We start from the raw sequence: 103524 nt of genomic DNA, 5'->3' as shown, positions 1-103524 counted from the left end.
TTTTTCTGCATCGGTAAAATCTTTACCTGCTTTTTGAATCATATTTTTGCCCATATTTTACACTTTTTTGTGTAAACCTATTCTAGGACAAGACAAATGACCCGACCCTTGCGCAGCTTGGGGCACGCCCAAAATGTTTAAAGCTGTTTGTAATTGCGCTTAAATTTCTCGATTCTAATCCTCATCGGCACCTGGCAACCCGCCGTCTCCTCTGTAAGCGCCTTTTCTAATAATTGGCATATCCAAGTGTTTGTACAAATCATCCAAATGCAGCAAACTACCATTGGTTAAATTCCCTAAAAAAATCACGACGATATCTTTGCTAGTGTCTCTTATATAAATGTGCCTAAAGCCATGCCACCAACCAGTATGGTAGATGACCTGATCCATGTTTTTCCCCTCAAAAATTCTCCAGCCATACCCATAGTTAAAATGGCCGTTAACTGCTTTATTGCGGCCGACATATGCAGAATCTAGTGTGCTTGGCTTTAATAAACGCCCGTTCTTCAAGTATTTATCAAAAAGCAGCAAATCATGCACGGTACTGTAAATTCCTTTGTCCCCGACTGGGCCATCTAAAAAGTTTTGGGCAACTGAGTATTTAAATGTTCGATCGTGTCCAACCACATCTACTGGTATTTTTTCATATTCAGATTTACTGTAGACGTGCGTGTGTTTCAATCCGGCAGGTTTGAACACATGGTCCATCATATATTGTGAATACCGCTGCCCAGTAACTTTCTCTATAATGGCGCCAAGCACCATAAAGTTAGAATTGTTATAATGGAAGCGCACATTTGGTTTAATGTATGGATGGGGCTTTCTTTCTGCAATAATATCCATTACCTCTTTATTTGTAACGCCCTTTTTCATGTTGCGCTTTTCCTTCCTAAAAATATCGTCTATAAAATAAACGTAATTCATCATTCCGCTCCGATGGCTTAACAACAGTTTAACTGTAATGCCATCATAAGGAAAATTAGGATAGAACTTTTTTACATCATCATTTAAAGATATCTTTCCTTCTTCTACCAATTGTAAAATGGCAGTTCCGGTAAATGTTTTGGTAATGGATGCCAACTCAAATTCAGAGTTTATTTTTAAACTATCGCGGTGAAGATAATCTGCCCACCCAATGGCGGTTTGATAGAGGATTTTTCCCTTCTTCGCAACAAGTACATTGCCATTAAAACCATACTTTTTATGCAGGGTGCTTACAAAATCTGCTATCCACCTATCCGCTTTTGCAGGATTGTAGGAAATTAAAATACTATCCGCTTTATCATCTTCAACAGTCCTAATTTTGTTGTTTTCAGCAACTTTCGTTTCATCAGCTTTTTTGCCGGAACAAGAGGCGAATATAGTGGTTGAGAGGGCTAATACTGCAAATAAGTAACGAAAATTCATTTATGTGGGTAATGCTAAATTTAAAGCCCGAAAATTAAAGAATTTTGTTTCGTAAACTTTAAAGAGTTTTAAACATTTTGGCAATTTTGCTTATACCAACATTCGAATAAATGTCCTTTACGTCCGTAAACCGGATCATTATCTGGCTGCGGTACATTTTCGATTTCCTTTTTCGCTTCCGCAAATTCTTCATGTGTTCCACGGCGTAGATTATATTCGGCCCCCTTTGGGTAAGCGCCCACTACTTTAAAATCTGTACTAGCGCTTAGGCTTTTGTGTGCAACGCCTGCGGGGATAACCACCACATCTCCTTTATCTAATTCTATGCTCACACCATGTTCTCCACCAAACTGCACTTCTGCTTTGCCAGAAAAAACACCCAAAACCTCATGCGTATTGCTATGGTAATGATGGAAGTCAAAAATCCCATCTATCCACGCGTTGCTATACCCATTTTGTGCAAAAAGAGTTTTTATTGCCTTTTCAGTTTCATTTGGATGGATCAGCAATGCGCCTTTATACACCATTAATGGATATTTTGCGTTGTTGGGAAAGTTTCCGTTTTCCTCTAAAATATGCGAAACCAAATAGGCTTCCTGTATTAATTTTTCTTTGTCCATGGGATATACATTTTAGGCATAAACAATGAAACCGGCAAAGGGTTTATCCTTGCCCTAAAATGTTAATCGGGTAAGCTGATTTAAATTTTTAAAAATCGCTTTATCTGCAGCTCTTGACTGTATTAAAGTTTGAAGCGAGATCAATCCTCTAAACCTTTTTGATGGGATAGAGATCTAAGCCCAGAGATGCCAAGAGCAAATTTGACATAAAATCTGAAAGTGAAGCAGCAACCAGCACTTAACTATTCATTATGTCTTCAATTTCTTGAAGCTCTATGGGAATGTGTGCCATCAAGTCTATAGTTCCATCTGCAGTAATCAACAAATCGTTCTCTAACCTTATACCTAAATTTTCTTCAGGAATGTAAATTCCCGGCTCTACTGTAAGAATATTGCCTGCTGCAAATGGCGTATATTTTCCTGCAAAATCGTGGACGTCTATTCCTAGATGATGAGACGTACCGTGCATAAAATATTTTTTATAAGCAGGCATATGTGGGTCTTGCTTTTTTACTTGTTCTACGGTCAAAAGCTTCAAATGAATGAGCTGCTCGGTCATCAGTTCGCCAACTTCCTCGTGATAGGTGTTCCAATTTGCACCTGCCTTCAATAACTTGATAGATTCTTTCATCACATGGAGCACCGATAGATACACCGCAGCTTGTCGGGGAGAAAATTTTCCATTTACAGGAATAGATCGACTCATGTCTGCATTATAGTTGGCATACTCTGCTCCAAAATCAAATAAGATCACATCGCCGCCCTTACATACTCTGCTATTGTCATTATAATGAAGGATGGTAGCATTATAGCCCGAGGCGATAATTGGGGAATACGCATGTCCGGTAGCGCCCTGCCGGATAAATTCATGAATAATCTCTGCCTCGATTTCAAATTCTTGAACCCCTGGTTTAACAAATTTTAAAACCCGGATAAATGCATCTCTTGTAATGTCGCATGCCTTTTGAGTTAAACTCACTTCAACGTCCGATTTTATAACTCTCAACGCACGCATAATCGGAGCTGCCCGTTCAAAGCGGTGTAAAGGAAATCGGCTTTTCATCTCCCGAATAAATCTTATATCTCTGTACGGAACTTCGGAAACGGACCGATCATTTTCATTGGAATTAAGATAAATCTGATCTGCATAATACACAATGCTCTGCAAAACGGAATCGAAATCATCTAACCAAAAGATTGCTTTGATGCCCGAAGTTTCTGTCGCTTCTTCTTTTGTATATTTATAGCCTTCCCATACCTTAATGTGATCATTTGTCTGTCTTAAAAAAAGGACTTCTCTGTACAATGGATTAGGACAATCCGGAAATAATAATAGAATAGTTTGCTCTTGATCTATGCCCGAAAGGTAGAATAAATCGGCGTTTTGCTTAAAGATAAAAGCTTGATCACCACTTCGTGGAAACTCATCATTAGACTGGAAAACGGCCAAACTGTTGCTTTTAAGGGATTTAGCAAAGTTTTCTCGATTTAATATAAATAACTTGTTGCTGATGTTTTTCTGCTTCATGATGCTCTGGTGGGTGTTTTTGATGAAACTCAAATGTAATTAATACAACGCGAACTAAGAAATTTGGAACGGATTTTGTATAAATGTTTGAAAATTTAAAATTTTGTTTAATTTTGCATTTGACAAAAAGATTAACTAATTAGTATTTAACCCTTAAAAAAAAGATTATGAATTATTCTACTTTGAAGAAAGGACTAGTGCTTTCTTTAGTTGCAGCAACAGGAGTAGCTTCTCTTGCTTCAGCTCAAGATTCCACTGCAATGTCCTCTCCTATGGCGACTTCTATGTCGTCCTCAACCAAGGTATTTGGCGGAAGAGCCCAATACAGAACTTGGTCAATCGGTATTAACGGTGGCGTTTTAGCACCTGTTATTGCAATCGGTGGCGCAAACGATTTTAACAAATGGGACGTTAACTTGGGTTACGGATTAAATATTCGTAAGCAATTAGGAAACGCATTTGCGTTAGAATTGAATGGAGTTCGCGGAAAGCTTTCTGGTTCTAATGACAATTCAATTTACGGTGCTGGTTCTACTGCAAAATCATTTGAAACTCAACTTCAGTATGCTGCAGATTTACGTGGTGTTGTTAATGTTGGGTCTGTAGATTTCTTACGTCGTGAGAATTCTGTAGGTTTCTTCGTTACTGCTGGTGCTGGTTACATTGCTTACAACCCTGTTGTAACTATGGCAAACGGTTCTGTTGTTGATGGTAAAGGTAAACATGGTAGTGCTAACGGAAACAATTCTGTTGGTTCGACTGGTACTAAAGATTACATCCACTCTTTCTACATTCCTGTAGGTGTGGGAGTTAAATTTAAGGTTTCTGAGCGTGTTAACTTTAATTTAGGTTATACCATGAACTTCATGGATGAAGATAATTTGGATGGCGTTTATGCAAAAGGAACTTCTAAAGATAAATTCTCTTACGGTTATGCTGGTTTAGAATTCTCTTTAGGTTCGTCTTCGAAACCAAGTTTAGAATGGTCAAACCCATTGGCAACAATGTATGATGAATTGAAAGATCCATCTTTACGTCAAGAAGTTGAAGCATTGAAAAATCGTGTTTCTAACGTAGAAAAAGCTGTTGAAGATTTGAAAAAAGATTCTGACGGTGATGGTGTTTCTGATCAATTTGACAAGTGCCCAGGTACTCCTGCAGGTACAGCAGTTGACGGTTCTGGTTGTCCTCTTCCTGCAATGACTGCACCAGTTGCAGCCATGAGTAATGTAACTGGAATGGAATCTATTCAATTTGATTTTAACTCTTCAGTTTTGAAAACTGAATCTTACCCAACATTAGATAAATTGTCTTCTACATTACGTGAAAACGGTGGTAAAGTAACCTTGAATGGTTATGCTTCTAGCGAAGGTACTGCTGCATATAATATGAAGTTATCTAAAGACAGAGCTAATTCTGTTAAAACTTACTTAGTAAATTCTGGTGTTAATTCTAGTCAAGTGATGACTAAAGGTAATGGCGAAGCTAATCCAATTGCTTCAAACGATACTGAAGAAGGTCGTATCCAAAACCGTCGTGTTGAAACTGCTAGGAACTAATATTTGGTTTATAGTTTAAGAAAAGGTTCCGGAAATTCCGGAACCTTTTTTTTTATCTTCGATTTTTAGATGACATCTATTATTTTAAAAAATCAAAAGGTTTATTTAAATTTGACTATGTACTTCTTTAGGAAAAAAGACCCTAACCGGCCAACCAATATCAACCTGAAAATCATGCATTTTATAAATGCATTGGCAATTGCAGTTTTTGTCGCCGGGATTATTTTCAAATTAATTCAATGGCTAACTAAATCTTAATTTTCTAAATAATCTCAACTCGTGAAAAAAATAATACAAACATCAAACGCGCCCGCCCCTATCGGACCATATAGCCAGGCTGTCGCAGCAAACGGATTTCTTTTTGTGTCCGGTCAAATTGCTTTAAACCCAGAAAGTGGTGAACTAAATTTAACCACTATAGAAGAGGAAACTCATCAGGTAATGAGAAACATATCTGCGGTGCTCCTAGAAGCTAACTTAGGTTTTGAGAATGTAATTAAGACCACAATTTTTTTAAAAGATATGAATGATTTTTCTTCCGTTAACATTGTCTATGGAGAATATTTTTCAAGTCAGTTTCCAGCTAGGGAAACCGTACAAGTTGCTGCGCTTCCTAAGAATGTAAATGTCGAAATATCAGTAACTGCTATTCTATAATTACTCAATAAATGGCAAGTTAATTTCTCCATAGTTCTCGTCGCCATTCAAAAAGATTAATCTTTTCTTTAAAGATGTATTGACATGACTTAAAACGGTAGCAAATTTCTATTGCGAATTCGACAAAAATTTCTATTTCCTTTATTGAAATACATTGCGCTATGGACTTTTATTTGCTTTTAATAGAATCTATTTCTAATTTTAAACTTCTCTACGCCCTAAAGCTTAACATCTTCATTAAACCCTAGTAGTTTGCAAGATTCTATTTTAAGTATGCGGCTTGAGTTTTTAAAAGGGGTTGGTCCAACTAGGGCAGAGGCCTTGAAAAAGGAATTAAATTTAGCTACCGTAGAAGACTTATTAACTTATTATCCATTTAGATACATAGATCGCACAAAATTTTTAAAGATTAGTGCGCTCACTGCAGACACACCATATGTGCAGATTGTAGGCAGGATTTTAAGTAAAAACATTATTGGAGAGAAAAGAGCTAAACGTTTAGTTATTTCTTTTAGGGATGATACCGGTTTAATGGAACTTGTTTGGTTTCAGAATGTTAATTGGGTAAGCGATCAATTGGTAGTCGGGAGTGCCTACATCGCCTTCGGTAAACCAAACTTCTTTAATGGCTCGTTTAGCTTTTCACATCCGGAGATAGAGCCCTATCAACATGCCAAACAAATTCGAGGAAATGTCACCTTACAACCTGTTTACAGCTCTACAGAAAAACTCAAAAAGTTTAACCTAGATAGCAAGGGATTACAGAAATTAACGGTTTCTGTATTGGATAAGGCGCTTGCTCACATCGAGGAAAATCTTCCACAGCATGTGCTGAAGAAATATGGTCTTCCAGGTAGAAATTCGGCGCTCTTAAACATTCATTTTCCCAAGAATGAAGCAGACCTAAATGCCGCAACCAGAAGAATAAAATTTGAAGAGCTTTTTTTTATCCAACTTCAGCTCCTTAATGCCAAAAAACTTCGTCAACAAAAATTTAAGGGCGCAGTATTTGCTAAGGTCGGAGAGAAAGTTAATCAATTTTATAGCGAATATTTGCCGTTCAAATTGACCGATGCTCAAAAAAGGGTAATTAAGGAAATTCGTAGTGATACCCAGACCGGCGCTCAGATGAATAGGCTTATTCAAGGAGATGTGGGAAGTGGAAAAACGGTTGTGGCGTTAATGAGTATGCTATTGGCTATAGATAATGGCCATCAGGCTTGCATGATGGCGCCAACCGAAATTTTAGCCAGGCAACATTATATCTCTATTTGTGAACTTGTAGGTGATGATCTAATAAACGTCTCTATTTTAACAGGCAGCACTAAGAAAAGAGATAGAAGCTTACTGCACCAACAATTAGAAAAAGGAGAAATAGACATTTTAATTGGTACACATGCTTTAATAGAGCCCAAAGTGCAGTTTAAGAATCTGGGACTGGTGGTGATAGACGAACAACACCGTTTCGGGGTTGAACAGCGCGCAAAGCTTTGGCGAAAGAACTTTATTCCGCCGCACATTCTTGTCATGACCGCGACCCCCATTCCGCGTACACTCGCCATGACACTGTATGGCGATTTGGATGTGTCAATGATCGACGAGCTTCCTGCAGGTCGAAAGCCGATCGAGACCATGCATCTATACGAAAGCCAAAGGTTGAGAATGTTTGGGTTTATGAAGCAAGAGATTGAAAAAGGGAGACAAGTATATGTGGTCTATCCACTCATAAAGGAGAGCGAGACACTTGACTTAAAATATCTCGAAGCCGGTGTAGAACAATTGGGGTTTGAATTCAAAAGGCCCGATTATCAAATCAGCATTGTACATGGCCAGATGAAAAATGCCGATAAACAATTTGAAATGCAAGAATTTGTGGAGGGCAACCGTAACATTATGGTGGCCACAACTGTAATTGAAGTAGGCGTAAATGTTCCAAATGCATCCGTTATGGTTATAGAGAATGCAGAGCGCTTTGGGCTTTCGCAATTACACCAATTGCGAGGGAGAGTTGGAAGAGGGGCGGAACATTCTTTTTGTATTTTGATGAGCGGCAACAAGCTCAGTAACGAAGCCCGATTAAGGTTGGATACAATGGTTAAAACCAATAACGGCTTCGAAATTAGCGAAATCGACTTGCAACTACGAGGCCCCGGAGACATAACAGGAACACAACAAAGCGGCGTATTAAATCTAAAGTTGGCAAACTTAGCCATCGATCAGAATATTCTGATAGAGGCTCGTAAAACAGTTTTAGAACTATTTGAGGACGATCCGAGGTTAAATAAACCAGAGAACAGCTTGCTAAAAACATTTTTGCTGCAAAAATCTACAGGCATTTCTATGGATAAGATTAGCTGATTTAAACAAGACTTTTAGAAATAGGGTTAGTTGTGCCCAAGATCGAAAAAGGGAAATTTGGAGCATTTAAACGGAGTTTGAGTTAAATGTTTCAGGTGTCCTACATAAACGTTATGTCTTCTTTTTTATAATCTATTGACCTCATGCCTTATGCCAAATTTTACAATTATTTTAGTGGTTTACATTTCTTCTGTAAAGTCTAAATCGCTGTTGTAACAAAAGATTAAACATCCTTATTTTCTTTCGATTTCCCTTTTCAAAAGCTATTTTTGTGGCATTCAAAAAAAGCAGTTGGTAGACAAAGATTTTCCTGAAAACGAGAAACCCGATTCATTCGTATCCCTAAAAATTAAAGAATTTCGTTATTACTTGGGAATGCGGTTCTTCTTTACGTTCGCCTATCAGATGCAGGCAGTTATTATTGGATTCCATATATATAAAATTACCAATGACCCGCTTGCATTAGGATTGGTAGGTCTATGTGAGGCAATTCCTGCAATTGGCATTGCACTGTATGGTGGTTATGTAGCAGATAAAACAGAAAAAAGGGGATTACTTATTAAGGTTTTTTCGGGCGTATTTTTATGTTCATTGGTTATGCTTATAGCCACTTCCAATTATATGCATCAATATATATTAGGAAGCTACGTCGTGCCTATTATGTATACCATGGTTTTTGGAATCGGAATTGCGAGAGGATTTTTCTCTCCCGCCACTTTTTCTATTATGGCGCAGATTGTCCCGAGAGCACTTTATCCAAACGCAACTACTTGGAACAGCTCTAGTTGGCAATTTGCATCTATCATAGGACCGGCAGTAGGCGGCTTGATTTATGGCTTCTATGGCATCACCGTTACGTATTTTTTCATCATCTTTTTTATTGCAGCAGCATTGGTGTGCATTTTGTTTCTTAAGAAACACGAGCCAAAATTTATTCCAACAACAAACATCATGCAGAGCCTTTCTGAAGGTGTAAAATTTGTATTCAAGACCCGAATGATGGTTTGGGCAATGAGTTTAGACCTTTTTTCAGTTTTCTTTGGTGGTGCAGTGGCTCTTCTACCTGTTTTTGCCCACGACATTCTGAAAGTTGGCGCAGAAGGTTTGGGATATATGCGTGCGGCCTCTTCTGCTGGCGCCGTCGTGACTATGCTAGTCATGACACGTTACTCACCAATGAAAAAACCTTGGCGAAATTTGCTAATTGCGGTAACCGGTTTCGGAACAAGTATTATCTGCTACGGACTATCTAAAAATTATTATCTAACCTTGTGTCTTTTGTTTATGGAAGGATCATTTGATAGCATAAGCGTAATTATTCGTTCTACCATTATGCAATTACTTACGCCGGATGAAATGCGTGGACGAGTATCAGCCGTTAACAGTATGTTTATTGGATCAAGTAATGAGATTGGCGCGTTCGAATCTGGACTAACTGCAAAATTGATGAGAACTGTGCCGGCTGTGGTATTTGGGGGCAGCATGACGATTGCCATTGCAGAGCTAACTTGGTTTAAAACAAAAAACCTTACCAAGTTAAGTTTAGAAGACATTAACACGCAAAGTGCTTAGTAAGGCGCAATTACTGGGATAAGTAACGATGGGCAAGTTAAAATTGTAGTCGCTCTTACTTGAAACTTAATCGTATAAATGATAAAATGGGGCTACCACGTAAAAAATAGCCATTAGCGCTTTCTACATTAAAACTGGAATGTGGGGGGGGGTATAAAGAAGACTATAGTCAGTATCTTCTGTTGTTATTCTAATTTTATTGTTAACCGAACAGGGAGTGATGATTTAAGGCATGTCTATGGGGCATTGCATTGTAGGTGAAAAAAGGATCTCATCTAAAATTAATTACTACATCTCCATTAGCTCTTTGTTTGTTCGTCGCAAATGCCTCAAGTAACTTGTACGCCTTGGCGCAACCATCCTTTTAAAACCGAATAATTCAGTAAAAAACTATTTTAAGCCAATGCTTTAGGCTACAAAATAAATTGCTAGTACGTTAATTTATAGATCGCCGTGCTTTACCGATTTAATTTAGTAGGATTAAACGGTGATTATCCCTTAAGATTAGGAGAAATACAAAGGAGGTTATATCTTGTTTGGTATTATTTCCTACCTAATACCCAGTACATAATCGAGCCAATAAATGGCGCGAAAATAATTACGGCATACCATATTAGCTTTTGTGGGGCCGATTTTGCACTGACCGAATTATGATATATGGCACTTATAACTAGCGCTAAATAGACAATAATGCCAATTAAAATAAGCAAGGTAAATTGATTACTCTCCATATCAATTAAGGTAAATTAGATTAAAACTTTAATACTCAACAACGCGTTCGCCAATTTGTTGCCTCCACATGGCTTGGTAAAGTCCTTTTTGCTCAATCAACTCTTCATGCGTACCGTTTTCTATAATGTGTCCTTTTTCTAAAACGTAAATCGTATCTGCATGTTTAATGGTAGATAATCGATGGGCAATGATTATGGTCATGTGTTCAGTTGCCTTAGAAACATGTTTGATGGTGTTAGTAATCTCCTCTTCGGTAATGGAATCTAATGAAGAGGTTGCTTCATCAAAAACCAAAATGTCTGGCTGTCTTAGTAATGCTCGAGCAATAGAGAGCCTTTGCTTTTCGCCTCCCGAAACCTTTACACCGCCTTCACCAATGATAGAGTCAAGGCCATGATCTGCTCTAGACAGTAAAGTATAACAAGAGGCTTGTTTTAACACCCTATAACAATCTTCATCGGTAGCATCTGGTTTCACGAATAACAAATTTTCCCTAATGGTTCCGGAAAAGAGCTGGGTATCTTGGGTTACGAAACCGATTTTCTCTCGTAAAGTATCGAGATCTATTTTTTTGCTAGGTATTTTATTGTACAACACCTCGCCCGCCTGTGGATTATAAAGACCTACTAAAAGTTTTACCAGCGTAGATTTGCCAGAACCGGATGGTCCTACAAATGCAATTGTTTTTCCGCTACTTGTTTCAAAAGAAATATCATTTAATGCATTTACCTTCGCCGTTTGATGTTTAAAGCTCACATTGTCGAATGTTAGACTAGATAGCCGTTCAATGGTAACCGGGTTTTTGGGCTTTTCGTCTATCGGCTTACTTAAAATGCCTTTAAAATTTATCAGCGAAACATCTGCCTCTCTCCAAGTCAGCATAATATTTCCGAGTTCTTGTAGTGGCCCAAACAGGAAAAAAGAATAGAACAGAAAGGAAAAATACTGTCCGGCTGAGATGGTGTTTTCAAAAATTAGCAATAATAAAACCAATACCATTGTGCTACGCACCAGATTTACCGTCGTTCCTTGAACAAAACTCATGCTGCGTACATACTTCACTTTACGCAACTCTAAGCCTAAAATTTTATAAGTTGTTTTATTTAAGCGTGCAATCTCCTGATCTGCAAGTCCAAGACTTTTCACAAGCTCGATGTTTCTCAAAGACTCGGTTGTCGATCCAGCCAAAGCGGTTGTTTCGCCGAAAATAGACCGCTGAATGGCCTTAATTTTTCTGCTCAAAAACCAACTGACAAAGCTAATGATCGGGATTGCGGCAAAGTACACAAGTGTTACTTTATAGCTAATTGAGAAAGAGTAAACAATTACAAAAATCATCCCGATCAGGCTGATGAATAAAACGCTAATAAAAGAGGTAATAAATTTTTCGCAATCAATCCTAACCTTTTGCAAAATACCTAGCGTTTCCCCGCTACGCTGATCTTCGAACACCTGGTATGGAAGTTGCAATGAGTGTTTCAATCCATCTGCATACATCTCGGCACCAACTTTCTGAACAATTACATTGGTGTAATAGTCTTGGAAATTTTTAGCGATTCTAGAAATCATCGCCGCACCAACTGACAACCCCACTAAACCAAGAGCGCCCCATAAAAATTGACTATGAGTTAATACATCTTTCTTGTTGATGTATTTGTCTAAAATTCTGCCCGTAATGTATGGATCTAATAATGAAAACCCAATATTTACAGCAGCAAGAATTAATGCCAACACAACAATCCAAGTATGTTTTCTTAGATAATCTACAAGAACCTTCATTCAAATTTTTTTAAACGGCAAAAATAAACAAAGGGAATGAATTAAATCATTCCCTTTGTTTTTATGACGATTAACTTGCGTAGCGGTAAAACTTCGAAATTTATTGGCTGTTTAAAATATTCGCCGCATCTTTGAATAACTCCGCTTGCTTTTGTAGGTTTTTTTTCATCGATCCAGTTATGGCTGAAGCTTGTTTTGTTTTGCCCTCGGCTGCTGTTTGAAATGCCGTGCCAAGTTGCTTGGATAAATACTGTTGTAATTTTAACCGATCAATAACTTGTTCGATATCTTTCAACCCTTTTTCGGTTACAACTGGATTGGTATTGTTTTTTAAATATTGAAAATATTGTCCTATCGCCCCAAAAACCTCTCCTCTGCTTCCTGTTTCCATAATATTTTCGAAAAATTGTTGGTATTCATCACCACCGTTTGCTGCGTATAAACCTGCTATAGACCCAGAAATGTGCTTTTTTGTATCCTCATCCAAACCAGCTAAAGCACTTGTTCCTTCCTGTGGAGCTAGCGTGGCCAAACCTGTTATAGACGCGGCAATAACATTGTAAGATTTCTCCTTTATACCGTCCAACATCAAGTTTTTGTACTGCACATCGCTTGTGCTTGCTAGTTTTGCGATAGCTGATCCCCGAACACCAGTGTCTTTGTCGCTTTTTGCTAGCTGAACCAGGATAGGCAGCGCTTTGGCTTTAGCATCAGCATCTGTCAAATCTAATCCCCTTACACTTATCGAACGCAAACTAGCAGACTTATCTCTTAAACCCTGCAATAGCAACACTTGCGATAAGGCTGTTTTTGCTTTCGAGGCAAATGTTAAGGCCTCAATTCTATTTTTATAACTTGGCGCATGATCGTATTGATAAGCATATTCCTCGAAAACTTTATTGTCTTCGATTTCTCCGACTAAAATTTTATCAGCATCTAGGTCGACAAGGTCTGGTTTTCCCGAAACATCAAACGTAAAAGTTTGGTCACGATCTTTAATGAGTATGTCTTTTCTAATCTTCTTTCCGCTCACATAGATGTCTACTTTTAAAGGAAGTAAAAACGTTTGCACAGAACTATCTTGCACTTGTTTTATATTAATCGTCTCTTTCCCGCCCTTATAACTGTAGGTTACGTTTAATATTGGATGACCGCCGTTGTAATACCACTGATTAAAATAAGGACTCCAGTCTTTTCCTGTAACAGCTTCCATTGCCAGCCGCAACTGATGAGTTTCCCCATTTTTAAAAGCATTTTCAGTTAAGTATTTTTTTAGAGAGGCATAAAATGCCGCATCGCCCATCTGATTTTTAAGGGCATATAAAATTAGCGACCCTTTGGGATAACTTACATTGTCGAAAACATCCTCCTTATTGTCGTAATAAAAACGCGCTAAAATTGGACTTTCCCCATTTTTCGTGGTTCGTAAGTAAGATGCTAATTTATCATACCTCGTTTGTTCCTCCGCATCTTTTCCGGCATCGTGTCCACTCCAAATAATTTCGCCAAATGTTGCAAAAGACTCATTCATCGTAATATTACTCCAACTTTCGGCAGTTACATAATCTCCAAACCATTGATGAAAAAGTTCATGGGCGATGGTACTTTCCTGGTTGCCATCTAATAGTTCCCTATCTGTCTTTTGAACTTGTTCGCCATGCAACGTCGCCGTCGTGTTCTCCATCGCCCCAGAAACGTAATCACGTACCACGATTTGTGAATATTTGTTCCAGGGATAGTCTACGCCCAAAGTATTGCTGTAAAATTTAATCATTTCCGGTGTTTTTCCGAAAATCTGTTTGGCATAAGGAGCATATTTTGGCTCTAAATAATAGTTGACCTCCTTATCTTTATACTTATCTTTTGTAATTTTAAAATCGCCAACAGCCATCATAAACAAATAAGTAGAATGTGGCAAATCCATCCGCCAAGTGTCCGTTCTAGTGCCGTTATTGTTTACTTTCTGACTTACAAGTTTACCATTGCTTAAAGTGGTGTATTTGCTAAGGACAGTCATGCTAATTTCGTCAGTTGTCTTCTGATCAGGCTTATCAATGGTGGGGAACCATGCAGAGTTAGATTCCGTTTCGCCCTGTGTCCAAATCTGAGTCGGCTTGGTCTTATCCATACCATCCGGATTGATAAAATACAGCCCCTTTGCATCGGTAATGGCCGCGCTTCCTTTGACCTTTAGTTCATCTGGTTTGGCGATGTAAGCAATGTAGACGGTATATTTTTCGCCTTTTTGATAAGTCTTGTTTAATCTGATCGATAATTTCTCCCCATCGTAGTCATACTTTAATTTTGTCAATCCGTTTCCAACAATCAGCGAAACACTTTTAATATCCATCCCCTGCGCGTCTAAAGTCAAGGAATCAGTTGGATAAAAGTACGGTTTGGCCGTTAGCCACTCTTTACCATAAAGATACCGCTTCGCATAATCGAACGAAACGTCTAACTTGGTATGTACCAACTCATTTATTTTTGTCGCAGTGACACGATATTCGGCGCGGTTAAAATCGATGTTGTAAGGTTGTTTTTGTGCGTAGCTTGGCTGCACGAAAGTGAACGCCAAAGCCAAAATGGCTAAAAGAAAATGTCTACTTTTCATTGGTCTTTCTTGAAATTAAGTTAATTATAGCGGCTAATTATGTTATTATTTATTAGTCGCGAACAAATGTAAACTCTTTGATTACATTTTGAATTTATTTTATGTAAATTGATGGTTATGAAAGCAAACATCGCAAGCATTTTAAAAGAGTTAAATATAGATACGCATAACGCTGCTTTTTCTACAGGCAGTAATTGGGGCGCTTCCCATCAAGGCGAAAAATTAGAAAGTTTCTCTCCTGTAGATGGAACGGTCATTGCATCGGCAAACTTGGCAACAGCTGCTGATTTTGAAATAGTTGCTGCCAAAGCAGAAAAAGCATTTAAATACTGGCGCACGGTCCCTGCGCCAAAGCGTGGCGAAGTGGTGAGGCAGTTTGGGGATGCTTTACGTGCGCAAAAGAAAGATCTTGGCACTTTAGTAAGTTATGAAATGGGCAAAAGTCTGCAAGAAGGATTGGGCGAGGTTCAGGAAATGATAGACATTTGCGACTTTGCAGTAGGTTTATCGAGACAACTTTACGGGCTCACTATGCCTAGCGAACGCCCGCTGCACAGAATGTACGAGCAATGGCAACCGCTAGGCATTATCGGAATTATCTCGGCTTTTAATTTTCCAGTAGCAGTTTGGGCATGGAATACTGCCTTAGCCTTGGTTTGCGGAAATGTTTGTATTTGGAAACCATCAGAAAAAACGCCGCTGACCGCCATCGCTTGTCAGCATATTTTGGCGAAAATCTTAAAAGAAAATGAAGTTCCCGAAGGCGTAAGTAATTTGGTTGTTGGCAATCGGGTTATTGGCGAACAGATGGCAAGCGATAAGCGCATTGCGCTAATTTCTGCAACAGGCTCGACCCGAATGGGCAAAGAAGTAGCCAAAGCTGTTGCCGAACGTTTGGGAAAAAGTCTACTAGAATTGGGAGGAAATAACGCCATGATCATTTCGCAACATGCAGATCTAGACATGAGTTTAATTGCCGCCGTTTTTGGTGCAGTCGGAACGGCAGGTCAGCGCTGTACTTCCACCAGACGGTTGATTATTCAAGAAAGTATCTATGATGTTTTTAAAGAAAAACTGATAAAAGCATATACGCAACTGCGCATAGGAAATCCGTTGGATGAGCACAATCACGTAGGGCCGCTAATTGATAAAGCTGCGGTAGAAAGTTATAAAAAATCGATCGCAGATTGTAAAGCCGAAGGAGGTGTTTTTGTAGTTGATGGAGGTGTTTTAACTGGTGATGAGTATTCCAGTGGCTGTTATGTAAAGCCTTGCATTGCAGAAGTTAAAAACGATTTTTCCATTGTACAACACGAAACTTTTGCACCGATTTTGTATCTGATTAAATACAAGGCCTTAGATGAAGCAATTGATTTACAGAATGCTGTTCCTCAAGGACTTTCATCAACGATAATGACATTAAATCTTCGAGAAGCAGAACAATTCTTATCTGTTAAAGGATCTGATTGTGGCATTGCAAACGTTAATATCGGCACATCCGGTGCAGAAATTGGCGGTGCGTTCGGGGGTGAAAAAGAAACGGGCGGGGGCAGAGAAAGTGGATCTGATGCTTGGAAAGCCTACATGCGTCGGCAGACCAACACCATAAATTATGCCGACCACCTTCCATTGGCACAAGGAATTAAGTTTGACTTATAATTAACTCTTTTTTGCAAAAACTTAGCGCGCATCTTGGGTAAAACCTATGCGCGCTTTTATCTACATTTGCTTCATGGTAGAAATCGTTTTACAAAAAGGCAAAGAAAAAGCGCCACTTCAAAGACATCCTTGGGTATTTTCTGGTGCCCTTAATAAAATTAAAGGAACGCCTAGCGATGGAGAAGTGGTAAAAGTATTTGCAGCCGACGGCGAGTTTTTAGCTTATGGTCATTTTAATGGCAAATCTAGAGTAGCCATAAGGTTGCTAGATTGGGATGAAAATGCAATTATTGATGTTGAATGGTATGAAGCGAGGTTGAAACAATCCTTTGCTTTGCGTGCAACCGTTTTATCGGCCGAAACTGATACGTGTAGGTTGGTTTTTAGTGAAGCAGATTTTATCCCGGGACTGATTGTTGATAAGTATGCAGATTTTTTATCGGTACAAATTCTAAGTGCTGGCATCAATAATGTAAAAGCAGACGTTCTGAACCTGCTTCAAAAACATTTAAACCCCAAAGGTATTTTTGATAAAAGCGATGCGACAGCTAGGGCGCATGAAGGTCTAATGACCACCAATGAACTTTTGTTTGGAGAACAACCACCAGAATTTTTAGCGGTAAAAGAAAACGGGATTAATTATCACATCAATATTTCTGAAGGGCAAAAATCTGGGTTTTATTGTGATCAACGAGAAAACCGAGCGGTCTTAGCTCAATTTTCCGAAGGAAAGAAAATGCTAGATTGCTTTAGTTACAGCGGCGGCTTTAGCTTAAACGCAATTAGTAAGGGTGCTGCTTCAGTAACAAGTGTAGACAGTTCTGCGTTGGCGCTGAGTACATTAGGGCAAAACATCGATTTAAACAACTTCGACAGAACAAGGTTAGATGTCATCCAAGCAGACGTGAATAAACAACTCCGTGCGTTTAAGGAATCTGGTGAACTCTTCGATATTATAGTGCTAGATCCACCAAAATATGCACCGTCACGATCCGCTTTGGATAGAGCAGCGCGCGCCTATAAAGACTTAAATAGACTTGCCATGCACTTGTTGGAAAAAGGCGGTTTGCTTGCTACATTTTCCTGTTCTGGGGCAGTAGATTTAGAAACTTTTAAGCAAATAATTGCCTGGTCAGCGCTAGATGCCGGCAAAGAAGTGCAGATTATCAAACAGTTTTCGCAACCGCAAGACCACCCCATCAGAATTTCATTTCCAGAAGGAGAATATTTAAAAGGCCTTCTATTAAAGGTACTTTAGTAGGACTTTTTTATAAACAATAGATAAAAGGGTTTGGCTATGTTATAACGAACTGTACTTGGGCACTTTCGCATTCGCTTCTAAAAAATCAATCAGCGATGTGAATGCGATCTTTTGTTGCTCGCCAGTCTTCATATTCTTTAAAGTGAGCAAGTTGCTCTGCATCTCATCGCTTCCAATAAGTAACATAAAAGGAATATTTTTAGCATCCGCATAAGCCAACTGCTTTTTTAGCTTTGCTGCAGAAGGGTACAATTCTGACGCGATATTCTTTAATCGAAGATTTTGGAGAATGGGTAAAGCATACTTTTCTGCAGTTTCATCAAAATTGCTTATTAATATAGTTGTTCCTGCCGAGGTAGAAATAGGGAAAAGATTCAATTCTTCTAACACGTCATAAATTCGATCTGCACCAAAGGATACACCAACACCAGTTAAGTTTTGCAGTCCAAACATGCCGGTAAGGTCATCATATCTGCCGCCGCCGCCAATACTTCCCATGGCAACTTCGTTGGTTTTGACCTCAAAAATGCAGCCCGTATAATAGTTCAATCCTCGTGCTAAAGTAATGTCTAGCTTGATGGAATTGCCAAATTTTTCGAAATTATTTGTTGTGAGTAACTTCACATATTCCAATACATTTTCTAGCTCTAGAATTCCTTTCAAACCAATCTCTGATGCGGATAGTGACACTTTTAACTGCGATAATTTTTCAGCGTTGCTTCCCTCCAGTAAGATAATGGGATGAAGAATTTCTAAATCATTTTCTGTAAATCCTTTAACCAACAATTCTTTATTTACGCCGTCAATACCAATTTTATCCAACTTATCAATGGCTACTGTCATTGATATGATGAGTTCTGGTTTGCCGATAATTTCGGCAATGCCGGATAAAATTTTGCGGTTGTTGAGTTTTATGTCGAAATCTTTTAAACCTAACAGAGACAAAGCTTGGTGATATATAAGAATAAATTCAGCTTCGTTTAGTAAACTTTCCGATCCCACCACATCCACATCACACTGATAAAACTCTCTATATCTTCCGCGTTGAGGCCTATCGGCTCGCCAAACGGGTTGAATTTGAAAACGTTTAAAGGGGAGGGTCAGTTCACTTTGATGCATCACTACATATCTTGCGAAAGGAACAGTAAGGTCATAACGCAATGCTTTTTCTGAAATTAGGGGTGTTAATTCATTGCTGTTTTCATCGCTTGCAAAATCAAAAGATTTCTTCTTTGGATCACTCAAGAATTCTCCGCTATTCAAAATTTTAAAAATCAATTTGTCTCCTTCGTCGCCATATTTCCCAGTGAGGGTATTTAGATTTTCTATGCTCGGGGTCTGGATTTCTGCATAGCCATATTTTAAAAACACTTGTTTTAAGGTGTTGAAAATGTGGTTGCGTTTAAACATTTCTTGCGGAGAAAAATCTCTGGTGCCTTTAGCCAACGAAGGTTTTATTATTGCCATGGGCGCAAAAATACAAAAAATTGCCTCCGTTTTTTCCCGCCAACTTATTAAGAAATTCCTTCTTCGGCAATCAGTCCAATTTTTTTCGAGTGTTCCATTGCCTCCTCACTTTTGGTAAAAAGGCACGTTGAAATTCCTTGTTGCTGAATTTTTTTTAACAGGCTCAAAGTCATTTCTGTTTTGGATAATCGCACATTTCGAATATAAACGGCTATAATATTTTTTGGATACCGTGCTACTATGCTTTCATAAATCTTTGGATCTTGCTGTGAATTGTCACCAAAAAAAACAAATTTCTGTGCTGGAAAGGCATCTAAAATGCGCATGACTCGCAGTAGTTTAGACTGGTGACCTGTTTTTCCAGTTTTGAAGAAGTCTTTTAATTGTTTGATGGTATTCAACAAGAAGATTCCGTTTGGCAGTTGATTAAATTTGAATGCTTCGGTTAAATAATCGTACAAGTTCCATTCGCTGCTACTGACATAGAAAAATGGATTTGGCTGGTCTAGCGTGGTGTGCGATACTGCTAACTTTTGATAATATTCTGAAACTGTTGGAAATACGGTTCTACTTCGCGGATTTTTGGTCAAAAGCACCCTTATTCGTTGCCAAATTGTCGATGAATATGAATTTACTACCGTGTCGTCTATATCGGAGATAAAGGCATATTGCGTAACGTGCGGTACATATATTTTTCCCACCTCTTGCGCCATCACATCCCCATACTTATTTAAGGCTTCTATTTTCACTTCGTGCCAGCCTGCAGAAATGCTTTCGGTTGCTTGCCACTCGAACTTAAAGAAGCCGTCCGCTTCGGTTTTATTCAGGTAAGTTTCCCCAAAGAAGTGAAGTTTAACATTTGTAAAGGGAAGCGGTTTAACCATAAAAAGCTTAAATAGGTTGCGTATATTAATCCATACGTTATCACTAAAGCGCTGGTTAACTGTTGCCTTCTGTTTAAAAACATGGCCAAAAACAACTAAATTATCGGTGTGTCCATAGCCGTGATAAATTTTTACGCTAGTCGTCTCCTTCATAAATTTAAAACAGAGTTTGTGTGAAGTTGTTTGTAGAGTAATTTATCAAAACGGGCTAATAAAATGAAACTGTTGTTTGTTATAAATCCCGGATCGGGAGATCATAATCAGAATTTCAAAGAAATTATTTCTGAGCATTTCATCTCCCGGAATATTGAATTGGACTTCTACGAACTGCCAAAAGATTGTTCATTAGAGAAAATTAAAGAGAAAATTAATAATTCTAATCCAGATAGGGTGGTGGCAGTCGGTGGCGACGGAACCTTGAAATTAGTTGCAGAATGTATTCTTGATAGCCATATACCAGTTGGCGTTATTGCGGCTGGTTCCGCAAATGGGATGGCTAAGGAACTTGGAATCCCACTAGATATTCCAAGCGCATTGGATTTGGTGCAATTTGGCAAGCCAAAGGCGATTCATGTGGTACAGATAAACGATAAAATCTGTATCCATTTATCAGACCTAGGCTTTAATGCCTATGTAATTAAAATTTTTGATGGTTTACAACATCGAGGTATGTGGGGTTACGCAAAAGCAGCTTGGCATGCGTTGAATAATCAGAAGAAAATGCATGTTAGTTTGAGACTTGGTGAGGAAATAATACATACAAAAGCGGCCATGGTTGCCATAGCAAACGCAACGATGTATGGCTCTGGATTGAAAATTAATCCTTTAGGAAAGCTAGACGATGAACTTTTTGAGGTGGTTCTTGTGAAGGATTATTCTTATTTTGAAATTTTTAAAATGTGGTTTACGAGTTTGCCATTAAATCCAAAAAAAATTGAGGTACTACAGGCACGAGAAGTGACGATAACGCCGTCTAAGAAAACTGATTTTCAAGTGGATGGTGAATATCTTGGCAAAGTAGATAAAGTTTGCGCCAGGATTATGCCTGCAGCAATAAGTGTGATTTTGTAAGGGTTTTTTGGGTAAATTATTGGGGCAACAAGTTATTGGAGCTGATATTTTAACTTCTTGTATTTGATAATATTATTAAACAGCCTGTTAAATGGAATTTACAAGGTGCGGTTAAATCGATTATGTAAAATAACTTCTATTCATTTTTACGGTGTAATAAAGCCGAAAGAACTCTGCCACGATGCACATTCTAAATAGGAGGTTAAACCAACTTTCGGATAAATTTAACCATTCGGGCAAAAGGGTTATAAATCCAATAGAGAAGACCCAAACTAACAGGCGGACAGGAAATTGAACGTAGTAAGTTATTGGGCCAAATTTTCTGAATAAGGCCAAGCCAACGGCAGATGCAAATAATGAAAGGAATAGAGGAAAGGTTAACCAAACACGGACTTGAGATAAAAAATTATGAGGTATTTCGTTAAAATGCACTATTAAACTCCAAATAGGTTGGCACAGTAAGACAATGGAAATCACATCAAAAGCAGCAAAAATTTTGGCGAGAACGCGCATTTATTTACAGTATTTCTTCAAATAATCGTCTGCCAGACCACTTCCCATATTTTTTACGAAATTAAAATCTTCACAAGCACCTTGATTGTCTCCCTGTTTAACTTTCATTAAACCCATTTTAACCTGCTCATTTAGATAATCATCGTCTATTCCCAATTGCTTTTTTAAGGCTGTTATTTGCTGTTCTTGCCCAGGTTTAGCAAGGTCATAATTTTTATAAAAATTCTCGATGGTACTTATTTTGGCAAGTTCAACTTGATATTGATTAATCGCTTGATTGATATCTTTTTGGCTTTTTGTCTCGCAGCCATATCCTTCTAAAGTAAATTTCACTGGAACAATCACATAGGTGGTTGTATCATAATCGGCGGGAACTAGCCATTTTCCGCTACTCATGCGTACAAGCCGTAGCGCCTCCTCGTCTAAGTCGGTGCCAATGCGTTTAGAAATGGCAGAAAAATACACCTTGCCTTCCTCATCTAATTTGAATCGTATTTCTGTTGTACCTTGTATGCAGTTATTTTTAGAAAACGGAGGATAAATGGTATTCTTTTTTAAAAAATTAGCAAAGCCCTCATCACCAGTTTTAAAACGCAGTTGAGCAGTAGCAATAGAGCCATAAAAAATAAAACAGATAGCCAATAGTTTTTTCATTGTTCTAATTTAAGAATAAAATTCCGAGCTAATTGCGCCAAAATTGTACCGTAAAATAATTTCTGGATTTGGACAGTTTGCTAAATAACTCTCTCGCTCGCTGTATTTGCAAACACCAGGGTAGTCTCCATGGGAGCTGTTCAAATTTAATATAAGTTGGAGATGTAGGTGTGGGGGCCAAGATCCGTTTTCTTTTTCGTTACCAAATGTAGCAAACTGCGCCCCGGCAGAGATCATTTTTCCAACATAAAGCCCATTTAGTGAATCTGCATTCAGGTGCCCGTAGAGGGCATAAAAAGTTAATCCGTTTATACAATAGGTCAAAATTATAGTTGTGCCATAATCTCCAAATTGATCGTTATTGGCAAAGCTATGCACTGTCGCTTCGTAAAAATTATAAATGGGCGTACTGACCTTTGCCCAAATATCTACTCCGAGGTGTAACCTCCTAGGTTCATCGCTTGCCGAGAAATGGTCACTTCGCTTATAAATGTTTCTATGTTCGTGGTATCCTCCAATTCCATACCTCGCATTAGCACGTTCCAGTTTTTCTTCAACCCAGTTGGAAAAAAGCGCAGTATCAGCTAATATCTCGTCATTTAATTCTACGTTATTGCTCGTAAAATCTAAATGAACTAGAAAGTCTTTTTCTAAATTATAGTCTACTACTTTGCCAATTTTGGCGGCGTTTGCCTCTAAAACTGTTTCTAACCTTGTCAAGTATAATTCTAATTAGTCTTCTTTTGAATCTTCTTTTTTTTCCTTCGCAATTTGATCGAAAAGATAATCCATTCGTTCCACATATTCATTTGTATCGTCTACAAAGAAGTTTAGTTCCGGCACTACTCTTACTTGGTTTCGAATGCGCGTACCAAGTTTATATCTAATTTCGCTATTGTGAGAGTTAACAATATCTATTGATGCTTGGGTGTTGTTCGCATTAAAAAAGCTGAGATAAATTTTTGCGACACCTAAATCTGGCGAAACGCGCACGTTGGTGATGGTTACCAAGGTATTGGGCAGCAGAGATCCGCCCTCACGCTGAAAAATTTCTGCCAATTCTTCTTTTAATACTCCAGCAAACTTTCGCTGTCTTTTACTTTCCATAATTTTTTGATTTCATTTCTGCGCACAACGATGCAAATATCTTCGCTCGCTTAACTAATAAAGTAAATTCCTGCTATATGGATATCTAATGTTGTTGGCGGCATTTACCATCTCATATAAAACAATTTTAAACTCTTCTATATTTTCTTTCTCAGTTGCAGAAATGAACAAGGCAGGTACATCACCTCGGCTCATCCAACTGTTCTTAAAATCTTTTAAGGAGAGTTTTCCATCTTCTAGTGCCTGCAGATCGTCGACTTCTGGCGAAACATAGGCATCAATTTTATTAAACACCAACAACATTTCTTTATCTATTGCGCCAATGTCTTTAAGCGTTTCGTTTACTATAAATAATTGATCTTCAAAATTAGGATGAGAAACGTCTACCACATGGATCAAAATATCTGCTTCTCTAACTTCATCTAAAGTAGATTTGAAGCATTCTACTAAATGGTGAGGTAATTTTCTGATAAAACCTACCGTGTCACTAAGTAGAAACGGTAGATTATCTATAACCATTTTGCGCACAGTGGTATCTAAGGTCGCAAACAGTTTGTTTTCTGCAAAAACCTCAGATTTAGATAACATATTCATAATGGTAGACTTACCAACATTTGTATAGCCCACGAGCGCTACCCGAATCAGTTCTCCACGATTTTTTCTCTGCGTTTCGTTCTGTCTATCAATTTGTTTTAAACGTTCCTTCAACAACGAAATCTTATCTAAAATAATTCTTCTATCAGTCTCTATCTGAGTTTCACCCGGCCCGCGCATGCCTATTCCACCTTTTTGCCGCTCTAAGTGAGTCCACATTCTGGTAAGCCGCGGTAACATATATTGCAATTGTGCAAGTTCTACCTGTGTTTTTGCTTGTGCGGTTTGTGCCCTGTTTGCAAAAATGTCCAAGATTAAGATACTACGATCTAAAATTTTTACGCCAAATTCTTTTTCTATGTTACGCAGTTGAGACGGTGAAAGTTCATCATCGAACACCACCATATCAATTTCCTCGGCCTTTACATATGCACTAATCTCATCTAACTTTCCCGAGCCCACGAAGGTTGCGCGGTCCGGTTTCAGCATTTTTTGAGTAAATACTTTTTCTACCTTTCCACCGGCAGTTTCTACCAAAAAAGCCAATTCATCCAAATATTCTTTTGTTTGAGCTTCTTTTTCGCCCGGCGTAACAACACCCACCAACACAACTCTTTCTTGTGTAGCAGCGGTATCATACGTTTTTTGTTTGCCCATATATCAAGACAAATGTAAGCAATAAAGAAGCCAAATTGAGCCGCTTAAAGGGACGGAAATGTAAAAGTTTAGGATTGTAGTATATGGAAACGATCTTAGTACAGTTTTATAAAAAAACATATTAAAACGATATTAAAACTAAAAAAAGTTCTGTCACATCTTCTCTACAAATTCTTCCATCGCTTTTCCCGGATTTTCAGTCTTCATAAAGTTTTCACCGATTAAAAAACCTTGAAAGCCCACGCTTTTAAGGTTTTTTATAATTTTTGGATCACTAATGGCGCTTTCAGAAATTTTAAGAAAATCGCTCGGAATTAAATCAACCAGCTGATAAGAGGTTTGTAAATTAACAGTAAAGTCTTCTAAATTTCTGTTGTTTACGCCAATTGCATCTAAATCGGCACAGATGCTGCGCATGAGTTCTGCCTCACTGTGCACCTCTAACAATACGTTTAAGCCCAAGCTTTTTGCTGTTTTTGCAAATTTTTGAATGGCTGTCGGCGATAGTATTCCTGCTATCAATAATATAATATCTGCGCCCCAAGCTTTTGCTTCGATGATTTGATATTCGTCGATGATAAAATCTTTCCTTAAAATCGGGATGTTATTCGCGGCCCTAGCGGCCAAGATATCGTCTGTGGTTCCACCAAAAAAATCAACATCGGTTAACACGCTCAGCGCCGAAGCACCAGCTTTGCTATACGCATTTGTAACCTCTGAAACATCTGCCATGCCATTTATCAAACCTTTAGAAGGAGATCTTCGTTTAAATTCTGCAATAATGCCCGAACGACTTTCATCCAATAGAAAATCTCTAAAAATATAAGGAGTGCGAGAAAAATGAATCGATTGTTCTAAATCCATAATTTTAACTAGCTGCTTGGCAGAGGCAAGCTCTTCTTTTTTTCTAGCAACTATTTCGTCTAAAATATTTATCATTACTGCTAACCTATGGATTGAAAAAATGTTTAATAACTACTAATTTTTAATGCAGAACTGATTAAACAGTTAACCAATTTTCCATCATTTTTTTGCCGTATTCTGTCAGCACGCTCTCTGGATGGAACTGCACGCCCCTAACATCAAGACTTTCATGCCGAATCGCCATAATACCGTTACTGTGATCTCTAGCAGTAACTCTTAAGCATGAAGGGAGGTTTTCATTGCTTACCACCCAACTGTGGTATCGCCCAACACTTATGGTTTGTGGGCATTCCCAAAATAAACTTTCTTCGCCATCTGTTACGGTAATAGGTGTGGCAACGCCATGCATAGGTCGTCCTAAGTTTAAAAGTTTTCCACCAAAAGCCTCTGCAATGGCTTGTTGGCCCAAGCAAACCCCAAAAATACTTTTGGTGTCACTGTATTTTTTAATTACCTCCAATAATAGACCTGCTTCTGTAGGAATTCCTGGTCCTGGCGAGAGTAGAATTTTATCAAAAGCTTCTACTTCTTCGAGGTCGAATTTGTCATTTCTCCAAACTTCTGCCTCAAAACCAACCTCGTTAATCAGATGCACCAAATTATATGTAAAACTGTCGTAACTGTCTATTACCAAAACCTTTTTGCTCGTCGCTGTATCTCTATTTTCCATTGTTCTTAAATCTAAATACCTGTCGCCATTTCTATCGCTTTGCGCAATGCAGCAATTTTATTGTTTACTTCTTGAAGCTCACTTTCGGGTATAGAGTCTGCCACAATTCCGGCTCCAGCGCGGTAATGCAATTCGTTGTTTTTACTCATAAAAGTCCGAATCATAATGGCGTGGTTAAAATCTTCATTAAAGCCCATAAAACCAATTGCACCTGCATAAAAATTTCTACCTAACGTTTCGTTTTCATCAAGCAGTTGCATGGCTTTATATTTTGGTGCGCCGCTCAGCGTACCTGCCGGATAAGTATCTGCAACCACATCAAAAGCATTGACGTTTGTTTGTAAATGGCCACTTACCTTACTTACCAAATGGATTAAGTGCGAATAATACTGCACTTCTTTAAAAGACTTGACTTCCACCTTATTACAATGTCTACTTAAGTCGTTTCGGGCAAGATCTACCAACATTACATGTTCTGCACTTTCTTTAGGATCCTGCTCTAAAAGTTTAGCCTGTTCGGCATCTTCTGCATCATTGCCACTTCGTTTAAATGTTCCGGCAATGGGAAAAATATTTGCGTGATTGTCCTTTATTGTTATTTGCGCCTCTGGCGATGAACCGAACAATTTAAAGTTTCCATAATCGAAATAGAATAAGTATGGCGATGGATTTATAGACCTTAAACACCTGTAAACATTGAACTCATCACCAGTAAAAGATTGTTTAAAAGCTCTTGATGGGACAATCTGAAAAACATCACCTCTGAAAATATGCTTTTGTAGTTTTTTTACCAATGCTATAAAATCCTCATCGGTTAGGTTGGATGTTTCGTTGCCATTTATTTTAAATTTATACTCCGGATAGTTCTTATTCTGTATGAGGTACTGCATTTTCTCTAAACCTTCCTCTTCTTCGCCTTCGTAGCTATTTTTAAAAAGTGTAATTTCGTTTTTAAAATGATCTATGGCGATGAGGTAGCGATACAGGTGGTATTGAAGTTCGGGGATTTCCTCCTCGTGTGGCGTTTTCGCTCCAAATTTAATGTCTTCGAAATGCTGAACCGCATTCCAGTTAAAGTATCCAAATAAACCAGTGCTAATAAATTTGATCTCCGGAAGCTCAATTACCTTAAACTTTTGTTTAAAGGTTTCTATTTCTGCCACTAAGTTTTTGGTTTCCTTTATTTCTACACTGCCATCCGGAAAATAAGTTTCCAACTGGTTTCCTTTAAGGATGATGCCTGCTATCGGCTCTGCGCAAACAAAGCTCATAGAGTTCTCTCTACTATGATAATCAGAACTTTCTAACAAGATGCTATTGGGAAAAACATCGCGCAGTCGTAAATAAATGCTTACTGGTGTGGTGGTATCGGCAAGTAGTTTTTTGTATTGGGTATTGATTTTGTACATTTTTATTGATGTTGCTGTTGTAATGAAGCAAGAAATTTATTGGGAGAACTGAAATTAAAACAAAAAACCCAGCGTTATGTTGCGCTGGGTTTTTGTTGGTTTAGGTTGATAAAATATTTTCGCTATACGCACCAGGCACAATTAATTTTCAAATAGTTACGCCAAAGCCAAGTATAATTTTTGTTGTTCATCTGTAGCAAAAGTAAAAATAAATATGAGAAAGTGAAATTTTTATAGAAAATATAGCTTTGATGCAAAAATGATTGTTCTATAATTGAGTACGGCGCGCCGGCAAAAGGGTTAGTGAATGTTTAAATTCCCATTGTTTTCTCAACGCCAAAAACATCAAAATTAAGCCTAATAAAAATGACACCGACATATAGACGAGCGCAAAAAAGGCTCCCCCAATGTGCAACATTTTTAGTGTTGCAGCTAGAATAGTAAAGGCAAGCCAGGCAATACTTAAAACATTTGGATTGAAAACATTTCGGCGCATAGTTAATAGGGTTCATAATGGTGAGCTGTAATTACACCTGTTTTAAACACCAAATTAGCCTTAGTTAAACTAGCTTTGGCAAACTTATTAATGGTAAATATTTAATTCATCCCAAAAAAGCTTTTCCCAGGTACATCTTTAACCATTAGTAATATCGTTACCACAATTAATAAAAGTCCAAACCCAAAAAATATAGAGATCGTCTTGTGTTTAGCAACATCAGTAAGCATCTTCTTAGAACGCGAGTTCCCAATAGTTATTAAAATAATAGCCAAGATCATCATGCTGATGTGTTCCATTTTATAATAACGGATAGCGGCATCGCCCGCGGCATTCATCTTATACCAGCCACCCAAAAAATATAAAGCCAGCCCCAATAACAACTGGATATGTGCACTAATCAGCGTAAAAAGATTTAATTTTTTATCGCCATCGGTGTAAGTTTTGTTTCCCAGCCAGCCGGCAACGGCTCTAATAACAGCAAGTAGCAACAATATTAAAACAATATACCGCCAACCCGAGTGTGCACTTCTTAATATAGTATACATAGCATTTTTTTGATTCAAAATTAAAGAAATAATTGTAAAATATCGGCTATGCTTTCTAAAGTAGGATAATTTAGCTTAGTTTTAAATAAATTAAACTAACTACACTATGAATAGATTTTTACTATCTGTTCTGTTGCTGTTTTCCATTGGCTTGGCAAATGCGCAGCAGAACACGTTCCCTGTAAATGGCTCGTTCGACGTTCGTCCGGGCCTGTTTGCGTTTACAAATGCCACTATTGTAGTGAATGGCAGCCAAACCCTAAAAAATGCGACCATGTTGGTAAAGGGACAAAAGATAGAAGCAATTGGCTCTGGGCTGGCCGTGCCAAAAGGTTACGTGGTTACAGATTTGAAAGGCAAATTTATTTATCCGTCTTTAATAGATGCCTTTACAAGTTATGGCCTCTCGGCCGTTCCATCTGCAGGTCGAGGTAGGCAATCTATTTTTGTATCCACAAAAAAGGGCGCCTACAATTGGAACGAAGCTGTTCGGCCAGAGACGCAGGTAAACACCTTGTTCTCTATTGATGAGAAAAAAGCTGATGAATTGCGCAAAGCTGGTTTTGGTAGTGTAAATGTGGTTAACAGAGATGGAATTGTTCGCGGTGTCTCTGCTGCAGTTACGCTAAACGACGGAATGGATAACAACGTTTTCTTAAATGATAAAACTGCAGCAAATTATTCCTTTAATAAAGGGTCTTCCTCTAATGATTATCCAAGCTCTTTGATGGGAGCAATTGCGCTATTGCGTCAAACCTACTATGATTCTGAATGGTACGTTAAACAAAACGAAGAGTACAACATTTCTTTAGAGGCTTTTGGAAAAGAACAAGGTTTGCCACAATTATTTGAAGTAGATGGCTGGCAAAATGTTTTAAGGGCAAATAAAATAGCGAAGGAATTCGGCAAAACTTATATGATCAAATCTTCCGGTGATGAATATCAACGGATTGATGAGATTAAAGCTATTGGTGTTAGTTTAATTGTGCCTTTAGATTTTCCGAAAGCGTATGATGTGGAAGATCCTGCCGATGCCAGAAAAGTTTCGCTTAAGCAGATGAAAGAATGGGAGATGGCTCCGGCAAATCCAGCAGCTTTAGAAAAAGGAAAAATCAACTTTGCAATCACTTCCTTTGGACTCGACAACACGAGAGATTTTTGGGCAAATTTGAGAACGGCAATAGACAATGGCCTCAGCGAAAAACAAGCTTTTAAATCCATCACAGAAATTCCCGCAAAATTATTGGGTATATCTGATAAAGTAGGCACTTTAGAGAAAGGAAAAATAGCAAACTTCCTTATTTGTTCAGATAGCTTGTTTAAGAAAGACAATATTATTTTCGAGAACTGGGTGCAAGGGAAACGCTTTGTTGTAAACAGAATGGATTTGAGCGACGTGCGCGGTCTTTATAACCTAAATATCGATGGCGTAGGTGCATTATCGTTAAAAATAACTGGAGCTTCCGGCGGGTCTTCCGCAGCTGTCGAGCGCATTGGTGCCGATAGCGTTAAAACCAACGCAAGTTTTAATAGAAATGGCGATTGGGTAAGTATCAATTTTAATTTGAAAAAAAATCCTGCCAAAAACGTTCGGTTAAGCGGGTATATAATAGATAGCAGTCCAATTACCATAACCGGTGAATCGGTTATGGCAGATGGAAAAACGGGCAGATTTACTGCGTCTTATAAAGAAGCCATAAAAGAAGACGGTAAAAAGCAAGATTCAAAGCCTGAAATATCTACGGGAAAAGTAATCTATCCTTTTACTGCTTTTGGTGAAGAAGCTTTGCCGAAACAGGGAACAGTTTTATTAAAAAATGGTACGGTTTGGACCAACGAGCAAGAAGGGGTTTTACAAAATGCCGATGTGTTGATAGAAAATGGAAAAATAAAAGCAGTTGGAAAGAATTTATCAGCCAATGGTGCAACAGTAATAGATGCTACAGGCAAACACATAACCAGTGGCATTATAGATGAACATTCGCACATTGCAGGCAGCGGAGGCATAAATGAAGGCGCACAGTCCGTGTCTGCAGAAGTACGTATCGGAGACATTATAGACTCAGAAGACATAGACATTTATCGTCAATTGGCAGGCGGTGTAACTGTTTCTCAAATCCTTCACGGTTCTGCTAACCCAATTGGAGGACAAAGCCAGTTGATAAAATTACGTTGGGGAAAAGCGCCAGAAGATTTGAAATTTGTAGGCGCAGATGGCTTTATAAAGTTTGCCCTTGGAGAAAATGTAAAGCAAAGTAATTTTGGCTCTGGGATGCGTTTTCCAGTAACCCGGATGGGTGTTGAGCAGACTTTTGTTGATGAGTTTACCAGAGCAAAGGAATATGAAAAAGCTCGGGCGGTAAAAGGAAATAATGTGCGCCGAGATTTAGAGCTGGATGCGATTGTAGAGATTTTAAACAATAAGCGCTTCATCACCTGCCACTCTTACGTGCAAAGCGAAATAAATATGTTGATACATGTGGCAGATAGCATGGGTTTTAAAATAAATACCTTAACACATATTTTAGAAGGGTACAAACTTGCTGATAAAATGAAAGCCCACAACATTGCTGGTTCAACATTTTCTGATTGGTGGGCTTACAAGAATGAAGTTGCAGAAGCCATTCCTTACAACGGAAAAATTATGCACGATCAAGGTGTTGTTGTAGCCTTCAATTCTGATGATGCAGAACAAGCCCGTCATCTAAATCAAGAGGCAGGCAAGGCTATTTTATATGGAAATGTGCCGCAAGAGGCGGCATGGAAATTTGTAACGCTAAATCCCGCCAAAATGCTTCATGTAGATAAACAGGTTGGAAGTTTAAAGCCAGGAAAGGATGCCGACGTGGTTTTATGGTCAGCAAACCCGCTCTCCATTTATGCCAAGGCAGAAAAAACATTTGTAGACGGAGCCCTTTATTGGGACATTGAAAAAGATGCTGCTGAAATAGCGTCAGTCGATGCAGAAAAAGGGCGGCTGATTCAAAAGATGTTAGACAGTAAAAACCAGGGTGGTAAAACTCAAAAACCGGTTGCAGAAAAATCTATCCACGAGCACTGTGACACGATGGGCAATTATTCGGCTGACTTAAATTTTAAAGAGGCAAACCATTAAAAGTTATAAAAATGAAAAAGATACTATTTAGTCTGTTGTTTTTGGTAGGAAGTTTAAGTGGTTTTGCACAAGCAACAATTTCCCCTGCGCCAAAACAAAGCAAATCAATCGTTGTTACTGGAGCCACCATCCACGTAGGTGATGGTACGGTAATACAAAACGGAACCTTATTATTTGCCAATGGAAAAATTATTTCCGTTAAAGCAAACGGACAAGTGCCACAAGATGCCTTTCAAATTAAAGCCGATGGAAAAGACGTTTATCCAGGTTTTATTGCGCCGATTAACAATTTGGGATTGGCCGAAATTGAAGCAGTTAAAGCTACGTTAGATTACGAGGAAATTGGAGACTTCAACGCACATATAAGGTCTATTGTAGCATACAATACCGATTCTAAAGTGCCTGCAACGTTGCGCTCCAACGGTATTTTAATGTCGCAGATTACTCCGCAGGGTGGAGTTATTTCTGGAAGCTCCTCTGTGGTGCAGTTAGATGCTTGGAACTGGCAAGATGCCGCGATAAAAACGGATGATGCCATGCACATGACCTGGCCAACTACCCCAAGTATTAGGAGAGGATATGGTAGACCAGGCTTAGCAGAAGAGCTAGCCGAACGTACAAAAAATAGTTTAGCTGAACTTACCGCTTTTTTTAGCGAAGCAAAGTCTTATAATGAAGTTGGAAAACCAGAGGTAATAAACACTCGGTTTGCAGCCATGAGAAGAGTGTTTACCGGTGATGAAAAACTCTTTATTGAAGCAAATGACGAAAAAGACATTGTTGCTGCCGTAAATTTTGCTAAACAATTTGGGATAAAGCCTGTGCTAACAGGGGTTGAAGAAGGTTACATGGTAACCGATTTTTTAAAGAAAAATAGCATCATTGTAATTGTAAAGCAGCCGCATGCTTTGCCAAATAGCGATGACGATCCGGTTAACCTACCTTATAAAAACGCTTCAATGTTGGCAAACGCCGGAATAACAGTTGTGTTGAGTATCGATGGTTATTGGCAACAACACAGCCTTCCATTTATGGCCGGAACCGTTGCTGCTTGGGGTTTGGATAAAGAAAAAGCGTTAACAACCATTACGCTAAATCCTGCAAAAGCGATGGGCATTGATAAAACCACTGGTTCTTTGGAAGTAGGTAAAGACGCTACTTTTTTCATTTCCAATGGCGATGCCTTAGATATGATTACCAATAAAGTAGAACGCGCATTCATCCAAGGAAGAGACATTAATTTAGATAATTTGCATAAGCAATTGTATAAGAAGTTTAGCGATAAGTATGCCGCTGATGTGAAATAAGACCGGAATATTCTTTGAAAGAGGGAACAATTTTTAGTTGTTCCCTCTTTTATTTTAAATCAGTACTTCAAATGTTTGACAGAGGATAAGACATTTTATCTACTCCGTTAATTGCGCTAACGACAGAAACGGCATCTTTTTGGGATTTTTCTTCCCAAAAAATACAGTGGATGGCGTGTTAAAGCGCCCAAAAAATGAGCAGAACTATAGCTTCATAAAAAAAGCTGAGAAAGTAATTTTTAAAACTTAGTCTTTTTCAATGATCATCTTTTACTTATCGCTTACCGAGCATTATTTAAAATACTTTAATTTTGCACCCAACAAAGGAACATCCTTGTAGTTTTTCACAATCCGAAAGGGTATTTAATTGGTTTTCTGTCAATAGTTTAGAGATTTTGCACCCCAGGCTGTTAATAATTTTATTCCCGGCAATGAGCAAAATGCTGTAAAATTATAATAGATTTCCTTTTTAAAGGTAGGTTCTTTTAACAACACATAAATGGAAGAAGATTTCTTTTTTGAATCGAATGAAGACGCCCAACGTTCGGTAGAACGTTACGAAGAAATGCTCCGAAATAAAGATCAGTATTTTTTTGATTCACATGCTTTTGAATATATTGTAGATTTCTACATCGAAAAGAATGACCCCGTAAAGGCATTGCAAGTGGTAGATTTTGCGGTTAGCCAGCACCCTTATGCAACTGTCTTTTTAATTAAACAGGCGCAATTATGGATGTTGACAAATAATTACGATGCTGCTTTTCTGGCTTTGCAGCGCGCTGAGCTTTTAGAGCCCTCAGAAGCGGATATCTATTTGATGCGTGGCAACATTTATCAAAGCAAAGAACGTTTTGATGAGGCCATAGAAAACTACCAAAAAGCATTAGATCTCGCTGAGGTTACCGACGAGATTTTGCTTCAAATGGCGTATGTGTACCAGAGTATGTCTGATTTTGAAAGTGCAATAAAGTATATCAAGCTCAGTTTGGAGCAAAACATGGAAAACCAAGACGGCTTGTATGAGTTGGCTTTTTGTTATGATGTATTAGATAAGCAAGAAGAAAGCATCAAGTTTTACGAACAATATATAGATACAGATCCGTATTCTTATGCGGCTTGGTACAATCTGGGCAATAGTTTCCACAAACTAGATCTTTTTGAGAAAGCGATAGATGCCTACGATTACGCCATATTGATTAGGGAGGATTTTAGCTCGGCCTATTTTAATAAGGGAAATGCGTTGGTACAATTGGATAAGTTTGAAGAAGCAATAGCGGTTTATAAGCAAACGTTTGAATATGAACAGCCCAATGCAGATACTTATTGCGCGATGGGCGAATGTTTCGAAAAGCTTGAAAAAATGGATGAGGCGCGATCTTACTACAAGAAATCGGTAAAATTAGATGCAAAAATGGCAGATGCATGGTTTGGCATTGGTGTTACCCTTAATTTTGAGGAACGTTATTTCGAATCCTTGCACTTTTATAAAAAAGCTTTAGGTCTCGAAGCAGAAAATGCAGATTTTTGGTTTGCTATGGCCGATGCTTATTATAAGTTGAACCAAATTGAGGAATCTATTAAGGCGTATCAGAAAGTTTTAGAATACAACCCGGTCGATATTGAAGCTTGGCTTGATTACAGTACCGTTTTATACGAGCAGAAAAAAATCTCGGAAGCGGCAGAAATTATTTCTGAAGCCATAAAGCACAATCCTGATGCGGCAGAATTATATTATAGAATGGTTGCCTACTTATTTGCCATGGGGGAACAAAATGAAGCCTTAATCTATTTAGAAACTGCTTTAAACACAGATGCCGATAAGCATTATATTTTATTCGAATATCTGCCTCAACTGCAAGATGACCGAGCCATTGTAAATTTAATTAGCAGATATTTTAGATAAAAATAGCTGAAGAAAAATTTTATGCAAAAAGTGTAAAAATTTTCTTCACTTTGTAGCCCTATGAATTACCCATTAAAAGACACCCCCGAAAGAACATTAAAGCCTCGCCACAGTGGGTTTACTATGGTTATGGACAAGGGATTGAGTTTACGCCAGACCGAAGATTTTATAGAAGTTGCCGGCAGTTATGCAGATATTGTAAAATTAGGATGGGCAACCTCGCATGTTACCCCAAACCTTAAAGAAAAATTGGCCTTGTACAAAAGTGCAGGTATACCGGTTTATTTTGGAGGTACGCTCTTCGAAGCGTTTATCGTTCGCAATCAATTTGCAGATTATCAACGTATTTTAGACGAATATGGGATGGAGTTTGCCGAAGTTTCTGATGGCTCGATTGAAATTGAGCATGACGTAAAATGCAACTATATCATAGAATTGGCAAAACAGGTAACGGTTATCTCTGAGGTAGGAAGTAAGGATGCTGCTAAAATTTTTGCCCCTTACAAGTGGATAAAATTAATGAAAGCCGAAATGGAAGCCGGCGCTTGGAAAGTTATCGCCGAAGCTAGAGAAGGCGGAAATGTGGGTATTTACAGGGGTGATGGAGAAGTTAGACAAGGTTTGGTTGATGAGATATTAACTCAAATACCAGCAGAAAGTATTATATGGGAAGCGCCTCAAAAAGAGCAACAAGTTTGGTTTATCAAGCTTATAGGTGCCAACGTAAACTTAGGTAACATTGCTCCTTCAGAAGTTATTCCACTAGAAACTATACGTTTGGGGCTAAGAGGAGATACTTTTGATCATTTTCTAAAACCGAATCACTCCTAGATTTTTAAAAAGGAAACACTCCAAATCTTAAACTTTGGCATGCAAGTCGTATGCCTTGATAAACGAGGTTTTGGATATTGTTTTCGGTTAGGTTTTGGGAATGGGCAATTGTTCGTACTCTTGAGCAACAACGAAAAATTTGCACAGTCCTTTTAGTTAAAAAAAATCATTTTATGAAAACCTACGGTTTAATAGGCTTCCCTCTTTCCCATTCTTTTTCTAAAAAGTATTTTACTGAAAAATTCAAGGAAGAAGGGATTTTAGAGTGCGAGTATGAGCTTTTTCCGATAGAAAACATTAAGACTTTTCCAGCGTTTTTAACGGACCATCTCTCACTTTGCGGCTTAAACATCACAATACCTTATAAGTTGGATATTTTACCATTTTTAACTGAAATGGATGACGCTGCGGCGGAAATTGGTGCGGTAAATTGCATTGAGATAAAACATGAAGGAAAGCAGAAACTTTTAAAAGGCTACAATACAGATGCTTTTGGTTTTGAAGAATCGTTAAAACCATTGTTAAAATTTCATCATAAAAAAGCGTTAATTTTTGGCGACGGTGGCGCAGCTAAAGCAGTGAAATATGTGCTAAAGAAGTTAGGTATTGATTCTATAAGTGTTGTGCGAAGGAAGCAAGAAGGAGCAATTTTATATTCAGAAATTTCTGATGGTCTGATAAATACACATACCATTTTAATTAATACCACGCCAATGGGTATGATGCCAAATATAGAAAGCTGTCCTGATTTAAATTTCGCTGCAATTGGCGCTGCGCATCTGGCATACGATCTGGTTTACAACCCAATAGAAACAACGTTTTTGAGAAATGCTGCTGCACGAGGCGCAATTACAAAAAATGGCTTGGAAATGTTGCACAAGCAGGCGGAGCAGGCTTGGACCATTTGGAACAAATAAGGTATTTTGGATTTTATGAATTAAGCATAACAAAGAATGAAGTCGAATTTTGCTTGTTTAACCGTAATTTTAATATCCCTTTTTGCAGTCTCCTGTCAAAATGGGATAGATTATGCCCCAAAACCAAACGGATATTTTAGAATTAATTATCCTGCAAAAAAATATAAAACATTCGTTTCAGATGCGCCCTTTTCCTTTAAATATCCGCTTTATGCAAAAATGGAACTGGATAAAAAAAGTGGTGCAAAAAAAAACTGGTATAACCTTCATTTTAATCCTTTTAATGGTTTTTTACACCTCACCTATTATGATGTAATCGGGCTAAAAGAGTACAATGAAATGGTAGAGGATGCGCGCAAACTTGCTTTTAAACATACCATTAAAGCAACTGCCATAGACCAAAAAATCATAAGCTACCCAGATCGGAAAGTTTATGGGGTTTATTATGCGATAGATGGAAATACAGCGTCTTCTGTTCAATTCTTTTTAACAGATAGTGCCAAACATTATTTTAGAGGCGCACTTTATTTCAATGAAAGACCTCAATACGATTCTATCGCCCCGGTGGTAAAATTTATAAAAATAGATATAGATACCTTAATCTCTACCTTTAGGTGGAAAAATTGAACTTATGATTGCCATAAAGACTTTCACATTTAATGCCTACAGCGAAAACACCTACGTTTTATATGACGAGACTAAAGATTGTGTCATTATCGATCCGGGGATGTATGATGGCTCCGAACAAAATGAATTGGCTGCGTTTGTGAAGCAGCAACTTTTAAAACCGGTTTTGCTGCTTAATACGCATTGCCATTTAGACCATGTATTTGGCAATAGATTTATTTTTGATACCTACGGATTAAAGCCCCAGTTTAACAGAGGGGAGTTGGAGATTTTGCACGCAATACCGGGTTATGCCCCGCAAATAGGGTTCACCAATTACCAGCTTTCGCCAGAACCAGATGTTTTTTTATCAGAAACAGGAACCATTACTTTTGGAGCAAGCAGTTTAGCGCTTATTTTTGCGCCCGGCCATTCTCCCGCTCACCTATGCTTTTACAGTGAGGCGGATCAGTTTTTAATTGGTGGTGATGTATTGTTTAGAGGAACCATTGGACGTACAGATTTGCCTGGCGGAGATCATAACCAATTAATAAATAACATAAAAAGTAAGTTGTTTTTGCTGCCAGATGATTGCAAAGTATATCCGGGACATGGGCCCGTTACCACCATTGGATTTGAAAAAACAAACAATCCTTTTTTTTAGTCAAATAGCGGAGTTATAAAGGGTTAAATTAAGAATGGTTTGAATGCTTTGGATGTTAAGTGATTGACAACCGCGCAATTAACTGTTTGTGTGAGGTACGTTAAACGGGAATTTGTTTTAAATTAATGGAGATTGATTTAATTTAGAATTGTCATCCAAATCAATTCTGCCTTTAAACCCTCATGCTTTTATTTATCTTTGCCGTCGTGAACACACCATTCTACATCGCCAGAAGGTATCTTTTTGCAAAGAAATCTACCAATGCAATTAATCTTATATCGGGCATTTCTATGCTTGGGGTAATGGTTGGGAGTGCTGCATTAATTATTATTTTATCCGTTTTTAACGGATTCGAGCGTGTTATATTAACCATGTTCAATACAATAACACCTCAAATTGAAGTTAGGCCAGCACAGGGCAAAACCTTTAATCCAAATACAACTGCATTTCTTGACTTACAAAAGAACACCAATATCTATTCTTTTACCGAAGTTCTACAAGAAAACGCTTTGCTAAAATACAATGAAAGACAAGCGGTTGGTCTGGTTAAAGGCGTAGGTATTGCATATCTTAAAAATAAAAAGTTAGACAGTATTATGTTGGAGGGGCGGTTTCAACTTCAAAATAAATTTGGAGTGAGTGCTGTTATTGGGTCGGCGCTTCAGAGTTTTTTAGCAGTAAACACCGTAGATCCATTCACGCAACTAGAGATTTATTCGCCTAGAAAAACGCTTGCCACCAATTCTATAAATCCTGCAGATGACTTTAATGTAGAAAGCATACGCGTGAGTGGGGTGTTTGAAGTTCAGCAAGATTTTGACAACGGAATTATTGTTCCCCTTACCTTTGTACGGAAATTGCTAAATGAACCCCAAAATGTTTCGGCCATAGAAATCAATCTTAAACCAGGGGTAAACGTGTCAAATTTTAAATCTATAGTTACTGAGAGACTTGGGCCAACTTTTAGCGTGTTAAATCGTGCAGAACAAAACAGTGCACTATATCATATTTTAACGACAGAGCGGTGGGCAGTTTATATTATTTTGACTTTTATTTTAATCATTGCAATTTTTAATATCATTGGCTCATTAACAATGTTGGTGATTGACAAGGTGCAGGACATTGCTATTTTGAGCAGTTTGGGCGCTGGGAAGCGCTTAATTAAAAATATTTTTTTATTTGAGGGTTTGATGATAACGATGTCGGGATGTTTGCTTGGCCTGTTGTTAGGACTGTTGTTTTGCATTTTTCAGCAACGATTTGGATTCGTAAAAATGGGTGATGGTGCCTCTCAGTTACTAAATGCCTATCCTGTTGCGCTAAAATGGAAAGACTTTATACTGGTTTTCTTAACTGTGGGAGTTTTTTCTTTTTTGGCATCTGCTTTGTCATCTAATTTGAGTGTTAAAAATATAGATAAGATTAACCAAGAATTATAAAGATGAAAACGAATACCAGAATTTTTTTGGGGTTAGTTTTGGCGGTATTTTTAATAAGCTCCTGCCACCAAGAGCCTAAGGAAAAAGCTGCCACAATTAAAGCACACCTAGTAAAGGGCTTGTATAGTTTTGGGCCTGATATGAAATCATTTACCATGTGCGAGGACGGAAGAGAGTATTGGGTAATCGACAGTGTAAAAAGCTTAGAGTTATCTTATAGTAAACTAAATTTCGAAAAGCCTTACGAATCGGTTTATGTAGAATTAGAGGGGTTTTTTGAGAAATCTAAAGCGCCTTTAGTTTCCGTAGATTTCGACTCTACGCTTGTTGTTACGAAGGTTATAAAAATAAGTGAGAAAATACCAGACGGGCCTTGTAAACAATAAACCTCATTATTTAGGCAAAACTCTCGGTATTGCGGTCAATAATAATAATTTACTTAGTGGAAAATGGGAATTTATTCCTATATTTGCAATCGTAATCGGGAAATTGAAGGGGACATTGTCCCCTTTTTCTATGGAGGAAGATTAAAAATGCAGGTAGAGGAAAGAGTAAAAATGCTTGTGGAGGAAAAGATTGCTGATAGAATGGATTTATTTTTGGTTGATGTAAAAATGTTACCAAACAATAAGTTGATTATTGAGGTAGATGGAGATGAGGGCATAAGTATACAGCAATGTGTAGACATTAGTCGGCATGTCGGTTTTCATTTAGAAGAAGAAAACGCAATAGCGCAGGCCTACAATTTAGAGGTTTCATCGCCGGGTGTGGGAGAGCCTTTAAAACTTCAGCGCCAATATGTAAAAAACATAGGCAGAAATTTGGTTGTAAAATTTAAAGATGGCTTAAAAAAGGAGGGCAAGTTGTTAGAGGTCACTCCAACAGGGTTTGTAATAGAAGAAGTAATTAAGCAGAAGGGTAAAAAGGCTGCTTCTGTAAACACAGATATAAACGTTAACGATATTATAGAAACAACGGTTTTGGTAAGTTTTAAGTAACCGGAAAACTTTTAAAGCCTTTAGCATTATATAAAAAATGAGTTCAACAACAATTAACTTAATCGACTCTTTCCAAGAGTTTAAGGATTTTAAAAATATCGATCGGCCAACAGTTATTAGTGTGTTGGAAGAGGTTTTTCGTAGCATGTTACGAAAGAAATACGGCACCGACGAGAACTGTGACGTAATTGTAAACCCAGATAACGGAGATTTGGAGATTTGGAGAACCAGAACCGTTATGGAAGACGGTTTCTCTGAAGACGATGATTTAGAAATAGAATTGGCGGAGGTAAATCAAATAGACGATAGTTTAGAGGTTGGAGACGATTACATTGAACAAATTACATTAGAAAGTTTTGGTCGTAGAGCAATCTTAGCAGCGAGACAAACGCTTGTTTCAAAGATCCTAGAATTAGAAAAGGACGAGATTTTTAAGAAATATAAAGACCGCGTTGGCGAACTTGTTACGGGAGAGGTTTACCAGGTTTGGAAAAAAGAGACCCTTGTGTTGGATGATGAAGGAAACGAGCTGCTTTTACCAAAGACAGAGCAAATTCCTGCAGATTATTTTAAGAAAGGTGATACTGTTAGAGCGGTAATTTCTGAAGTTGAAATGATCAACGCAAATCCAAAAATTATCATTTCTAGAACCGCGCCAGAGTTTCTTCAGCGTTTGTTTGAAATAGAGGTTCCAGAAATTTTTGATGGGTTGATTACCGTTAAAAAAATTGTTAGAGAGCCAGGTGAGCGGGCAAAAGTTGCTGTAGAAAGTTACGACGACCGTATTGATCCAGTTGGTGCCTGCGTTGGAATGAAAGGCTCTAGGATACACGGTATTGTTAGAGAATTGAAAAATGAGAACATTGATGTCATCAATTTTACCAACAACACCTCACTATACATCAGTCGTGCATTAAGCCCTGCAAAAATAACTTCCATCAAATTAAATGATGAAACTAAACATGCATCGGTTTATTTAAAGCCGGATCAGGTTTCGTTGGCAATTGGCCGAGGTGGACACAACATTAAATTGGCCGGAAAGCTTACCGGTTACGAAATAGATGTTTATCGCGAAGCTGGTGAAGAAGATGAAGATGTAGATTTAGAGGAATTCTCTGATGAAATAGACAGCTGGATTATAGATGAGCTTAAGGCCATCGGATGTGATACAGCGAAGAGTGTTTTGGCGTTAACAATTGAGGATTTGGTGAAGCGTACAGATTTAGAAGAAGAAACCATAAAAGAAGTAGTTCAAATTCTACGTTCAGAGTTTGAGTAAGTGTGAATTTGGCAAAATAACATTACTTTTGCATTATTATAAGAAAAAATAAAGGGATATAAATGTCAGACGACAAACCAATCATTTTAATTAAAGCCATTAAGGAACTTAATATTGCCATGGGTACGGCTGTAGAGTTTTTAAACAAGAAAGGATTTTCTGCGCAGAAAAGTCCTATGTTTAAACTGTCTCCAGAAATGTATGGTGCGCTGTTAAAGGAGTATCAAGGAGACAAGTCTTTAAGAGAAGAGGCCAAACAAATCGTTATCGGAAAAATTCGGCGTGATGGAGTGGAGTCTGATAAGCCTTTTGAAAAAGCAATTTCTGATGCCGATTTTGAGAAAAACGAGGAGATTCTAATTAAGAATACCCAAACTTTTGCAGCACCGGTAGAAAAACCAAAAGTGGAGCCACCAGCTCCCGAGGTAATTCCTGCCGCAGTAGAGAAGGCAGAGGTTCAAGTGCCAGTAGAAGAGAAGAAGCCGGAAGAGATTCAAACTGGTGTGAAAGTGGTTGGCAGAATAGATTTAAACCAGTTTAATGGAAAGTCTAAACAAAATAAAACTGCGGAAGAAGTTATTCCACAGCCGAAAGCTCCAGAAGTGCCAGAATTGCCAAAGCCACCTGTAGTTTCAGCGCCTGTGGTAGAAAAAACTCCGGTTGAAAAAATTACGCCTGCAGAAACTACTCCAGCTGTACAGGAATTAAAATCTGTTGAACAGAAAAAGGTAGAAATTCCAAACATCGTTGGTCCAAAGGCAGTTGTTCCGATAGAAAATAAAGGTCCAGATATTCTAAAAACCCGTACGGTAAAATTAACGGGCCCAAATATTGTTGGTAAAATTACGTTGCCAACAACACCAGAACGAAGAGGCCCAATCGCTTCTTCTAATGACAACGATCCGGCTAAAAGAAAGCGTAAGCGTAAAAAAGCGCCTAATGGCCAAGCGCCTCCTGCTACTCCAGGTCAAGCGCCTCCTAGTCAGCCACGTCAGCCATATCAAGGAAATAGGCCGGTAAGTGGTACGCCATATCAAGGAAATAGAGGGAAACCGGCTTACGTAAACAGAAATACGCCTAGCGGCCCGAAGGCAGAACCTACTGAAAAGGAAATTCAAGATCAGATTAAGGCCACATTGGCGCGGTTAAGTGGTGCCGGTAAATCTGGTAAGTTTGCACAACGCGCTAAGTTACGTAGGCAAAAACGTGATGACGTAGCAAGTACTGCAGAAGAAGCCCAAAGCGAATTGGACTCGCAAGCAATGGTGTTAAAAGTTACAGAATTTGTAACCGCCAATGAACTTGCAAATATGATGGACGTACCGGTGACCAAGATCATTGGTACCTGTATGAGTTTAGGCATGTTCGTATCTATCAACCAACGTTTGGATGCGGAGACATTAACCATTGTTGCGGATGAATTTGGTTATGAAATCCAATTTGTTAAGCCAGATGAAGATGAAGAAAACATCATTGAGGTTGCAGATAACCCAGAAGATTTAGTAGAAAGAGCGCCAGTTGTTACCATTATGGGTCACGTAGATCACGGTAAAACATCGCTGTTAGATTATATTCGCGAGGCAAATGTAGTTGCCGGCGAGGCAGGTGGAATTACCCAGCACATTGGTGCATACATGGTGACTACACCAACTGGTAAAAAAGTTACCTTTTTGGATACACCTGGTCACGAAGCATTTACCGCAATGCGTGCCCGTGGCGCAAAAGCAGCAGATATTGCCATTATTGTTGTGGCTGCAGATGATGCGGTGATGCCTCAAACAAAGGAAGCGATAAATCATGCACAAGCGGCAGGCGTTCCATTGGTGTTTGCTTTTACTAAGATCGATAAACCTGGAGCAAATTCAGACAAAGTAAGAGAACAACTTTCTGTCATGAATATCTTGGTGGAAGATTGGGGTGGAAAATTCCAATCGCAAGAGATTTCTAGCAAAACAGGCTTGAATATAGATATATTGTTGGATAAGGTGTTGCTCGAAGCAGAATTGCTGGAGCTTACAGCCAATCCTAAAAAACGTGCGGTAGGTACAGTTATAGAGTCTGCATTAGACAAAGGAAGAGGTATTGTTACTACTGTTTTAGTGCAGGCAGGTGAGTTAAAAGTTGGAGATCCCATTTTGGCGGGTAGTTATAGCGGCCGTGTGAAAGCACTGTTTAACGAGCGTGGAGTGAAAGTGGATTCGGCAGGACCATCCCAACCTGTACAGGTATTAGGTATGCAAGGCGCACCAACAGCCGGTGACCGCTTTAACGCGGTAGAAAGCGAAAGTGAAGCAAGAGACATTGCAACCAAAAGAATGCAGTTACAACGTGAGCAAGGATTGCGTACTCAAAAGCACATTACATTAGATGAAATTGGTAGACGTTTAGCGATCGGCAACTTTAAAGAATTAAACATCATTGTCAAAGGTGATGTGGATGGGTCTATTGAAGCATTGTCTGATTCGTTGTTGAAACTTTCTACTGAGCAAATACAGATTAACGTAATTAGTAAAGGCGTTGGACAGATTTCAGAATCCGATGTGTTGCTCGCTACCGCATCTGATGCCATCATTATTGGTTTCCAAGTTCGTCCTTCTTCTGGGGCGAGAAAACTTGCAGAACAGGAGCAGATAGACATTAGATTGTATTCTATTATCTACGATGCCATTGACGAAATTAAGTCAGCAATGGAAGGTATGTTAGATCCAATATTCGAAGAGAAAATTGTGGCGAATGTAGAGATTAGGGAAACGTTTAAAATTACAAAGGTTGGTACCATTGCAGGTTGTATGGTATTAGATGGTAAGATTAACCGAAATAGCAAAATACGTATCGTAAGAGATGGCGTGGTGGTTTACACAGGTGAACTTGCTTCCCTAAAACGCTTTAAAGACGATGTAAAAGAAGTAAGTAAAGGTTACGAATGTGGTTTAAACATTCAAAACTTTAACAACATTGAGATCGGCGACATTGTAGAAGCTTACGAGCAAGTAGAGGTTAAGAATAAACTATAAAAATAAATCTTAAGAAATCGGTGAGGGCATCAATAGTATTGGTGCCCTTTTTTTTAACCAAAACTTTTGGTCATTTTTGAAGTATGTATGGATTGGATTAATTAAAAAACACAGACTGTTTATTAATTCCCCTCGTCTATCTACGCTTAATCTATTGTCTTAATGAAGTAGTTGATATCCGAATTATGAGCGCCTGTTTGATTATTTTGCGAAGGTGTTTGAATGTTAAAAATTGCCTTTCAAACAATTGATTTTTAAAGTATAATGAAATTACTCGCCTCTCCTTTTTTTCCAATAAAATGCTCAGCCATTTCTCCATTAGCATCCGGTTGAAAACAGTAGGAAAATAAACTTTACTGGACGCATTACCATTCTTTAACACTTCGAGTAATTTAAGAATTTCTTCAATGTTAGTTGATTCAGTTTTGAATTTTACCAAGTCGTGATGAACCTTAATTAGTAGTTCTCGTTCAGGAATATTTAAAACAGCATAAATATCTTTAATGATGTTAATTTCTGCCTCATCTAATTTTTTAGCCTGTATTTTAGAAATATTATTTGCGTGTTCCCTATAGTTTACAAAAACGTTGTTGAGGTTGGCTACCTTATATTTCAACGATATTCTAAACGATAGGTCGTAATCCTCTGCTGGAGATCTATCTCGATATCCACCGACTTCTACGATAGCGCTTTTTCTTATCATTAGGGTAGAATTTATAAAGATGTTATGTATAACTAGCTGATGCGATAAGTCATTTCCAACGACATAATCTGAAGCGCCAGTTTTAATATCATTATCATTTATGAAACAGGCCTGTCCACCGCACAAGGCTATATTTGGATTTGCTATCATAAAAGCAACCTGTATTTTTAGGCGATTGAAAGTGGCTACATCATCGCTGTCAAGAATGGCAACGTATTTTCCTTTTGCTTCCTTAACGCCATAGTTACGGGTAAAGAAGAGTCCTTCATTTTTTATGTTACTAATTAATCTAATTCTTGGGTCAACAAAGTTCTCAACAATTTCTACCGTTTTATCTTTCGAACCATCGTTAATTATCAAAAGCTCAAAATTTGTAAAGCTCTGGGTTAAAATACTATTAATTGCGTTTTCGATATATTTCTCGCCATTCAACACGGCCATTAAAACCGTAACAACCGGCTTATTTATAATTTTATCCATTTTTTTGGCATTATACAATTAGGCGAATCATCGTCGATCCATTTTTTTGGGCCAATAACTATTTTTTCTGGATTATTATTTAACCAAGCACCCCACCAGCTGAAGCTACTATTAGCAATAATATTATGTTTGCAATTACTCATCAATTGCATATCTATATAACTTTCGCTGTTATGATTTCCTTCTATAAATATTAATGTAGAATTAGCGATTAAATTTTTTTTACACCACGCAATGTCATCCGAAAAAATAAAGAATATTGGATGGTCTATTTTTGCATTCATTAATGCCATTCCTTTAAGATAATAGTCAACAGAACACATTCCACCGAGGAGTTCTTCATTGAGGTAGTCTCCTCTCCTAACATGAATTGAAACGCTATTGACCAGCTTAATATTCTCTAAAAAGGATTGATTTTTAGGGTTTAACGGCAATTTAAATTGTAAATCTTCTCTTATTTCGGCTTCAATTTCTGAAAAGTATCTTGGGTCTTGCCAATAACCCCAATAAAATGCATTTGATGGATCTTGTAAAATTGAGCTTTCTAAACAAAAAGGTGTTTTCTCTTCGACGTAAACGTTTTTTAAATTCAGGATTCTTCTCAACTTTCTAGCATACCAGTACCTAACAAATGGATTGTATAGGTCGATGATAAATTGCGAAGTTTCCTCTAAATTTATGCCAAATAGTCTGTTTAGTTCAAATCCATTATGGAGTTTATAACTTTTGTAACCCGAAATATCCGCTTTAACATCCTTAAATCTACTTTTTAACGATTTATAAAATGCATATTGGAACATTTGATTTCCTAAACCACCCAAAAATTTAACTATTTTCAATTTACTAATTTTTAAAATGCCTTTTCGTTAATAAGTTCGTAGAAGGTTAAACGGTATCATTTGCTTGATATTCGATGATTTAAACCTTTTTGCTTTTGAGTTCGTTGGTCAATTGGTATTTTCTAAATCATAAAGGTCGAATTAGTTTAGTCTCCCAAAATTACAAGTCTGTAGGCGACATCAAAATCACATGTTTTTGCAAGAAGAGCAGCGGTGTTGAATGCATTTTCACTAAATGTTTTCAATTTATGCCTATCAACACAAAACGTTTTAAGTTCATCAACAAATAAGAACGCTAGCTTCTCTGGGTCGTCGATGTTATCTAATATCGCTCCATTTTGGTTTTTGTTTGAAATGTAATTCGATAACTCTCCTACATTTGTTGACACCGGAACGACTCCAAAGCTCATTCCCTCAAAAATAACCAGTCCCCAGCTTTCTGTTTTGGAGGTAAGAAGTAGCAAATTTGATTTTTTGTAATACTCGTTCAAGAGGGATAAATCCTTTATCTCGCCAACCAATTCTACGTTAGGCGAGGTGGTGATTTGCAGCTCAGAGAAATCGCCAATTAGGCTGAACTTTAATGGAAGATGCTGTTCAAAACATAGCTGTGCAATCCTGATGACTACATTTACTCTTTTTTCTTCACTGTTCCTCGATGCAAAGACAACCTGTAAAATGTCTTCATAGTTTTTGGTCGGAAAAGTACTGTTAAAAGGGGTCTTATTATTGACGATTTTTAACCGCTCTAGGTATTTCGACGAAATGTTATTTTTTTTATAAAATGCTTTAAATTGCTGAGCAATTGTTTCACTTACCACTATCCTCGTTTCAATTCTATCGACATAAGGAAGACTGTACCATTCGGTACTTTGTTTATCATCCCTAAAATTGTGGATAAGGTCAACTATTTTTACCCGTGCTTCTAATAGTGGAATTAGCTCATACATAAAGTTGCTGTTACTGCCAAATACAATCGGATGAGTTGCGGCGTTTATCGCCTTCGCAATTTTTTTTAGCATATACGCTTTATAGACGTTTTTTTCTGCCCATCTATTCAAGTTAACAACGTTGGCCAAAGCTTTATAAGGTTTCTTAAACCCCATATTTGGAGATTTTGAGGTTATGAAGCAAGTTGGGTTTTTATTATAGAAAAGTTTTAAAACATCAAGCTGAACCCGCTCTGCGCCGCCAAGCGACCAGCGCTGAAAGAAGAAAAATAAATCAGTTTTACTTGAAATGCCAGCAGATATGTGGGGATATCTTAAAAGATCTAAAAAATTGTCATACGTCCTAATAATTTTGTTCGCCATAAATTGGGAGACTAGATGAAGATTAAAAGTTTGTCTTTCAAAATAACGATTATTATTTTAATGGAAAGTAAGGTTATTTGTCTTAGCAAAGGATTTGATCTCGGTTGAAATTGGATCTGATTTAATCCAAAAAGGCAGTAGGTGAAATAGTGTATCTTTAGCTTTTATTTTTCTTCTTCCCCCAAAAAATAGGTATCTAAAGCAAGAGCTGAAAAATAAGTATAGCCATATATCGGGTCTTTTTTTGGCTTTTATGTAAACCCGAATGGCAGGATAATATTTACCCAACGTTTGGCGCGAGTTATCGAAACCTCGTAAAAGCTTTTCTTCAAAAAATTTTTCAGTGAGTTTAAATTTTGGAATAAAATGTTGATAAATCATTTCGCTATCATACCATAAACGATAGCCTTTAATGGCTAGGCGCAAACAGTATTCTGTGTCCTCTGCAGATAGAATGTTAAACTTGGACGTTGGAATTATAGATGGAAAATTTTGATACATTTCTTTATACAGTGTTTTTCGCGTTGCCAATCCCGCTCCCCATAATACACTGCCCGGTTTCATAATACCATCAACCTTGCTTTGAGCGCCAACGGCATATGCATAATTTCTAAACCATTTTGGTAATTCAAGCGCATCTGTTACAGCTAAGCCCTGGCCGCCGAAAGCAGCAATGTTGGGCCTATTTTCGAAGTTATATAAAACCCTTATTAAATAGTCTTTTGCTAGCCAATTGTCATCGTCGCAAATAATTAGATACTCAAAACTGGCACTATAAATGGCCTTTTGTAAAGCATAGAGTTTACCTGGTTTTGTTTCGCTTATTGTGTTGAGCGCGATGTTGGAAACACCTAATCTTATCCATTCCTCTTTTGAAAAACCAGTTGAATCATCACTAGAATTATTATCTGCTAAAATAAGCTCTATTTTTATGTTTGATGGGACCGTTAATTGTGAAATATGGTAAAGGGTTTGACCTAGCCGTTCTACACCATTATAGGTACAAATGATAATTGTAATCCCTTTTTGTGTCATACTACTAATGTTTCAGAAATTCCTCAATTTGCGAAGTAATATAATCTGGCTTAAAAAACAGCGGGAAAAGATAGTGTAGAATCGTTTTTTGCTTCTCTTTATTTCTACCAGCTAAAAGCCTAATTGGTGTAATTACGGACAATCTAGCTTTTTGCAACACGCGTGGGTTTGAAAGTTTGCATAGTTTTATTGCCAAATAGTATTTCTCCAAAATTTTGTGCGCATTAGTAAAGTTTTGGTGTAAGCTATTTTTATAGGCTAACATTAATCGGTCGGCTGAAATATAATGCTTAAGCTTTAAATCACTGCTGTAAAAAAGCGTGTAGCCACTTAAGATCAACCTCAAACAGTATTCGGTATCTTCGGCAGATAATATTTGGAGGTTTTTTTTATTAATGAGTAAAGAGGGTACATACTGATACATTTTTTTGTATAAAGCGGTTCTGGAAGTTAAACCCGCACCCCATAAAAATCCGCGCCATGTAATGTCACCAGACTTTGAAGCTTGCTTTCCGACAGCGTAGGCTGCCTTGTGTTCCTCGAACCAAAATGGAAAATCCTCATCTGGGTTATTTATTGCGGTTGTTTCTCCACCGGTAGCGCCTATTTTCTCATCCTTTTCTAAAATAGAAAATGCAGTACTTAGATAATCATTGTCAAGCCAATTATCATCATCACATACTGTGAAGTATTCATAATTGGCGGCTGTAATTCCACGTTGAAACGCAAATAGCTTGCCTACCTTCTCTTCTGCAATTATTGTAAAATCTACCGCGCCTATTTGATGTTTTGACCACTCCTCTTTGGCTATGTCCAGCGTATTGTCAGTGGAATTGTTATCGACTAGAATAATTTCCCATTTAAAATCCAATGCAAATTCTTGTTGCGCTAAATGCCTAATCGTTTCTGCTAATTTAATTCCCCCATTGTGGGTACAAATAATAACAGTAATTCCCTTGTCCATAGGTATACTAAACAATTTACAGGTTTATATATTAAATGCCTGTAATTCGATCAACTTATTATAGAGTCCTTTATTTCCAATTAATTCTTTGTGCGTTCCAGATTCAATAACTTCCCCTTTATCGATAACCACAATTCTATCCGCGTGTTGGATAGTGCTTAAGCGGTGTGCAATGACAATAGAAGTTCTATTTTTCATTAGATTGGTGAGGGCATCTTGCACCAATTTCTCAGATTCAGTATCTAACGCTGAAGTGGCTTCATCTAGCAACATAATTGGTGGATTTGCCAATACGGCGCGTGCGATACAAACACGTTGTCTCTGCCCACCAGAAAGCTTGTTGCCACGATCTCCCACAAAAGTATTGTAACCTTGTTCTGTATTTAAAATAAACTCATGCGCATTTGCAATTTTTGCTGCCGCAATAACCTCCTGCTCGGTTGCATCTGGTTTTGCAAATGCAATGTTGTTAAAAATACTGTCGTTAAATAAAAAAGAGTCTTGATTTACAATGCCCATTTGGGCTCTGATGCTGTCTACCGCGAGCTCTTTATAATCCTTGCCATCTATTTTGATGCTTCCAGATTTTGGGTCATGAAAACGAGGAATCAAATCCATCAAGGTGCTTTTACCACCGCCAGATGGGCCGACGAGCGCAATAGTTTCGCCTTTTTTAATAGTAAGTGTGATGTTTTTTAGCACCTCTTTTTCTCCGTATTTAAAACTTACGTCAGAAAAGATTAAATCGTGATTAAATTTTTTAATTATCAAAGCATCCGGCCTATCTATCAACTCCGGTTTTGCGTCAATCAACTCCAGTACCCGTTCTCCAGCTGCAATTCCGCTATGAATACCGCTAAAAGAATCGGTCAACGCTTTCGCTGGGCGCATTATCTGCGAGAAGAGCGCAACATAAGCAATAAATCCGCCTACAGATAATGCGCCCTCAGTTTTATTGAGAATTAGTGTTCCTCCATAATAAACAATTGCCGTTATCATTAAAACGCCTAAAAATTCAGAAACTGGCGAACCAAGTTGTTGTCGTCTGACCATCTTTCTAGTGATGTTGGAATAAAAGACATTTTCGTCATCAAACTTTTTTATAATGGTATTGGTGGCGTTAAATGCTTTGATAATTTTTATTCCGCTTAACGCCTCATCTAAAAAACCAATCATTTTTGCGAAAGACTCATGTGATTCCTTGGCTTGTTGCTTTAATCGCTTAACGATTTTGCTTATTATGAAGGCAGATACGGGAATTACCAAGAGCGAAAAAAGGGTAAGTTTACCGGAAATATTAAAAAGTAATACCGCATACGCAATAAGAGTTACGGGCTCTTTAAAAATCACTTGCAATGTGTTGGTAACGGTAAATTGCACCACCTGCACATCCGATGCTACTTTGGAAATAATATCTCCTTTACGTTCGTTATTAAAAAAACCAACGTGCATATTCATTACATTATCAAACACGCTTTTTCTAAACTTTAGCAGTGTATGCACACGTAAATCTTCCATAAAGCGCTGTGAGAAATACCTGAAAAAATTAGAAAGTAGGACAGATACCACAATCGCCAAACAAACAAAAGCTAATGTTTTTTCTGCGCCATTTGTAGTAGACGAACGATGTACAAAAGCATTAAACTGGCCCATAATGTCAAAAGAACTTATTGCTTTACTCGTAGCCGTTTGACTTGGTTTTCCATCGCTCAGCAAAGTGTCAAATAGTGGGCCAAGTAGCGCAAGATTTAAAGTTCCGAAGATTATAGAAAGTAATGTGGTGATTACATATGGTATTGCAAATTTCTCAATGGGTTTGGCAAAAGAAAGAAGTCTAAAATATGTTTTCATTAAGATTCCGCGTTGATAAATATCATTTTATTAAGTATTGATTTAAACTTCTTTATAGCCGTTATCTCGGTAGATTAAATTTTTCGATAATGTTTCTTGATATATTCGATCATTTGCGCCTGTGTTTGCCCTACAGTTTATGGGATGATATATATGAAAAGCTAATGCTTTCATTTTTAACTTAACTCTTTTAACACCTGCGTGCAAAAGCCTAGCGCCAAATTCGTAATCTTCACCTCCCCATCCTTCAAAGCCATTGTAATATCCGTTAACATTGATGTAGTCCGTTTTCCAAAAAGCAAAGTTACAACCTTTTAAATGAAATGGATTAGATGTACCTAGCGTGAATAGTGGCGCAAGAGGTGGGAATCTAATGGCATTAAACCGATTGTTCAACCCATCAGACAACGCAGAGAGATCAGTTTGTCCACTCTTTAATATTTCTGTCGTTTTTTGCTCTTTCAGCATTGCCCTGCTTCCCTGCACAAAATGCCCGTTTTTTGCGGCGTTAGAATGATCTTCGATAAATTTAGGATGAACAATGATGTCCCCATCAATTTGAACAATATAATCAGAATTAATTTCTTTTATCGCCTTGTTTAAAATTAGGCTTTTTCTAAAACCATTATCCTCCTGCCAAACATGTTTGATCTTCAGTTTTTTGCTAAAACTTTCAATCAGAGTTAGGGTTTCCTGCCCCGATCCATCATCTGCAATAACAATTTCATCAGGTATTTTACTTTGACCTAAAACACTATTCAACACTAAACTGAGCGCTTCGGGCCAATTATAAGTAGAGATTAACAAAGCGACTGTTGGGCGGTGCATAGGCAAGTTGGGGTGCGAGGCGTAAATTTACGGCTAAATACTGTCAATTTACAATCTTGTAATTTTTGTATTCAAAAAGGCGGTATCCGGTAAGGCTTTCTATATGTTGAAGAAGTTGCCGCCTAAAAGACATTTTTTTGACTGCTTTTGTTAAGTCCTGATCAAATTTCCAATTAAGTATTTCAATGCGTTCCTTAATTGCTTTTGGATGAGTTTCAGTAAACCTAACCAACCGATCTGCATTTGTCATATCAAATACGTTTTGTACGGGATACTTCTCCTCCACCCATTCTTCTGATTGATAAAATTGGTTAAAATTTCTTACTTTATGTTGTAAGTCTTTAGGCGTTTTAACCCATCCGTAATGATAAACATAAGCATCAATTAACTTTACCTTTAACTTCCTGTCATCTATGCGAAAACCTTGGGCATCTCTATACGAATGAATATTTGGCAGATTCTTTAAAATCCTAACCTCTCTGCGGTACCATCTTCTAGATTCTGCAACATAATCATATGAGCCATAGAAATGCTTATACTTTAACAGGAGCGCCTCCACTTTATCGTCGTCTAAGTTCTCTTCCATTTCTTTTTTAATCATTGGCAGAAATTGTTCATGGATACACTCGTCACCCTGTATGTAAAACATCCAGTCGGTATCTGCAGAAACTGCTGCGATGGCTTTGTCTGTTTCTAGCGCAAAAGCTTTTCCACCTGCTCTCAGTCTTTCTTCCCAAACGGTATCGATGATCTTAATTTTTGGATTGTCTATTTTTTCTATCAGTTCACGGGTTTCGTCAGTCGAATTTCCAACTGCAACAATAAATTCATCGCAAATGGGTAGTATGGATTTAATGGCCTCTACAATTGGATAGTCGTTTATAACAGCATTTCTGATGAACGTAAAACCGGTAACTTTCATTGCTTAATTTTTTTTGGTAACAGTCTCGTCTTTTTAAAACGACAAGATGACTTGGAAAGTGTTAGGGGAGAAGAACAGGCTTGGTGAGCTGCATTTTTTTCCAGTGTTCTCCTTTTTTATAAAGCAGTTTGCTAAAAGCATACTTAAATTTCAAATAGCCTTTGTAATCGATGCCTATAAGTCGATATTTAGTATTAGGATGGGTTTTAAGCACTTGATTTATCGCCTCGGTATAAACCGTTGGACCAGTCATTTGGTGCACATCGTTTGGATATTTATTTGTTCTAATGTTGTCGCAAACCAGATCGAAGGTTTTTTTTAGGAATGGATGATCTTTATTAAATATCAACGCCCATTGAACAAATAAACCTGGGTTACGCTCTGCAGAGATAATTGCTTCATCAGTTGGCAAAATAAAACTGTCTAACGCAACATTTAGTCCGCTGTCTACATCCAAGTAGACGCCACCTTTTTTCAGGAGAAGAGCGTACCTAAAAAAGTCTGCTTTGGCAGCACCAATGTTAATCTGTTTATAAAGGCTTAAGGTGTCTTCATTATACTCCTCTGTTAAAAATTTTATGATCCGCTCATCGTCATAAAATTCATATTTATATTCGGGATTTTTTCTCTTGAATTTAGCAATGTGCCAACGCGTAATAAATGGCAAATTTGCCGTTTTAAACGTTTGATGGATTATTTTTGGAATCGCCATTTAATCTATGCTCTTTTTTTATTTAGCGCAATGAATTCATTTGTCTCGATGCCTGAATTTTTGCTTAAAAAACTGACATCTGATTTTCAACATCCGACTTCAAGTTTTTTCTTCCTAAGTTGTACAAATATAGTTTTATTGATGGAAGCGCCAGAAAATTTATTGAGCTTAACTATGAAAGGTGATTTTAGGGCTTTGCCAAAGCTGAAAACTCAGGTTAAAAATTTGCAATGACATCCTTTATCAAAATTGGTTGAGCATTTTATCGAATCCAGATCGGTGTATTTCTTAATTTTGGATTTCCCTTATTATAGCAGTGTTTTGTTCTTAAAAAAGCTGATCATTCCCAATAAGTTGATAAAAATCGAAAGCAATGCTATCAATCAGAGATTCCGTTATTGGCATTCCCTACCTTTGCATTTCATATAGTGTTTTCATGAACACGCTTTATTAAATTGAAGATGTAAACCCAATTGCAAACCCAGACTTTGACTCCAACCATTTGTGCTCAACCTACTAGGGCAATAAAGCCATTACGCAAAAGTAAATTGGACGCTTAGAATCAAATACCAAATGACGCTAACCAGAGAATTTCGATCGTATAGAAAACTTGTATAACATTGTCGGAATAGGAATGGCTAATCTTCATTAGCGCTCTTTGGGATAAAAACCGGCATACTTCATTCCAACATCATACCAGCTAATATGCGCCAATTAAAGGAGTGTCTAAAACGGACCTTCTACGGCTCTTGGACGGACGTTAGACGGACACCAGACACTTGTGTTCGACGAATATCCGACTTATATTCGTTTTATGTTTGTTAAATTTCTGATGTTTAGCTAACCTACTCACATTCAATTTATTAGATTTGATCTACTCAGGGTAATTTTAATCAATGGCGTCAATAGGAGGTTTCAACGGTAAAGTGGCCGCCATGTGTGTCTATAAACGTTTTAGCAAAGCATATATTAGAGGCGTACGAAAAACGAGTGCAAAGAACAAAACCAGGGCAAAAAAAAGTACGCGGTTAGAAGCAAATTCAACAAGGTCCAAGAGTTCCTGGCCCACATCCGTGATTATGTGCGCATATGATTTAAAATAGAAAGCAAATAACGGCGCACAACCTAGCCGATTCTTACTTGCTCAATACCAAGTCAGCCACATGGCTTAAAAAAGTTTTATCTTTATTCATAAAACGACAATAACTTCGGCTTTAGTTAGGCGTAAAGAATGGCGAGACTGCCGTTTTAAAAGTTTGATGGATTGTTTTGGAATCGCCATTTAATCTCTGTTCCTTCTTTTATTTAGCGCAATGAGTTCAGTTGTCTCCACTGCTGAATTCTTGCTTGGAAAAACTGACTTCTGAGTTCCCACTTCCGACTTCAATTTTTCTTTCTAACTTGTACCAATATAGTTTTATTGATGGAGGAGCCGGAAAATTTATTGAGCTTAACTAAAAAAGGTGATTTTAGGGCTTTGGCGCGATTTTTAACTTTAGTCGAAAACGACATTTCGCCAGCCGCTACGCTGTTAAAAACGCTTAAAAGCAACAACGCTGTTCCTGTAATCGGAATTACCGGGCCTCCGGGAGCTGGGAAGAGCACCTTGGTAAACGCCATTGCTACAGAGTTAAGTAAAGCAAATAAAAGGTTGGCTATATTGGCGATAGACCCAACATCTCCATTCAATTTCGGTTCTTTACTTGGCGATCGGATTAGAATGTCCCCACAGTTTACAAATCCAAATGTTTTCATACGTTCTTTAGCAACCAGAGGCTCGTTGGGTGGTATTTCGGCAAAGACAATAGAAATGGTCGACGTATTAAAGGCGGCTAATTTTGATATGATTATTGTTGAAACCGTTGGTGTCGGACAGTCTGAGGTAGAAATTGCTGGCTTAGCAGATAAAACGATTGTTTTGTTGGTGCCGGAATCTGGCGATGGTATTCAAAACATAAAATCAGGATTGATGGAAATTGCCGACTGCTTTGTGGTAAACAAGGCAGATAGAGCGGGTGCGGATGAATTTGCAAACAATCTCAAAAAAACCATCCACGGTGGAACAAAGGCGATCCCAATTTTAAAAACGGTTGCCGAAAAAGGTATTGGTGTACCAGAACTGTGCAAGTGGATGTTGAAATCTACATCCGCGAAACAAGACCTGAGGCATTTCCTCATGGCAGAAAAAGCTTGGAAACTTATCCAACAGCAAAGAATGACTGATGTTGATAAAGCGGAGTTGTTAGGTCGATTAGAGATTGAAATGGCGAGTGATGACTTTAACATCTATAGATTTGCGGATGAGTATGGAGAAAAGTAAAACGGCTCTAACGTTACGTATAGATTTCAGTGTCATATCTTCGAAAGGCTTAGGATGACAAATGAATTCAATTTTATGCTGATTGGCTTATAAAATAAAATAGATCTCCATTTCTGGAGATCTATGTATTTTTAATTAGAATTAACTCGTCTAAACTAATTGGAGATTAAGCCAATAACCTAACTGGTTCTTCTAGCAAAGCTTTTAAGGTTTGTAGAAATGAAGCGCCCGTAGCGCCATCTACCACCCTGTGGTCGCAACTTAGTGTAACCTTTAACACATTTCCTGGAACTACTGCTCCGTTTTTAACTACAGGAACTTGAGAAATTCCTCCAATAGCTAAAATGCAACTGTCTGGTGGGTTAATAATCGCTGTAAACTCATCTATACCGAACATTCCCAAATTAGAAATGGTAAAAGTAGAACCTTCCCAGTCTGCGGGTTGTAACTTTTTTGCTTTTGCTTTTTGGGCGAAATCTTTAACCTCAGCAGAGATGCGCCTAAGAGATTTTCCATCGGCAAAACGAACCACTGGTACCAATAAGCCATCTTCTACTGCCACAGCAACACCAATATTTACGTGTTCGTTGTATCTAATTTTATCGCCTAACCACGATGAATTTACATTTGGATGCTGTTTTAACGCAATTGCAGTAGCCTTTAAAATCAAATCATTAAATGAAACTTTGGATGGCGCATACTCATTAATTCTTGCCCTTGCTTCTATTGCTTTATCCATATCGATACTCATGGTTAAATAGAAATGTGGCGCAGTAAATAAACTTTCAGCAAGGCGTTTCGCAATTACTTTACGCATTTGCGTTACAGGTTTTTCGGTATATTTTTCTTCTCCAATAAATGCTGGAAGAGGAGAAGCTGCTGTTTCTTTTGCCGCTTCTGGCTTAGCAACTTCTGGTGTAGGAGCGGCAGCAGCTGGTTTAAAGTTTTCTATGTCTTTTTTAATAATGCGACCACCTTCAGCACTTCCAGAAACGCTAGCTAAATCTATTCCTTTATCCTGCGCTATTTTTTTAGCCAAAGGCGATGCTTTCACACGCCCATCTCCAGAAGCCGCTGCAACTGGAGCAGCATTTGCACTTTTCTCAGAGGAAGATTTCTCAACTTCTTTATCGTCAGCCTTAGGCCCGTCAGTTTCTTTGCTGTCTTTTTCTGCAGAAGCTTCAACAGCTCCTGCACTAACTACGCCGCTTACGTCGGTACCTTCGGGACCAACAATGGCAATAATTCCATTCACCTTTGCTGCTTCCCCTTTTTCTACACCAATGTATAATAACGTTCCTGTAGCATAACCCATCACTTCCATGGTGGCCTTATCTGTTTCTACATCAGCCAATACATCATCGTCTTTTACTTTGTCGCCAACTTTTTTATGCCATTCGGCAATTACGCCTTCAGTCATCGTATCGCTAAGCAAAGGCATGCGAATAATCGTCACACCCTTTTTCTCCAACTCTTCCTCAGTCATCCCTCCGGCCTCAGCTGGAATGGCTTGTTCTTTTGTCTCGGATTTATCGTCCGACTTTGAATCGTCGCTGTTATTTTCTTTAGGCTTATCGTCACTTTTGCTTTCAGCTACGGATTTTTGACTTCCGCCTGCTGCATCTATGGCAGCTTGAAAATCTTCGCCCTCTTTTCCGATCACTGCAATAATTGCATCAATTGGCACCGCTTTTCCTTCTTCTACGCCAATGTGTAATAAAACACCTTCTTCATAAGATTCTAGGTCCATAGTCGCCTTATCGGTTTCTACTTCTGCAAGCACATCCCCACTTTTTATTTTATCGCCAACCTTTGCATGCCATTTTGCCAATACCCCTTCGCTCATGGTATCGCTCATTTTGGGCATTCTTACTACTTCAGCCATTATATTTTGTTAAAAATTTTCAGAAAATTAATCTTTTACGAACGGATAATCTTTTTCTATGTACACATCTGTATAGAGTTCCGATGGATCAGGCCACGGAGACTCTTCTGCAAACTGAACAGCGTGGGCAACGGTTTCTTTGATGCGTGCTTCTACTTCCTCAAACCATTTATCATCGGCATACTTTTGCTTAACGATGGTTTCCCTTGCCAATTCAATAGGGTCTTTTGCTTTGTAATCTTCCAATTCTTCTTTGGTACGATATTTAGCTGGGTCACTCATGGAGTGTCCTCTGTATCGGTAAGTGCGCATTTCTAAAAATGTTGGTCCTTCGCCCGCTCTTGCGCGTTGTATTGCCTCATCCATGGCATTGTGTACCGCTACCGGATCCATTCCGTCTACAGGTGCACATGGCATATCGAAACCTAAACCGATCTTATAAAGATCGGTCATATTTGTAGTCCGTTGTACGGAGGTTCCCATGGCATAACCATTGTTTTCGCACACAAAAACAACAGGCAATTTCCAAAGCATTGCCATGTTAAACGTCTCATTTAACGCTCCTTGGCGCACTGCACCATCACCCATATAACAGATGTTTACAAAATCTGTTCCTTTATATTTTTCTGCGAATGCCACACCGGCACCTAAGGGAATTTGACCTCCTACAATGGCATGACCGCCGTAAAAATTATGTTCTTTGCTAAACATGTGCATAGAACCACCTTTGCCTTTGCTGCAGCCGGTAGATTTTCCATACATCTCAGCCATTACCGCGTCCGCAGATACCCCAAGCGCTAATGCATGTGCATGATCACGGTAAGTTGTAATCATAGAATCGCCTTTTTTCATTGCGGATATTGCTCCGGCAACAACAGCTTCCTGCCCGATGTATAAATGGCAAAAACCACGAATTTTCTGTTGGCCATACAGTTGACCCGTTTTCTCTTCGAACTTGCGCATAAGCAACATTGATTCGAACCACTTTAACCAAGTATCTTTATTAATCTCTACTGCACTCATTTGGTGTTTTTAGTTTTCTTACGTCAGCAAATCTAAATTTTTATTGTAATATAACGAAGTTTTTAACGTAAAATGAATGGTATATTTTGTTTAAATGTTAATAACTTTACGTTTGTCTGCACAAACATTTGGATAACATTTGTAGAAATGATACTTTTGGCAACCAACAATAAGCCGTTAAAGAGTGCGTTAAAGGGAGTGTACCCGCAACAACAAAGAGCATAACATGATTAAAAGAATTTTGTTTTCAACAATAATCGCCATTTGCACGTTCTCAGCTGCATTTGCACAGACCAAAACAAAAGAAGCCGCTAAAGATGTTAATGACCCAGACAACCTAGCTTCTCAATATTTTTCTCAAGTTATGGGGGTAGCAATAGACGCTACTGCAAACTTAAAATTGTACAAATTTGTCTACGAATGGATTGGAACACCATACAGTTTTGGTGGCAACACAAAAAATGGCATAGATTGTTCGGCTTTTACGAAAGCCATTTACGACAAAGTTTTCAACACCACCATTCGTCGAAATTCAAGAGACATCTTTAGCATGGTAGATCCACTTTCTAAAGATGAGTTGAAAGAAGGCGACCTTGTTTTCTTTAAGATTAAAAGTAGGAGCATTTCTCATATCGGAATTTATTTAGGTGACGATCGCTTTGCACATGCGTCTAGTTCTAGAGGAGTAGTGATTAGCAATTTAAACGAACCGTATTACAGCAGGTATTTTTACAAGGGCGGAAGAATTTTAGAATCGGTAAAAAAGGATTTTACCACTGAATAATTTTTACTGCGCTTAAAACTTTTTTAAAAAGGAAAGTTTTCCTATCCTCCAAAATCATTTCGGGGGATTTTTTTTGCAAAGCGATTTTAGATGAAGTTTGTCCCGCGCCAGTCTATTTTGTTGAGTCTTAGTTTAATTGTTTTTTTTGGTTGTGTAAGCCATGAAAATAAGCAAGATACAGACCACAGCAAGGCATTACCTACTGCTGAAGAAATAGGCAATTTGCCCCAAAATAAAGATACCCTAACTGTTGTTGCCGTTGGCGACATAATGCTTGGTTCTACTTACCCATCTATAAGCCATTTGCCACCCGATGATGCGAAAAACAGTTTTGAAGCAGTGGATGGTTTTCTAAAAGGGGATGTAGTGTTTGGCAATTTGGAAGGCGTGTTGTTAAATGATGGGAAAACGAAAAAAATCGACAGTTTAAAAGTTAAAACTAAGTATGCGTTTAGGATGCCACAACGGTACGGTGCTATTTTGAAAGCTGCGGGATTTAATTTGTTGAGTATTGCCAATAATCATATTGGCGACTTCGGTTCGAAAGGCCGAAGAACCACAACGAAGATTTTGGATTCTTTGCAAATTTATTATGCAGGCCAGGTAAGTAAACCATTTTCACTTTTTACCTTAAATAACGTTAAGTATGGGTTTTGTGCTTTTGCACCTAATGCATATACTGTTTCTATAAATAACGTTAAAGCCGCCAAAGCTCTGGTTTCCAAATTAAAAGATGCTGCAGATGTAGTTATTGTTTCCTTTCATGGTGGAGCAGAGGGAAATGGTTTTCAGCACATAACACGAAAAACCGAGCTGTTTTACAAGGAAAATAGAGGCAATGTTTATGAGTTTGCGCATGCGGTGATAGACGCTGGCGCAGACGTGGTGCTTGGGCACGGTCCGCATGTACCTCGGGCGGTAGAGGTTTATAAAAATAAGTTTATAGCCTACAGTTTGGGGAACTTTTGTACGCGAGGTACATTTAATCTATTAGGGGCAAATGGTTTTGCTCCATTGTTAAGGTTGAAAATAGATCGCAAAGGAAATTTCCTTTCAGCCGACGTAATTTCTGTCAAACAAGATAAAGTAAAGGGCCTAACACTCGACGATAGTCAACAGGCTTTTAAAAAAATAAAGGCGCTTACGGATACAGATTTTGTTGGCCATAATTTACATTTTGAAGGGAAAAGCATTACACTTGAAAAATAAAATTAATTGAATTTTAACATGAAAAAACGGCATATTTTGCATTTAGTTATTGGAATAAGCGCAGCTGTTTTGGCGTTAGTTGCCATCTATTACATCTATTTAAATCCTAAAAATTTAATTTCTGCAGGGATCGTGGCAACTGCAAGCGGTGTGGTAGCCATTAGTCAGTATTTAATTATTAAAGGGGGACGAAAAGTTTAGGTAGAATTATTGCTTTCTTTACTGAATAGTCATTTAATGGATTAGAGATTTGAAGTCTGGTTTTATTTTTATCGCATCCGCCAGCGCTAACGATTGAAATGGCATCCTTTGTTTGGTATTTTAGCCAAGCAAAGATATAATGGAAAGCGTGTAAAAGCGCCCAAATAATTATAAAAAAAGGCTACTTAAAAATTCGATAAAGCAACAGCGAGATTTCTTTTATTTTCCAAACGTTTAAACCAATCATCAAACATGGATATTCTTTTAATATTAGGCGGTATTTTAGTTGGCGGTTTAATCTCGTATTTTATATTTAACACGCTAAGTAAATCTACGAGCGTTGCTAGAACTCGTTTCGACGACCTCCATCTGCAATATCTACAGGCAGAAAATCGGCGACAGTCTTTTGAGCATTTATTTGAGGCAAAAAGCAATGATTTGACAACATTAACTTTAAAAAATGAGATTATTCAGAAACAAGCCGTTCAATTGAGCACTGAAAACGCAGTTTTAAAAGCGGAGCTGAATTCAGCGCGTGAAAAGTTGGGGCAGCAAAGGGCGAACTTGGCAACCCTGCACGAGCAAAATTTGTTACAGTTTAAGGAAATGGCCAATAAAGTTTTAGAAGAGAAATCTGAACGCTTTACGCATACAAATAAGGTTAATTTAGATGCGCTATTGAAGCCATTGGGTGAGAATATTGAGAAGTTTAGTAAGCAAGTACACGAGACATACGATAAGGAATCTAAAGAGCGATTTACTTTAGAGAAAACAGTAAAAGAGTTGATTGAACAGACTGATAAAGTGAGTTTGGAGGCTAATAATTTAGCTACTGCTTTAAAAGGAAATACGAAGAAGCAGGGAAATTGGGGCGAAATGATTTTGGAAAGTATTTTGCAAATGTCGGGCTTGGTGAGAGACCGAGAATATTTTTTAGAGCAAAACCAAAAGGGAGAGGATGGAATCAATTTGCGCCCAGATGTGCTGGTGAAATTTCCAGATAATAGAGTGGTGATTATAGACTCTAAAGTTTCTTTATTGGCCTACGATCGCTTTGTGTCAGCAGATACGCCAGAGCTACAAAACCAGCATTTGGCAGATCATATAAAGGCCATTAAAAATCATATAGATACGCTAAGCGGTAAAAAGTACGACGACCATAAACAAGCTCTGGATTACACGATGCTTTTTATGCCGATAGAGCCCGCTTATTTGCTGGCAATACAAACCAATCCGCAAATTTGGGATGAGGCGTTTAAAAAACGAATTATCTTAATCAGTCCTACGAATTTAATTGCTTGTCTTAAGCTGATTGCAAATCTATGGCAGCGTGACAATCAAAGTAAAAATGCGCAGGAAATTGCCAAAATGGGTAAAGATTTGTATGAGAAGATTGCTGGGTTTAGTAAAACATTTGCACAAATTGGCAAGCAATTGCAGGGGGCAGAACACAGTTATCAAGCTGCTTTGGCCCAGTTAAATACTGGAAAAGGAAATCTTATTTCTAAGGCGATAAAATTTAACGAACTAGGAATTAAATCTTCGGCGAAGATTCATGAAAACATATTGCCAGCGAATATTGATACCGATGAATATTTGGAGATTGAACTCGGTAATGAAGAAAAATAATTTGAATTTCAATTAAACAAAGTGGGTTAACGCTATTTTTACCACGTTGTTCATTACCTAGGTTTTTCTTTCGTATTACTTAAAAGATCTTAAAGTGCTATTTCAGAATTGCACTCACAAAGCCGCAATTTGGGTGTATGAGTGGTCCCGAAATCGCTCAAAAATCTAAAACATTGGAAATAAAGCTAAAAAACCCTAATTATATGTTAAATTCGTGCTTTCCGCTCCAACTGCGGCTGTTGACTTTATTGGCGACAGTAAATAAAACCTAAACGACAAACATTAAATACATGGTACAAATTAATTTATACTACCCACTTTGGAAAAAATACCTGCCAGTTTTTGCGATACAGTTCAAAAAGGCACTTACAAGCGAGCAGGAGATTAACTTTACAAAGTCTGATTTGCACAATCTGGGCAATAGAAACAAATCTGATTATGGCTTTAGTTTAGAAATTCAAAATGGTAAAGTGCTAAATAATATTTCAGGATCTGCAGTGGCTCGAGATCTGTACGATGTGCTTTTATCTGATGCTAGAATGAAGGAATTGTTGCAAAACAACTATTTCAAACTTAGTCTGGGTAAAGCATATATTTTGAAAATTTCTAGCCAAAAAGCATCATAGTCGGAGTTTTCTGTTTTTAATTAGACCTAAATTTTAACTGTGCTTAGCAATGACATCCAAATTATTGCTCAATTTAACACCCCTTACTTTGTTAACAATGTTTGGTGATATCTATCAGCCATTGTTAACAAATTTAGTCCTATACCTTTTTACTCGGTTTGTTTTTTACTTACGACCGAGCAAATTAGATAAGCCGCCACATGTCAGAATCCTTTTTGACTTTACTCCGCTGCTAAAAATCAATTTAGATTTTTTATCTAAGCCAAATCTCTAATGGCCACATATTTTACGCCTAAGTCGTTATTTTTTCGATTGTTATGAGCGTATTGCTTTCTAAGTTGGGCTGAAAAGCCGCTCTATATTCATTATTGTTATTTAGAATAATTAAAAATAATTTGGAATATCCAGTTCTTCGTACTTACTTTGCGCTTATTAATAATTAATCCAATTAAAAATAAATGACAAATATAAAGTCTGCTGCGATAACGATTATATTTTCTCTACTAACTGTAATTGCGTTTGCACAACAATTTTCTAGCGTTAAGGGCACAGTGACTACTTCGGACGGTAAGCCGGCAACCTACATCACCATAGGTTTAAAGGGAAAAGGGCTAAATGACATGACCAATGAGAAGGGCAAATTTGAAATCCAACGGGTAAAAGCTGGCAATTATGTGCTCAAAGCATCGGGAGTAGGATTGCAAAGTATTGAAAAAAATATTGTGGTAACAGCTGGTGAAGATGAAACCATTGATTTTGTAATCGATCAGAGTTCAAATCAACTGAATGAAGTAAACATCAATCAAGGGCGCGTAAATAAATACGCGACGAAAAAGAGCGCTTATGTATCTAAAATGCCGCTAACAAATTTAGAAAATCCTCAAGTGTACACCACCATTTCAAAGCAAACTTTAGTTGATCAGATGGTATTTTCGGTAGATGACGCCACTCGGAACGCTACGGGCATTCAGAAAATGTGGGACGCTACTTCTCGTGGAGGCGATGGCGGTGCGTATTATGCCTCTAGGGGTTTTATAGTTCAATCGAAATTGAGAAATGGAATTGCTGGAACGGTAACTAGCCGAAATGACGCCGCCAACTTAGAAAGTGTCGAGGTGATTAAAGGCCCGTCTGCAACGTTGTTTGGAAGTACGTTAACCTCCTACGGTGGTTTGATAAATCGCATCACCAAAAAACCATTTGAGGGAACTGGTGGCGAAGTAACCTACTCGGCCGGCAGTTATGATCTAAATAGAGTAAGTACCGATTTTAACTTTCCATTAGATAAAAATAATAAAATTTATGCGCGATTAAATGCTTCCTATAATTATAAGGGCTCTTTTCAAGATAACGTATTTGATCGAGGTATCTTCCTTGCCCCAAGCATTTCTTATAGGGTTAACGATAAGTTAGATTTTTCGGTTGATGCAGAAATAGCGAATGGCATTAACACTGTAAAACCGTTTGTTTTCTTTTATTTTCCTGTAGCTGATTTGGGCTTCGACAGGGCCGATGAAGCTGGCGTAGCTTATGATAAGTCTTTCATTGGAAATGGCATCAGACAAAAATACAAGAGCGAAAATTTCTTTACGCAAGCAAACTACAAATTCAACGAAAACTGGTCTTCTCATACCAGCATTTCCAGCGGTTATAGTTTCTCAAACGGTCGAGGTTCTTACTTGTTCTTAGTGCCAAACAGTGTTGTTACGCCTGGAGCTGCGCCAGGCGCAGATAATCTTTCAAGAGGAGACCAATCAACAGACCATAGCAAATCATACACTTATGACATTCAACAAAATTTTAACGGAACGTTTAATATAGGCTCGGTTAAAAATAGAATAGTTTTGGGCTTGGATTATTTGCGCCAAAATTCCGATCAACTATTTTATTCTATAAATACTTTTGATTTAACCAGCAAAAATGGGAAAGGCCCGAATTACAATAACTTTAATGAGACTAATCTAGCCGCTTTTTATGCTGCGAATGCAAAAGACCCAAATGTTGTTTTTAACTATCCAAGCAACTATAAATCAAACACATATAGCGCTTACGCATCTGACGTAATAAATGTAACAGACAGATTAATAGCTTTGGCAGCGTTAAGGGTTGATAGATACGATTACAAAGGTAATTCTGACCGTGCTGGTTCGCCAGCTAACGGCGCTTACAAACAAACTGCTTTCTCGCCAAAATTCGGGCTTGTTTATCAGCCAATTAAAGATCAGCTGTCTGTATTCGCCAATTATCAAAATGGTTTTAATAATGTGAATGGCATAGATTATCAAGGCAATAGTTTTAAACCAGAGCAGGCCAACCAAATGGAAGGTGGTGTTAAAATGAATGCGTTTGGCAATAAATTTAGTGGATCTGTATCTTACTATTACATTAAGGTTAAAGACATTGTTAGAGGTTATAACGGTGATCCTTCGAATCCAAATGCGCAAATTCAAGATGGAAATAAAATTAGCAAAGGTTTGGAAGCAGAAATTGTTGCCAATCCAATTAGCGGGCTAAACATTATTGCAGGCTTTGCTTATAACGATAACCATTTAGAAAATGCTTCTGCAGATGTTGAAGGGAGAAGAGATGCGTATTCTGCAGCGCCTTATTCTGCTAATTTATGGATCAGTTATAAATTTAACACAGGTTCGTTAAGAGGTTTTGGACTTGGTGCAGGTGGAAACTATGCAAGCGACAATAAAATTGTAAATAGCGTAAGTCAGGGCGTGTTTATTTTGCCAGCTTACGAAGTATTTAACGCTTCTGTTTTTTACGATCATCCTAGATTTAGAATTGGAGCCAAAGTAGATAATTTGACCGATCAAAAATATTGGACAGGTTACAGCACCATGAATCCACAAGATTTAAGAACTTTTACCGGGAGTGTTACCTATAAATTTTAAGAAAACAAAGTTGTTAAAATTTAGCCTATGGTGCGGTTAGCAAAATCTTTAAAAAGAAAACATAAAAAATCTAAGCTACGAAGAGTTAGCGATTGGCTGCACTTATGGTTGGGCATTGGCTCCGGCCTTATTGTTTTCTTTTTAGGGATAACTGGTTGTATTTTCTCTTTTCAAAAAGAGATTACCGAATATATTCATAAAGAGGAAATTTTTGTCCATCCGCCCTCAAATTTAACCACTTTACCGTTAAGCGTTTTAAACGCAAATGCGGAAAAAGCCCTTGGTGGACAAAAGAAAGTAACCTACATTACGTCTCATAAAACACCCGAAAGAGCTTGGGAATTTATGAGTTATCAAGTCGGGAATCCAAATGCATTTTGGTATTTCGATTCCATCGACCATTACGATCTGGTTTTTGTAAATCCGTACACCGGCAAAGTTACCCTAGTTTTAGATCTGAAATATGAGTTTTTTTCGGTTGTTAAAATGTTGCATTGGAGCTTTTTAATAAATCATCCTATTGGGCAACAGATTACAGGTTGGGCAACGGTAATTTTTGTGTTTTTATTGATTTCTGGCATGGTGATGTGGTGGCCTAAAAACCTAAAAAAATCCAATGTAGATAAAAGCTTTAAGATAAAGTGGAGCGCAAAATTTAAGCGCGTAAATTACGACCTGCACAATGTTTTGGGCTTTTATGTGATGATCATTTGCTTGATGCTCGGCCTGTCTGGAATGGTATTTGCATTTCAGTGGTTTCAAAAGACGGTTTATGTCGTAGCTTCCAGAAGCATTACCCCACCAGCAGAGGTAACAGCCAAATCGGATTCGAGCAAAGCCGGCACAACGAACCCATTCGACCTTGCTTTTGCGAGCGCACAGAAAGAATTTAAAGATGCCGACAGAATCGGGATGTCCCTGGCGGCTGGTACTGGCGACGGGGTAATTTATGCATCTGGGTATCGTGGCGATGAGACGTATTGGGATTTCGACGCTTTGCAATTCGATCAGTATTCGGGAAAACTTCTTAACCGTCGAAATCAGTCGGAGAAAAATGCCGGCGAGGTGGTGGTGAGCATGAATTATGACATTCATGTCGGTGCTATTTTGGGCTTAACAGGAAAGATTTTGGCTTTTTTCGCAAGTTTTATCGCCGCAAGTTTACCCATTACTGGTTTTATTATTTGGTGGAAGAAAAAGAAGCCAGTTCGTCCTGCTACAGAATTTCTACGTTAGTCGCATTTCTTGGAGCTCATTGAGCTAGTGCTTGCATTTTTCTAATTAGGAATCAAGCGCTTTAAATTGCGAAAAACTTCTATTCCCAGGCTCAGAAATTTGATTATATTTGCCGTAATTAATTGTCCTTTTAAACCGTCTTGAAAGCGATTTTATCATGCCAATTAAGTATAAAGCTTTAACTTAAAGTTGATAAGTTAAAATTAAAATTGGTCCCGTAGTTCAACGGATAGAATAGAAGTTTCCTAAACTTTAGATATGAGTTCGATTCTCGTCGGGACCACCATGAAAACAATAATAAGACTGATTTACAATTAGTTATATTATTGTTTTTTATCTTTCGGACACATTTCGGACACATTTTAACGAATTTTAAGAAAAGTAGTAAGAGCTGTAGTTACTGTTCAATTAAATTGGAGATAGTTTCAAATATCTATAACAGTTTAAGCTTGTACCACATTTGTAATTCAGACATATTTAAATCTTTTTTAAAGAGTTTTAATCTTCGCGTGGCAAATAAAAATTTTTCATCTGGAGTATTTGGATGACTGTAGATAATAGTGTCCTCATAAAAGCTTCTTTGGGGTTTTATGAATATAGAAGCTTCACTTCCGGCTTTATTTTTAAATAAATCCTAAATTCTTTTTCACTTGAAAATGAAGCGTGTTTTCTAAATCCAGCGTATTTAACTTCCATAATGTTTTCGTTATTGGAAAAGTCATAATATCTTACTTGGCCAAGGATTAGCTTTTCAAATGGATTAGGTCGGAAGAGAGGGATTGAAGGTTTTGTATAAAGTCTTTCAGATTAATTTTGATCATGAAGCCCTCCGTAGGTTCTTTCTCTTCAGAACCTTTGCCATAGGATCTCCACATTAGTTCGTCTTCAAGTTTGGTATTTGAGATATACCAACATGAAATGAAGTATTTTTTCTGATTTAACTTTAGCGTGTTTGCGATGTCTCTTAGTTTTTCTTGGAACTCGTTTTTTAATCCGTTCAGTTTTTCAATGGATAGATGTGGGTTATGCTCTGGATATAATTCCCTGTAATCATTTCCTTTTTGCGTATGCACTCCAAATTATCTGAAAACTTATCAGCCCTTGCCAAATGAATGCCTTCTTTTAGAAATGACTCTAACCGCGTCAACGAACTAAAATATCTGAACAAATAATACCCATCTAAATTTTTGATTTGAAAATTATAGTACTCAAGTTCTACCATCTTTGATATTTGTTGACATTATCTGACCATTTAAGCAACCCCCTGTTGATATAAGTGTCGCTGAAATTCTATAAACAGAGAGCTGATATTTGATGTGCTTCCCAGCACGCTTTTCGCATCTTCTAAAGAATGATATTTGTTTGTAAGCAATATGGGAAGTTTTTCCTGATCGAGTTCTTCTACACCTGTTTCGATATATTTCGTTAATACAAACTCTATAAATTCTTTTTGTTTGTTGTTTAATAGCGCAAATATTGTTGCTTGCGCTGCCGCTACACGCGCCTCTCGCGACATAGGTTTAACATCACTATTAAAAACATATTCTAAAACGTCAAATAGGTCACTTTTTTCTGCATCTATTAACTGTTGAAGCGTATATAATTCGTCTTTTCCAAAACCGGCTTCTTCTAACCTTGCCAACAAATCTTTCCGAGTTATTGGGTTGCTCCAGATTTCACGTAGTTCATCCTCGCTTTTAAAAAGGTTAGGTAATTCTCCAAATAAATTATTTAAAAACTCTTCGGCTGATATTGGCTTACCATCTGCACTCCAGAAAGAGGTGGACATCATAAATTGAATATCTCTTTCTTTCCCATCACGCAGTTTTATCTTTATCCTTTTTATCCGTTCTTTAGATTCTCCATCACCAGATTTAGATTTCGTTTGATCACTTTTGGTATAATCTCCGGACGGCTCTTCTGCATTATAGCCTTCAGGCTCTAAAGGTTCTCCATCCCAAGCAGGATCTGCAAAGTGATGATAAGCGTCAACGAAATCGTAAATGGTAAAAAATTCTTTTCCGTCAAATAAACGTGTTCCCCTTCCAACAATCTGCTTAAACTCAATCATGGAGTTTACCGGGCGCATTAAAACAATATTCCTAATGTTTCTTGCATCTACACCAGTTGATAATTTTTGAGAAGTGGTTAAGATTGCCGGAATGGTTTTTTCATTATCTTGAAATTCTCTTAAAAATTGCTCGCCAATCTCACCATCGTTTGCGGTTACACGAACGCAATAGTTTGGATTTTTGTCTTTTTTATTTTGGTTTACCAAATCTCTAACGGCTGCAGCGTGGTCTTGGGTTGCACAAAATATGATCGCTTTTTCTTTTTGATTAGCTTCGTTCATATAAATTTGAACTCGCTTAGCCTCCCGTGCTTTTATTTCGATAATTTTATTAAAGTCTGGCTCGGTGTATAACCTTTCCTCTTCAATTTCTCCCTCTATAATTTGATCGTCGCTGGTGTATATATAATCATCTAAAGTTGTCTTGAAGCGTTTAACCTTAAAAGGTGTTAAGAAGCCATCGTTTATGCCCTCTTTGAGTGAATAGATATAAACAGGTTCTCCAAAATATTTATAGGTGTCCACATTCTCATTTCTCTTCGGAGTAGCCGTTAATCCCAACTGAACCGCAGCGCTGAAATATTCTAAAATACCTCTCCAGTTACCTTCGTCATTCGCACCTCCTCTATGGCATTCATCAACAATAATAAAGTCGAAATAATCTGCTGGGTATGCTCCAAAATATGGTGATGATTTACCTTCAGCATCCGTTCCAGACATAAAAGTTTGAAAAATGGTAAAGAAGATACTGCCGTTAGTTGGCACACTTCCCTTTTTACTAATTTCTTTTGGACTAATCCTAACCAATGCATCTTCGGGGAAAGCAGAAAATGAGTTAAAAGCTTGATCGGCTAGGATATTTCTATCTGCTAAAAACAAAATTCTGGGCCTTCTACTTCCATCACGACTCAAATTCCATCGAGTTTGAAATAGTTTCCAAGCAATTTGAAATGCTATTGCCGTTTTGCCTGTTCCTGTGGCTAAGGTTAATAAAATGCGTTGTTTGTTATTGGCAAGTGCCTCTAAAGTATTCTCTACGGCAAGTTCTTGATAATATCGCAATTGCCAACTTCCACTTTTATCTTCGAATGGGACGGCTGCAAATTTCTCTCTCCACTCGTTCTGTAGCGTGAAAGTCTTGTCCCAAAGTTCATCGGGCGTTAAATAATCAGTAACCAGTTTCTCCGTGCCTGTTTTAAGACATATATAATAAATTTCTTTGCCGTTTGTAGCGTAGGTAGTTTCTAAATTTAGCTTGTTTGCATATAATTTAGCTTGCGCAACACCTTCGCCAACTTCAAGCTCATCGCTTTTAGCTTCTACCACGGCTAACTTGATACCCTTATATACCAAGATATAGTCCGCTATCATAGGTTTACTACGGGTGCCACCTACATTAATTTTACCATCGGTTATTTTAGCATTGCGCTCACGAAGAATTTTTGAACCTTCTATAATGCCCCAACCACAAGCGCGTAGTTTTGGATCAATTAGTTCTGCCCGTGTTTCTGCTTCATTCATTTAGGAGAGGTATTAATTGTTCTATTGAGTTTCTATTGAGTTTTTATCATTTTTCTAGCAAGTTTTACGCAATAGAATATTTCTTTAAGTAGAGTATATTCTAGAGTAGTTCTTCATTGTATCACATAACAATTGTGCTGTTAGGCACGACATTTAATGATTTTTGTTTTTTAACTACACTAATATCACCATCATATAAGATACTTTATGTAATTCTAATTATTTATTTCTGTCTGCCATAGACCAATTCTTGTGGTAATTTCTATTATGGGCAATCTACTATTTAGCGCTTGTAGTGCTTTCATTTTTTCAATACAAACAGGTGTGTCGATAATGTTTTGCCCCTTAATTTCTTCAATGAGATAAATAATTCCCTTCAACTCGGTACCAGATGCTTTTGCTTTTTTTTCTTAAACTTCCATCACCAGTTACTAAGATACCTTTCATTTTTTCTGCAAAATACCATACGGAACAATCTTCGAAACTCAACCCGTTATGTATGTTGGTCATATCGGCAATAGCAAACAACTCATTTTCAGTGGGGCTAATAATTATTAATTTTTCTGATTTTAAAACATCTTGTTGCGCTTGTTCTAATTCGGCAAATACAAAGTTTGTTGTGTATAATTCGAAGTTTAATAACAAAAATGCTTCAACCAAATCGAGTTGCACTATGTCTATCAAAATATTGGCATCGTTGATGTGGAGTTTCACGTTAGCGGAGATTTACAAGTAAATTTTTCTTTAGACCTTGTAAGGAAAGGTGCAACAACGAAGATGCTTTACTCATAGAAATCAATTCTTCTGAAACTGCACGATAGACTAAATTCTCATATCTACTACATTGTTCGACTCCGTCAAATCTCGATTTTTCTACAAGTGCTTTCAAATCTGCATCACTATTAAGCCGCATGTAAAAACTTTTTACCCTTTCTTGAGACATCACTTTTATATTGCCCAATTTGAAAACAATGGCAGATATGCTGATGCCAAACTTTTCTTGGATGTTCTTTAACTCTTCAAAAGCAATAGCATGTCTTTGGTTGCCAAATGCCAATTTTGCAGCTTGCTCTGGCAACAACATCTCTGATGCAAATGCATTACAATATTTTTCTTGCTGTTTAATATCTAGATTTCCAATGGGTAAAAGCAAATGTGCCAGTTCATGCAATAAAGTAAATCGCTTGCGCTCTATTTGCATGTTTTTGTTAATAACGATAACGTGGTAGTTGTCATCAACAATGGTAGCAAGGCCATCAAAATTACCTTCAGCCTCCTCAACCTCTATAACCTTTATGTTATTGTCCTCTAGTAAATCTATAATGTTGTGTATGGCATTTTGACCGATCGCCCAATTGGTTTGCAGCGCTTTAACAGCAAGCACTATATCGCTTTCAGAATTTATAATAAAGTGTTGCAAAGGGTTTGAAAAATTTGCTGCCACATGACAGATATTTTCTATATATAAATAGTTTTCTATCTGTATCCGAATCTCTTCTTTAAGGGCGTTTACTTTCTTAACGCTGAACTTACTTTTTTTCCTAAAGCTAATTTCGCCTATGGCTACTTCTGGCTTTCTAAAAAAATAATCTATTTTCTGATCGAAAAGTTTAGATAATGAAATAAGCTTCTGGCTACTGGGCACAGATTTACCCAGTTCATATTTGTTAACCATTTGTTTAGAAACACCAATACGGTCTGCTACTTCTTGGAGGGATAAACTCCTATGAATTCTCGAATTTTTAATTCGATTTCCGATGATCGCTTCCATAATAATTAGATTTTTGGTTGACAAATATACCTGTAATTTATAGTTTGTCAACCATTTGATTGTTAAATTCTCAATTCCCCACTAAAAGCCTTTTGCAAAATACTTTTTTTCAACTCCTCTAGATTATTTATTTTTTGTTGATAAATGGTTTGTAGTTTTTTGCTTTCGGTAGATATCGCATCGAGTCTGACAACAATGGTTTGTTGGGTTTTTAATGGTGGATAAGGAGTATTTAGCTTTCTCAGGTCACCTATATTAATTTGCATTAATGCTGCGCCATAAGTCTTTGCTTTAATTTGCCTTTGTATGTAATTCGAAATAAGTAAATAATATCCAAATTCTTGACTGATAGCTGTTACATCTAAGCGAATAGGCACGATACCTCGTGTAACATTTGCATCTTTTAAGTCCTTTGTTGCAACTGAAACTAATCCTGTTGTTCCTCGAACGCAAAGTAACAGCTCATCTCCTACTAATTTGGTTCTTTTATATCCCTCAGATATTTTGGGGTCAATTCTTTTTAACCCATTCAGACTTATAAATTTACTTTTTAAATCAGTAGGTCTAATTACGGGTAAACCATCTGGGTATTCTTCTCCCGGTTGAACAATTCCGTATGACAATGTGCATTTTTCATCTGCCAAGTCTTCTAAGTTTTTTTCTTCCCAATCTTCTCCTTTATTCTCAAACACCCCTTGCAAATAACTCTCAAAAAGTTCTTTCGCATTCCGAAGGTTTTGTTCTTCATTGGCTTTTGCTTTGGATATGGCAGCAAAGGCCTTATCTAATATGGCTACGATGCGTTGTTGCTCGGGAAGAGGAGGAATGGGAATACAAATATCTAATAATTTATTGTTTGGCAATTGAGGCTGTGCTGAACCGGTAATTGCATATAAAACAACTTTTTTAACTCCAGGACTATTAAAAACTGAAAATAAATATCTACTATCTAACTCATTATCTTTTACTCTTAAATAAGCCAATTGTGAATTAAGATTTGAACCTTCATATTTTGCTTGCACAATACTATTATTCCCTGTGCTACTTCCTCTTACAACAATGACTAAATCATTTTTTAAGACATGACCTTTTTTTAACATGGCATGTTGTTCCTTCGAAATATACCTAATGCCCTCCGATACAATTGTGCCAGATTTCAAATTTGTTGCGGTTAAGAATGGAACACCGCTATCAACAAACTCTGATGCCTTCGGATATTTGGCAGAATAATTTCCATCTCCAATAGAACATACATCTCCTAACTTTTTTATTTCCCAGCCTGCTCTCATATCAACTCCAAAATTGAGTTTAAAATATCGGCGGATTTTTCATCCAAGTCTTTTATTTCTGCTAAGATTTCTTGCGGGTTGCGCAAAGCAGCTTCTTCTTTTTTATTAGGGTTTTTGGCAGAAAGATCGAAAGTGCTTTGGTCTATATTTTTAACATCAACGCTCCAAGAATTTTCGCTGTCGGCTTTTGTTTTTTGTAACTCAACAAATTCGCTTAAATCTTTCTCGTTTAATGCATTGGTTTTGCCTAGGTTTCTAGCTAAGTTTAATTGGTAAAACCATACTTTTTGGGTGGCACTTCCTTTTTCGAAAAACAACACGACCGTTTTTACGCCGGCACCAGTAAATGTACCGCCGGGCAAATCTAATACCGTATGCAGGTTGCAGTTTTCTAAAAGCAATTTGCGCAGACTTACACTGGCATTATCGGTGTTGCTTAAAAAAGTATTTTTTATTACTACGCCAGCTTGTCCGCCTGCTTTTAAAATTTTAACAAAATGTTGTAGAAATAAAGAAGCGGTTTCGCCAGTTTTTATTGGGAAATTCTGTTGTACTTCCGCCCGTTCCTTTCCACCAAAAGGCGGGTTTGCCAATATTACATCGTAACGGTCTTTTTCTTGGATGTCGGCAATGTTTTCTGCAAGGGTATTGGTATGTATAATGTTTGGTGCTTCTACACCATGTAAAATCATATTCATAATGCCTATAATGTAGGCTAATGATTTTTTCTCTTTGCCGTAAAAAGTTTTCTTTTGTAACGTTTCCGTGTCTTTTGTGGTTAAAGCTTTGCTGTTTTTTAGGTAGTCAAATGCTTCGCATAAAAAGCCTGCACTGCCAACAGCACCATCATAAATGGTATCGCCTATTTTTGGCGCAACAACCTTAACAATGGTTTTAATTAATGGGCGTGGGGTATAGTATTCGCCACCATTACGGCCGGCATTGCCCATGTTCTGTATTTTAGCTTCGTACAAATGGCTCATTTCGTGCTTTTCGGCACTGGTTCTAAACCTAAGTTCATCAATACGGTTAATTACTTCACGTAGGTTGTAGCCACTTTGAATGCGGTTTTTGAGTTCGCTAAAAATTTCGCCGATTTTATATTCGATGGTATCGGCACTCTCTGCCTCAATCTTAAATTTTTTAAGGTATGGAAACAATTGAATGTTTACAAAATCATTTAGGTCATCACCAGTTAAAGCATTATGATCTATTTTACCGTTTTCTAATTTCGGCGCTGCCCAAGTATTCCATTGGTATTCTGGAGAGATAATGTAATTGTATGTTTTACCTGTAAGTTCTGCTGCGGTATTTTTATCTTGCTCTAAATCGGCAAGGTATTTTAGAAAAAGCACCCAAGAGGTTTGCTCTACATAATCTAATTCGCTTCCACAACCTGCGTCTTTATGCAGTATGTCATCTATGTTTTTAAAGGTCTGTTCGAACATTATTTAAGAAAATCAATTTTTATTTCAAATATGAACAAATTAAAACAAGATGATAAAATTTATGGAGGTGATTTTTCGTGATCAGCAATTTAGCGGAAATGTCTACTAATCATTTATTTTAGTCGGTTAGGCACAGAGTTCATTTTCAGCGCTACATTTGCCGATACTTTAAAGTATTGGTTTCAAACTAATAGATTAACGAAAATTAAAGATGAACTCTCTAAAAAAATTAAGGAGCTTCATAAGTGGCTTATTTTCGGATTATTATTCCTTTTGATAACTAATCCATCGATTACGGCATTCAGGACGTTTTTGCATGACGATGCGAGAAGGAGAGCAAACGTCGGACGTGAATACAATTTGTTTATCTGTTCCGTTTTCACATATCGCTTCTATGGTTATGGACGGACATATGAGGATTATTATTTAGGTATTGTTGGAAATTTTTTCAGAGTTGGCCAATATATTAAGGCTGGTGATTAGATAAATTATTAATTTCAATTTCTATATTATCGTCTTTAAATAATAATTGATAAGTTTCCTGCCTTTTGAAGAAAGCCAATAAATGGATGGCCTATTCTTTATGCCTCTAGTTGCTAATTCTAAAAATCCATTTTCCTCCAGTCTTAAAATTGCGTTTCTAAGTTGTTGTATATTTATTTCAGGATAGAATCTTTTTAGTTCATATACAGAGAATATTTCTCTCGTCTTGGCATAAGCTAAGACTTATATTTCGGTGCTTGACAATAATATTCTTTTTCTTATCCACGCTAGCACCCTACGTTGACTTGTCAACACTTTCAACGCTATGTTTTCCTCAACTAATCCCATGTACAAATATAACAAATTGATTGTTAGGTTATTAGTGATTAGGTGTTCTTGAAAAAAGGGTACATAGGTCTTTATATGGGATAGTCTTTTTTAGGTTTTACATATATACACTTCGTTTAAGAAATATTTGAGCAGACGGAAGTCACGGAAGTGATTGGCTATGTGGAGCAGTGAAATTGCTCCCATGACAGGCGCTGTATTTGTTTTTACGCCTTCTAACTTTCTGTTAATCAAACATATTGCGTGAGCTAGATCATTTGTCCTAGGTGTTCGATGTTCGACTCCGTCAAACTCGGTTTTTTCGGGGAAAAGGGAACTCAAAAAATGGCGTTGCTTTTTTAACGTTGCGTTTTCAAACTCTTTATCCAAATTACAAAACGTTAAAATGATCCTATCAATCAATTTATTGATGTCTAAACGGACTGTTTTCACTTCTGACAGACCCTGTAGTTTTGATTCTAAACGAGCAATTACAGCGTCACATTCCGCTTTTATCGCTTTGTAGTCTGCCGAATCAATGTCTTCATCGAGGAGTAGTCTCCTAGCTTTCGATATTTTTTCGTTTTATTTTGTTAGGTCATTCATCCCTCGCCTTTGAATTGAACTCGTTTTTAGTTCGACTTTTGTACATGGAAGAGATAAATTTTTCCGCCTGTATGAAGGCGATTTCGAACTGTTCAATTTTATTTTGTTTTACAAAACGCAAAGTAATTCAGGTTATCATCTGTGTTGGCCGATAATAGGATTGATATTGAAGAGAGATTAATATTAAAGCTTAATTCAAAGAATTCGTAAATCTCCAAGATTCTACTAGAAATGAGCAAATTGAATGAGATATTCTTGACGTCAACATTTCTGGCCTATGCACTAGCCGGCCTAATGTGTTTTTTATTGGTAAATCATTTTGTAATACAGGTATCCTATTAAGAATAAACTGAGGAAGTTTAAAGAAGGAAATTATAAAATTGGGTGGATCCCTACCGATAACATAAAGTTAAAAACAGATTACTACGTTATTGGCGACAGTGGCAATCTCGCTTGGGCTTTTGCATGCTAGGGGCTTAAGGTTGAAAAAGCAACTAATAGGAGAAAATACGGACATCCCATTAGGATAGTTCGCGACTTTGGTTTTGCTGATATTACAGATGATCTAAAATAATTAAAAACGATTAAGACTCTGCCATATAAAAGCGTATTTCGTACTTAACGAAAATAAATCGTTTGATGGCTGCTCAGCCCAAAGCGAACTAGATTTTTACCGCCTATATGCTAAAGACAATTCGTTTTAATAAGCTTTTTAAATACGATGAAGAGCATGGTTGATGTCGGGAGCTAAAATACAGTTTATCGTCTTAGCGTTGAGTCCATTCCGGCTCTCCCCAAAGCGCGAATACCCAATCTTACACACTCGAAAAATACTCTAAAGCTAAAATAACCCAACGGAAGGGCAAAACAAGAGCCTTGATAATTTCCTAACCATTGGGTTTATTAGGCTACTTTATTTTACCGTCTGCCGTCAACGCGGCTGCGGCTTCTATCATCATCTCTCCGCTTAATTGGGTTGTGAGGTCTGTACTGCTAGCGGGCATTACACCCCAGTTTGAGCTAGTCATCAATGATGGTCTGGCTATTCCTTTTGTGTATAACGTTTGTGCGTTTTTCTGCAGAAAATTAACGTATTTCGTTCTGCTAGCTTCATCAAGATCTGGCACTTCTGCAAGCAGTGTGAGGTAGCGTACAGCAACCCCTTTAAATAGGCCACCATCACCTTGCCCTTCATCCTTAAAAATACCATTGACAGTTAAGTTTGGATCCGCAATCGCATTGTTAGCAGTAACCGTTGCGTCTAGTAAATACGCTGGGTCTTTGGTTACGTTGTACAGCTCCACCGCCGAACCAATAAAAAGGCCTTGGTTATAGGTAAATACCCAGTTGTCCACCTGTCCGTCTTGGTTCCTATTGATGCCATCCAATACTACTCCAGTGTTGGCATTCACCAAATTGGTCTTCATCCAAGCGTACAGTGTTTTGGCTAAAGCAAGGTCTTCTGGTTTGTTTTTCAGCTTATAAAACCTTGCTGCAAGAATGGCCATATTACCGGTGGACGGGATGTTTTTATAATATAATTGTGAGCGTTGCCAAGCAATTCCTCCACCAGCAATATTGTTCGAAGCGCCTTTAATTTCTGTGTAAAGTAACTCAGCAACATTCAAATAATCCGCATCATTGGTAATGTTGTAGTCTCTTAAACTTGCATTGGCCAACCAACCCATGTCGTCATAAAACTGATTTGGATAAGCGTCTCCATTCGCAATTTTAATGCCTATTAATAAGGCTTTCATCCGCTGAGCATAGACGGTGCTTTTGGTGCGCAGATAACCATCCGTTAATACATCTAACACATGTGCATTAGGCCAATAGTTAAAGGTGGTATTGCCGGTGTTGTTCTGAATGAAGTAGTTGCCGTTAACAGATTTAAACGTGCTATAAGTAGCCGCTTGTAGCGAATCCGCCAACAATGCATAATTGTATACAGTTGTTTCTCCCTTGGGATTAGTTGGGGGCGGGGTCATTGCAACATCGCTCTTTTTTGAGCAGGAAGTAAACGCCAACCCAATAAATAATGCCGACAACGTGAAGGTTTGATTCTTAATTAATTTGATTTTCATGTTCGTATTGTATGTAAATTGGGTTGCAGACAATAATCTACAACCCAATTTTGGTTTATTTCAAGATAATCGAATTGGTGTAATTTGGTATGCTAGGACTGTAATTTACGTTAACGCTACCAACTTTGGTATTGAAAGTTGGGTTAACTTTGAAACAATAATCAAATTGAGAATTATCCACCGGATACATGTAATAGTAAGACGCAGGTGTTGTGTTAGATGGATCAGAATTGTCGCGCGAAATACTTCCGTACCATTCAACAGATTCATTTCCGCCGGCATCCATCACCGTAAATTTATATTTGTATCTGCTATCAAGGCCATAAGATTCTTTGGGAATGCTGATGATCGTGTTGTCAATTTCCCATTGACTATTGCCAATGTAAGGCAGCTCGAAGTACACTTTATTGTCGGGTGCATTAAAGAAGCCCACAGATACAATCTGCGTAACAGTTGCAGCAGCATTGCTCAAGTCAATCGAAATTCTATACACTTTTTTGTCGCCACTCATGGTTGTTACTCCATCAGCGACAACAGAGGTATTGCCTTGGATAGAATAGGTCATTGGCGTTCCTGTGATGTTATCCACCAACGTATAGGTTCCTGCCTGTAGGGAGGTGTACAATTCAAAGATGCCGTCGCTAATTTTCTTAAACGGTAGGGCTTTCGACACGTCTGTTCCATGCTCTGTGGCTGTTCCTGTTAGATAAAGTGCTGCCGGAAGCACGGCAAAACCAGCCGGTCTTGTGAGCTGAATGGCATTTGATGCCGAACTCACGATAGCATTATTTGCTTTTGAAGTAATTACTGCCCATTTTAAAGTTCCTGTGCTCAGCGCATTTACACCTGCCAAAGAGGCAACTGTATTGAGAATCTTTTGGGTAATTGTGGCCTGCGTTTGTACACCCTTACCATCCGATAATACTTTGTAGATCGGTTTGCTAAAATCCCCATCTGCTTTGTCGAAGGCAACCTCATACAGCACCAAATCTTGTGTGCTTGTGGCGGTCCATTTAAACTGGATACTCGGCCCGGTGGCAGGAGCAAGCGTAAAACTCGCTGCATTTTCGGGTGCGTTAAGCATACTCACCGGGGCGACATTAGTTGAGAACGCCCGCTCTTGTTTTTTGCAAGAAGTACTCGCAATCATGGCAAAAAGAACCACAAAGCTTAATTTTATATAATTCTTCATTTTCTTTAATTAATGGTTAAAAATTAATAGCCCGGATTTTGAGTTAAATTTTTATCAAGGTTAACATCATTTGCAGGTATCGCCCATAAATAGTCCCTAGCAGGATTAAATTGTCTTTTTTGTGCCCTGATGTAGCCATTATCTGTGGTTAAATCTCCAGAGTATCTGGCGCCGTGTGCATAGCCATTCATTACGTTTTCTGCTATTTTCCATCGTCTAATGTCATCCGCACGCAGTCCTTCGAATGCTAGTTCTACTCTTCTTTCTCGTCTGATGATTGTGGTCATGTCTCCACTTGTTGGATAGTTTAATGCACCAGGATCCGTGAAACCAGCTCTAGCACGGAGGGCACCTACAGTTTGGTTCCACACGGCTGCATTCATTTGACCCAAACTATTTTTTGCTTCTGCATAATCAAGCAATATTTCGGCATATCTAAATAAATGCAGATTTAAGCCCGATTGATAGCTGGCCAATGCGTTAGGGTCAAAGTATTTTCTCCAATAGTAGCCTGTTGGTGAGGAGCTTTGTCTGTCTCCAACAAATTCATCTGGACCGTTGGGATTGGCAGGAGAATCAGAAGGATCGCTACCTGGTTTAATGTAAATGGTTTTGCTTACGCCGTTCACGCCTCCGCCGTTATCCCATTTATAGCCATTGTAAACAACTGTTGCCGTAAGCCTTGGATCGCGGTTAACATAAGGGTTGTTTTCATCGTAACCAGATCCAGCATCGGTAATTGCTTTCCCATTAAGCATTGTATAACTATCCACAAGTTCTTGTGTTGGCGAGTTCGCAATGACACGTCCGCCAACGGATAGTGGTGCAAAATCGAAAAAGTCGGACCAAGTGTATGTTGTTGGCACGTATTGCAAAGAAAGTATGGTTTCATTATTGGTCTTATTTATGACCTTATCGCTAAACAAATCGGTATAGTTGGCATTTAAGGAATAGTTTCCATTTACACCCTGATTGTTCATCAGCTTTTCGCAAACGGCCACAACGTCGCTCATACGGTCGCCCTGGTACAATAATACCCTAGCTTCAAGCGCCAATGCCGCTCCTTTGGTAATCCTCCCGTTCTCGCTTGCCGGAAGCTGATCTTTGGAAGGTAAATCTGCTATTGCCGCATCCAATTCGGTAATAATAAAATTTACAACGTCTGCTTTGGGCGTACGTGCAATTTCTTTTGCCTCATTCGGAGTAATATTGGTGGTTACCAAGGGCACATCTCCATACCATTTCGTTAAGTTGAAATGGGCGAACGCACGTAGGAAACGTGTTTCGGCAATCATTCTATTTAATACCTCTTTTGGAAGCGTGGTATTTTGATTGACAAAAGTTAAAAATTCGTTACATGATTTTATGTCAGAATAATAGCCTGACCAATCTCCGGCAAATTTAGAGGTTGACGCGGTGGCGTTTCCACCCGCTATAATCGCCGGATCTCCTGCGCGAGAATAAGCATTATCAGACAATGCCTCATTATTGAAATACAACGCATCGTTATAAATCAAATGATAGTTGTTGTATAAAGCATTGTATACGTTTGCGTCAACTTTCCAAAATGTTACGTCAGAAAACTTATCTGTCGGAACAATATCCAGTTTTTTACACCCTGCAGCTGCAGTGGTTAGTAAAACTGCAATGAAGAGCTTTTTAAAAAGGTTCATAATTATAAAATTAAAATGTTTTTATTAAAATGTTAAATCAAATCCTACTCCGTAGAACGCGGAAAGCAGATAGCTGCGTGGGCTATTTGAACTTGATGTTACCGCTACATTACTGCCAAATTCTGAGGTTTCAGGATCGGCAAACTTCAATTTGGTAAGTGTAAAAAGGTTTTGCCCAATTAGGGAAATCCTTGCTTTACCGATGCCTAATTTGCTAAGGGTGTTGTTGGATAGGGAATACCCTATGTTTACATTTTTTAACCTTGCATAAGCAGCGTTATATTTAAATAGGTCTGAGCCAGTTTGCCAGTTGTTTACATTCGATGGACCAGAAGTAGCTAAGCGCGGATAGATGGCATTCGTATTTTCTGGAGTCCAGAAATCGGTTTGATGATCAAAAAGTGTGGCACCATATCCACCCTGGAAAGGTTCAACCAATTCACCTCTTAAAAACTCCTCTCGTTTGCCAACGCCTTGCACAAAAATCATTGCATCGAAACCGCCTACGGCAATTCTGTAGGTAAAACCAAAGGTGTAACGAGGAAAAGGATTTCCCAATTCTGTTTTGTCTTTAGCATCAATAACGCCATCATTGTTTAGGTCTTTAAATTTTAAGTCGCCAGGACTTACCGCAATGCCAGCAATTTTAGGGGAAGCATCGATGTCTGCTTGGCTTTGGTATAAGCCATTTGTTTCATAACCGTAATATTCTGTAATCGGCTGCCCTACTTTCCTAATCAACCCGTACACATCCGGCTGCGTGATTTGCTGAGTAGTAGTTCCGGTTAACTTCAGCAGTGTATTTTGATTGTCTGCGATGTTAATGCCAAAGCTTTGTGAAACTTTTGTTCCTCTCAAATTATAGTTCAATTGTGCTTCCCATCCGGCATCCCTCACTTCAGCAACATTCGCATCTGCTAGGCCGGCGCCAAATATGGATGGCACATCTTGGGGAGCTTGAAGAATATTTCGGGTTACTTTGTTGAAATAATCAAATGATCCAGAAAGTTGATTGTTAAAAAGACTAAAGTCGACACCCGCATTAAGGGTTGCCGCACTTTCCCATGTTAAATCAGGATTAGATTGCAACGTTCCTGCACCGCCTACTAGCGTATTGTTAAAACCATAGGCGGCAGTGTAATTAAAATAGGTGGTTTGGTACTGAAAGCTACTCACATTTTGATTGCCCAGTACTCCATAAGAGGCTCGAAGCTTAAGCTTGTTTAGTGTGTTGCTTAAAGGCTTCATAAAATCCTCATCGCTAACTAGCCAACCAGCAGTAACAGAAGGGAAAAAACTTGCTCTTTTATTAGGCGCAAACTTGGATGAGGCATCTTCACGAAATACAAAATCCAGAAAATATTTGTGCACGTAATTGTAGTTTACCCGGCCAAATATAGAAAGTAGGCTATTGGCATCAACTCCTATACTATTGTTTGAATTAGTAGGGCTAACGGTAGTACCAGTTGTCGGGGTTCCCAAAGTAGGGTCGGTTAGGCTTTTGGATAGACTAAAACCGCGGCCGCTGTAGCTTTCGCTAGAAACCCCAAGTGTACCGCTAATGGAATGTTTGCCAAAAATTTTATCGTAACCTAAATATACCTGAGTGTTGAATAGGTTGCTTTTAGAATTTCCGTCGTTAACGGTAAGGTCATTATTGGCAGATGTGCCGACTGGTAAAAAACCAACCCGCTTATCTTGATAAAAATTCCCGTTGTTGCTAAGTGTACCTCCAAAAACACCAGTTAACTTTAGGTCTTTCGTAATGGAATAAGTTCCATTCAGATTACCAAATATCTCATCGTTGTCGCTTTGGTTAAATCCTCCTTCTTTCAATAAACCGAGCACATTTTGTTGTGACGAAACCGGATTGGTCAGGTAATTTCCATCAGCGTCCTGAAAGTTATAATTGGAAGGCACCCGATTGGCATCGGCGATGCTGAAGCCTTGATTAGCTGCCGAGGTTTTATTGCGGCTTTTGGTGTAATTTAATATGGCATTAAACTTAAATTTCCCAACGATGGTGGTTTGATTTAACCGCAAATTGTACTTTTGATATCCATATTTATCGCCAGAACCACCGTTCCCAACAAAGCTGTTCATCTGGTTCTGATAGCCGCCAGAAATGAAGTATGAACTTGACTCGCCACCACCGCTAATGTTAACGCTGTGCGATTGCAATGGCGCATTATAGACGAGGTTATTTAAATCCCATGTTCCGCGACCTTCATTTTTTAACTCCTGAATTTGTTCTGGCGTGTAAGCTGGTGCCAAGCCCGAATTTACCAGAGCAACATTCTTATCATATGCATTATCTGCCGCATCTATTTTATGCACCATTACATCTGGAACCTGTAGACCGTAGCTGCCGTTATAACTGACAGCCGCTTTTTGATTTAATTTTCCACTTTTTGTGGTAATCAGTATGACGCCGTTGGCTGCACGCGAACCATAAATGGCCGCAGAACCAGCGTCTTTAAGTACGGTTGCAGATTCAATATCGTTAGGGTTTAGGGTATTTAAGCTTCCCGTGCCCTGAGTCACAATTCCATCAATTACCACCAATGGGTCGTTGTTTCCTGTTGTTCCAATACCACGAATGTTAACGGTAGGAGTGGCGCCAGGATCTAGCGAGTTTTGTTGAATAATTAAGTTTGGAGACTCTCCTTGCAAGGCCTGAAAGGTATTTAATACAGGCTTAGAATTAATGTCTTTTGCGCCAACGGTGTTTACCGCGCCATTTATATTTGCCCTATTTTGGGTGCCATATCCCACCACAACTACTTCATTAAGTTTATTGTCTGATGGTTTTAGCTGGACATTAATTGTTGAATTGCCCGTTACAGGAACATCTTGGTCGGCATAACCTAGAAAACTAAAGGTTAACATGGCGCCATTATCAGCAACAGAAATCGTGTATCTGCCTTTTCCGTCTGTACTCACTGCATTTTTTGTGCCTTTTTCTCTAACGGTTGCACCCAATAGTGGGCTGCCGGTTTCATCATTTACTACGCCTGAAATACCTTTGTTAACCATTTGCTTAGTGGTACTGGCAGATTTTTTAGTAATTAAAATTGTCGTGTTTTCAATACTAAACGACAATGGCTGATTTTTGAAACAGTCTGTAAGTGCCTCTTTTAAATCAGTGTTTTTAACATCTAGTGTAATGAGTTTTGATGTTTTGAGGTCTTCGGAATTATACAAAAAGTCATAGCTGGTTTGAGCTTGAATTTCTTCAAAAACTGCTTTCATGGTAGCATCCTTAACCTTGATCGTGACTTTTTGCGCGAAAGTCGCCGCCGAGACATGTAGGAAAGTTGCAGTCAGTAAAAAAAGGGTTAATTTCATGACAAGCAGTGTTTTTTGAACGCAATAGGGCTTCGTATTGCGTTTGAAATGTGTTAAAATTTTATACATTTGAATGTTAGGTTGATTAATTGTGTTAAGCTGCAATTATTTTTATAATCTGACGTTAGCCTCGGCTATTGCCAGGGGCGTTGGCGCGCTCCTGGTTAATTTTATCAGACAATTGTTTAGTGAGTCGTTTACTAGGTCACTTCATTACAATTATCCTCCTTCCTTCGATGGTAAATCGTACTTTTCCTATTTTTTGTAAGTACTGAAGTAGTTCTGTTATGCTTTTTGACCGATAAAATGTGCCCCCGAATTTTTGGTTGCTCACATCGCTGCGGTAAACTACCGTTACGTCATACCAACGAGCTATTTTTTTCATAACTCCACTGACATCATTGTCATCAAAAACGAAATAGCCGTTTTTCCAGGCTACTGCATCTTCAATATTTGCATGCGAAACCACTATTTGGTCTGAAGTTTTGTTTGTTACGGCCTTTTGTCCTGGCTTAATGACAGATTGTTTATTGTACTTCGTCACCTGCACCGAGCCCTCAATCAACGTAGTTGTCGTTTCATCGTCGTCATCATAAGCAGTGATGTTAAAATGCGTGCCGAGTACCCGTATTTGGGTATCATGCACATTTACATAAAAAGGAATGTCTTTATTTTTAGCTACCTCAAAGTAAGCCTCTCCTGTAAGCTTTACGCGGCGCTCTTTCTTGGTAAAAGCCGTAGGATAGGTAATGGAAGAGGCGGAGTTTAACCAAACCTTAGTGCCGTCTGGCAAAACCAACTGGTATTCTCCACCTTTTGGGGTGGAGAGGGTATTATAAACCAAATCTTTGGCATCGGCGAAGTTCTTAAGGTTGTTGTAGATAATTTCGCCGGTATTTGTTTTTACAATATTACCAGCATTCGTTTTTGCTAATACGCCCCTCGCCACCTCGTTAAGTGCGATCGAGTGTCCGTTGGTCATTGTTAAAATTGCCTTTCTACTGCCAGGAAGAATGACTTCTTTTTTCTTCTTGATCGCCAACAAAACGTCACCTTTATCAGTAAAAATTTTTTCGCGCTGCAGAAAAAGTAAACTACTTGTTAAGAGCAACATTGCGGCTGCTGCTATCTTTACCCAGTTGCGTTGATAGAATTTTGGAGTTGTTTGTAGCGAAACGACGTTAACAGTTAGAGCGCGTTCAAAACGTGGGTCGACCTTTATTTTGTTCAAAAGATCTGATGATTGCATTTCACCAAATTCAGGACCCTCACTTAAATTAAATGAGCTTAATTCAATGAGTGAATCAATTTTATCGTCATCTATTTTCTTAAAATAGCTTAACAATTCTACACAATCCTCACGGCCTATGGTATTGTTTAAATACTGGTGCAATAAGCGTTGAAACTTTAGCTCATTCATTTTTACATTGGTTAAAACTTGCCTCGGGAAAGCATGTTGTTAATAGAACACCAGAAGGAGAGGGGTACAACTAGTTAAATTAGAAAAAAATATTTTTTCTAATCTTCAAAGTAAATCAAATGATTACTTGCAACGCGTTGAATTCGTGATTTAAAAAATATTGCGTTAACCGTCGAAAACTTGGAAAGAGCGCATTTACTGGCCGCAGACAATACTAAAAAGAGAACTATAAGCCCGGCATACTTTAATTGGGCTTTTATTGTTTTTAAGGCTTCGCCAATGTGGTTGTTTACGGTATAGGGGGAAATGTGAAGTTGCGCTGCAATTTCTTTATGAGACAATCCCTCCTTACGACTTAAGGTATATGCAAGCTTTTGTTGACGGGGTAAAGTTGCTATTACTTGATCGGCACAGCGTTCGAGATCGTGCAAAAGGACATTTTCTTCCGTGTTGTTGTTCATTTCGACAACGGTATGAATTAGCTTTTCGGTAAGATGATGTGATTTCGAGATTTGTCTTAAAGCATTCAGAGATAGGCGTTTTGTAATTACGAATAAATACAACCACAAATTACCTGCAGTATCGAGCTTGTCTGCGTTTAACCAAAATTTAATAAATACTTCCTGAACAATCTCTTCACTTGGAGCCCTTTCTTTTAAAAACTTGAAGGCAAGCCTGTACACTTTTTTAGCATACAAATCATACACTTTGCTAAAGGCAGCTTCTTCGCCTGCAATCAATTGTTGAATACATGTACTATCGACAAAATCTTTATTCACTCTTATTAAGTCAGTATAATTGGAGCGTTAAATTTAACAAGCTATTTGGCTTAAGAACAAATGTAATAAACATTTTGCGATCAAACATGAAAAATTGATGAGCTTGACAGTTTTGTGAATTGGCACAATTAAAATCAATTTATTCTTTAAGATACTCGTTGTAAAAGTCTATTTATCAATCAAAGCGCAAGAATTATTAAAGAAAAATAGACACTACGGTTAACCTAATTAGTAGTGTTTTGCTAGCGAGACGGCAAAGGAATTGGGATTTTATGGTAAAACTAGGTAGAGTCACTTGTGGGCATCAACACGGTTGGCAGCGAACCCAATAAAGGAACTGTATTTACGATAGATTTGGAGCATCGATCGTAAAACGGGGGTGACAACGCAAAATGTATTTAATTGTCTAACGTGACCAAGTTTATATTCTATATCGATCATGGCAATTTAAAACTTGCTCCCGGGTTTTCGACAAAAGACGCCATTCGTGCAATTATATTTTGGTATGATACCGATATAGAACCCATCCACTCGTCAAGTCTGTTTTGTTCTCATGGTGTTGAGAAAAGCATCTCAGTTAAGGAAAAGCAGTACTGTAAGTTGTAGAGCGCAATGCTGGAATTAGGACTAGCGAGATCGCTAAAAAGTTAGGGATGTCCAATTCCACAGTGAAGAGAATGCTTGACAAACTGATCATACTATAATCTGTTATAATTTATCGGTTCTTATTGGATCATATCGGCTCACGCGATAAGAAAACTCAAAATAGCAAACTAATGCTGGCTTTTGAAGACTTATGAAATTAAACAACTGTTAAACTAGGAGGAAGTGGATTAAACAAATCATCCTCCAAGCCGGAAGCCATTATTAGGTCAGGTCGAAAACTTTGGATTCCTGTATCGTGGGAACCACAGATAATATGATAGCGCTCCCAATAAAATGTCAGCACTATTTTTTACTATCTTAGGCGAAACTGCTCTTTATTATGTTGGGTAATTTTGTCCTTTCTGTAAAATAATCACAAAAGCATTTTACTGTTTAGCAAGACAATCAGAAAAAACTACAATGTTAAGTTGCTTATCAACATTTTATAATCAGCGCTTAGTTGTCTATTATTAGCCGGGGAAAGTATTTCTAAATAGAATTTACAATCTTTACTGCAAATTGGGGGCTGAATTAAATAACTTTGTGAGAAGAAAAACGATTTAGCATAAATTTAAAAACCATTTGGAATGATCTTAATGATATTGAACGTTATTTTTTGCATTTCCTTCATCGGCTTTGCCTATGTAAACCTTAATGATAAAGACTCATGGCTGTGGGTGCCAATTTATATCCTTGGGGCAGTTTGTTGCGGTTTAGCTGCTGCAGATTTGTTTTACCCTTACGTTTACTTGGCTTTGATGGCCCTTTACCTGATTTATGCAACGAAAATTTTCTTCGCCAAAGATGGGGTTCGAGATTGGGTTACGAAATATAATAAACCAAGCTTGGTAGAAAGCATGCAGGCTACAAAACCGTATATAGAGCAAACGAGAGAGTTTTTTGGTCTATTGATAGTGGTCGGTGCCTTGCTTTTAAATTATCTAGTTTCGTCAGGTATTTTTGCATAACGATAATAACTCCCGTTTTTTATGGCGATAAGTGATAATTTTGAAGATAAAAGCAAACTTCTTCTAACCATTTTAAAGAATAATCTAGATGACAATGCATTGGCATGGTTAGAGCAAGTAGCGCAACCTGCTGGATTAGGGAAACTAGGGCAGGCGTTTGTAATGCTCCCGCGTAAAACAGGTAAAAGCGCTTTAAAAATCAGCAATCAGGAACAGGAGATGCTGCGGCAAATTGGTCTAGCTTACCTCAGCACTTGGACAGTTGATCATTTGGCGAGGGTTTGGTTATTGAGAACACACAGTTTTGCAGATACCGAAAAATCGCATCCGATCATTGAAAGTTTGTTTTTATCTGCCGAAATGAATGAAGCCGTAGCATTATATTCTTCACTTCCTTTTTTAGCTAAGCCTAAAACTTGGATTGCGCGCTGCGCCGAAGGAATAAGAAGCAATATTGGGTCGGTATTAGAAGCGATTATGGAGCACAATCCGTATCCTGCAGAAAATCTTGATGAAGCGGCGTGGAACCAGTTGATATTGAAAGCCTTTTTTACAGAAAAAAATATAGCCAAAATCCATCGAATTGATGAACGTGCAAACGAGCATTTAGCACTTACTCTTAGCGATTATGCTAGAGAGCGTTATGCTGCCGGAAGAGAAGTAAACCCTCAACTTTGGAGAGTGATTGGTGTCTTCATCAATGATAAAATTTTTGAAGCGATTAAAATTGGTTTAGCAAATCCCGATGCTAGAGAACATAAAGCCATTGCGCTTGCCATTTCGATGTCTGATTATGAGCCTGCAAAGCGATATATCAGTCAAATTCCCGAACTTAAGGCCATAATCGATGGCCAAGCTTTGAGCTGGGATAGTATTTAATTAAAAATAAATTAAGTAGAAAATGTGTTGCAGTAATTCAATTGAAAGAGATAGAACGACGATGGGCGAACCCGAAGCGTTTGATATGAGTGTAGTAAAAGGGATGAAATTTTTTGATCCTCATGTGCACATGATTTCAAGAACAACAGATGATTATCAGGCAATGGCGGATGCTGGGGTTGTAGCGCTTATCGAACCTGCTTTTTGGTTAGGTCAGCCACGTACAGGATTAGATAGTTTTAGAGATTATTACAGCAGCCTTATTGGCTGGGAGCGATTTCGTTCGTCGCAATTTGGCATTAAACATTATTGTACCATTGGCTTAAATTCTCGTGAGGCCAATAATGAACCCCTTGCAGAACAGGTAATGGAAATTCTGCCGTTGTTTATCTATAAAGAAGGCGTTGTTGGCATTGGTGAGATCGGCTTCGATGATCAAACCCCTGCAGAAGAGAAATACTACCGCTTGCAATTAGAACTTGCAAAAGAAGCTGGTTTGCCCGTTCAAATTCACACGCCACATCGCGATAAGAAAAAAGGCACGCAACGGAGTATGGATATTGCTTTGGAGCATGGGTTAGACCCGTATAAAATCATCATCGATCATAACAATGAGGAAACCGTAAAAGAAGTTTTAGACCGAGGTTTCTTTGCTGCTTTTACCATTTATCCATTTACCAAAATGGGAAATGAAAGAATGGTGGAAGTGGTTAAACAATATGGCGCAGAGCGAATTATGGTTAATTCTGCCGCAGATTGGGGAATTAGTGATCCATTAGCTGTACCTAAAACTGCGGCTTTAATGAAATTGAAAGGCATCAGTGACGCCGATATCGAATTGGTAACTTATCGCAATGCAATAACAGCTTTTGGCCAAAGCGGACAGATTGACGAGGCAGATTTTAATGGATCGGGTAAGATAGATTTAACAGAAAAATTTGAAGGCAATACTGTACTAAGAGGCGGGCAGCAACCACGCATAGATAAATCTTCTATCATCATCAGTTAATAAAGAATTGGGAAAATTAGTCGATTATTTGCGCATTATGCGCCCTGCAAATATGGTAACCGCTGTTGCTGATATTCTTGCAGGTATAGCAATTTCTGGCGTGTTGCTCAGTAGTATTGATACGCCATGGGCTGCTATTTTAGCCCTTTGTTTTTCAACAGCCTGTTTATATGCTGGTGGGATTGTCTTTAACGATGTTTTTGATGCAGAATTAGATAGAGTCGAGCGGCCTGAACGCGCCATTCCAAGTGGCATCATTAGTTTAAAAAACGCGGCTATACTCGGCTGCGCCCTACTTGGATCTGGAATTGTGCTTGCTTCTCTAACAAATTTAACGGCTGGTTTATTGGCTTTTGGAGTAAGTTGTTTTGCGTTAATATATAATAAGATTGGCAAGCATCATCCGTTTTTTGGACCGCTTAGCATGGGTATTTGTCGTGGGTTGAATCTGTTGCTTGGCTTAAGTATTGTGCCAGAGATGCTGCAACAGCATTATTTTGTTGCAATAATTCCGGTGATTTATATTTTTTCAATCACCATGACAAGTCGTGGAGAAGTACACGGTGGCAATACAAAAAACCTTTACCTCGCCGCAATTTTGTATGCGTTGGTAATTGGCGCAATTGCCACTTTTGCCTTCCTAAACGATCGCTTGGTATGGTCGTTACTTTTTCTATTGCCGTTTGCTTGGATGATTTTTAGTCCACTGGTTAAAGCCATCAAAACTCCGATAGGTAAAAATATCGGTGCTGCGGTAAAAGCCGGCGTTATTTCGCTCATTTTAATGGATGCGGCTTGGGCTGTAACGTTTGATGCGCTAGCACTTGCCTTTATTATTGCGGCATTATTGCCCTTATCTATGTGGCTCTCAAAATTATTTGCAGTCACCTAATTTTATCAATGAGATTATCCTATTTATATGGAACCTTTACAACAATCCTTCACAGTAAAATATAACTTTAACGTTTTTTTTACCTCGGCACTTTTCTTAACGGAAAATGATTTGCTTAGCAATTTTCTCAATGGATTAAATCCCGCGAAGACGGTAAAAAAGATCTTCTTTATTATTGATGAAGGTGTGGCAGATGCGCACCCAAACTTGAAGAAGCAGATTAAAACCTACTTCTCTAAGTACAATCAAACTCAGTTGATTCAGGATATTTTGATTATCCCGGGAGGAGAAAAGGTAAAGAATGAGACTGAATATTTTGATGCCGTGTTGGAGGCTGTAAATAAATATGGCATCGATCGGCATTCTTATATTGCGGCCATTGGCGGCGGCGCGTTATTAGATATGGTGGGTTATGCAGCCAATGTGGCGCACCGAGGAATTAAACACATCCGCATCCCTACAACAGTTTTGTCTCAAAACGATTCTGGGATTGGAGTAAAAAACGGCATAAATTATTTTAACAAGAAAAATTTCTTAGGCACATTTTCGCCGCCGGTTGCCGTCTTTAATGACGAATTATTTTTGAAATCTTTATCAGATCGTGACTGGCGGTCGGGCATTGCAGAAGCGATAAAAGTGGCGCTGATTAAAGACCTCGAGTTTTTCGAATGGTTGGAAGCAAATGCGCAGTCGATGGTAGAACGGAATATGGAGGTGATGAACTATCAAATCTGGAAATGTGCGAAGTTGCATATGGAGCACATCAGAAGTGGCGATCCATTTGAAAGTGGATCTTCACGTCCGCTAGATTTTGGCCATTGGAGTGCACATAAGTTAGAATATTTAAGCAATTTCGAGGTTAGACATGGAGAAGCGGTTGCCATGGGAATTGCCTTAGATACCGTTTATTCTAACCTTTCGGGAAGATTAAGTTTGGCAGATAGCCAACGGGTTTTAAAACTTCTTCAAGTGCTTGGTTTCGATTTAACTCATCCTTTATTACAAGTAAAAGAAGGCGACAGTCCGATTTTAGCCGGGCTAGAAGAATTTCGAGAACACTTAGGTGGCGAATTGACCATTACCTTACTAACGGGATTAGGCACCGCTGAAGAAGTGCATGAAATGGACACAGAAATTTTAAAGCAAGCGGCAGAAATTTTGAATCAGCAGGCAAAACTTCAAACAATAAATTAACAGAATGAAAATAAACTCAGGACATTTAACATTCTGTACAAATATTTATGCCGGCGAAAGTTGGGCGGAACATTTCGGCGTTTTAAAAGACAGTTTTCCAATTCTAAAAGCACAAACATCTCCCGACGAACCAATGGGAATTGGGTTGAGACTTTCAAATTTGGCGAGCACGGAGCTTATTAAAGAAGATGCGATCGAAGCTTTTAAGAAATGGCTAATCGAGGTTGATGGATATGTTTTTACCATGAATGGTTTTCCCTACGGCGGCTTTCATCATACAAAAGTTAAAGATCAGGTGCATGCACCAGATTGGACAACCACCGAACGGCTTGATTATACGATTCGTCTTTTTAATATTCTTGCTGAGTTGTTGCCTGCCGGAATGGACGGCGGAGTTTCTACTTCTCCATTAAGTTATAAGCCTTGGTTTACAGATTCGGATGAGCGAAACAAAGCAACAATTACGGCAACCGCGAATGTTTTAAAAGTTGCGGAAGCGCTCAATAAGATAAAGGAACGAACCGGCAAAAGACTTCATTTAGATATAGAGCCAGAGCCAGATGGCTTTTTAGAATCGGGCATTGAGTTTATAGGTTGGTACGAAAATGTTTTGCTTGCTGAAGGAAGATCTCATTTGGGCGAAAGTATAATTAAGCAGCACATTTGCTTATGTTATGATGTTTGCCACTTTGCCATCGGCTATGAACCTCATACCGAAATTATTGCCGAATTAAAAGTAAAGGGAATTTTAGTTGGAAAAATTCAAATCAGCGCTGCTTTAAAAGGAATATTACCAGAATCTACTGTTGAAAGAAATGCAGTAATAGAAGAACTTGCTCGTTTTGATGAACCCACTTATCTGCATCAGGTGATTGCAAAGCAAAACGATGGTAGTCTGCTTCGTTATCCGGATCTTTCAAATGCTTTAGCAGCTAAAGAAAATACAAATGCTACAGAATGGAGGGCACATTTCCATGTTCCCATTTTTGTGGAGGAAATGGGGCTGATTCAATCTACCCAATCAGATATAAAGCTGGTATTAGACGCGTATAAAGAAAACACTTTTACGGCTCATTTGGAGGTAGAAACCTATACGTGGGAAGTTCTTCCGGCATCACTAAAAGCTCCCCTAAATGATTCGATTGTTAGGGAATTAAATTGGGTAAAAGACCTATTGAAAACTTAAATTATGCAAAAAACAGTTGTTATAGATATTGTTGGATTGTCGTCTTCGGTTATTGGAGAACATACCCCGTTTTTAAAAAAATACATCGCAGAGAAAAATTTCACCAATATAGAACCTTTGTTACCTGCGGTTACCACAAGTGTCCAATCGAGTTATTTAACCGGAAAATATCCTGCAGAAAATGGCATTGTTGGTAATGGTTGGTACGACCATACAGATAGCGAGATAAAATTTTGGAAGCAATCCAACAAATTGGTAAGTGGGGAAAAAATATGGGACAAGGCAAAGGCCGAAGATCCATCTTTTACCTGCTCGAATATGTTTTGGTGGTACAACATGTATTCTAATGCTGATTATTCGGTAACACCGCGCCCAAATTATCTTGCCGACGGGCGTAAACTTCCCGATTGCTATTCGCATCCGGCAGAACTTCGTGATCATCTGCAAAGAAAACTTGGACAATTTCCATTATTTAGTTTTTGGGGCCCGGCTGCAAATATAAAATCTAGTAGGTGGATTGCTGATGCAGCCATGGAAACTGAAGAATTACACAACCCAACTTTAACTTTAATTTACCTTCCTCATCTTGATTATTGTCTGCAGAAATTTGGACCAGATTTGGAGAAAATAAGTACTGAATTAAACGAAATCGATCAAGTTGTTGAAGAGCTGGTTCGCTTTTATGAGAAGAAAGGGGCGAAAATCATTTTGCTTTCCGAATACGGAATAGAGCCTGTAAATAATCCAGTTTTCCTTAATCGGATTTTGAGGGAGAAAGGCCTAATCGGCATCAGAGAGGAAAGAGGTTTAGAACTTCTAGATCCCGGGGTATCTAAAGCATTCGCGGTAGTCGATCATCAAATTGCACACATTTACATCAACGATAAAAGTGCAACAGAACAGGTAAGAAAACTACTTGAAAATACAAAAGGTGTTGATTTAGTTTTAGATAAAACGCAACAAGAAAAATACCACATTAACCACGAGCGATCGGGGGATTTGGTAGTTACGGCAAAAGAAGGGAGCTGGTTTAGCTATTACTTTTGGTTGGATGATGCAAAAGCGCCAGATTACGCAAGAGTTGTAGACATTCATAAAAAGCCTGGTTACGATCCTGTTGAAATGTTTATGACATCAAAACTTCGCGCAGGATATAAACTGTTAAAGAAGAAAGCCGGATTTAGGTATGTGATGGATGTAATTCCTTTGGACGCCACCTTAGTAAAAGGTTCGCACGGAAGGGTTGGAATTGCTGATGCCTACAAACCGGTTCTTATCACAGAAACAGAAATTGGTAAAACTATAGCTGCTCCAAATATTTATGAAGTAATTTGGGATACGCTAACTCAATATTAAAGGTTTTTTTTCAAATTTAGATGGATAATCCGCAAGTATAAACACCCGTTTTTACCGTAAATTATTTTTGTTACAAACCATTTCTTCACGATAAGCATTGTATATATAAAGGAACTATTTGGCTATTTCTAACCTTATCTTTAGCAGCGAATGGTTTTAAACTAACTTAATTATATACATTTTAAATTGTTGAACCTATGAAAACGCATGCCCAGCTCTCGAAAGCCAAGGATGGCGTAGTTAAAACAAAGAATTCAAGATTAACGCAATTGGGAGGTAAAATATCTGTCCGCATTACGAGCGCAAAAAATGCGCTCAAATCGCTCGAAATAACAGATGAATACTTTTTCGGGTATACCGATATCCATTCCATGAAATCTAAACGAGAAAATGCCATTGTTGATTCCGAAGATTTGGAAGTCAGATACGGATTGTTATAAGCTTAGGTAAAACTGATTATGAAGCTTTTGAGTGTCAGCGATTTATTCGGATGACGCTTTTTTTTTGTAGGTAGTTCAGCAAAGAGAAACAAGAACTCTGATTTAAAAAAGATGGTTATAAAAAAAGCACTTAGCGTAAAATCTAAGTGCTTTTCTAAAAATAAATCTATATTTAATTAGATGCCAAAAGCTTCCTTTACTTTCTCTACATAATCTAATTTCTCCCAAGTAAACAATTCAACTTCAACAGTCTTTTCCTCTCCACTTGGCGATCTAAAAGTTTTTGTAACGGTTTCTGGCTTTCTGCCCATGTGTCCATAAGCTGCAGTTTCGCTATAAATTGGATTGCGTAACTTTAACCTTTGCTCAATAAAGTACGGTCGCATGTCGAACAATTGTTCAATAATTTTAGCAATTTCGCCGTCACTTTTCTTCACCTTTGCAGTTCCGTAGGTACTTACATAAATTCCCATCGGCCTTGCCACACCGATGGCATAACTCACTTGCACCAAAATCTCATCTGCAACCCCTGCAGCAACCAAGTTTTTTGCAATATGGCGCGTTGCATACGCAGCACTTCTGTCTACTTTACTTGGGTCTTTGCCCGAGAAAGCTCCGCCGCCATGTGCGCCCTTGCCTCCGTAGGTATCAACAATAATTTTTCTCCCTGTCAAACCCGTATCACCATGTGGTCCGCCGATCACAAATTTGCCTGTTGGGTTGATGTGGTGCGCAATATCGTCATTAAACAAATGCGCATACTGTGGATATTTCTTAATAATGCGAGGAAGTAAAATATTAATAAGATCTGTTTTAATTTTCTTCAACATAGCCTCTTCCTCATCGAAATCGTCGTGTTGGGTAGAGATTACGATGGCTTCTATGCTAACAGGCTTATTGTCATCATCGTATTTTAATGTTACTTGACTTTTTGCATCCGGACGTAAATAGGTAATTTCTTTATTTTCTCTACGCAACTCTGCAAGCTCCTGCAATAATTTGTGAGACAAATCTAACGCCAAGGGCATATAGTCCACTGTTTCATTGGTCGCATAACCAAACATCATCCCTTGATCGCCTGCACCTTGATCCTCTTTACTCGTTCTATCTACTCCTTGATTAATGTCTTGAGATTGCTCATGTATTGCAGAAAGAATGCCGCAAGAGTTTGCATCAAACATGTAGTCACTTTTTGTGTAGCCAATTTTTCTAATCACTTCACGGGCAATGTGCTGAACGTCTAAATACGTTTTAGATTTTACCTCGCCTGCTAAAATAACCTGACCTGTTGTAACCAACGTTTCGCAGGCAACTTTAGAATCGGGATCAAATGCCAAAAAGTTATCAATTAAAGCATCCGATATTTGATCGGCAATTTTATCTGGGTGACCTTCAGAAACAGACTCTGATGTAAATAAATAAGACATCTCTTAAAATTAAGATTATTAAAAAATTAGTGTAGCCAACAACCCTTAGAGAACGGGTTAAACAAGAGGTGTTAGCATTTTTTTTAAGTGGTTGCAATCTGGCTTTCTATAAAGAAAACGTAGCAAATCCCTCCACTTTTTTCGTGTGCAAAAATAACATATTTTCTTTATTTAAAAAATAATAGATAATTTTAGCTGTTAAACAGAAACGGTGGCCGAGAAAACAAATATCTTATTTATCATCAACCCTATATCTGGTGGCAAGAGCAAGGTGGATATCCCCGATGCAATTGATAGATATCTTGATAAAAAGCAATTTAATTCTGACGTTAAATTTACAAAGTATCAAGGGCACGCATCCGAAATTGCCGAAGCTGCATTAGCTGGAAATACGGATATTGTTGTGGCTGCCGGAGGAGATGGAACCATTAATGAGGTGGCATCTATGGCACAAAAATACAATAAGCCAATAGGCATTTTACCCCTGGGATCTGGAAATGGCCTCGCGCGTTTTTTAGAAATTCCAACTGACATGCAAAAAGCAATAGGTTTGCTAAATAAGCATGAGATCAAAAAAATTGATGCGGGTCATTTATGTGGAAAGCCATTTTTTAATTTAGCTGGGATGGGCTTTGATGCACATGTAAGTGCAATTTTTGCAAAAGATAAAAGTCGAGGCTTATTTGGTTATATCAGACTTGGTTTGGCAGAAGTTCTTAGTTATAAGCCACAAGAATACCTGATAGATATTGACGGTAAAACGTTTAAAAGAAAGGCTTATGCCATTAGTATAGCCAATTCTTCGCAATACGGCAATGACGTAATCGTCTCTCCTTATGCTTCAGTTACAGATGGTTTTTTAGACGTTTGCATCATTAAGAAATTTCCATTAATTAAGCTGCCTATGTTGGTTTTTGTCATGATTAAAGGAACTGCTAGGGAATCTGATATGATAGAGATTATTAAGGGCAAACAGATCAAGATCAAGCGAGAAAAAGAGGCTGCGGTGCATTTAGATGGAGAACCGCTAACCATGTGTGCGGATTTAGAAGCTGGGATTGTGGAGCAGTCTCTAAAAGTTATTGTATCATTGTAGGAAAGAAATTGATCATCCACAAGAAGCATATTGAGATGAAATCGAAAAAAATAAATTTAAGTGATCTTGGCGGCATTATGTATTCCACTGATTCCTCCTACGAATTTCCCCAAGAACCCGAAGAATCAGATACACCCAAAAATCAGCAACAAGATTTGCGCGTGATGTTAGATAAAAAGAATAGAGGCGGTAAAGCAGTTACGTTGGTGACAGGTTTTAACGGCAAATCTGATGATCTACAAACGCTCGGGAAAATGTTGAAAACCAAATGTGGCGTTGGCGGTTCTGCCAAAGATGGAGAAATATTGATTCAGGGGGATGTACGCGATAAAGTGTTGCTCATTTTACAAAAAGAAGGTTATAAAGTGAAGAAGGCTGGAGGATAGCATTCAGAAGTCGAAAGTCGGATGTCAGAAATCGGATGTCGGAGATCAGCCCGATCCCTTTGCGTACTTCGATCTTATCCGAGCAAAATACTGTCCATTAAAAATGCATTCAGCTTATTTTACCCCCAATACATCAACTCCTTGTTCAAAGACCACATCAACCGGAATGTGGCTGTTGGTTAATTTATCTAAGTCTTTTTGCAGTTCGGGGTGGATAATAGCCATGGTTTGTTGAACTTTTTCTACTGCTGTTCTATCTCCATCACCTTGCAGTTTTAGAATTAAGGCGCTTAATTCATTTGTAGCGTTAGCAAACTTTTCATAATCTATTTTATAAGTGCCTTGTGGAGTTCTTTGAAAGGCGCCATGTGCTTCGAAATAATTAAAACACTGCATATTTGCTTTTCCATGCGATTCTGACACCCCAAACCTAACTGACCTTAAAATTCCGGCCATAAAAGTGGTGTAATAGGTTTTGATATCGCCAGTCAATTCGCCTTTTTTCAATAAACTAGTAACCATATACAGGCCTAAAATATCTGCCTTGCCCTCTTCTAACCAACTGTATTGGTCTTTCAGAGCTTCGCGAACATAGCCCTTACCATTAACCGTTTTTTTAATGCCAAGCCCATGGGCAACTTCATGAAACATCACATTGGTAAAAAAAGCATCGAAATTAATGTATTGTTGTTGCTCTGCATCGATGAGGCTTTTTGAAATCGGAACTAAAATTTTATCAAACTTCGCCTTCATCGCGTTTTTTAGCTGCGATCTACGTGTGCCTTTTTCCTGCTGAATTTTTTCATCGTTTGGTAAGTTAACGGCAATAGTCTTAGATCCCGCATTGCAGTCGCCAGCATAATACACCACGTCGTATGCGTTCAATTCCGAATCTGTTCCAGGTTTTTCCTGTTTGTATTTTGCGGGTACTGGTAAATCTTTTTGCAGCTGCGGCAACATCGTTACATACTTTTCCAGTCGTTTACTCCATTCTTTATCTTTGATTAAAACATACGCCTCATAGCTAGTTCGGGCATTAAAAAGTTTGTCCTCATAGTTTTCAATCGGCCCAATAATGAGGTCTAAATCATTCGTTTTCATGTCGAGCCAAGCGTAATTACTTGCAGTAAAATTATCAGTTACCAAAGCATCCGCACGTAGATTTAGGTACTTTTTAAATTCTTTATTGTCGGTTATTAAAGCGGCCTGTTTAAGTAAAGAAGATGCTCTCTGAAGTTGACTTGCGTATAGAATATGGTATGGAGTGGTACTCAAGGTGCCGCTACTATCTCTTGTAACAACAGAATACGCACCGAATTTGTCGATAAGTTTAGACTCTTCTATTTCTTTTTTAGTAATGTCTTTTGGATAGAAAAAAGCGCCTGCAGGTCTTGGTCCAATTCCAGCTACAAAAGCTGTATCATTGTTCAACCTATCCCAGGGGCCATAATTGATGTTTAAAAACGCTCGGGTATTTTCGTCTTTAATTGCAGCAAGCAAACTATCTCTAGCTGGATAGGCCTGCTTCCAATACAAGTCGTCCATAATTTCTGATGCTTGAATAAGCAAGGGTAGCACTTTCCTGTCGTTAGGACTTAATAAATTGATATTGGTAGTTAGTTTCACACGCTCATAAATCGGGAGTCTTCTAGCAGTATATCCTTCTAACACATCTTCCTGGGCGGTATTTAGCACGGTTTTGTTTTGGTTTGCCTGGTTTTTTGGTGCGTCGTTACATGCCATAAGTATAAAGCAAGAAACGGCAAGAATACCCAGTATACGTAAATTTTTCATCTTATAAATAATTGACCAAAAGTAAGAAAATTTGTAAGTTTTGTTAGAAATTTGGGTCATTAGCTTTAATTTTGCGGCAAATTGACTTTTTAGAAAAACCCTCCATGTTTAAAAATATTCTTACCCGATCTCCAATAGCATCTGTATTAGTATGTCTAACTATTTTTTCTGCTTGTAAAGTAATGAAGTATGCGGCTACAGAAAAGGTTTATAAGGATAAGGCAAAAGATTTCGCAAAAATTATAAGTGCTGTTCCTCCTGCTGGACAAATCTATGATACCTTAAACAGCCAAAATCAGGAGTGGATAGCGTCTGTAAACTTTGGCATTAGGAAGCCTAATTTTGTAATCATTCACCATACTGCTCAAGACAGTTTGGCGCAAACGGTTAAGACTTTTCAGTTGTCAAGAACTCAGGTGAGCGCACATTATGTAATTGGAAGGGATGGGAAAGTAGTTCACATGGTAAACGATTATCTTCGCGCAAACCATGCTGGCGTTGCAAAATGGGGAAAAGATACAGACATCAATTCGTCATCTATTGGCATCGAGTTAGATAATAACGGCTTGACAGATCCATGGCCTGATGCGCAGATAAATAGCTTGTTAAAGCTTTTGGCAACATTAAAAAGGGAATACAACATTCCAACTGCAAATTTTATTGGCCATGCCGATATTGCACCGGGAAGAAAGCCAGATCCTGCACATTTTCCTTGGAAAAAACTTGCGGATAAGGGCTTTGGCTATTGGTATGACGACGTTTTGCAGAATCCGCCTGCAGATTTCAATACTGAAATGGCATTAAGATACATTGGTTATGACACAAAAAATTTAGGGGCAGCCATCAACGGCTTTAAAATTCATTTTATACAAAGCGATACTAGCAAAACTCTTACTCCGGTAGATGTTTTGGTGCTTTATAATGTGTATTTAAAATATTAATCTGAGTTTGTGCAAGGAATTTTTTAAAAGATTTGGGCGCTTTGACACGCTTTCCATTGTGTCTTTTTGGCAATGAAGCCAAAAAGTACGCCATTGCAATCGTTAGCGCTCTAGTTTATGTATGCAAATTGTTGAAAAAAGTTTAATGCATCAAGCGGCAATTATGTTAACCATTCGGCTAGTTGCAGTATCAGGTTTTATTCGCGTTAAAAAAAAACTAATCCTACAGCATTAGGGAGTTACAATTCTACGGGTATTAAAGCGCCCATAAACTTGGTATAAAACATTCAATTGTCTTTGAACATTTCAAGTCGGCAAATCTGTCATTCATTTCATAATTAGAGATCACCTCACTGCTAAATTAGCAGATTTGCGATAACACGCAATTTTGTTTTATCAGAGAAATTGCGCGAACGACAGAAATGGCATCCTTTCCCTAGCCGAAGACGCAGAGAAAGATATAATGAATGGCGTGTTAAAGCGCCCAATAAATGATCTTAGAAAATAACCCGCGTTCTCAAGACTATTAAATTTATCGATCAGATTTCGGTCGATCTTCGGGCTTTATTCCCCAAGTCTTAGATGGTTCGCCGCCCATATAAATGATCAAATTTCCGCCTGCCACAATTGCTTTATGACTGATGTAGGATTTTGAATATGCCTTCCCATTTAGCATCATTTTCTGGATGTATTTATGTTGTGAACTGTTGCCAACCACTTTAAGATTGAACTTTTTACCATCTTTAAACGTTAATGTAGCGCCATTGGTAAGCGGTGACCCGAATACATAATTGCCGTTTGCGGGGTTGACAGGATAAAATCCTAAGGCAGAAAAAACGTACCAAGCACTCATTTGACCAACATCTTCGTTGCCACAAAGTCCATCTGGTTTTGAAGTATAAAAATCTTTATCAATTTTTCTAATCAAATCAGCAGTTTTCCATGGCTGCCCAGCATAGGCATATAAGTAAGGTATGTGGTGGCCAGGTTCGTTGCCTTGCGCGTAGTTGCCAATCAATCCAGAAA

Annotated in this window: 82 protein-coding genes, 1 tRNA gene and 1 pseudogene (1 of these 84 cut by a window edge); 42 read left to right on the top strand and 42 right to left on the bottom strand. The window is 38.1% G+C overall.

From position 1 onward, the window contains the following. Positions 1 to 174 precede the first annotated feature (174 nt). The 3 genes from ACVWYG_RS12080 to ACVWYG_RS12070 all read right to left on the bottom strand — a co-directional run bounded on the left by ACVWYG_RS12080 (position 175) and on the right by ACVWYG_RS12070 (position 3555). Positions 175 to 1407: a serine hydrolase domain-containing protein gene (locus ACVWYG_RS12080; protein WP_457270478.1), complete on the bottom strand. Its 1233-nt coding sequence runs from the start codon at positions 1405 to 1407 to the stop codon at positions 175 to 177. A gap of 68 nt (positions 1408 to 1475) precedes the next feature. Continuing rightward, entirely contained in the window at positions 1476 to 2027 is a 552-nt protein-coding gene (locus tag ACVWYG_RS12075; RefSeq protein ID WP_457270477.1) for a cupin domain-containing protein, read from the bottom strand. Between the two features lie 238 nt (positions 2028 to 2265). Beyond that, positions 2266 to 3555 (bottom strand): aminopeptidase P family protein, encoded by a 1290-nt coding sequence (locus tag ACVWYG_RS12070; protein ID WP_457270476.1) that lies wholly within the window; start codon positions 3553 to 3555, stop codon positions 2266 to 2268. Between the two features lie 167 nt (positions 3556 to 3722). On the opposite strand from ACVWYG_RS12070, the gene ACVWYG_RS12065 reads away from it, so the two are divergent. The 5 genes from ACVWYG_RS12065 (at position 3723) to ACVWYG_RS12045 (ending at position 9701) form a co-directional block, all read left to right on the top strand. Further along, a complete protein-coding gene (locus ACVWYG_RS12065; RefSeq protein WP_457270475.1) occupies positions 3723 to 5114 on the top strand; it encodes an OmpA family protein in 1392 nt (463 codons plus the stop codon). Between the two features lie 69 nt (positions 5115 to 5183). Further along, the gene (locus ACVWYG_RS12060) at positions 5184 to 5372 is read left to right on the top strand and encodes a DUF6728 family protein (RefSeq protein WP_457270474.1); all 189 of its coding nucleotides are present in this window, start codon (positions 5184 to 5186) and stop codon (positions 5370 to 5372) included. A 21-nt stretch (positions 5373 to 5393) separates the two neighbouring features. After that, positions 5394 to 5771, top strand: coding sequence for a RidA family protein (locus ACVWYG_RS12055; RefSeq protein ID WP_457270473.1), 378 nt, complete (start codon positions 5394 to 5396; stop codon positions 5769 to 5771). A gap of 252 nt (positions 5772 to 6023) precedes the next feature. Next, positions 6024 to 8129, top strand: coding sequence for an ATP-dependent DNA helicase RecG (gene recG, locus ACVWYG_RS12050; protein WP_457270472.1), 2106 nt, complete (start codon positions 6024 to 6026; stop codon positions 8127 to 8129). Between the two features lie 291 nt (positions 8130 to 8420). Further along, on the top strand, positions 8421 to 9701 hold the full coding sequence (locus ACVWYG_RS12045) for an MFS transporter (protein ID WP_457270471.1): 1281 nt from the start codon (positions 8421 to 8423) through the stop codon (positions 9699 to 9701). A gap of 542 nt (positions 9702 to 10243) precedes the next feature. On the opposite strand, the gene ACVWYG_RS12040 is transcribed toward ACVWYG_RS12045, so the two are convergent. The 3 genes from ACVWYG_RS12040 to ACVWYG_RS12030 all read right to left on the bottom strand — a co-directional run bounded on the left by ACVWYG_RS12040 (position 10244) and on the right by ACVWYG_RS12030 (position 14823). Then, entirely contained in the window at positions 10244 to 10432 is a 189-nt protein-coding gene (locus ACVWYG_RS12040) for a PLDc N-terminal domain-containing protein (protein WP_457270470.1), read from the bottom strand. Positions 10433 to 10460: 28 nt separating this feature from the next. Then, positions 10461 to 12212 (bottom strand): ABC transporter ATP-binding protein, encoded by a 1752-nt coding sequence (locus tag ACVWYG_RS12035; RefSeq protein WP_457270469.1) that lies wholly within the window; start codon positions 12210 to 12212, stop codon positions 10461 to 10463. Positions 12213 to 12312: 100 nt separating this feature from the next. Continuing rightward, positions 12313 to 14823 (bottom strand): M1 family aminopeptidase, encoded by a 2511-nt coding sequence (locus ACVWYG_RS12030; RefSeq protein WP_457270468.1) that lies wholly within the window; start codon positions 14821 to 14823, stop codon positions 12313 to 12315. Between the two features lie 117 nt (positions 14824 to 14940). On the opposite strand from ACVWYG_RS12030, the gene amaB reads away from it, so the two are divergent. Together amaB and ACVWYG_RS12020 are read left to right on the top strand one after the other, a co-directional pair. Then, entirely contained in the window at positions 14941 to 16482 is a 1542-nt protein-coding gene (gene amaB, locus ACVWYG_RS12025; RefSeq protein ID WP_457270467.1) for an L-piperidine-6-carboxylate dehydrogenase, read from the top strand. A gap of 73 nt (positions 16483 to 16555) precedes the next feature. Continuing rightward, positions 16556 to 17740 carry a class I SAM-dependent rRNA methyltransferase gene (locus ACVWYG_RS12020; RefSeq protein ID WP_457270466.1) on the top strand — a complete coding sequence of 395 codons (1185 nt, stop codon included), beginning with the start codon at positions 16556 to 16558 and terminating at the stop codon, positions 17738 to 17740. A gap of 42 nt (positions 17741 to 17782) precedes the next feature. On the opposite strand, the gene hisS is transcribed toward ACVWYG_RS12020, so the two are convergent. Together hisS and ACVWYG_RS12010 are read right to left on the bottom strand one after the other, a co-directional pair. Beyond that, on the bottom strand, positions 17783 to 19210 hold the full coding sequence (hisS, locus tag ACVWYG_RS12015) for a histidine--tRNA ligase (RefSeq protein ID WP_457270465.1): 1428 nt from the start codon (positions 19208 to 19210) through the stop codon (positions 17783 to 17785). Between the two features lie 47 nt (positions 19211 to 19257). Continuing rightward, positions 19258 to 20247 (bottom strand): App1 family protein, encoded by a 990-nt coding sequence (locus tag ACVWYG_RS12010; RefSeq protein WP_457270464.1) that lies wholly within the window; start codon positions 20245 to 20247, stop codon positions 19258 to 19260. Between the two features lie 63 nt (positions 20248 to 20310). Here ACVWYG_RS12010 and ACVWYG_RS12005 point away from each other — a divergent pair, with 63 nt between their 5' ends. Beyond that, positions 20311 to 21165 (top strand): diacylglycerol/lipid kinase family protein, encoded by an 855-nt coding sequence (locus tag ACVWYG_RS12005; protein WP_457270463.1) that lies wholly within the window; start codon positions 20311 to 20313, stop codon positions 21163 to 21165. 513 nt (positions 21166 to 21678) lie between these two features. Here ACVWYG_RS12005 and ACVWYG_RS12000 read toward each other — a convergent pair. From ACVWYG_RS12000 to ACVWYG_RS11965, 8 genes are all read right to left on the bottom strand, one after another. After that, complete coding sequence (locus ACVWYG_RS12000) at positions 21679 to 22332, bottom strand: TonB family protein (RefSeq protein WP_457270462.1); 654 nt, start codon at positions 22330 to 22332, stop codon at positions 21679 to 21681. Positions 22333 to 22341: 9 nt separating this feature from the next. Then, positions 22342 to 23052, bottom strand: a complete 711-nt coding sequence (locus ACVWYG_RS11995; RefSeq protein ID WP_457270461.1) for a peptidoglycan DD-metalloendopeptidase family protein — start codon at positions 23050 to 23052, stop codon at positions 22342 to 22344. A gap of 12 nt (positions 23053 to 23064) precedes the next feature. Beyond that, complete coding sequence (gene rbfA, locus ACVWYG_RS11990; protein ID WP_457270460.1) at positions 23065 to 23439, bottom strand: 30S ribosome-binding factor RbfA; 375 nt, start codon at positions 23437 to 23439, stop codon at positions 23065 to 23067. 54 nt (positions 23440 to 23493) lie between these two features. Beyond that, positions 23494 to 24690, bottom strand: coding sequence for a GTPase HflX (gene hflX / locus ACVWYG_RS11985; protein WP_457270459.1), 1197 nt, complete (start codon positions 24688 to 24690; stop codon positions 23494 to 23496). A 153-nt stretch (positions 24691 to 24843) separates the two neighbouring features. Then, complete coding sequence (trpC, locus tag ACVWYG_RS11980) at positions 24844 to 25626, bottom strand: indole-3-glycerol phosphate synthase TrpC (protein WP_457270480.1); 783 nt, start codon at positions 25624 to 25626, stop codon at positions 24844 to 24846. Between the two features lie 64 nt (positions 25627 to 25690). Beyond that, the gene (locus ACVWYG_RS11975; RefSeq protein WP_457270458.1) at positions 25691 to 26284 is read right to left on the bottom strand and encodes an anthranilate synthase component II; all 594 of its coding nucleotides are present in this window, start codon (positions 26282 to 26284) and stop codon (positions 25691 to 25693) included. A gap of 11 nt (positions 26285 to 26295) precedes the next feature. After that, the gene (locus ACVWYG_RS11970) at positions 26296 to 27693 is read right to left on the bottom strand and encodes an anthranilate synthase component I family protein (RefSeq protein WP_457270457.1); all 1398 of its coding nucleotides are present in this window, start codon (positions 27691 to 27693) and stop codon (positions 26296 to 26298) included. A 597-nt stretch (positions 27694 to 28290) separates the two neighbouring features. Further along, the gene (locus tag ACVWYG_RS11965; RefSeq protein ID WP_457270456.1) at positions 28291 to 28737 is read right to left on the bottom strand and encodes a cytochrome B; all 447 of its coding nucleotides are present in this window, start codon (positions 28735 to 28737) and stop codon (positions 28291 to 28293) included. A 106-nt stretch (positions 28738 to 28843) separates the two neighbouring features. On the opposite strand from ACVWYG_RS11965, the gene ACVWYG_RS11960 reads away from it, so the two are divergent. The 12 genes from ACVWYG_RS11960 to infB all read left to right on the top strand — a co-directional run bounded on the left by ACVWYG_RS11960 (position 28844) and on the right by infB (position 44810). Then, a complete protein-coding gene (locus tag ACVWYG_RS11960; RefSeq protein WP_457270455.1) occupies positions 28844 to 31852 on the top strand; it encodes an amidohydrolase family protein in 3009 nt (1002 codons plus the stop codon). 11 nt (positions 31853 to 31863) lie between these two features. Further along, the gene (locus tag ACVWYG_RS11955; RefSeq protein WP_457270454.1) at positions 31864 to 33159 is read left to right on the top strand and encodes an amidohydrolase family protein; all 1296 of its coding nucleotides are present in this window, start codon (positions 31864 to 31866) and stop codon (positions 33157 to 33159) included. A gap of 499 nt (positions 33160 to 33658) precedes the next feature. Then, positions 33659 to 35062 carry a tetratricopeptide repeat protein gene (locus ACVWYG_RS11950; protein WP_457270453.1) on the top strand — a complete coding sequence of 468 codons (1404 nt, stop codon included), beginning with the start codon at positions 33659 to 33661 and terminating at the stop codon, positions 35060 to 35062. A 60-nt stretch (positions 35063 to 35122) separates the two neighbouring features. Then, complete coding sequence (locus ACVWYG_RS11945; RefSeq protein ID WP_457270452.1) at positions 35123 to 35893, top strand: phosphosulfolactate synthase; 771 nt, start codon at positions 35123 to 35125, stop codon at positions 35891 to 35893. 173 nt (positions 35894 to 36066) lie between these two features. After that, entirely contained in the window at positions 36067 to 36810 is a 744-nt protein-coding gene (locus tag ACVWYG_RS11940; protein ID WP_457270451.1) for a shikimate dehydrogenase family protein, read from the top strand. A 36-nt stretch (positions 36811 to 36846) separates the two neighbouring features. After that, on the top strand, positions 36847 to 37437 hold the full coding sequence (gldD, locus tag ACVWYG_RS11935; protein ID WP_457270450.1) for a gliding motility lipoprotein GldD: 591 nt from the start codon (positions 36847 to 36849) through the stop codon (positions 37435 to 37437). 4 nt (positions 37438 to 37441) lie between these two features. Beyond that, entirely contained in the window at positions 37442 to 38080 is a 639-nt protein-coding gene (locus ACVWYG_RS11930; protein WP_457270449.1) for an MBL fold metallo-hydrolase, read from the top strand. A gap of 182 nt (positions 38081 to 38262) precedes the next feature. Next, on the top strand, positions 38263 to 39519 hold the full coding sequence (locus ACVWYG_RS11925; RefSeq protein WP_457270448.1) for an FtsX-like permease family protein: 1257 nt from the start codon (positions 38263 to 38265) through the stop codon (positions 39517 to 39519). A 2-nt stretch (positions 39520 to 39521) separates the two neighbouring features. Beyond that, positions 39522 to 39905, top strand: coding sequence for a hypothetical protein (locus ACVWYG_RS11920; RefSeq protein WP_457270447.1), 384 nt, complete (start codon positions 39522 to 39524; stop codon positions 39903 to 39905). A 147-nt stretch (positions 39906 to 40052) separates the two neighbouring features. After that, positions 40053 to 40517 carry a ribosome assembly cofactor RimP gene (gene rimP / locus ACVWYG_RS11915; RefSeq protein WP_457270479.1) on the top strand — a complete coding sequence of 155 codons (465 nt, stop codon included), beginning with the start codon at positions 40053 to 40055 and terminating at the stop codon, positions 40515 to 40517. A 37-nt stretch (positions 40518 to 40554) separates the two neighbouring features. Further along, positions 40555 to 41796, top strand: a complete 1242-nt coding sequence (gene nusA, locus ACVWYG_RS11910; RefSeq protein ID WP_457270446.1) for a transcription termination factor NusA — start codon at positions 40555 to 40557, stop codon at positions 41794 to 41796. Between the two features lie 62 nt (positions 41797 to 41858). Continuing rightward, a complete protein-coding gene (infB, locus tag ACVWYG_RS11905; protein WP_457270445.1) occupies positions 41859 to 44810 on the top strand; it encodes a translation initiation factor IF-2 in 2952 nt (983 codons plus the stop codon). A gap of 151 nt (positions 44811 to 44961) precedes the next feature. Here the strand turns inward: infB and ACVWYG_RS11900 are convergent, their stop codons facing one another. The 9 genes from ACVWYG_RS11900 to ACVWYG_RS11860 form a co-directional block, all read right to left on the bottom strand. Beyond that, positions 44962 to 45993 (bottom strand): glycosyltransferase family 2 protein, encoded by a 1032-nt coding sequence (locus ACVWYG_RS11900; protein ID WP_457270444.1) that lies wholly within the window; start codon positions 45991 to 45993, stop codon positions 44962 to 44964. Further along, entirely contained in the window at positions 45978 to 46832 is an 855-nt protein-coding gene (locus ACVWYG_RS11895; protein WP_457270443.1) for an alpha-1,2-fucosyltransferase, read from the bottom strand. The genes ACVWYG_RS11900 and ACVWYG_RS11895 overlap by 16 nt, the downstream gene beginning before the upstream one ends. Before the next feature lie 146 nt (positions 46833 to 46978). After that, positions 46979 to 48145, bottom strand: a complete 1167-nt coding sequence (locus ACVWYG_RS11890; protein WP_457270442.1) for a glycosyltransferase family 4 protein — start codon at positions 48143 to 48145, stop codon at positions 46979 to 46981. A 57-nt stretch (positions 48146 to 48202) separates the two neighbouring features. Continuing rightward, positions 48203 to 49180 (bottom strand): glycosyltransferase, encoded by a 978-nt coding sequence (locus ACVWYG_RS11885; RefSeq protein ID WP_457270441.1) that lies wholly within the window; start codon positions 49178 to 49180, stop codon positions 48203 to 48205. A gap of 4 nt (positions 49181 to 49184) precedes the next feature. Continuing rightward, positions 49185 to 50144: a glycosyltransferase gene (locus tag ACVWYG_RS11880; RefSeq protein WP_457270440.1), complete on the bottom strand. Its 960-nt coding sequence runs from the start codon at positions 50142 to 50144 to the stop codon at positions 49185 to 49187. 24 nt (positions 50145 to 50168) lie between these two features. After that, positions 50169 to 51995: an ABC transporter ATP-binding protein gene (locus tag ACVWYG_RS11875; protein ID WP_457270439.1), complete on the bottom strand. Its 1827-nt coding sequence runs from the start codon at positions 51993 to 51995 to the stop codon at positions 50169 to 50171. A gap of 42 nt (positions 51996 to 52037) precedes the next feature. Continuing rightward, positions 52038 to 52823 (bottom strand): glycosyltransferase family 2 protein, encoded by a 786-nt coding sequence (locus ACVWYG_RS11870; RefSeq protein WP_457270438.1) that lies wholly within the window; start codon positions 52821 to 52823, stop codon positions 52038 to 52040. Between the two features lie 43 nt (positions 52824 to 52866). After that, a complete protein-coding gene (locus ACVWYG_RS11865) occupies positions 52867 to 53745 on the bottom strand; it encodes a glycosyltransferase family 2 protein (protein WP_457270437.1) in 879 nt (292 codons plus the stop codon). Between the two features lie 61 nt (positions 53746 to 53806). Further along, positions 53807 to 54457: a glycosyltransferase family 32 protein gene (locus ACVWYG_RS11860; protein WP_457270436.1), complete on the bottom strand. Its 651-nt coding sequence runs from the start codon at positions 54455 to 54457 to the stop codon at positions 53807 to 53809. A 1423-nt stretch (positions 54458 to 55880) separates the two neighbouring features. On the opposite strand from ACVWYG_RS11860, the gene meaB reads away from it, so the two are divergent. Next, positions 55881 to 56777 carry a methylmalonyl Co-A mutase-associated GTPase MeaB gene (gene meaB / locus ACVWYG_RS11855; protein WP_457270435.1) on the top strand — a complete coding sequence of 299 codons (897 nt, stop codon included), beginning with the start codon at positions 55881 to 55883 and terminating at the stop codon, positions 56775 to 56777. Between the two features lie 166 nt (positions 56778 to 56943). On the opposite strand, the gene ACVWYG_RS11850 is transcribed toward meaB, so the two are convergent. Both ACVWYG_RS11850 and pdhA read right to left on the bottom strand, forming a co-directional pair. After that, positions 56944 to 58662 carry a pyruvate dehydrogenase complex dihydrolipoamide acetyltransferase gene (locus ACVWYG_RS11850; protein WP_457270434.1) on the bottom strand — a complete coding sequence of 573 codons (1719 nt, stop codon included), beginning with the start codon at positions 58660 to 58662 and terminating at the stop codon, positions 56944 to 56946. A 27-nt stretch (positions 58663 to 58689) separates the two neighbouring features. After that, positions 58690 to 59685, bottom strand: a complete 996-nt coding sequence (gene pdhA / locus ACVWYG_RS11845; RefSeq protein ID WP_457270433.1) for a pyruvate dehydrogenase (acetyl-transferring) E1 component subunit alpha — start codon at positions 59683 to 59685, stop codon at positions 58690 to 58692. A gap of 226 nt (positions 59686 to 59911) precedes the next feature. Between pdhA and ACVWYG_RS11840 the strand changes: the two genes are divergently transcribed. From ACVWYG_RS11840 to ACVWYG_RS11805, 8 genes are all read left to right on the top strand, one after another. Next, positions 59912 to 60469 (top strand): C40 family peptidase, encoded by a 558-nt coding sequence (locus tag ACVWYG_RS11840; protein WP_457270432.1) that lies wholly within the window; start codon positions 59912 to 59914, stop codon positions 60467 to 60469. A 90-nt stretch (positions 60470 to 60559) separates the two neighbouring features. Continuing rightward, positions 60560 to 61678: a CapA family protein gene (locus ACVWYG_RS11835; RefSeq protein WP_457270431.1), complete on the top strand. Its 1119-nt coding sequence runs from the start codon at positions 60560 to 60562 to the stop codon at positions 61676 to 61678. Positions 61679 to 61696: 18 nt separating this feature from the next. Beyond that, positions 61697 to 61879 (top strand): hypothetical protein, encoded by a 183-nt coding sequence (locus ACVWYG_RS11830; protein ID WP_457270430.1) that lies wholly within the window; start codon positions 61697 to 61699, stop codon positions 61877 to 61879. A gap of 252 nt (positions 61880 to 62131) precedes the next feature. Continuing rightward, on the top strand, positions 62132 to 63508 hold the full coding sequence (locus tag ACVWYG_RS11825; RefSeq protein WP_457270429.1) for a DNA recombination protein RmuC: 1377 nt from the start codon (positions 62132 to 62134) through the stop codon (positions 63506 to 63508). 290 nt (positions 63509 to 63798) lie between these two features. After that, positions 63799 to 64134, top strand: coding sequence for a hypothetical protein (locus tag ACVWYG_RS11820; RefSeq protein WP_457270428.1), 336 nt, complete (start codon positions 63799 to 63801; stop codon positions 64132 to 64134). A 458-nt stretch (positions 64135 to 64592) separates the two neighbouring features. Then, positions 64593 to 67037 carry a TonB-dependent receptor domain-containing protein gene (locus ACVWYG_RS11815; protein ID WP_457270427.1) on the top strand — a complete coding sequence of 815 codons (2445 nt, stop codon included), beginning with the start codon at positions 64593 to 64595 and terminating at the stop codon, positions 67035 to 67037. Positions 67038 to 67064: 27 nt separating this feature from the next. Beyond that, entirely contained in the window at positions 67065 to 68273 is a 1209-nt protein-coding gene (locus ACVWYG_RS11810; protein WP_457270426.1) for a PepSY-associated TM helix domain-containing protein, read from the top strand. 211 nt (positions 68274 to 68484) lie between these two features. After that, positions 68485 to 68559: transfer RNA gene (locus tag ACVWYG_RS11805), tRNA-Arg, on the top strand. A gap of 457 nt (positions 68560 to 69016) precedes the next feature. On the opposite strand, the gene ACVWYG_RS11800 is transcribed toward ACVWYG_RS11805, so the two are convergent. The 12 genes from ACVWYG_RS11800 to ACVWYG_RS11745 all read right to left on the bottom strand — a co-directional run bounded on the left by ACVWYG_RS11800 (position 69017) and on the right by ACVWYG_RS11745 (position 88285). Next, on the bottom strand, positions 69017 to 69346 hold the full coding sequence (locus ACVWYG_RS11800; RefSeq protein ID WP_457270425.1) for a hypothetical protein: 330 nt from the start codon (positions 69344 to 69346) through the stop codon (positions 69017 to 69019). Between the two features lie 179 nt (positions 69347 to 69525). After that, the gene (gene hsdR, locus ACVWYG_RS11795) at positions 69526 to 71865 is read right to left on the bottom strand and encodes an EcoAI/FtnUII family type I restriction enzme subunit R (RefSeq protein ID WP_457270424.1); all 2340 of its coding nucleotides are present in this window, start codon (positions 71863 to 71865) and stop codon (positions 69526 to 69528) included. A 354-nt stretch (positions 71866 to 72219) separates the two neighbouring features. Continuing rightward, positions 72220 to 72579 (bottom strand): hypothetical protein, encoded by a 360-nt coding sequence (locus ACVWYG_RS11790; RefSeq protein WP_457270423.1) that lies wholly within the window; start codon positions 72577 to 72579, stop codon positions 72220 to 72222. Position 72580: 1 nt separating this feature from the next. Continuing rightward, positions 72581 to 73636: a helix-turn-helix domain-containing protein gene (locus ACVWYG_RS11785; RefSeq protein ID WP_457270422.1), complete on the bottom strand. Its 1056-nt coding sequence runs from the start codon at positions 73634 to 73636 to the stop codon at positions 72581 to 72583. Between the two features lie 62 nt (positions 73637 to 73698). Further along, the gene (locus ACVWYG_RS11780) at positions 73699 to 74925 is read right to left on the bottom strand and encodes a restriction endonuclease subunit S (protein ID WP_457270421.1); all 1227 of its coding nucleotides are present in this window, start codon (positions 74923 to 74925) and stop codon (positions 73699 to 73701) included. After that, positions 74922 to 76373, bottom strand: a complete 1452-nt coding sequence (locus ACVWYG_RS11775) for an N-6 DNA methylase (RefSeq protein WP_457270420.1) — start codon at positions 76371 to 76373, stop codon at positions 74922 to 74924. Before ACVWYG_RS11775 ends, ACVWYG_RS11780 begins: the two co-directional genes overlap by 4 nt. Positions 76374 to 78697: 2324 nt before the next feature. Beyond that, on the bottom strand, positions 78698 to 79873 hold the full coding sequence (locus ACVWYG_RS11770) for a glycoside hydrolase family 76 protein (RefSeq protein WP_457270419.1): 1176 nt from the start codon (positions 79871 to 79873) through the stop codon (positions 78698 to 78700). A 55-nt stretch (positions 79874 to 79928) separates the two neighbouring features. Then, complete coding sequence (locus ACVWYG_RS11765) at positions 79929 to 81065, bottom strand: SusE domain-containing protein (protein ID WP_457270418.1); 1137 nt, start codon at positions 81063 to 81065, stop codon at positions 79929 to 79931. Between the two features lie 23 nt (positions 81066 to 81088). Next, positions 81089 to 82738 (bottom strand): RagB/SusD family nutrient uptake outer membrane protein, encoded by a 1650-nt coding sequence (locus tag ACVWYG_RS11760; protein ID WP_457270417.1) that lies wholly within the window; start codon positions 82736 to 82738, stop codon positions 81089 to 81091. A 24-nt stretch (positions 82739 to 82762) separates the two neighbouring features. Continuing rightward, complete coding sequence (locus ACVWYG_RS11755) at positions 82763 to 86086, bottom strand: TonB-dependent receptor (RefSeq protein ID WP_457270416.1); 3324 nt, start codon at positions 86084 to 86086, stop codon at positions 82763 to 82765. A 205-nt stretch (positions 86087 to 86291) separates the two neighbouring features. Next, entirely contained in the window at positions 86292 to 87506 is a 1215-nt protein-coding gene (locus ACVWYG_RS11750) for a FecR family protein (protein ID WP_457270415.1), read from the bottom strand. Positions 87507 to 87604: 98 nt separating this feature from the next. After that, positions 87605 to 88285 carry an RNA polymerase sigma factor gene (locus tag ACVWYG_RS11745; RefSeq protein WP_457270414.1) on the bottom strand — a complete coding sequence of 227 codons (681 nt, stop codon included), beginning with the start codon at positions 88283 to 88285 and terminating at the stop codon, positions 87605 to 87607. Positions 88286 to 88696: 411 nt separating this feature from the next. On the opposite strand from ACVWYG_RS11745, the gene ACVWYG_RS11740 reads away from it, so the two are divergent. The 10 genes and pseudogenes from ACVWYG_RS11740 to ACVWYG_RS11695 all read left to right on the top strand — a co-directional run bounded on the left by ACVWYG_RS11740 (position 88697) and on the right by ACVWYG_RS11695 (position 96854). Beyond that, entirely contained in the window at positions 88697 to 88891 is a 195-nt protein-coding gene (locus ACVWYG_RS11740; RefSeq protein WP_457270413.1) for a hypothetical protein, read from the top strand. Positions 88892 to 88902: 11 nt separating this feature from the next. Then, positions 88903 to 88989: pseudogene (locus tag ACVWYG_RS11735) on the top strand (MarR family transcriptional regulator); the annotation flags it as partial. Positions 88990 to 89517: 528 nt separating this feature from the next. Next, positions 89518 to 89898 (top strand): transmembrane 220 family protein, encoded by a 381-nt coding sequence (locus ACVWYG_RS11730; protein WP_457270412.1) that lies wholly within the window; start codon positions 89518 to 89520, stop codon positions 89896 to 89898. A 21-nt stretch (positions 89899 to 89919) separates the two neighbouring features. Beyond that, entirely contained in the window at positions 89920 to 90777 is an 858-nt protein-coding gene (locus ACVWYG_RS11725; RefSeq protein WP_457270411.1) for an EboA domain-containing protein, read from the top strand. Positions 90778 to 90838: 61 nt separating this feature from the next. Then, positions 90839 to 91786, top strand: coding sequence for a TatD family hydrolase (locus tag ACVWYG_RS11720; RefSeq protein WP_457270410.1), 948 nt, complete (start codon positions 90839 to 90841; stop codon positions 91784 to 91786). 7 nt (positions 91787 to 91793) lie between these two features. Then, a complete protein-coding gene (gene eboC / locus ACVWYG_RS11715; RefSeq protein ID WP_457270409.1) occupies positions 91794 to 92678 on the top strand; it encodes a UbiA-like protein EboC in 885 nt (294 codons plus the stop codon). Between the two features lie 27 nt (positions 92679 to 92705). Next, positions 92706 to 93872: a 3-dehydroquinate synthase gene (locus tag ACVWYG_RS11710; RefSeq protein ID WP_457270408.1), complete on the top strand. Its 1167-nt coding sequence runs from the start codon at positions 92706 to 92708 to the stop codon at positions 93870 to 93872. Between the two features lie 4 nt (positions 93873 to 93876). Then, positions 93877 to 95058, top strand: a complete 1182-nt coding sequence (gene eboE, locus ACVWYG_RS11705; protein WP_457270407.1) for a metabolite traffic protein EboE — start codon at positions 93877 to 93879, stop codon at positions 95056 to 95058. Between the two features lie 3 nt (positions 95059 to 95061). Continuing rightward, the gene (locus tag ACVWYG_RS11700) at positions 95062 to 96414 is read left to right on the top strand and encodes an alkaline phosphatase family protein (RefSeq protein ID WP_457270406.1); all 1353 of its coding nucleotides are present in this window, start codon (positions 95062 to 95064) and stop codon (positions 96412 to 96414) included. Positions 96415 to 96611: 197 nt separating this feature from the next. Further along, positions 96612 to 96854 carry a hypothetical protein gene (locus ACVWYG_RS11695; RefSeq protein ID WP_457270405.1) on the top strand — a complete coding sequence of 81 codons (243 nt, stop codon included), beginning with the start codon at positions 96612 to 96614 and terminating at the stop codon, positions 96852 to 96854. A 176-nt stretch (positions 96855 to 97030) separates the two neighbouring features. Here the strand turns inward: ACVWYG_RS11695 and metK are convergent, their stop codons facing one another. Then, on the bottom strand, positions 97031 to 98281 hold the full coding sequence (metK, locus tag ACVWYG_RS11690; protein WP_457270404.1) for a methionine adenosyltransferase: 1251 nt from the start codon (positions 98279 to 98281) through the stop codon (positions 97031 to 97033). A 211-nt stretch (positions 98282 to 98492) separates the two neighbouring features. On the opposite strand from metK, the gene ACVWYG_RS11685 reads away from it, so the two are divergent. Together ACVWYG_RS11685 and ACVWYG_RS11680 are read left to right on the top strand one after the other, a co-directional pair. Further along, on the top strand, positions 98493 to 99377 hold the full coding sequence (locus ACVWYG_RS11685; RefSeq protein ID WP_457270403.1) for a diacylglycerol/lipid kinase family protein: 885 nt from the start codon (positions 98493 to 98495) through the stop codon (positions 99375 to 99377). Positions 99378 to 99412: 35 nt separating this feature from the next. After that, positions 99413 to 99763 carry a translation initiation factor gene (locus tag ACVWYG_RS11680; RefSeq protein ID WP_457270402.1) on the top strand — a complete coding sequence of 117 codons (351 nt, stop codon included), beginning with the start codon at positions 99413 to 99415 and terminating at the stop codon, positions 99761 to 99763. A gap of 114 nt (positions 99764 to 99877) precedes the next feature. Here the strand turns inward: ACVWYG_RS11680 and ACVWYG_RS11675 are convergent, their stop codons facing one another. Beyond that, entirely contained in the window at positions 99878 to 101557 is a 1680-nt protein-coding gene (locus ACVWYG_RS11675; protein ID WP_457270401.1) for a dipeptidyl-peptidase 3 family protein, read from the bottom strand. Positions 101558 to 101661: 104 nt separating this feature from the next. Between ACVWYG_RS11675 and ACVWYG_RS11670 the strand changes: the two genes are divergently transcribed. Beyond that, positions 101662 to 102498 (top strand): N-acetylmuramoyl-L-alanine amidase, encoded by an 837-nt coding sequence (locus tag ACVWYG_RS11670; protein WP_457270400.1) that lies wholly within the window; start codon positions 101662 to 101664, stop codon positions 102496 to 102498. Positions 102499 to 103030: 532 nt separating this feature from the next. On the opposite strand, the gene ACVWYG_RS11665 is transcribed toward ACVWYG_RS11670, so the two are convergent. Beyond that, a protein-coding gene (locus ACVWYG_RS11665) for a GH92 family glycosyl hydrolase (RefSeq protein ID WP_457270399.1) crosses the window boundary here: on the bottom strand, positions 103031 to 103524 show its end. Its footprint extends 1765 nt past the window's final position; 494 of the gene's 2259 nt are visible here — the last part of the coding sequence; the start codon falls outside the window, past its right edge; its stop codon occupies positions 103031 to 103033.

The organism is Pedobacter sp. UYEF25 (assembly GCF_054061655.1).
This window is presented reverse-complemented; position numbering and strand designations above follow the sequence as displayed.

Bases quoted from the DNA above. Each gene is read 5' to 3' on its own strand.
- infB (WP_457270445.1), top strand. From the start codon at position 41,859: ATGTCAGACGACAAACCAATCATTTTAATTAAAGCCATTAAGGAACTT.
- ACVWYG_RS11730 (WP_457270412.1), top strand. From the start codon at position 89,518: ATGATCTTAATGATATTGAACGTTATTTTTTGCATTTCCTTCATCGGC.
- ACVWYG_RS12070 (WP_457270476.1), bottom strand. From the start codon at position 3,555: ATGAAGCAGAAAAACATCAGCAACAAGTTATTTATATTAAATCGAGAA.
- ACVWYG_RS11810 (WP_457270426.1), top strand. From the start codon at position 67,065: ATGGTGCGGTTAGCAAAATCTTTAAAAAGAAAACATAAAAAATCTAAG.
- rimP (WP_457270479.1), top strand. From the start codon at position 40,053: ATGCAGGTAGAGGAAAGAGTAAAAATGCTTGTGGAGGAAAAGATTGCT.
- ACVWYG_RS11920 (WP_457270447.1), top strand. From the start codon at position 39,522: ATGAAAACGAATACCAGAATTTTTTTGGGGTTAGTTTTGGCGGTATTT.
- ACVWYG_RS12080 (WP_457270478.1), bottom strand. From the start codon at position 1,407: ATGAATTTTCGTTACTTATTTGCAGTATTAGCCCTCTCAACCACTATA.
- ACVWYG_RS11840 (WP_457270432.1), top strand. From the start codon at position 59,912: ATGATTAAAAGAATTTTGTTTTCAACAATAATCGCCATTTGCACGTTC.
- ACVWYG_RS11670 (WP_457270400.1), top strand. From the start codon at position 101,662: ATGTTTAAAAATATTCTTACCCGATCTCCAATAGCATCTGTATTAGTA.
- ACVWYG_RS11965 (WP_457270456.1), bottom strand. From the start codon at position 28,737: ATGTATACTATATTAAGAAGTGCACACTCGGGTTGGCGGTATATTGTT.
- ACVWYG_RS12040 (WP_457270470.1), bottom strand. From the start codon at position 10,432: ATGGAGAGTAATCAATTTACCTTGCTTATTTTAATTGGCATTATTGTC.
- ACVWYG_RS11885 (WP_457270441.1), bottom strand. From the start codon at position 49,180: ATGACACAAAAAGGGATTACAATTATCATTTGTACCTATAATGGTGTA.
- eboE (WP_457270407.1), top strand. From the start codon at position 93,877: ATGAAAATAAACTCAGGACATTTAACATTCTGTACAAATATTTATGCC.
- ACVWYG_RS11820 (WP_457270428.1), top strand. From the start codon at position 63,799: ATGGTACAAATTAATTTATACTACCCACTTTGGAAAAAATACCTGCCA.
- ACVWYG_RS11875 (WP_457270439.1), bottom strand. From the start codon at position 51,995: ATGAAAACATATTTTAGACTTCTTTCTTTTGCCAAACCCATTGAGAAA.
- ACVWYG_RS11960 (WP_457270455.1), top strand. From the start codon at position 28,844: ATGAATAGATTTTTACTATCTGTTCTGTTGCTGTTTTCCATTGGCTTG.
- ACVWYG_RS11975 (WP_457270458.1), bottom strand. From the start codon at position 26,284: ATGGAAAATAGAGATACAGCGACGAGCAAAAAGGTTTTGGTAATAGAC.
- ACVWYG_RS11835 (WP_457270431.1), top strand. From the start codon at position 60,560: ATGAAGTTTGTCCCGCGCCAGTCTATTTTGTTGAGTCTTAGTTTAATT.
- ACVWYG_RS12010 (WP_457270464.1), bottom strand. From the start codon at position 20,247: ATGAAGGAGACGACTAGCGTAAAAATTTATCACGGCTATGGACACACC.
- hflX (WP_457270459.1), bottom strand. From the start codon at position 24,690: ATGGGCAAACAAAAAACGTATGATACCGCTGCTACACAAGAAAGAGTT.
- ACVWYG_RS11675 (WP_457270401.1), bottom strand. From the start codon at position 101,557: ATGAAAAATTTACGTATACTGGGTATTCTTGCCGTTTCTTGCTTTATA.
- ACVWYG_RS11880 (WP_457270440.1), bottom strand. From the start codon at position 50,144: ATGGACAAGGGAATTACTGTTATTATTTGTACCCACAATGGGGGAATT.
- ACVWYG_RS11680 (WP_457270402.1), top strand. From the start codon at position 99,413: ATGAAATCGAAAAAAATAAATTTAAGTGATCTTGGCGGCATTATGTAT.
- ACVWYG_RS11750 (WP_457270415.1), bottom strand. From the start codon at position 87,506: ATGAATGAGCTAAAGTTTCAACGCTTATTGCACCAGTATTTAAACAAT.
- ACVWYG_RS11785 (WP_457270422.1), bottom strand. From the start codon at position 73,636: ATGGAAGCGATCATCGGAAATCGAATTAAAAATTCGAGAATTCATAGG.
- ACVWYG_RS11830 (WP_457270430.1), top strand. From the start codon at position 61,697: ATGAAAAAACGGCATATTTTGCATTTAGTTATTGGAATAAGCGCAGCT.
- ACVWYG_RS11890 (WP_457270442.1), bottom strand. From the start codon at position 48,145: ATGGCGAACAAAATTATTAGGACGTATGACAATTTTTTAGATCTTTTA.
- ACVWYG_RS11850 (WP_457270434.1), bottom strand. From the start codon at position 58,662: ATGGCTGAAGTAGTAAGAATGCCCAAAATGAGCGATACCATGAGCGAA.
- ACVWYG_RS12030 (WP_457270468.1), bottom strand. From the start codon at position 14,823: ATGAAAAGTAGACATTTTCTTTTAGCCATTTTGGCTTTGGCGTTCACT.
- ACVWYG_RS11755 (WP_457270416.1), bottom strand. From the start codon at position 86,086: ATGAAATTAACCCTTTTTTTACTGACTGCAACTTTCCTACATGTCTCG.
- ACVWYG_RS11865 (WP_457270437.1), bottom strand. From the start codon at position 53,745: ATGAAAGTTACCGGTTTTACGTTCATCAGAAATGCTGTTATAAACGAC.
- ACVWYG_RS12035 (WP_457270469.1), bottom strand. From the start codon at position 12,212: ATGAAGGTTCTTGTAGATTATCTAAGAAAACATACTTGGATTGTTGTG.
- ACVWYG_RS11725 (WP_457270411.1), top strand. From the start codon at position 89,920: ATGGCGATAAGTGATAATTTTGAAGATAAAAGCAAACTTCTTCTAACC.
- ACVWYG_RS11720 (WP_457270410.1), top strand. From the start codon at position 90,839: ATGGGCGAACCCGAAGCGTTTGATATGAGTGTAGTAAAAGGGATGAAA.
- hsdR (WP_457270424.1), bottom strand. From the start codon at position 71,865: ATGAATGAAGCAGAAACACGGGCAGAACTAATTGATCCAAAACTACGC.
- ACVWYG_RS12005 (WP_457270463.1), top strand. From the start codon at position 20,311: ATGAAACTGTTGTTTGTTATAAATCCCGGATCGGGAGATCATAATCAG.
- ACVWYG_RS11700 (WP_457270406.1), top strand. From the start codon at position 95,062: ATGCAAAAAACAGTTGTTATAGATATTGTTGGATTGTCGTCTTCGGTT.
- ACVWYG_RS11815 (WP_457270427.1), top strand. From the start codon at position 64,593: ATGACAAATATAAAGTCTGCTGCGATAACGATTATATTTTCTCTACTA.
- ACVWYG_RS11940 (WP_457270451.1), top strand. From the start codon at position 36,067: ATGAAAACCTACGGTTTAATAGGCTTCCCTCTTTCCCATTCTTTTTCT.
- ACVWYG_RS11780 (WP_457270421.1), bottom strand. From the start codon at position 74,925: ATGAGAGCAGGCTGGGAAATAAAAAAGTTAGGAGATGTATGTTCTATT.
- ACVWYG_RS11925 (WP_457270448.1), top strand. From the start codon at position 38,263: ATGCTTTTATTTATCTTTGCCGTCGTGAACACACCATTCTACATCGCC.
- ACVWYG_RS11860 (WP_457270436.1), bottom strand. From the start codon at position 54,457: ATGGCGATTCCAAAAATAATCCATCAAACGTTTAAAACGGCAAATTTG.
- ACVWYG_RS12065 (WP_457270475.1), top strand. From the start codon at position 3,723: ATGAATTATTCTACTTTGAAGAAAGGACTAGTGCTTTCTTTAGTTGCA.
- ACVWYG_RS11900 (WP_457270444.1), bottom strand. From the start codon at position 45,993: ATGGATAAAATTATAAATAAGCCGGTTGTTACGGTTTTAATGGCCGTG.
- metK (WP_457270404.1), bottom strand. From the start codon at position 98,281: ATGTCTTATTTATTTACATCAGAGTCTGTTTCTGAAGGTCACCCAGAT.
- ACVWYG_RS12000 (WP_457270462.1), bottom strand. From the start codon at position 22,332: ATGAAAAAACTATTGGCTATCTGTTTTATTTTTTATGGCTCTATTGCT.
- ACVWYG_RS11775 (WP_457270420.1), bottom strand. From the start codon at position 76,373: ATGTTCGAACAGACCTTTAAAAACATAGATGACATACTGCATAAAGAC.
- ACVWYG_RS11770 (WP_457270419.1), bottom strand. From the start codon at position 79,873: ATGAAAATCAAATTAATTAAGAATCAAACCTTCACGTTGTCGGCATTA.
- ACVWYG_RS11945 (WP_457270452.1), top strand. From the start codon at position 35,123: ATGAATTACCCATTAAAAGACACCCCCGAAAGAACATTAAAGCCTCGC.
- ACVWYG_RS11765 (WP_457270418.1), bottom strand. From the start codon at position 81,065: ATGAAGAATTATATAAAATTAAGCTTTGTGGTTCTTTTTGCCATGATT.
- ACVWYG_RS11930 (WP_457270449.1), top strand. From the start codon at position 37,442: ATGATTGCCATAAAGACTTTCACATTTAATGCCTACAGCGAAAACACC.
- rbfA (WP_457270460.1), bottom strand. From the start codon at position 23,439: ATGGAAAGTAAAAGACAGCGAAAGTTTGCTGGAGTATTAAAAGAAGAA.
- ACVWYG_RS11970 (WP_457270457.1), bottom strand. From the start codon at position 27,693: ATGTACAAAATCAATACCCAATACAAAAAACTACTTGCCGATACCACC.
- hisS (WP_457270465.1), bottom strand. From the start codon at position 19,210: ATGGCAATAATAAAACCTTCGTTGGCTAAAGGCACCAGAGATTTTTCT.
- gldD (WP_457270450.1), top strand. From the start codon at position 36,847: ATGAAGTCGAATTTTGCTTGTTTAACCGTAATTTTAATATCCCTTTTT.
- ACVWYG_RS11955 (WP_457270454.1), top strand. From the start codon at position 31,864: ATGAAAAAGATACTATTTAGTCTGTTGTTTTTGGTAGGAAGTTTAAGT.
- ACVWYG_RS11760 (WP_457270417.1), bottom strand. From the start codon at position 82,738: ATGAACCTTTTTAAAAAGCTCTTCATTGCAGTTTTACTAACCACTGCA.
- nusA (WP_457270446.1), top strand. From the start codon at position 40,555: ATGAGTTCAACAACAATTAACTTAATCGACTCTTTCCAAGAGTTTAAG.
- ACVWYG_RS12020 (WP_457270466.1), top strand. From the start codon at position 16,556: ATGGTAGAAATCGTTTTACAAAAAGGCAAAGAAAAAGCGCCACTTCAA.
- ACVWYG_RS11825 (WP_457270429.1), top strand. From the start codon at position 62,132: ATGGATATTCTTTTAATATTAGGCGGTATTTTAGTTGGCGGTTTAATC.
- pdhA (WP_457270433.1), bottom strand. From the start codon at position 59,685: ATGAGTGCAGTAGAGATTAATAAAGATACTTGGTTAAAGTGGTTCGAA.
- ACVWYG_RS11950 (WP_457270453.1), top strand. From the start codon at position 33,659: ATGGAAGAAGATTTCTTTTTTGAATCGAATGAAGACGCCCAACGTTCG.
- amaB (WP_457270467.1), top strand. From the start codon at position 14,941: ATGAAAGCAAACATCGCAAGCATTTTAAAAGAGTTAAATATAGATACG.
- ACVWYG_RS11695 (WP_457270405.1), top strand. From the start codon at position 96,612: ATGAAAACGCATGCCCAGCTCTCGAAAGCCAAGGATGGCGTAGTTAAA.
- ACVWYG_RS11710 (WP_457270408.1), top strand. From the start codon at position 92,706: ATGGAACCTTTACAACAATCCTTCACAGTAAAATATAACTTTAACGTT.
- ACVWYG_RS11870 (WP_457270438.1), bottom strand. From the start codon at position 52,823: ATGCACCGCCCAACAGTCGCTTTGTTAATCTCTACTTATAATTGGCCC.
- ACVWYG_RS12075 (WP_457270477.1), bottom strand. From the start codon at position 2,027: ATGGACAAAGAAAAATTAATACAGGAAGCCTATTTGGTTTCGCATATT.
- meaB (WP_457270435.1), top strand. From the start codon at position 55,881: ATGGAGGAGCCGGAAAATTTATTGAGCTTAACTAAAAAAGGTGATTTT.
- ACVWYG_RS12060 (WP_457270474.1), top strand. From the start codon at position 5,184: ATGACATCTATTATTTTAAAAAATCAAAAGGTTTATTTAAATTTGACT.